Annotated in this window: 116 protein-coding genes, 2 pseudogenes and 1 other annotated feature (1 of these 119 cut by a window edge); of the genes and pseudogenes, 66 read left to right on the top strand and 52 right to left on the bottom strand. The window is 39.3% G+C overall.

Annotated features, from left to right (window positions below; genetic code table 11):
• A protein-coding gene (gene mnmE / locus ORH16_RS13880; protein ID WP_265459446.1) for a tRNA uridine-5-carboxymethylaminomethyl(34) synthesis GTPase MnmE crosses the window boundary here: on the bottom strand, positions 1-175 show its 5' end (the start). It extends 1,220 nt beyond the left edge of the window; the window shows 175 of its 1,395 coding nt (coding positions 1-175); it begins with the start codon at positions 173-175; its stop codon lies beyond the left edge, outside the window.
• 214 nt (positions 176-389) lie between these two features.
• Here mnmE and ORH16_RS13875 point away from each other — a divergent pair, with 214 nt between their 5' ends.
• Positions 390-695, top strand: a complete 306-nt coding sequence (locus ORH16_RS13875; RefSeq protein ID WP_265459445.1) for a heavy metal-binding domain-containing protein — start codon at positions 390-392, stop codon at positions 693-695.
• A 68-nt stretch (positions 696-763) separates the two neighbouring features.
• On the opposite strand, the gene ORH16_RS13870 is transcribed toward ORH16_RS13875, so the two are convergent.
• From ORH16_RS13870 to murQ, 10 genes and pseudogenes are all read right to left on the bottom strand, one after another.
• Entirely contained in the window at positions 764-1,147 is a 384-nt protein-coding gene (locus tag ORH16_RS13870) for a DUF3021 family protein (RefSeq protein WP_265459444.1), read from the bottom strand.
• Positions 1,134-1,658, bottom strand: coding sequence for a CcdC protein domain-containing protein (locus tag ORH16_RS13865; RefSeq protein ID WP_265459443.1), 525 nt, complete (start codon positions 1,656-1,658; stop codon positions 1,134-1,136). Before ORH16_RS13865 ends, ORH16_RS13870 begins: the two co-directional genes overlap by 14 nt.
• 120 nt (positions 1,659-1,778) lie before the next feature.
• The gene (locus ORH16_RS13860) at positions 1,779-2,228 is read right to left on the bottom strand and encodes a LytTR family DNA-binding domain-containing protein (protein WP_265459442.1); all 450 of its coding nucleotides are present in this window, start codon (positions 2,226-2,228) and stop codon (positions 1,779-1,781) included.
• 268 nt (positions 2,229-2,496) lie between these two features.
• Positions 2,497-3,273 (bottom strand): RNA-binding cell elongation regulator Jag/EloR, encoded by a 777-nt coding sequence (jag, locus tag ORH16_RS13855; RefSeq protein WP_265459441.1) that lies wholly within the window; start codon positions 3,271-3,273, stop codon positions 2,497-2,499.
• Between the two features lie 14 nt (positions 3,274-3,287).
• Entirely contained in the window at positions 3,288-4,115 is an 828-nt protein-coding gene (locus ORH16_RS13850) for a membrane protein insertase YidC (protein WP_265459440.1), read from the bottom strand.
• Between the two features lie 4 nt (positions 4,116-4,119).
• Positions 4,120-4,470 carry a ribonuclease P protein component gene (gene rnpA / locus ORH16_RS13845; RefSeq protein ID WP_265459439.1) on the bottom strand — a complete coding sequence of 117 codons (351 nt, stop codon included), beginning with the start codon at positions 4,468-4,470 and terminating at the stop codon, positions 4,120-4,122.
• 183 nt (positions 4,471-4,653) lie between these two features.
• Complete coding sequence (locus ORH16_RS13840) at positions 4,654-5,541, bottom strand: BadF/BadG/BcrA/BcrD ATPase family protein (protein WP_265459438.1); 888 nt, start codon at positions 5,539-5,541, stop codon at positions 4,654-4,656.
• 63 nt (positions 5,542-5,604) lie between these two features.
• A pseudogene (locus tag ORH16_RS13835) lies at positions 5,605-6,905 on the bottom strand (PTS sugar transporter subunit IIC).
• A 70-nt stretch (positions 6,906-6,975) separates the two neighbouring features.
• Positions 6,976-8,121 (bottom strand): annotated as a pseudogene (gene anmK, locus ORH16_RS13830) (anhydro-N-acetylmuramic acid kinase AnmK).
• Positions 8,122-8,139: 18 nt separating this feature from the next.
• On the bottom strand, positions 8,140-9,039 hold the full coding sequence (gene murQ / locus ORH16_RS13825; protein ID WP_265459437.1) for an N-acetylmuramic acid 6-phosphate etherase: 900 nt from the start codon (positions 9,037-9,039) through the stop codon (positions 8,140-8,142).
• A 121-nt stretch (positions 9,040-9,160) separates the two neighbouring features.
• Here murQ and ORH16_RS13820 point away from each other — a divergent pair, with 121 nt between their 5' ends.
• Entirely contained in the window at positions 9,161-9,997 is an 837-nt protein-coding gene (locus tag ORH16_RS13820; RefSeq protein ID WP_265459436.1) for a MurR/RpiR family transcriptional regulator, read from the top strand.
• Positions 9,998-10,099: 102 nt separating this feature from the next.
• Here ORH16_RS13820 and rpmH read toward each other — a convergent pair whose 3' ends face one another.
• On the bottom strand, positions 10,100-10,234 hold the full coding sequence (gene rpmH, locus ORH16_RS13815) for a 50S ribosomal protein L34 (protein WP_006703104.1): 135 nt from the start codon (positions 10,232-10,234) through the stop codon (positions 10,100-10,102).
• 549 nt (positions 10,235-10,783) lie between these two features.
• Here rpmH and dnaA point away from each other — a divergent pair.
• From dnaA to dnaB, 12 genes are all read left to right on the top strand, one after another.
• Positions 10,784-12,118: a chromosomal replication initiator protein DnaA gene (dnaA, locus tag ORH16_RS13810; RefSeq protein ID WP_265459435.1), complete on the top strand. Its 1,335-nt coding sequence runs from the start codon at positions 10,784-10,786 to the stop codon at positions 12,116-12,118.
• A 318-nt stretch (positions 12,119-12,436) separates the two neighbouring features.
• Positions 12,437-13,564 (top strand): DNA polymerase III subunit beta, encoded by a 1,128-nt coding sequence (gene dnaN, locus ORH16_RS13805; protein ID WP_265459434.1) that lies wholly within the window; start codon positions 12,437-12,439, stop codon positions 13,562-13,564.
• A 180-nt stretch (positions 13,565-13,744) separates the two neighbouring features.
• Complete coding sequence (gene yaaA, locus ORH16_RS13800; RefSeq protein ID WP_265459433.1) at positions 13,745-13,987, top strand: S4 domain-containing protein YaaA; 243 nt, start codon at positions 13,745-13,747, stop codon at positions 13,985-13,987.
• Positions 13,974-15,098 carry a DNA replication/repair protein RecF gene (gene recF / locus ORH16_RS13795; protein WP_265459432.1) on the top strand — a complete coding sequence of 375 codons (1,125 nt, stop codon included), beginning with the start codon at positions 13,974-13,976 and terminating at the stop codon, positions 15,096-15,098. The genes yaaA and recF overlap by 14 nt, the downstream gene beginning before the upstream one ends.
• Entirely contained in the window at positions 15,095-17,044 is a 1,950-nt protein-coding gene (gyrB, locus tag ORH16_RS13790) for a DNA topoisomerase (ATP-hydrolyzing) subunit B (protein WP_265459431.1), read from the top strand. Before recF ends, gyrB begins: the two co-directional genes overlap by 4 nt.
• 184 nt (positions 17,045-17,228) lie before the next feature.
• On the top strand, positions 17,229-19,739 hold the full coding sequence (gyrA, locus tag ORH16_RS13785) for a DNA gyrase subunit A (protein WP_265459430.1): 2,511 nt from the start codon (positions 17,229-17,231) through the stop codon (positions 19,737-19,739).
• A gap of 337 nt (positions 19,740-20,076) precedes the next feature.
• On the top strand, positions 20,077-20,379 hold the full coding sequence (gene rpsF / locus ORH16_RS13780; protein ID WP_265459429.1) for a 30S ribosomal protein S6: 303 nt from the start codon (positions 20,077-20,079) through the stop codon (positions 20,377-20,379).
• Positions 20,380-20,424: 45 nt separating this feature from the next.
• Positions 20,425-20,979: a single-stranded DNA-binding protein gene (gene ssb / locus ORH16_RS13775; RefSeq protein ID WP_265459428.1), complete on the top strand. Its 555-nt coding sequence runs from the start codon at positions 20,425-20,427 to the stop codon at positions 20,977-20,979.
• A 25-nt stretch (positions 20,980-21,004) separates the two neighbouring features.
• Positions 21,005-21,241, top strand: coding sequence for a 30S ribosomal protein S18 (gene rpsR, locus ORH16_RS13770; protein ID WP_265459427.1), 237 nt, complete (start codon positions 21,005-21,007; stop codon positions 21,239-21,241).
• A gap of 1,104 nt (positions 21,242-22,345) precedes the next feature.
• Positions 22,346-24,322, top strand: a complete 1,977-nt coding sequence (locus tag ORH16_RS13765; RefSeq protein WP_265459426.1) for a DHH family phosphoesterase — start codon at positions 22,346-22,348, stop codon at positions 24,320-24,322.
• Positions 24,323-24,328: 6 nt separating this feature from the next.
• Positions 24,329-24,781 (top strand): 50S ribosomal protein L9, encoded by a 453-nt coding sequence (gene rplI / locus ORH16_RS13760; protein WP_265459425.1) that lies wholly within the window; start codon positions 24,329-24,331, stop codon positions 24,779-24,781.
• Between the two features lie 115 nt (positions 24,782-24,896).
• Positions 24,897-26,270, top strand: a complete 1,374-nt coding sequence (dnaB, locus tag ORH16_RS13755) for a replicative DNA helicase (RefSeq protein ID WP_265459424.1) — start codon at positions 24,897-24,899, stop codon at positions 26,268-26,270.
• Positions 26,271-26,339: 69 nt separating this feature from the next.
• Here dnaB and ORH16_RS13750 read toward each other — a convergent pair whose 3' ends face one another.
• Positions 26,340-27,089 (bottom strand): class A sortase, encoded by a 750-nt coding sequence (locus ORH16_RS13750; RefSeq protein ID WP_265459423.1) that lies wholly within the window; start codon positions 27,087-27,089, stop codon positions 26,340-26,342.
• Positions 27,090-27,371: 282 nt separating this feature from the next.
• Here ORH16_RS13750 and ORH16_RS13745 point away from each other — a divergent pair, with 282 nt between their 5' ends.
• Positions 27,372-28,664: an adenylosuccinate synthase gene (locus ORH16_RS13745; RefSeq protein ID WP_265459422.1), complete on the top strand. Its 1,293-nt coding sequence runs from the start codon at positions 27,372-27,374 to the stop codon at positions 28,662-28,664.
• An 85-nt stretch (positions 28,665-28,749) separates the two neighbouring features.
• On the opposite strand, the gene ORH16_RS13740 is transcribed toward ORH16_RS13745, so the two are convergent.
• From ORH16_RS13740 to ORH16_RS13730, 3 genes are read right to left on the bottom strand one after another with little or no spacing between them, the layout of a single operon-like run.
• On the bottom strand, positions 28,750-29,874 hold the full coding sequence (locus ORH16_RS13740) for a sensor histidine kinase (protein WP_265459421.1): 1,125 nt from the start codon (positions 29,872-29,874) through the stop codon (positions 28,750-28,752).
• Positions 29,875-30,531, bottom strand: coding sequence for a response regulator transcription factor (locus ORH16_RS13735; protein WP_265459420.1), 657 nt, complete (start codon positions 30,529-30,531; stop codon positions 29,875-29,877).
• Positions 30,532-30,542: 11 nt separating this feature from the next.
• Positions 30,543-31,106, bottom strand: coding sequence for a hypothetical protein (locus tag ORH16_RS13730; protein ID WP_265459419.1), 564 nt, complete (start codon positions 31,104-31,106; stop codon positions 30,543-30,545).
• Between the two features lie 250 nt (positions 31,107-31,356).
• Between ORH16_RS13730 and ORH16_RS13725 the strand changes: the two genes are divergently transcribed.
• Complete coding sequence (locus tag ORH16_RS13725) at positions 31,357-32,226, top strand: DegV family protein (RefSeq protein WP_265459418.1); 870 nt, start codon at positions 31,357-31,359, stop codon at positions 32,224-32,226.
• A gap of 57 nt (positions 32,227-32,283) precedes the next feature.
• Here ORH16_RS13725 and ORH16_RS13720 read toward each other — a convergent pair whose 3' ends face one another.
• A complete protein-coding gene (locus tag ORH16_RS13720) occupies positions 32,284-33,903 on the bottom strand; it encodes an ABC-F family ATP-binding cassette domain-containing protein (protein WP_265459570.1) in 1,620 nt (539 codons plus the stop codon).
• 89 nt (positions 33,904-33,992) lie between these two features.
• On the bottom strand, positions 33,993-34,232 hold the full coding sequence (locus tag ORH16_RS13715) for a DUF2922 domain-containing protein (protein ID WP_265459417.1): 240 nt from the start codon (positions 34,230-34,232) through the stop codon (positions 33,993-33,995).
• Between the two features lie 197 nt (positions 34,233-34,429).
• On the opposite strand from ORH16_RS13715, the gene ORH16_RS13710 reads away from it, so the two are divergent.
• Complete coding sequence (locus ORH16_RS13710; protein WP_265459416.1) at positions 34,430-34,729, top strand: Dabb family protein; 300 nt, start codon at positions 34,430-34,432, stop codon at positions 34,727-34,729.
• A 55-nt stretch (positions 34,730-34,784) separates the two neighbouring features.
• On the opposite strand, the gene spxB is transcribed toward ORH16_RS13710, so the two are convergent.
• Entirely contained in the window at positions 34,785-36,509 is a 1,725-nt protein-coding gene (gene spxB, locus ORH16_RS13705) for a pyruvate oxidase (RefSeq protein WP_265459415.1), read from the bottom strand.
• Positions 36,510-36,694: 185 nt separating this feature from the next.
• Between spxB and ORH16_RS13700 the strand changes: the two genes are divergently transcribed.
• Complete coding sequence (locus ORH16_RS13700) at positions 36,695-37,513, top strand: ZIP family metal transporter (protein WP_265459414.1); 819 nt, start codon at positions 36,695-36,697, stop codon at positions 37,511-37,513.
• A 203-nt stretch (positions 37,514-37,716) separates the two neighbouring features.
• Positions 37,717-38,517 (top strand): TraX family protein, encoded by an 801-nt coding sequence (locus tag ORH16_RS13695; RefSeq protein ID WP_265459413.1) that lies wholly within the window; start codon positions 37,717-37,719, stop codon positions 38,515-38,517.
• A 195-nt stretch (positions 38,518-38,712) separates the two neighbouring features.
• Here ORH16_RS13695 and ORH16_RS13690 read toward each other — a convergent pair whose 3' ends face one another.
• From ORH16_RS13690 to ORH16_RS13675, 4 genes are all read right to left on the bottom strand, one after another.
• A complete protein-coding gene (locus tag ORH16_RS13690) occupies positions 38,713-39,552 on the bottom strand; it encodes a PRD domain-containing protein (protein WP_265459412.1) in 840 nt (279 codons plus the stop codon).
• Positions 39,553-39,573: 21 nt separating this feature from the next.
• The gene (locus ORH16_RS13685; protein WP_265459411.1) at positions 39,574-41,037 is read right to left on the bottom strand and encodes a glycoside hydrolase family 1 protein; all 1,464 of its coding nucleotides are present in this window, start codon (positions 41,035-41,037) and stop codon (positions 39,574-39,576) included.
• Between the two features lie 41 nt (positions 41,038-41,078).
• Positions 41,079-42,941, bottom strand: a complete 1,863-nt coding sequence (locus tag ORH16_RS13680) for a beta-glucoside-specific PTS transporter subunit IIABC (protein ID WP_265459410.1) — start codon at positions 42,939-42,941, stop codon at positions 41,079-41,081.
• 334 nt (positions 42,942-43,275) lie between these two features.
• Entirely contained in the window at positions 43,276-43,476 is a 201-nt protein-coding gene (locus tag ORH16_RS13675; protein ID WP_265459409.1) for a hypothetical protein, read from the bottom strand.
• 181 nt (positions 43,477-43,657) lie between these two features.
• Here ORH16_RS13675 and ORH16_RS13670 point away from each other — a divergent pair, with 181 nt between their 5' ends.
• A complete protein-coding gene (locus ORH16_RS13670) occupies positions 43,658-44,248 on the top strand; it encodes a TMEM175 family protein (protein WP_265459408.1) in 591 nt (196 codons plus the stop codon).
• A gap of 72 nt (positions 44,249-44,320) precedes the next feature.
• Here ORH16_RS13670 and ORH16_RS13665 read toward each other — a convergent pair whose 3' ends face one another.
• Entirely contained in the window at positions 44,321-45,688 is a 1,368-nt protein-coding gene (locus ORH16_RS13665) for a glycoside hydrolase family 1 protein (protein WP_265459407.1), read from the bottom strand.
• Between the two features lie 593 nt (positions 45,689-46,281).
• On the opposite strand from ORH16_RS13665, the gene ORH16_RS13660 reads away from it, so the two are divergent.
• From ORH16_RS13660 to ORH16_RS13620, 9 genes are all read left to right on the top strand, one after another.
• Positions 46,282-47,004: a hypothetical protein gene (locus tag ORH16_RS13660; RefSeq protein ID WP_265459406.1), complete on the top strand. Its 723-nt coding sequence runs from the start codon at positions 46,282-46,284 to the stop codon at positions 47,002-47,004.
• Between the two features lie 140 nt (positions 47,005-47,144).
• Positions 47,145-48,500: a dihydrolipoyl dehydrogenase family protein gene (locus tag ORH16_RS13655; protein ID WP_265459405.1), complete on the top strand. Its 1,356-nt coding sequence runs from the start codon at positions 47,145-47,147 to the stop codon at positions 48,498-48,500.
• Positions 48,501-48,712: 212 nt separating this feature from the next.
• The gene (locus ORH16_RS13650; RefSeq protein ID WP_265459404.1) at positions 48,713-49,348 is read left to right on the top strand and encodes a hypothetical protein; all 636 of its coding nucleotides are present in this window, start codon (positions 48,713-48,715) and stop codon (positions 49,346-49,348) included.
• A 42-nt stretch (positions 49,349-49,390) separates the two neighbouring features.
• Positions 49,391-50,314, top strand: a complete 924-nt coding sequence (locus ORH16_RS13645) for a hypothetical protein (protein WP_265459403.1) — start codon at positions 49,391-49,393, stop codon at positions 50,312-50,314.
• A 149-nt stretch (positions 50,315-50,463) separates the two neighbouring features.
• Entirely contained in the window at positions 50,464-50,820 is a 357-nt protein-coding gene (locus tag ORH16_RS13640; RefSeq protein ID WP_265459402.1) for an SdpI family protein, read from the top strand.
• Positions 50,821-51,122: 302 nt separating this feature from the next.
• Positions 51,123-51,341 (top strand): hypothetical protein, encoded by a 219-nt coding sequence (locus ORH16_RS13635; protein ID WP_265459401.1) that lies wholly within the window; start codon positions 51,123-51,125, stop codon positions 51,339-51,341.
• On the top strand, positions 51,325-51,492 hold the full coding sequence (locus ORH16_RS13630) for a hypothetical protein (RefSeq protein ID WP_265459400.1): 168 nt from the start codon (positions 51,325-51,327) through the stop codon (positions 51,490-51,492). Before ORH16_RS13635 ends, ORH16_RS13630 begins: the two co-directional genes overlap by 17 nt.
• A 122-nt stretch (positions 51,493-51,614) precedes the next feature.
• Complete coding sequence (locus ORH16_RS13625; RefSeq protein ID WP_265459399.1) at positions 51,615-52,049, top strand: DUF3788 domain-containing protein; 435 nt, start codon at positions 51,615-51,617, stop codon at positions 52,047-52,049.
• A 260-nt stretch (positions 52,050-52,309) separates the two neighbouring features.
• Entirely contained in the window at positions 52,310-52,717 is a 408-nt protein-coding gene (locus tag ORH16_RS13620) for a DUF3788 family protein (protein ID WP_265459398.1), read from the top strand.
• Between the two features lie 206 nt (positions 52,718-52,923).
• Here the strand turns inward: ORH16_RS13620 and ORH16_RS13615 are convergent, their stop codons facing one another.
• Both ORH16_RS13615 and relB read right to left on the bottom strand, forming a co-directional pair.
• Complete coding sequence (locus ORH16_RS13615) at positions 52,924-53,190, bottom strand: type II toxin-antitoxin system RelE family toxin (protein ID WP_265459397.1); 267 nt, start codon at positions 53,188-53,190, stop codon at positions 52,924-52,926.
• Complete coding sequence (gene relB, locus ORH16_RS13610; RefSeq protein WP_265459396.1) at positions 53,190-53,417, bottom strand: type II toxin-antitoxin system RelB family antitoxin; 228 nt, start codon at positions 53,415-53,417, stop codon at positions 53,190-53,192. Before relB ends, ORH16_RS13615 begins: the two co-directional genes overlap by 1 nt.
• A 305-nt stretch (positions 53,418-53,722) precedes the next feature.
• Here relB and ORH16_RS13605 point away from each other — a divergent pair, with 305 nt between their 5' ends.
• Complete coding sequence (locus tag ORH16_RS13605) at positions 53,723-54,184, top strand: hypothetical protein (RefSeq protein WP_265459395.1); 462 nt, start codon at positions 53,723-53,725, stop codon at positions 54,182-54,184.
• A gap of 408 nt (positions 54,185-54,592) precedes the next feature.
• On the opposite strand, the gene ORH16_RS13600 is transcribed toward ORH16_RS13605, so the two are convergent.
• Positions 54,593-54,958 (bottom strand): hypothetical protein, encoded by a 366-nt coding sequence (locus ORH16_RS13600; RefSeq protein ID WP_265459394.1) that lies wholly within the window; start codon positions 54,956-54,958, stop codon positions 54,593-54,595.
• A 239-nt stretch (positions 54,959-55,197) separates the two neighbouring features.
• On the opposite strand from ORH16_RS13600, the gene ORH16_RS13595 reads away from it, so the two are divergent.
• From ORH16_RS13595 to ORH16_RS13585, 3 genes are all read left to right on the top strand, one after another.
• Positions 55,198-55,686 (top strand): DUF4362 domain-containing protein, encoded by a 489-nt coding sequence (locus ORH16_RS13595; protein ID WP_265459393.1) that lies wholly within the window; start codon positions 55,198-55,200, stop codon positions 55,684-55,686.
• A 393-nt stretch (positions 55,687-56,079) separates the two neighbouring features.
• A complete protein-coding gene (locus tag ORH16_RS13590; RefSeq protein ID WP_265459392.1) occupies positions 56,080-56,757 on the top strand; it encodes an ABC transporter ATP-binding protein in 678 nt (225 codons plus the stop codon).
• Between the two features lies 1 nt (position 56,758).
• On the top strand, positions 56,759-58,027 hold the full coding sequence (locus tag ORH16_RS13585; RefSeq protein ID WP_265459391.1) for an ABC transporter permease: 1,269 nt from the start codon (positions 56,759-56,761) through the stop codon (positions 58,025-58,027).
• Positions 58,028-58,137: 110 nt separating this feature from the next.
• Here ORH16_RS13585 and ORH16_RS13580 read toward each other — a convergent pair whose 3' ends face one another.
• Positions 58,138-58,590, bottom strand: a complete 453-nt coding sequence (locus ORH16_RS13580) for a GNAT family N-acetyltransferase (RefSeq protein ID WP_265459390.1) — start codon at positions 58,588-58,590, stop codon at positions 58,138-58,140.
• Positions 58,591-58,659: 69 nt separating this feature from the next.
• On the opposite strand from ORH16_RS13580, the gene ORH16_RS13575 reads away from it, so the two are divergent.
• Positions 58,660-59,076, top strand: a complete 417-nt coding sequence (locus ORH16_RS13575; RefSeq protein ID WP_265459389.1) for a MarR family winged helix-turn-helix transcriptional regulator — start codon at positions 58,660-58,662, stop codon at positions 59,074-59,076.
• A gap of 94 nt (positions 59,077-59,170) precedes the next feature.
• Here the strand turns inward: ORH16_RS13575 and ORH16_RS13570 are convergent, their stop codons facing one another.
• Complete coding sequence (locus tag ORH16_RS13570; protein WP_265459388.1) at positions 59,171-59,899, bottom strand: CPBP family intramembrane glutamic endopeptidase; 729 nt, start codon at positions 59,897-59,899, stop codon at positions 59,171-59,173.
• A gap of 97 nt (positions 59,900-59,996) precedes the next feature.
• On the opposite strand from ORH16_RS13570, the gene ORH16_RS13565 reads away from it, so the two are divergent.
• Positions 59,997-60,872 (top strand): helix-turn-helix domain-containing protein, encoded by an 876-nt coding sequence (locus ORH16_RS13565; protein ID WP_265459387.1) that lies wholly within the window; start codon positions 59,997-59,999, stop codon positions 60,870-60,872.
• Between the two features lie 275 nt (positions 60,873-61,147).
• Here the strand turns inward: ORH16_RS13565 and ORH16_RS13560 are convergent, their stop codons facing one another.
• Both ORH16_RS13560 and ORH16_RS13555 read right to left on the bottom strand, forming a co-directional pair.
• On the bottom strand, positions 61,148-61,669 hold the full coding sequence (locus tag ORH16_RS13560; RefSeq protein ID WP_265459386.1) for a hypothetical protein: 522 nt from the start codon (positions 61,667-61,669) through the stop codon (positions 61,148-61,150).
• A gap of 325 nt (positions 61,670-61,994) precedes the next feature.
• Positions 61,995-62,219 carry a hypothetical protein gene (locus tag ORH16_RS13555; RefSeq protein ID WP_265459385.1) on the bottom strand — a complete coding sequence of 75 codons (225 nt, stop codon included), beginning with the start codon at positions 62,217-62,219 and terminating at the stop codon, positions 61,995-61,997.
• 588 nt (positions 62,220-62,807) lie between these two features.
• On the opposite strand from ORH16_RS13555, the gene ORH16_RS13550 reads away from it, so the two are divergent.
• The 5 genes from ORH16_RS13550 (at position 62,808) to tkt (ending at position 69,335) form a co-directional block, all read left to right on the top strand.
• Positions 62,808-63,278, top strand: a complete 471-nt coding sequence (locus tag ORH16_RS13550) for a GNAT family N-acetyltransferase (RefSeq protein WP_265459384.1) — start codon at positions 62,808-62,810, stop codon at positions 63,276-63,278.
• A gap of 398 nt (positions 63,279-63,676) precedes the next feature.
• Entirely contained in the window at positions 63,677-65,740 is a 2,064-nt protein-coding gene (locus tag ORH16_RS13545; protein WP_265459383.1) for a BglG family transcription antiterminator, read from the top strand.
• A 12-nt stretch (positions 65,741-65,752) separates the two neighbouring features.
• Positions 65,753-66,031: a PTS sugar transporter subunit IIB gene (locus ORH16_RS13540; RefSeq protein ID WP_265459569.1), complete on the top strand. Its 279-nt coding sequence runs from the start codon at positions 65,753-65,755 to the stop codon at positions 66,029-66,031.
• Between the two features lie 17 nt (positions 66,032-66,048).
• Positions 66,049-67,323: a PTS ascorbate transporter subunit IIC gene (locus tag ORH16_RS13535; RefSeq protein ID WP_265459382.1), complete on the top strand. Its 1,275-nt coding sequence runs from the start codon at positions 66,049-66,051 to the stop codon at positions 67,321-67,323.
• A gap of 32 nt (positions 67,324-67,355) precedes the next feature.
• Positions 67,356-69,335, top strand: coding sequence for a transketolase (gene tkt / locus ORH16_RS13530; RefSeq protein ID WP_265459381.1), 1,980 nt, complete (start codon positions 67,356-67,358; stop codon positions 69,333-69,335).
• 215 nt (positions 69,336-69,550) lie between these two features.
• Here the strand turns inward: tkt and ORH16_RS13525 are convergent, their stop codons facing one another.
• The 3 genes from ORH16_RS13525 to ORH16_RS13515 form a co-directional block, all read right to left on the bottom strand.
• Positions 69,551-70,294, bottom strand: a complete 744-nt coding sequence (locus ORH16_RS13525) for a helix-turn-helix domain-containing protein (RefSeq protein WP_265459380.1) — start codon at positions 70,292-70,294, stop codon at positions 69,551-69,553.
• A 175-nt stretch (positions 70,295-70,469) separates the two neighbouring features.
• Positions 70,470-70,697: a hypothetical protein gene (locus tag ORH16_RS13520; protein WP_265459379.1), complete on the bottom strand. Its 228-nt coding sequence runs from the start codon at positions 70,695-70,697 to the stop codon at positions 70,470-70,472.
• 349 nt (positions 70,698-71,046) lie between these two features.
• Positions 71,047-71,193 carry a hypothetical protein gene (locus ORH16_RS13515; protein WP_265459378.1) on the bottom strand — a complete coding sequence of 49 codons (147 nt, stop codon included), beginning with the start codon at positions 71,191-71,193 and terminating at the stop codon, positions 71,047-71,049.
• Positions 71,194-71,410: 217 nt separating this feature from the next.
• Here ORH16_RS13515 and ORH16_RS13510 point away from each other — a divergent pair, with 217 nt between their 5' ends.
• Genes ORH16_RS13510 through fosX form a run of 3 tightly spaced genes read left to right on the top strand, consistent with a single transcriptional unit; the run spans position 71,411 to position 72,898 of the window.
• Positions 71,411-71,830: a hypothetical protein gene (locus ORH16_RS13510; RefSeq protein ID WP_265459377.1), complete on the top strand. Its 420-nt coding sequence runs from the start codon at positions 71,411-71,413 to the stop codon at positions 71,828-71,830.
• Between the two features lie 46 nt (positions 71,831-71,876).
• On the top strand, positions 71,877-72,413 hold the full coding sequence (locus ORH16_RS13505; protein ID WP_265459376.1) for a hypothetical protein: 537 nt from the start codon (positions 71,877-71,879) through the stop codon (positions 72,411-72,413).
• A gap of 53 nt (positions 72,414-72,466) precedes the next feature.
• Complete coding sequence (fosX, locus tag ORH16_RS13500) at positions 72,467-72,898, top strand: FosX/FosE/FosI family fosfomycin resistance hydrolase (protein WP_265459375.1); 432 nt, start codon at positions 72,467-72,469, stop codon at positions 72,896-72,898.
• A 188-nt stretch (positions 72,899-73,086) separates the two neighbouring features.
• Here the strand turns inward: fosX and ORH16_RS13495 are convergent, their stop codons facing one another.
• Together ORH16_RS13495 and ORH16_RS13490 are read right to left on the bottom strand one after the other, a co-directional pair.
• Complete coding sequence (locus ORH16_RS13495) at positions 73,087-73,482, bottom strand: GNAT family N-acetyltransferase (protein ID WP_265459374.1); 396 nt, start codon at positions 73,480-73,482, stop codon at positions 73,087-73,089.
• Between the two features lie 165 nt (positions 73,483-73,647).
• Positions 73,648-74,700: a saccharopine dehydrogenase NADP-binding domain-containing protein gene (locus ORH16_RS13490; RefSeq protein ID WP_265459373.1), complete on the bottom strand. Its 1,053-nt coding sequence runs from the start codon at positions 74,698-74,700 to the stop codon at positions 73,648-73,650.
• A gap of 192 nt (positions 74,701-74,892) precedes the next feature.
• On the opposite strand from ORH16_RS13490, the gene ORH16_RS13485 reads away from it, so the two are divergent.
• Both ORH16_RS13485 and ORH16_RS13480 read left to right on the top strand, forming a co-directional pair.
• On the top strand, positions 74,893-75,435 hold the full coding sequence (locus ORH16_RS13485) for a MarR family winged helix-turn-helix transcriptional regulator (protein WP_265459372.1): 543 nt from the start codon (positions 74,893-74,895) through the stop codon (positions 75,433-75,435).
• The gene (locus ORH16_RS13480) at positions 75,422-75,787 is read left to right on the top strand and encodes a rhodanese-like domain-containing protein (RefSeq protein WP_265459371.1); all 366 of its coding nucleotides are present in this window, start codon (positions 75,422-75,424) and stop codon (positions 75,785-75,787) included. The genes ORH16_RS13485 and ORH16_RS13480 overlap by 14 nt, the downstream gene beginning before the upstream one ends.
• Before the next feature lie 82 nt (positions 75,788-75,869).
• Here the strand turns inward: ORH16_RS13480 and ORH16_RS13475 are convergent, their stop codons facing one another.
• The 3 genes from ORH16_RS13475 to ORH16_RS13465 all read right to left on the bottom strand — a co-directional run bounded on the left by ORH16_RS13475 (position 75,870) and on the right by ORH16_RS13465 (position 76,804).
• Positions 75,870-76,079, bottom strand: coding sequence for a helix-turn-helix transcriptional regulator (locus ORH16_RS13475; RefSeq protein ID WP_265459370.1), 210 nt, complete (start codon positions 76,077-76,079; stop codon positions 75,870-75,872).
• Positions 76,076-76,408: a DUF6442 family protein gene (locus ORH16_RS13470; protein WP_265459369.1), complete on the bottom strand. Its 333-nt coding sequence runs from the start codon at positions 76,406-76,408 to the stop codon at positions 76,076-76,078. Before ORH16_RS13470 ends, ORH16_RS13475 begins: the two co-directional genes overlap by 4 nt.
• A gap of 135 nt (positions 76,409-76,543) precedes the next feature.
• Positions 76,544-76,804 (bottom strand): heavy metal-binding domain-containing protein, encoded by a 261-nt coding sequence (locus ORH16_RS13465; RefSeq protein WP_265459368.1) that lies wholly within the window; start codon positions 76,802-76,804, stop codon positions 76,544-76,546.
• Positions 76,805-77,029: 225 nt separating this feature from the next.
• Between ORH16_RS13465 and ORH16_RS13460 the strand changes: the two genes are divergently transcribed.
• Together ORH16_RS13460 and ORH16_RS13455 are read left to right on the top strand one after the other, a co-directional pair.
• Complete coding sequence (locus tag ORH16_RS13460; RefSeq protein ID WP_265459367.1) at positions 77,030-77,878, top strand: aldo/keto reductase; 849 nt, start codon at positions 77,030-77,032, stop codon at positions 77,876-77,878.
• Positions 77,879-78,156: 278 nt separating this feature from the next.
• Positions 78,157-78,999: an aldo/keto reductase gene (locus ORH16_RS13455; protein WP_265459366.1), complete on the top strand. Its 843-nt coding sequence runs from the start codon at positions 78,157-78,159 to the stop codon at positions 78,997-78,999.
• Positions 79,000-79,070: 71 nt separating this feature from the next.
• On the opposite strand, the gene ORH16_RS13450 is transcribed toward ORH16_RS13455, so the two are convergent.
• Entirely contained in the window at positions 79,071-80,459 is a 1,389-nt protein-coding gene (locus ORH16_RS13450; RefSeq protein WP_265459365.1) for an MFS transporter, read from the bottom strand.
• 207 nt (positions 80,460-80,666) lie between these two features.
• Here ORH16_RS13450 and ORH16_RS13445 point away from each other — a divergent pair, with 207 nt between their 5' ends.
• Positions 80,667-81,293, top strand: a complete 627-nt coding sequence (locus ORH16_RS13445; RefSeq protein ID WP_265459364.1) for a TetR/AcrR family transcriptional regulator — start codon at positions 80,667-80,669, stop codon at positions 81,291-81,293.
• A gap of 131 nt (positions 81,294-81,424) precedes the next feature.
• Positions 81,425-81,943 carry a 2'-5' RNA ligase family protein gene (locus tag ORH16_RS13440; protein WP_265459363.1) on the top strand — a complete coding sequence of 173 codons (519 nt, stop codon included), beginning with the start codon at positions 81,425-81,427 and terminating at the stop codon, positions 81,941-81,943.
• 207 nt (positions 81,944-82,150) lie between these two features.
• On the opposite strand, the gene ORH16_RS13435 is transcribed toward ORH16_RS13440, so the two are convergent.
• The gene (locus ORH16_RS13435; RefSeq protein WP_265459362.1) at positions 82,151-83,467 is read right to left on the bottom strand and encodes an MATE family efflux transporter; all 1,317 of its coding nucleotides are present in this window, start codon (positions 83,465-83,467) and stop codon (positions 82,151-82,153) included.
• Positions 83,468-83,796: 329 nt separating this feature from the next.
• Here ORH16_RS13435 and ORH16_RS13430 point away from each other — a divergent pair, with 329 nt between their 5' ends.
• Positions 83,797-84,225 (top strand): GNAT family N-acetyltransferase, encoded by a 429-nt coding sequence (locus tag ORH16_RS13430; RefSeq protein ID WP_265459568.1) that lies wholly within the window; start codon positions 83,797-83,799, stop codon positions 84,223-84,225.
• 333 nt (positions 84,226-84,558) lie between these two features.
• Here ORH16_RS13430 and ORH16_RS13425 read toward each other — a convergent pair whose 3' ends face one another.
• Positions 84,559-85,131 (bottom strand): dTDP-4-dehydrorhamnose 3,5-epimerase family protein, encoded by a 573-nt coding sequence (locus ORH16_RS13425; protein WP_265459361.1) that lies wholly within the window; start codon positions 85,129-85,131, stop codon positions 84,559-84,561.
• 258 nt (positions 85,132-85,389) lie between these two features.
• Here ORH16_RS13425 and ORH16_RS13420 point away from each other — a divergent pair, with 258 nt between their 5' ends.
• Positions 85,390-86,274, top strand: a complete 885-nt coding sequence (locus ORH16_RS13420) for a hypothetical protein (RefSeq protein WP_265459360.1) — start codon at positions 85,390-85,392, stop codon at positions 86,272-86,274.
• Positions 86,275-86,361: 87 nt separating this feature from the next.
• Here ORH16_RS13420 and ORH16_RS13415 read toward each other — a convergent pair whose 3' ends face one another.
• Positions 86,362-86,802, bottom strand: a complete 441-nt coding sequence (locus ORH16_RS13415) for a hypothetical protein (protein WP_265459359.1) — start codon at positions 86,800-86,802, stop codon at positions 86,362-86,364.
• A gap of 257 nt (positions 86,803-87,059) precedes the next feature.
• On the opposite strand from ORH16_RS13415, the gene ORH16_RS13410 reads away from it, so the two are divergent.
• Positions 87,060-88,055, top strand: coding sequence for a zinc-dependent alcohol dehydrogenase family protein (locus tag ORH16_RS13410; protein WP_265459358.1), 996 nt, complete (start codon positions 87,060-87,062; stop codon positions 88,053-88,055).
• 222 nt (positions 88,056-88,277) lie between these two features.
• The gene (icd, locus tag ORH16_RS13405) at positions 88,278-89,546 is read left to right on the top strand and encodes an NADP-dependent isocitrate dehydrogenase (protein WP_265459357.1); all 1,269 of its coding nucleotides are present in this window, start codon (positions 88,278-88,280) and stop codon (positions 89,544-89,546) included.
• A gap of 86 nt (positions 89,547-89,632) precedes the next feature.
• Here the strand turns inward: icd and ORH16_RS13400 are convergent, their stop codons facing one another.
• The 4 genes from ORH16_RS13400 to ORH16_RS13385 all read right to left on the bottom strand — a co-directional run bounded on the left by ORH16_RS13400 (position 89,633) and on the right by ORH16_RS13385 (position 93,440).
• Positions 89,633-90,949: a CitMHS family transporter gene (locus ORH16_RS13400; RefSeq protein WP_265459356.1), complete on the bottom strand. Its 1,317-nt coding sequence runs from the start codon at positions 90,947-90,949 to the stop codon at positions 89,633-89,635.
• Between the two features lie 309 nt (positions 90,950-91,258).
• Complete coding sequence (locus tag ORH16_RS13395) at positions 91,259-91,822, bottom strand: tRNA (mnm(5)s(2)U34)-methyltransferase (protein ID WP_265459355.1); 564 nt, start codon at positions 91,820-91,822, stop codon at positions 91,259-91,261.
• A gap of 13 nt (positions 91,823-91,835) precedes the next feature.
• Entirely contained in the window at positions 91,836-92,777 is a 942-nt protein-coding gene (locus ORH16_RS13390) for a TIGR01212 family radical SAM protein (protein WP_265459354.1), read from the bottom strand.
• Between the two features lie 12 nt (positions 92,778-92,789).
• Positions 92,790-93,440 (bottom strand): phosphatase PAP2 family protein, encoded by a 651-nt coding sequence (locus ORH16_RS13385; RefSeq protein WP_265459353.1) that lies wholly within the window; start codon positions 93,438-93,440, stop codon positions 92,790-92,792.
• Positions 93,441-93,644: 204 nt separating this feature from the next.
• On the opposite strand from ORH16_RS13385, the gene ORH16_RS18915 reads away from it, so the two are divergent.
• Together ORH16_RS18915 and leuS are read left to right on the top strand one after the other, a co-directional pair.
• Positions 93,645-95,624, top strand: a complete 1,980-nt coding sequence (locus ORH16_RS18915) for a muramidase family protein (protein ID WP_322597306.1) — start codon at positions 93,645-93,647, stop codon at positions 95,622-95,624.
• 54 nt (positions 95,625-95,678) lie between these two features.
• Positions 95,679-95,894, top strand: a binding site (T-box leader).
• 355 nt (positions 95,895-96,249) lie between these two features.
• A complete protein-coding gene (gene leuS, locus ORH16_RS13370) occupies positions 96,250-98,763 on the top strand; it encodes a leucine--tRNA ligase (RefSeq protein ID WP_265459352.1) in 2,514 nt (837 codons plus the stop codon).
• Between the two features lie 111 nt (positions 98,764-98,874).
• Here the strand turns inward: leuS and ORH16_RS13365 are convergent, their stop codons facing one another.
• Positions 98,875-99,828 (bottom strand): hypothetical protein, encoded by a 954-nt coding sequence (locus ORH16_RS13365; protein WP_265459351.1) that lies wholly within the window; start codon positions 99,826-99,828, stop codon positions 98,875-98,877.
• A gap of 372 nt (positions 99,829-100,200) precedes the next feature.
• Between ORH16_RS13365 and ORH16_RS13360 the strand changes: the two genes are divergently transcribed.
• Positions 100,201-101,838 carry a putative polysaccharide biosynthesis protein gene (locus tag ORH16_RS13360; RefSeq protein ID WP_265459350.1) on the top strand — a complete coding sequence of 546 codons (1,638 nt, stop codon included), beginning with the start codon at positions 100,201-100,203 and terminating at the stop codon, positions 101,836-101,838.
• 168 nt (positions 101,839-102,006) lie between these two features.
• The gene (locus tag ORH16_RS13355; protein ID WP_265459349.1) at positions 102,007-102,225 is read left to right on the top strand and encodes a hypothetical protein; all 219 of its coding nucleotides are present in this window, start codon (positions 102,007-102,009) and stop codon (positions 102,223-102,225) included.
• Positions 102,226-102,334: 109 nt separating this feature from the next.
• Here ORH16_RS13355 and ORH16_RS13350 read toward each other — a convergent pair whose 3' ends face one another.
• Positions 102,335-102,919, bottom strand: a complete 585-nt coding sequence (locus tag ORH16_RS13350) for a GNAT family N-acetyltransferase (RefSeq protein ID WP_265459348.1) — start codon at positions 102,917-102,919, stop codon at positions 102,335-102,337.
• Between the two features lie 210 nt (positions 102,920-103,129).
• On the opposite strand from ORH16_RS13350, the gene ORH16_RS13345 reads away from it, so the two are divergent.
• The 3 genes from ORH16_RS13345 (at position 103,130) to ORH16_RS13335 (ending at position 107,599) form a co-directional block, all read left to right on the top strand.
• Positions 103,130-103,858: a pseudouridine synthase gene (locus tag ORH16_RS13345; RefSeq protein WP_265459347.1), complete on the top strand. Its 729-nt coding sequence runs from the start codon at positions 103,130-103,132 to the stop codon at positions 103,856-103,858.
• Positions 103,859-104,104: 246 nt separating this feature from the next.
• Complete coding sequence (locus tag ORH16_RS13340; protein ID WP_265459346.1) at positions 104,105-105,337, top strand: hypothetical protein; 1,233 nt, start codon at positions 104,105-104,107, stop codon at positions 105,335-105,337.
• A gap of 303 nt (positions 105,338-105,640) precedes the next feature.
• Positions 105,641-107,599 carry a KUP/HAK/KT family potassium transporter gene (locus tag ORH16_RS13335; protein WP_265459566.1) on the top strand — a complete coding sequence of 653 codons (1,959 nt, stop codon included), beginning with the start codon at positions 105,641-105,643 and terminating at the stop codon, positions 107,597-107,599.
• Between the two features lie 83 nt (positions 107,600-107,682).
• Here the strand turns inward: ORH16_RS13335 and ORH16_RS13330 are convergent, their stop codons facing one another.
• The 3 genes from ORH16_RS13330 to ORH16_RS13320 form a co-directional block, all read right to left on the bottom strand.
• Positions 107,683-109,050: an MATE family efflux transporter gene (locus tag ORH16_RS13330; RefSeq protein WP_265459345.1), complete on the bottom strand. Its 1,368-nt coding sequence runs from the start codon at positions 109,048-109,050 to the stop codon at positions 107,683-107,685.
• 237 nt (positions 109,051-109,287) lie between these two features.
• On the bottom strand, positions 109,288-109,611 hold the full coding sequence (locus tag ORH16_RS13325; RefSeq protein WP_265459344.1) for a DUF960 domain-containing protein: 324 nt from the start codon (positions 109,609-109,611) through the stop codon (positions 109,288-109,290).
• Positions 109,612-109,787: 176 nt separating this feature from the next.
• The gene (locus ORH16_RS13320; RefSeq protein WP_265459343.1) at positions 109,788-110,402 is read right to left on the bottom strand and encodes a 50S ribosomal protein L25/general stress protein Ctc; all 615 of its coding nucleotides are present in this window, start codon (positions 110,400-110,402) and stop codon (positions 109,788-109,790) included.
• Positions 110,403-110,698: 296 nt separating this feature from the next.
• Between ORH16_RS13320 and ORH16_RS13315 the strand changes: the two genes are divergently transcribed.
• The 6 genes from ORH16_RS13315 to ORH16_RS13290 all read left to right on the top strand — a co-directional run bounded on the left by ORH16_RS13315 (position 110,699) and on the right by ORH16_RS13290 (position 115,293).
• Positions 110,699-111,412, top strand: coding sequence for a 16S rRNA pseudouridine(516) synthase (locus ORH16_RS13315; RefSeq protein ID WP_265459342.1), 714 nt, complete (start codon positions 110,699-110,701; stop codon positions 111,410-111,412).
• 31 nt (positions 111,413-111,443) lie between these two features.
• Positions 111,444-112,130, top strand: a complete 687-nt coding sequence (locus ORH16_RS13310) for a YjjG family noncanonical pyrimidine nucleotidase (RefSeq protein WP_265459341.1) — start codon at positions 111,444-111,446, stop codon at positions 112,128-112,130.
• A gap of 80 nt (positions 112,131-112,210) precedes the next feature.
• Entirely contained in the window at positions 112,211-112,858 is a 648-nt protein-coding gene (udk, locus tag ORH16_RS13305; protein WP_265459340.1) for a uridine kinase, read from the top strand.
• Positions 112,859-113,815, top strand: a complete 957-nt coding sequence (locus ORH16_RS13300) for a Gfo/Idh/MocA family protein (protein ID WP_265459339.1) — start codon at positions 112,859-112,861, stop codon at positions 113,813-113,815.
• Positions 113,816-113,826: 11 nt separating this feature from the next.
• Positions 113,827-114,321: a GNAT family N-acetyltransferase gene (locus ORH16_RS13295; protein WP_265459338.1), complete on the top strand. Its 495-nt coding sequence runs from the start codon at positions 113,827-113,829 to the stop codon at positions 114,319-114,321.
• A gap of 525 nt (positions 114,322-114,846) precedes the next feature.
• Positions 114,847-115,293, top strand: a complete 447-nt coding sequence (locus ORH16_RS13290; RefSeq protein WP_265459337.1) for a YaiI/YqxD family protein — start codon at positions 114,847-114,849, stop codon at positions 115,291-115,293.
• Positions 115,294-115,343: the final 50 nt, after the last annotated feature.

Genomic DNA, 115,343 nt, shown 5'->3' with positions numbered 1-115,343 from the left:
GACCATAATGAATCGTATGACTGTTGGCTTGTGCCAACGTCTGATTGGCTTTAAACACCCGATCGGCAATCGCAATCGCCTGATCTCCGCTCAAACGGACAATGCTGATTGCTCCTTCGCCTGGTGGGGTTGAAATTGCGGCAATCGTATCAAATTCTAAGGTAATATTCGCCATGAATTGGGCCTCCTAATTATTTTTGGACACAAAAAAGTGCCTACTCCACCCCTTGAAAAAAAGAAATGGATTAAGCACTTTGACTGCTTGTTTATTTGACTGGCAATAGATTATCACAGAATAGCTAAATTTTCAACAAAGTTCTGTCTTTCTTACCTTTTCCTTTACGCCTCGCCTGCCCTTAGGTAAAATTAGAAGGAGAGGATGATGGATTATGACAACTGAAGAAAACTTTGACCGCCTGGAAGAAATTGTGCTGTCCACTGGCGACGTCGACCGGAAATACATCGTGCGGGATATAATTTTTTGCGGAACGGAAACAAGCACCAACTTGTTTGCCCCGGAAACTGATTTAAACGCTATTTTAACTCCCTTAAAAAATGATTTAAAACAACAGGCCCTAAGCTATGGAGCAGATGCAGTTATCAATTGTCACTTTGATTATCATCGCCATCAAGATAAAATTGATGTCTTGGCTTATGGGACCGTCGTGCAATTTATTCAAAGTACCATCGGCTAAAAAAAAAATGAAGGCAGGTTTAGCAGCAATCTGGAAAATTTTGGATTGCTGGTAAAACGGCCTTCATTTTATTGATTTTTTTTAAGCTGCATTAGCTGTTCATTCAGCTGGCGGGCGGTCAGTTTGGTTTTGACCATCATCACTAGATAAGAAATCACATAAATTCCTGTCAGATTCAGCCAAAATTGCAATAAATTTTCAATGCGGTAAAAGATTGCAAAGCTGGCAATCACAAAAGCACTGACTAACAGATAATGGATAATTAAAGCCTGCAGAAAATTTAGTTTTTCCAAATCAAAGAGTACCGTTGTCAGCCCAACAAAAGCCGAAATAGCAAAGACCATCAGGACGGTCTTTGGACTGACCAGAACGCCATCTCCCAAAAGACAGAGCAGCAGATAGATAAATGAGCCCAGCTCAAGACCGCCGATAATGCGTTTATGCCATTTCATGTTTTTCCTCCAGTAAGTTTTTATGCTTCAACGTATTTAAAATGCCACCGATAAATAATCCAACTGTAAAACCAGAAATCATTGCCGAGGCGATATTGAAAACGAGCAGATTTAAAAGTCCGGGGTCAACACTTTTGGCTGCGGTTAAACCGTAGCGCACCAGATAATTTAAGAGGCTGACAATCATTGGAACATTGCTGCCTTTTTTCATCAGCTGACCTGCTTGGCAATAAAATTTCTGTGTGGCTCCATATAAAAGGGAGCCGACCGCTAAACCAACCAGCAGCATCCCTAAGTAAACCAGCAGAGCTTCTTTTGAATAGCGGAAATCCATGATGATTTGTTGCAGTCCCAGCAGCATAAAAATTGCTGGCATCAAGATGGAATTTTTCAATGAGACGGGTCGATCTTTTCTAGCAGCCAAACCTCTCTTAATAAAAAATAATAATAAAAGCCACGCCCACAACGGTGTATTGAGTACAATCATTCCTAACATTTCTAAAGCAATCATTTTCTTTTCCTCCTTCATTTTAGTGACTAGTTCTTTGGTCACTTTTAGTATAGAAGGGATTGTAAAAGAAAAGAAGAGCCTCAGACACATCCGGTTTTTTCCGCTGCACATCCGGCTTTTTTATGACTGACTGTGCAATAATTCCTTTAAATTTTTAACATAGCGGCGGTTGACCACCAGCTTTTCACCAGTTGTCACGGTGATAATCAAATTGCCGCTGCCGGTTGCCGAAAAGTTTTGAATACCGTATAAATTGACGACAACACTCTTAGAAATTTGTACAAAATTTTGCGGCAGCTGCTTGAGAAAATTACTTAACGACAGCCGCATTGAATAGCCGGCCTCAGCTGTATATAAAAAGATATTCCGTTCCAAATACTCTGCATAGACCAATTGGGAGAATTTCAATTTCACGAAGGCTTCTGTTTCGATATTTTTTGCCTCAAATAAAAAATCATCCTCTTGCAGTAGCGTAACGGCCGTTTCAATATTGGCCGTCAGCTCAAAAATTTCCAAGAGAGCCGACTCCTCCTGCTGCTGGTCAGATAAGTGTTTGATTTCAACTTTCATCGACGACTCTCCTTTAGCCTTACTAAGGTTACTAAGTTACTAAATTACTAAGTAGCGTTTACTTCATTATAAAGGAAAATGTGGCTTGCGGAAGCTTCCTCTGCAAAAATAATTCTAGACATAAAAAAGCCCCCAGTCTCCCGGGGGCTTTTTTAATATCAAAGTATGATTACTTCAGCGTCGTATACTACTTTGATAAGAATGATTTCTAATAAAATATACTTTGTTTCACAGGCTTTGTCAATCACATTTGCCAGTAAACTAAAAATTAAAAGTATTTTTTGGCGGGTTCAACAACCAAGTAACGATAAGGCTCTTCCCCTTCAGAATGGGTCTTGATGTATTCATCTTGACTCAAAACAGAGTGGATTTGTTTTCTCTCGTAGGCGGGCATCGGTTCTAAAAAGACCGCCTGACCAGTTTGTTTAACTTTATCGGCTGTCCGCTTGGCTAATTTTTCTAAAATAGCCTGACGTTTTTCTCGATAATCCCCCACATTAATGACTACGGATAATTTATTAGCCGCTGCCCGGTGGATAAAAACTTGAGCCAAGTATTGTAAAGCGTTCAAAGTTTTGCCGTGCTTGCCGATTAAAATCCCCTGCTTGTCGCTTTCGAGATTTAATGTAACCACGTCGGCTTTGCGGGAAATTTTTACTAAGGCCGGCACGCCTAATTCCTGCGAAATATTCGTCATGTATAACGCTAATTCGGTTAAAGCTTCGTCATCACTCAAATTTTCAAAAACCTTCAGCTGCGGTGCTGAAACTTCTTCAGCTGCCTGCGGTTCCGCCTCAAAAATTTCTGTTTCCATCTCTGCAACAGCTTCTGGATCGGCGGTTTCTGTTACAGTTTCTGTCATAACCTCTTCAACGACTGGCTCCTTCGGTGAAATATCCACCTGCGCCATTTTTTTACCTAAACCGAGAAAGCCTTTTTTAGATTCTTCGATAATCGTAATCTTTGCATCTTTTTTGGAAATGCCTAGTTGCTGTAAGCCACTCTCGATTGCTTCTTCGACTGTCTTTCCTTCAAAAACTGCCATGCTTCTTCGCTCCTTTATTTTCTCCGTTTTTTCTTCGGATTGCGGGCTTTTTCAAGGGCCCGTTGACGATCTTTAACTTTTTGAGCTTCTGCTGCCCGCTCTGCCCGAATTTTAAATGGATTGTTAATTAATAAAGTTTGTCCAACTTGGAAGGCATTGGAAATTACCCAGTATAAGGATAACCCACTGGCCAAGTTAACCCCCATGACTAAAATCATCACAGGCATTGCAAAGTTCATAATCTTTAATGACATGTTGGATTCCAATTGGCTCATGCTAGATAAATAGGTGCTGGCAAAGGTGAAGATTGCCGCTAGGACCGGTAAAATAAAGTAAGGGTCCCGTTCCCCTAAGTTCAACCATAAGAAAGTTCCTTGGCTCAATTCTGGCACTCGCGAAATGGATTGCCACAAAGCCATTAAAATCGGCATTTGCACTAGTAACGGCAAACAACCCATGTAAGGATTAACATTGTTTTCTGCGTAAAGTTTTTGTTGTTCTTCCCGCATTTTATTTTGCGTTTCAGGATCTCTTGAGGAATATTTTTGCTGCAGCTCTTTTAATTTCGGCTGCAATTCTTGGGTCTTGCGCATATTCTTCGTTTGGAAATGCATTAACGGCAAGAGGATGATCCGAATGACCATCGTGAATAAAATAATTCCGACCCCGATATTGCCAAAGGACAGAGCTTGAATCGCCCGGGCAAAATTATAGACGATAAAACGGTCCCAGACGCCGGTGCTGCTGGAATTAACCTCACCAGTTGCGCCACAGGCTGATAAGACGATTACTAAGCCGACCAAAGCCAGCGAAAGTAAGAGACGTCGATGCTTCTTCTTCAAATTATTATTTCTCCTTTACTTCTATTAAATTTGCAAGTTTTAAAACATGGAGCAAATTGGTTTGGATTTCTGCCATGGGGAGATCTTTGACAGCCGGTCTGGCAATCACAATAAAATCCTGCTGAGGCTTTAACTGGTCCTTCAGCTGATAAACTGCCGCCCGTATTTGGCGTTTCACTCGGTTGCGGGTCACCGCATTGCCAATTTTTTTCCCGACAGAAAGACCAACTCTAAAATGTTGATTTTCAGGTTTATCAAGGGTATAGATGACAAACTTACGGTTGGCACAAGACTGCCCCTGTTTAAAAACTTTTTGAAAGTCACTTTCACGTTTAACTCGATAAGCCTTCTTCATTTAATTTCCTTCGTTTCTTTCTTGCATTCACTTCACAATAATAACATATTCAAGAGGTAGCTTCAGCTTTTTTTAAAAGCTGAAGCTAAAAACTTATCAAAGTTGCCCGCTGACTTTAACCGTCGCCGCAGACAATAAAAAAGCGGCGACCGCCAAAATGCTAGTCAGTCGCCGCAATCTTCTCTAATTTTTAAATAAAACCAAGGCCGCCCTTGTCGGATCGGTCCCTGTTGGTTTTTGCTCCACGACAAAATCCTGCTGCAAATCAGCCAGATAAGCGGCGGCAACCACGGGATTTTTCGTCAGCACACTGCCGCTGAAACTAATGGCAAGCTGCTTATGTTGATAGTCAGCATTTTTTAAAAGCTGACGGGTTTGCTGAGCCAAACTTTGGCCAGCTCGATGAAAAATTTGCTGAATTTCCGGGTACTGCTCAGTTAAAGTCGCTAAAAAGAGCGTGGCTTGGGCAAATTGATCCTTGGAAAATGAATAACTTTTTGCAATTGCCTGCGGTGCCGTTGCGACTTCTAGGTAATCTAAAAAAAGCTGCTGATAAGTTTTTAATGGTAAATTTTGATCCAGCTGGGCGGTCAACTCAAGATACAATTGTTTGGCAATCCAATAGGCACTCCCTTGGTCGCCAAACAGATGACCCCAGCCGCCAACCCGATAAAATTTACCTGCTAAATAGCCATAGACTACCGAACCAGTGCCGGCAATCACAGAAATGCCGTCAGCACCTTTGAAATTTGCCAGTAATGCCAATTGCGCATCACTCATCAGCTTCATTTTTGCAGGAGGTAGCGGCAGCTCCTGCAATAAATAGTCCTTGACTGCCTCTTGTCTACCATAAGTCGCCAAACCAGCAATGCCAATAACCACGCCGGCCAATTCGCCTGTGATTTCTTTTAAGGCCTGTTTCAAAAGCCCTTTGATTTCTTCCTGTGTGGCTGTCGGCTGCAAAATAATATTTCCCGGTCCGCCAATCAGAGAATAAAAAGGTACCCCCGCTCGATAGGCAACTAATTTGGTTTTGGTGCCGCCGCAATCCATTCCTATCACGTAAGACATTTTTCCACCTCTTTAAAAAAAGCAGCTGGACTATGCACCCTGCATCGACCCAGCCGCTTTAGCTTATTCAGTAACTGTTTCTGACTTGTTTTCTTTATCCAATTCATTTTTATCATACACTCTAACGAATGGATAATAAATTAAAATAGATAATAAAATCAAGACAACGTTTAAAACAATTGCGCGCCAATCCCCACCGGTTGCCAAGTAGGCACCAATTGGCCCAGGCAGTGTCCACGGTGCGGTGACGGTGACCCGGCTGACCCAGCCAAGGGAAGTCACAATCCAAGCAATCGTACCATTTACTAAAGGTGCTAAGATAAATGGCGGAATTAAAATCGGATTTAAAACGATTGGGGTTCCGAAAATTAACGGTTCATTGATATTGAAAATTGCTGGAATTAAAGCCGTCTTCCCTAATTTGAACCGTATTGTGATTTGGTGCGGAAGGCTAGTAAAATAGCCAAACCAATTGTTGAACCAGCACCACCAATCCAGATAAACCATTGGTAAAAAGGTTCTGCGGCAATATTTGGTAACACATCGCCATTGGCTAAGGCTGTGGTATTGCCTTCTAAAAGTTGCAACCATAACGGCCGAGCCAATGAGCCGATAATTGACATTCCGTGAATCCCAAAGGACCAGAAGAACGTTGTCAAGAAGGTTATCAAAAGAACACTTGGTAACGAGTCAGCAGCCTTTACTAAAGGACTAACTAAAGTGGAAATAAATGAATGCCAGTCAAAGCCGATGTAATAAGTGATGATGCCCATACCTAAAATAATTACTAAAGTAGGCGTCAACGCTTCAAACGAACGGGCAACTGCCGGTGGTACTTGTTCCGGCATGGTAATTTTGAATTTTGATTTGTCAGTTAAGCGATAGACTTCAACCGCTAAAATTGATGTAATAATTGCCACAAACATTCCTGAACCACCTAAGTTGGCCATCGGTAAAACAAAACCAACTGCGCCAGCTGCATCAGCCGCTTCTGCGGGAATATTCACGGGTGTAAAGGTTAATAAAAAGGCAATTGTTGCTAAAATCCCACCAGACAAGCCATCTAATTTATAAGATTTCGACAAGCTGTGGCCAATCCCAAAGGCGGCATACAAACTCATGATGTACATCGTCATGCGGTATGGTAAGAGAATCGTTGCTGCATTTTCAGACAAGAACTTGTAGATGCCCCAGTCTTGCGGCAATGGTGGAAAGGCTAAGATCATGAAAAAAGAACTAACAATAATTAATGGCAAAGTAGCAATGATCCCATCACGAATCGCACGTAAATGTCGTTGATTCGCTAGCTTTTCCATTGGACCGCCTAAACGCAGTTCAACAAAATTGGTAAACTTTTCTAACATTTTTTCTTCCTCCTAAAATATATTTCCTAAAAATTGTTTCAGGTCAGCTAGTCGCTTAGACCTGTCACAATCAAAATGGACTGTAAATTATTTTGCCGAGAATCACTGGCCGTATAGCGTTGGTCGCTGAAGGCACGTTGCTAGGATTGCCCTGCAACGTTTCATTGCCTAAAACTGCAAAGGCAATCGCTTCTTTAGCTTCACTGGAAAAGCCTAGTGATTCTTGGGTTTTAACAGAAATATCTGGCAAATAAGTCTGCAGACAAGCCAACAAAAATTGGTTGTAAGCGCCACCACCACCGATAATCACTTCAACATCTGGACCTGTTTACGGCAAGATAAATTTTTGATAACTATCCGCAATTGAAAAGGCCGTGAAGTCCGTCAACGTTCTAATAATGTCGGCCGGTTTTTCTGCTGCGTAGCGTTTTAAAAGCTCCTCGACAAAAAATTTACCGAAGACCTCCCGTCCGGTGGTTTTTGGGGGGAGCTCGTTAAGATAAGGATGATTGCGTAATTCCTTTTGCAAGGCAGGAATTATTTCACCGCTAGCAGCTGTCTGGCCTGATTCATCGAAGGGCTTTTGAAATAATTGCCCCATCGCCTCATCAATCATCATATTGCCCGGACCGGTGTCAAAGGCACTAATTTTTGAAAAATCATTTTCCTTGGGAATGACAGTGACATTACCGATGCCGCCGATATTTTGCAGCAGGCGGGTTTGTTGGTCATTGTGATACAGCAAATACTCAGAATAAGGAACTAATGGCGCCCCTTCTCCACCAGCCGCCACATCCATCACCCGAAAATCTGAAACAACCATCGTCTGCAAGCCATAGGCAATCACAGAAGCTTCGCCGATTTGCAATGTGTTGGGGGTATTGTCCACCGTTTTTTGCGGTTGATGCCAAATCGTCTGCCCATGACTGGCGACAAAATCAATAGCTTGATTGCTGAGCTGATTTTTTTCAATCAGTTTTTGACAAGCCTCTAGAAAAATCTCCCCCAATTTAAAATTTAGCTGGCTGATTAGAGGTGTTGTCGAAGCAAGTGGGTCGCAGGCTAGTTTAATTTGCGCTTTTGTTGCTTCCGTCAGTGGCAGCGTCAAAAAATCAAGCAGCTGGACTTTCGTTGTCAGACCAGCACCGTCAATTTCCACCAATGCAGCATCGACACCATCTAAGCTAGTGCCGGACATTAAACCAATGGCTAGCATAGGTCCCCCTCCTCTTTTTTATAGTTTTAAAGCTTCCTTGACATAGCCGTCAGCCGTTTTTAAATGAGCGGCGGCGGTTGCCACATCTAAACCAGTTAATAAGGTAATAATCGCGACTTTAACATTGCGATTTGCTGCTAGATAAGCTTGATCGGCTGTTTCAAAATCGACATCCGTGGCTGCCATAATAATGCGGCGGGCCCGATTTTTTAATTTTTCATTGGTGGGTTTGACATCCACCATCAAATTTTTATAAACCTTGCCGATGCCCACCATGCTAATCGTTGAAATCATATTTAAAATCAATTTTTGACCGGTGGCGGCTTTTAAACGGGTGGAGCCTGTCAACACCTCAGGACCAAAGTCCACTTCAATGGGAAAATCGGCAGCTTCACTGATTTTCGCCTGCAAATTGCAAGCCAAACTGCCGGTAGCGGCACCAATTTCTTTGGCATATTGCAGGCCGCCAATCACGTAAGGCGTCCGTCCGCTGGCAGCAATTCCTAAAACAAAATCAGTTTTCTTCAACTGAATGTTTTTTAAATCCGCTGCACCTTGTTCAGGGGAATCCTCAGCGCCTTCGACGGCGGTAATCATCGCTTTTTCTCCACCGGCTAACAAGCCGACAACCATCGTCGGCTCAACGCCAAAGGTCGGGACGCATTCGGCTGCGTCCAAAACACCTAAGCGGCCGCTGGTACCAGCCCCCAGATAAATTAAGCGGCCGCCAGCTTTAAAAGTCGCTATCACTTTTTCAACTAATGGCGTAATTTCCGCTAAATGTTTTTGAATAACCGGCGCAACTTTTTGATCCTCGTGATTCATCAGCGCCAATGCCTGCTCCACGGTTAAGGAATCAAGAGCTGCGCTTTCTGGATTGCTTTTTTCCGTCGAGAGCTGACTCAAATTTTCTTGCATCTTTCTGGCCTCTCCTCTTTTTGAATGTGTTTTCATTTGCTATAATAATAATTGAAAAGAAATAAAAAATCAATATTTTAATTCAATTTATGAAATAGCATTTCAAGAAAGAAGGATTTTTATGAAAATAATCGCTCGAATTGATGTGATGAAGGAGCAGTATACGAAGGTAGAAAAAAAGATTGCTGACTTTTTGACCGAGAATATTTTTGAAATTCCTAAAATGACCGCCAGTGAAATTGGCGATGCTGCTGAAGTCAGTGCCGCCACAGTCATTCGTTTTATCAAAAAAATCGGCTATCACGGCCTGCCGGATTTTAAACTGGCAATTTTAGCAGAAGAATCCGCTGAAACCAGCAGTGGCTACGACGACATTGCCTTTGGCGAGCCCTTTCATTTAATGAGCAAAAAAATGCTCAACAATGCCAAGCTGGCCCTTGATGAATCCAATGATCTGCAAGACGAAAAAAAAATCATGGCTATTGTTCAGCAATTAGAGGAGGTGGACACCTGTTTTGTTTTTGGTGTCGGGGCCTCCAGCATCATTGCTGAAGATATTAAGCAAAAGTGGACCCGCATCGGCAAAAGCATGATTTTTGAGCGGGACGTCCATGTCCTGTTGCCGCAATTAATCAATCGCAAAAATATTGCTCTTTGGCTGGTGTCAAATTCTGGAGAAACCAAAGATATTTTGCATTTAGCTAAGACTGCTAGAGAAGTCCATGTGCCCGTCATCTCGCTGACTCAGATTGGCACTAATTCACTGGCGAAATTAAGTGATTTCCAGCTGGCCACCTCTGTTCCAAAGGAAACCGCCTTTCGCAGTGCCGCCACCAATTCACTTTTCACGCAATTATTTCTGGTGGATATTTTGTTTTACAGCTATATCAGTAAAAATCCCAGCTATGCTCAGCAGATTTATGCTTCCCGCGGCCTGATTAAAAAGTACGGCCGCTAAATTAATAAGCAAAAAAGGAATTTCGATGGCAACATCGAAATTCCTTTTTTGCTTATTAATAGAGAAAAATGCGCATAAAAAAAAGTCACTATAATCAGTGACTTAGGCTGCAAGAACTTTTCTGCCCTTACGACGACGGCTTGCTAAAACGCGACGGCCGTTTTTAGTGCTCATACGTTTACGGAAACCGTGAACTTTTTGACGTTTACGTTTGTTTGGTTGGTATGTTCTTTTCACTGTAATCCACCTCCACTATACCTACTATCTATCTATACAGACATACCTTGACATTATACAAGGTACAAAAGTTCTTTGTCAATCAAATTTTGTTAGAAATCCCCAACTTTTCTGACTCCAACCAAAAAAATTTTTCAAAGTTTATCCACAGATTGAAAAAATTGCTTGGGGATATCTGTGAAAAAAATTTCTGTGGAAAAAGTTTTAATTTAGTTAACCAAAAAGATATCCACATGCAAAAAGACTCTTTATAAGTTTTCCACAACTTTTCAAAAGTGTGTTAAAAACTCTAAAAAAGCTTGTTACAACAGGAATACTTATCCACATGCGACTGAGATAGACTTGTGTAAAATGCGAATTATGCACACGAAAAGTTGCTTTGTGGATAATTTTTTTGTCACAGTTGTGAACAGTCTTTTTTAACTTTTTCACCCTTGTGGATATCTTTTTAGAGTCTTGATTTTTTTAATTGATTTCTGTGGAAAACTTTTGCTAAACGTGCTAAATTAAACATATCTGTTTGCGACACTTTTTAATTAGGAGAAAAGAATGGTTACTTTAGATGAATTATGGGAACGCCTCAAGGCTGAATATCAGCAAAAAATGAATGCTGCCAGCTATGACACGTGGATTCAGTCGGCTACGCCTTTAGAATTAAAAAATAATCAATTAACAATTGAAGTACCAAGTGAAGTACATAAAAATTATTGGGAAACCAAACTGGCTTCAAAAGTAATTGAAGTCGGTTTTAGTCTTTCTGGTCAGGAAATTATTCCGCAATTTGTGACGCCGGATGCTTTAATGGAGCAGCAGACTGCGGAAGTGCCCGTGGCTGAAGACGTCCTAAATAATTCGGCCCATAAAGCTCTCCTCAATCCCAAATATACCTTTGACACCTTTGTCATCGGTAAAGGGAATCAATTCGCCCATGCAGCTGCTTTAGTCGTTGCCGAAGATCCAGCCTCTGATTACAACCCTCTATTCTTTTATGGAGGCGTTGGTTTAGGGAAAACCCATTTGATGCACGCTATTGGCCATCAGATGTTGGCCAACAATCCTAACGCCAAAGTAAAATATGTCAGCAGTGAAACCTTCACCAACGACTATATTAATTCAATTAAAAATGGGAAATCTGAGGAATTTCGTCAGGAATATCGCTATGTCGATTTGCTATTAGTCGATGATATTCAGTTTTTTGCGGATAAAGAAGGGACGCAGGAGGAATTTTTCCACACCTTTAATGCTTTGCATAATGAACGAAAGCAAATCGTTTTAAGTAGTGATCGCCTGCCAAATGAAATTCCTAAATTGCAGGATCGTCTCGTCTCCCGCTTTGCCCAAGGATTGTCGGTTGACATTACGCCGCCGGATTTAGAGACACGGATTGCGATTTTGCGGAAAAAAGCCGAAGGGGAACGTTTAGAAATTCCCGAAGATACCTTGAGTTATATTGCTGGACAAATTGATTCCAATATTCGTGAATTGGAGGGGGCTTTGGTACGGGTTCAGGCCTATGCTACTATTAAAAGCTCTGATATCACCACGAGTTTAGCAGCTGAGGCTTTGAAAACCTTATTGAATACTACGACTTCGGCCCAGCTGACGATTCAAAATATTCAAGAAGAAGTCGCCAAATACTACCATGTGCAAGTCAAAGATTTAAAAGGCAAAAAACGGGTCAAAAGTATCGTAGTTCCCCGCCAAATTGCCATGTATTTATCCCGTGAGCTGACGGATAATTCACTGCCAAAAATTGGCGCTGAATTTGGCGGCAAAGATCACACAACTGTGATTCACGCCCACGAAAAAATTCAACAGCTCTTAAACAAAGATCCTGCAATCCAACGGGAAATCAGCGAGATCAAAAATCTGCTTATCAATTAGTCTGTGGAAAAGTAAGGGAAACTATTTAATTTTATCCACAGGTTTTCCACAGTGGATAAATCTGATTTTGCGTAGGCTTTACAGAGTTTTCCACAATATAAACAGGGCCTACTACTACTTTTATTTATTTTATATACTAATTAACTAAACAGACTGCTTCTCAGCAGGATGTTGAAACCTGAAAAACAGACCAACTTGATTCGCTTAATCTTGAAAAATTCTTTATAATAAAAAAGCTATCAATAAATCTGCTGTGTTCCATTAAACAGAGCTTGCTTTAATTGCATCATGAATTTATTACAACAAGGAGTGTCGAAAATGAAATTTACTATGTCCCGCAATGTTTTCCTCGCTGAATTGCAAACTGTTCAACGGGCAATTTCCAGTAAAACTACAATTCCGATTTTAACTGGGGTGAAAATTAGTTTAGATTCGGAGGGCCTGACGTTAACCGGGAGCAATGCCGATATTTCCATTGAAACCTTTCTCAGTGTTGAAACTGAAAAAGCCGATTTAACGATTGAATCGACTGGCGCAATTGTTTTAATGTCCCGCTTCTTCGGAGAAATTATCCGCAAGCTGCCAGAGGATCAATTTACTTTAGAAGTTTTAGAAAGTCGCCAAGTTGCGATTACTTCCGGTAAAGCGAATTTCACTATCAACGGCTTGGATTCTGACAATTACCCGCACTTACCGGTAGTCAGTACGACTAACCAAATGCAACTGCCGGTCCATGTCTTAAATAAATTAATCAGCGAAACGGTTTTTTCCGTTTCGCAGCATGAAAGCCGCCCAATTTTAACTGGGGTTCATTTTGTTTTAGCGGATAATTCATTATTAGCTGTGGCAACGGATTCCCACCGGATGAGCCAACGGATTATTCCGATTCAGCAAGGGGAAGATTTTAATATCGTCATTCCCGGCAAAAGCTTGACAGAATTATCCCGCTCTTTAGCAAACGATGAGGAAATGGTTGAAATTTCCATCATGGAAAATCAGGTGCTCTTTAAAACCCAGACCTTATCCTTCTACTCTCGTTTATTAGAAGGGAATTACCCTGACACTAATCGTTTGATTCCGACAAGCTTCAATACAACGATTGAATTTTCCGTTCCAAGTTTATTGTCGGCCATTGAACGGGCATCGTTACTGTCCCATGAAAGCCGCAATAACATCGTGAAATTATCGATTACTTCTGAAGCCGTAGTTTTATCGGGAAATAGTCCGGAAATTGGGAAAGTTGAAGAAGCTTTAAACTATGAAGCTGTCACGGGAGATCCACTAGAAATCTCCTTCAACCCTGATTATATGAAGGATGCGTTGCGGGCCTTTGGCGATATGAATATCACCGTCAATTTTATTTCACCAATTCGTCCCTTCACGTTAACACCGACAGAAGACAGTCAGCAATTTACCCAGTTGATTACACCTGTCAGAACTAGCTGATATTTTAATAAAATCGTTTAAAAAGGCTTAAATTCAATTTTAAGCCTTTTTTTTATTTTGGGTTAAAAACTATTTAAATGAATTAAATCTGCTCATAGGCAATTTTATGGCGGGATAATTTGGTTTTCTCTCTGTAAAATGGTATAATATATGTAAGATTTATGAAAATGAGGGATGCTTGTGAAAAGTAATGTCTATCTCGAATCTGAGTACATGACGTTAGGCCAACTCTTAAAGGAAATCAGCGTGATTTCCAGCGGCGGTCAAGCGAAATGGTTTTTAGCGGAGAAAGCTGTCTTTGTCGACGGCGAACCGGAAAATCGCCGGGGCCGCAAACTCTATCCAAATATGATGGTGGAGATACCTGAAATAGGTACTTTTTTTATGGTAAAAAAGGAACAGGCTGAGAATGAAGCTGACTGAACTGTCTTTAAAAAATTATCGCAATTATCAGACAGTCGACCTGACGTTTCAGCGTTCCCTCACTATTTTTTTAGGGGAAAATGCTCAAGGCAAGACCAATTTATTGGAGAGCATTTATTTTTTAGCCATGACCCGCAGTCACCGCACGAGTCACGAGCAGGAGATTATTCGCTGGGGCGCTGATTTAGCCACCGTCAAAGGCGTTATCGAAAAGAAAACCAGCAAAATCCCTTTAGAAATTCAATTATCAAAAAAAGGTCGCAAAACAAAGGTCAATTATTTAGAGCAGAAAAAATTAAGCGATTATATTGGCCAGATGAATGTGATTTTATTCGCCCCCGAAGACCTCTCATTAGTCAAGGGCAGCCCCGCATTACGCCGCAAATTCCTCGATATGGAACTGGGTCAAATCAATCCATTATATCTCTATGATATGGTGCAATATCAGGGAATTCTCAAGCAACGCAATCAATATCTCAAACAACTTGCTGATAAAAAGCAAAAGGATTTATTGTATTTAGATATTTTGTCAGAACAGCTGGCGGATTTTGGCAGCAAGGTTCTTTTTCAGCGGCTAAAATTTATCGAGGAGCTGGAATTTTGGGCGAACCAAATTCATCAAAAAATCAGCAATCAAAGGGAAACCTTAAAAATTGAGTATCTCAGCTCGCTAGGAATTACCAAAGAACAGAGCACCGAAGAGATTCGTGACATTTTTTTAGCCACGCTAACGAAAAATCGACAACGGGAGCTCTTTAAAACCGCCACTTCGGTGGGTCCCCATCGGGATGATTTGATTTTTCGCGTCAACGAGCAGGATGTGCAGGCCTATGGTTCTCAAGGCCAACAACGAACGACTGCTTTAAGCGTTAAGCTAGCCGAAATTGATTTAATGAAGGCCCAAACGGGAGAATACCCGATTTTATTATTAGATGATGTGATGAGTGAACTGGATGATCAGCGTCAGATGCAATTGCTAGAGACGATTGAAGGGAAGGTTCAAACATTTTTAACCACCACTACCCTGGAGCATATTAAAGGGAAGATGGCGGTCACACCAGAAATTTTTTATGTGACCCAAGGCAGCATAGAAAGGGAAGAGTCTGAATGACAGAAGAAGAAAAAAGTTTATTAGATAAAGCAAAAGAATATGACGCCAGTCAAATCCAAGTTTTAGAAGGCTTGGAGGCCGTGCGTAAACGGCCTGGTATGTATATCGGTTCCACCAGCACAGAAGGCCTGCACCACCTAGTTTGGGAAATTGTCGACAATGGTATCGATGAAGCCCTCGCTGGTTTTGCTAAAACAATTGATTTAGTGATTGAAGAAGACAACAGTATTACCGTTATCGATGATGGTCGGGGGATTCCGATTGATATCCAAGCGAAAACTGGTCGTCCGGCGGTGGAAACTGTCTTTACCGTATTGCACGCCGGCGGAAAATTCGGCGGAGGCGGCTATAAAGTTTCTGGTGGTCTGCACGGCGTTGGAGCTTCCGTGGTAAATGCTCTCTCCACTCATTTAGACGTCAAAGTTTATAAAGAAGGCAAAGTTTATTACCAAGAATTCAAACGAGGTGCAGTTGTAGCCGATTTGAAAATGATTGGCGAAACAGATCGTCACGGAACAACTGTTCATTTTATTCCCGATCCTGAAATCTTCAAAGAAGGTGTCGAATTTAATTTTGATAAATTAGCAACCCGTGTCAGAGAGCTAGCCTTTTTAAATAAAGGCTTGAAAATCTCAATTACCGACAAGCGGGAAGCTGAACCAAAATTCAAAGAATACCATTACGAAGGCGGAATCAAGAGCTACGTTGAATTTTTAAATCAAAATAAGAATGTTTTGTTTGAAGAACCCATCTTTATTGAGGGGGAATCCCAAGATATTATCGTGGAAGTCTCCATGCAATATACAGACGGCTACCACACCAATTTAATGAGTTTTGCCAACAATATCCATACCTATGAAGGCGGAACCCATGAATTTGGTTTTAAGACAGCCTTGACCCGGGTGATTAATGATTACGCCCGCAAGCAAAAAATCATGAAGGACAACGATGAAAATCTTTCCGGAGAAGATGTTCGGGAAGGTTTGACGGCAGTTATTTCCATCAAACATCCAGAGCCACAGTTTGAAGGTCAAACGAAAACTAAGTTAGGCAACTCAGAAGTTCGGACAGTGACCGATCGTTTATTCTCTGAATATTTTTCAAAATTCTTATTTGAAAATCCAACCATTGGCCGCAAAGTCGTGGAAAAAGGGATTTTAGCCTCAAAAGCTCGCTTAGCAGCTAAGCGGGCGCGGGAAGTAACTCGCCGCAAAGGGGCTCTAGAAATCAGCAATTTACCAGGTAAATTAGCTGACTGCTCGTCAAACGATCCGGAAAAATGCGAATTGTTTATCGTCGAAGGAGATTCGGCCGGCGGTTCTGCTAAGCAAGGTCGTAATCGGGAATTCCAAGCGATTTTGCCGATTCGCGGTAAAATTTTAAACGTTGAAAAAGCCAGCATGGATAAAATTTTGGCCAACGAAGAAATTCGTTCACTGTTCACCGCTATGGGTACTGGCTTTGGCGCCGATTTTGATGTGGCAAAAGCCCGCTACCATAAATTAGTTATCATGACGGATGCCGACGTCGATGGCGCCCACATTCGGACCTTGCTGTTGACGCTATTCTATCGTTACATGCGGCCAATCGTGGAAGCCGGCTATGTTTATATTGCTCAACCACCTTTATACGGGGTGAAACAAGGCAAGAAAATTACCTACGTACAACCAGGGAAAAAGGCTGAGGAAATTTTACAGCAGACAATTGAAGCGTTACCGGCTTCACCCAAACCCAACGTACAGCGTTATAAAGGTCTTGGGGAAATGGATGACCATCAATTATGGGAAACCACGATGGATCCAGAGAACCGCATGATGCTGCGGGTCAGTGTCGATGATGCGATTGAAGCCGATCAAGTCTTTGAAATGCTGATGGGTGATCGGGTTGAACCACGGCGTGCCTTTATCGAAGAAAATGCCCACTATGTGAAAAATTTGGATATTTAATTTGGACAGTGTCTAAGTTTAAATTTGCGCAAAATGTGATTGGCAATGCTGGAAAAAAGTTTAAAAATTTTAACAAAAAAATTGCTCTGTTTATTTTAAGAGGCAGTTCCAAATTTTAATTGGATAATTTTTTTCCAGTAATTACAATCACAAATTGTGCGAACGAAATAGGAGGAAGAATTTCGTGAGTGAAGAGTTTAAAGAGAATATTCATGACGTCAATTTAACCAGTGAAATGCGGGAATCCTTCATTGATTATGCCATGAGCGTCATTGTTGCTCGGGCTTTGCCGGACGTGCGGGACGGTCTGAAGCCGGTCCACCGTCGAATTTTATACGGAATGAATGAATTAGGTGTAACCCCTGATAAGCCCCATAAAAAATCTGCCAGAATTGTCGGAGATGTTATGGGTAAATATCACCCCCACGGCGATAGTGCCATTTATGAATCTATGGTGCGGATGGCTCAAACCTTTAGCTACCGTTATCTATTAGTTGACGGACACGGTAACTTTGGTTCAGTCGATGGCGACGGTGCGGCAGCGATGCGGTATACCGAAGCCCGCATGAGTAAAATTGCGATGGAAATGCTGCGGGATATCAATAAAAATACGGTTGATTTCCACGGCAACTACGACGATACTGAGCGGGAGCCGGATGTTTTGCCGGCACGTTTCCCAAATCTTTTGGTCAATGGAACCACCGGGATTGCCGTAGGGATGGCCACCAATATTCCACCCCACAATTTATCAGAAGTAGTCAGTGCTATTGATTTGTTAATGGAAAATCCGGAAACGACAATTGCTGAATTGATGGAAGTTTTACCTGGGCCAGATTTTCCAACAGCTGGTTTAGTTATGGGTAAATCGGGTATCCGCCGAGCTTATGAAACAGGTAAAGGTTCAATTACCCTGAGAGCTCGTGTTGAGGTCACAGAGATGCCTAACGGTAAGGAACGGATTCTGGTGACGGAACTGCCTTACATGGTCAATAAAGCCCGTCTCATTGAACGGATTTCTGAGCTGCACCGGGATAAACGAATTGAAGGCATTACCGATTTGCGGGATGAATCTTCCCGTGAAGGCATGCGAATTGTTATTGATGTGCGTCGGGATGTTAGTGCATCTGTTATCTTGAATAATTTATATAAAATGACTTCGCTGCAAACTTCATTTGGCTTCAATATGTTAGCCATTGAAAAAGGCGTGCCGAAAATTCTAAATCTGAAACAAATTTTAGAAAATTATATCGAACACCAGAAGGAAGTTATCGTTCGCCGGACGGAATTCGATAAACAAAAAGCGGAAGCTAGAGCGCATATTTTAGAGGGTTTAAGAATTGCTCTAGACCACATTGATGAAATTATTGCGATTATTCGTGGTTCAAATTCTGATGATGAAGCTAAATCAACCATGATTGAGCGTTTTGAATTTTCTGATCGGCAAGCGCAAGCTATTTTGGATATGCGTTTACGTCGTTTAACCGGCTTGGAACGGGAAAAAATCGAAAATGAATACCAAGAATTATTGGCCTTCATTGCCGACATGAAGGATATTTTGGACAATCCGCAACGGGTTGTTGAAATTATTCAAACAGAATTAGGCGAAATCAATAGCAAGTACGGCGATGCCCGCCGCACGGAATTATTAGTCGGAGAGGTCTTGAGTCTAGAAGATGAAGACTTAATCGAAGAAGAAGATATCGTGATTACCTTAACTAATAACGGCTACATCAAACGTTTAGCGAACTCTGAATTCAGAGCGCAAAAACGCGGTGGTCGTGGAGTTCAAGGGATGGGCGTTCACGATGATGATTTTGTTAAAAATCTGATTAGCTGTTCTACCCATGATACATTGCTATTCTTCACCAACACTGGGAAAGTTTATCGGGCGAAGGGTTATGAAATCCCTGAGTACGGTCGGACTGCCAAAGGAATTCCAGTTATTAATTTACTAGGAATTGATTCCAACGAAAGCATTCAGGCAATCATTGCGGTTACAGGAGAAGCTAAAGAAGGCAACTACCTATTCTTTACTACTAAATTAGGAACCGTGAAACGCACGAGTGTGACAGCCTTCGCAAATGTCCGTAGCAATGGTTTAATTGCCATTGGCCTAAAGGACGATGACGAGCTGGTAAATGTTATCCAGACGAACGGTGAGAAAAATATTATCATCGGGACTCACTTAGGCTATTCTGTGACCTTTGCAGAAACGGCAGCCCGTGATATGGGTCGGACCGCTTCTGGTGTTCGTGGTATTCGTCTGCGGGAAGGCGACTTTGTTGTCGGCGCAGCTATTATGGATGAAAATCAAGAAGTCTTAGTGATTACTGAAAATGGCTATGGCAAGCGCACTGCTGTCAGTGAGTATCCAGTCAAAGGCCGCGGCGGTAAAGGAATTAAAACCGCCAATATCACTAGTAAAAATGGTCCTCTAGCTGGTTTAACAACTGTTTCCGGCGACGAAGATATCATGTTGATTACCGATAAAGGTGTTATCATTCGCTTTAACGTCAGCAATGTTTCTCAAACGGGACGAGCTACTTTAGGCGTGCGGGTGATGAAGATGGAAAATGAAGCCAAAGTTGTTACAATGGCGATTGTTGATGCTGAGGTTGCTGAACCAGAAGAAGTAGCTGAGTCAACAGAAACAACCGATTCTGATTCCAATACAACTGAAACGAATGAAGAATAGTAACATAATTGTTTTCCATTAAAAAAGACAGCTGTGAGATTAGTAGACGCGAAGAAAAAATTTACGAAATAGAATTAATTGGCAATCTTGTTAATTAAATGATTATTTCAGAAAATTACTTTTCTTTGCAAAACTAATTTCACAGCTTTTTTATGCTGTTTCTCAAGAAAATTAGTTCAAATTGCGAATTTATTAATAAGCGAGAAAAAAATTTATTTGTTGTAATCGTGGAGAATTTTGTGTATAATGATAAATTGTGAGTAGTCTACAGTGTAGAAAACTCTCCTTGCCTTTATCAAAGAATAAAGGCCTAAAGTCCATAGGGAGGTGAAAATCAATGAGTCAAGTTACGAAGTATGAAATTATGTACATTATTCGTCCGAACATTGATGAAGAAGCAAAAACTGCATTAGTTGAACGTTTCGATACTATCTTAAAAGATAATGGAGCAGAAGTTCTAGAATCTAAAGATTGGGAAAAACGTCGTCTTGCGTATGAAATGGATGGTCACCGTGAAGGTATCTATCACATCGTGAACGTTTCTGCTGCTTCAGATGCAAATGCAATCAATGAATTTGATCGTCTTGCAAAAATCAATGAAGATATCATTCGTCATATGATTGTTAAAATCGAAGCGTAATGTTTCACGTGAAACATTCATTTTTACGAGAAGGAGATGAACTAGTTGATTAATAACGTTGTACTAGTTGGTAGACTCACCAAAGACCCTGATTTGCGTTACACATCGAATGGTGCGGCTGTTGCGACTTTTACTCTAGCAGTAAATCGCAATTTTACAAACCAAGATGGAAATCGTGAAGCAGATTTTATTAATTGTGTGATTTGGCGTAAGCCTGCGGAAACAATGGCCAATTATGCTCGTAAGGGAACTCTTTTAGGAGTGACCGGACGCATTCAAACCCGCAATTATGAAAATCAACAAGGTCAGAGAGTTTATGTAACTGAAGTTGTCGCAGACAATTTCCAATTGTTAGAATCTCGTAATGCTTCTGAGCAGCGTCAAGGCTCAGGATCATCAGGTGGCGGTTACAACAACAATAGCAGCAATGCTAATTTTGGTGGTAATCAAAGCAATCAATTTAACAATAGTGGAAATAGTTTTAATCAAACATCTCAAGGATCATCACCACAAAATACAATGCCTGACTTCAGCCGTGATGCTGATCCCTTTGAAAACAATTCAAGCATTGATATTTCTGATGATGATTTACCATTCTAAAAATTTTTGATAGGAGGGAAATAGGATGGCACAACAAAGAAGAGGCGGACGTAAACGTCGTAAAGTAGATTATATCGCAGCTAATCACATTGAATACATCGATTATAAAGATACTGAATTATTAAAAAGATTTATCTCTGAACGTGGCAAAATTTTACCACGTCGTGTAACAGGTACTGGCGCTAAAAACCAACGTAAATTAACTGTTGCAATTAAAAGAGCAAGAATCATGGGTCTTTTACCTTTCGTAGGAGAAGAATAATAGTTCATCTTTATTACAATATAAGATACTTCGAGAACAGAAATTAATTTCTGTTCTTTTTTTGTTGTGTTACGGAATTGGACGAGAGTAGGTATATTTATAGAAGTACGTTGCATTTTACAGAATATTTGTATGTGCATTGTTTGTTTGTTTACATGTTTTTTGGTTTGGCTTAAGAAGGGTACTTGAAATTGTTATCGAGTTGAAGATTCGTAAAATTCTAAGCAAGTTAACAATTACTGGTGATAAATGAAATTGAAACATTACTTTCCTGTATATCAATCAAAGGATTTTTTTTGATAATGATAATTTATAAAAAAATCTGTTGAACTAATTAGTAAAGAACAATCTAAATAATTAGAATGAAAAAAATGATATATGTCGTTAATATGAAGTATAATTAACTTATGTTTCTTAAAAATTATTTTGAGTAGTTATGCAAGTATTATAAGAAAGACTTCAAAAAAAAAACGGGGATATAATACTACTGATTAAGTTCAAAAAAAATCAGAGAATTTAGCAAATAATTGATATGACTGGTCACATGAACATCATAAAAAAACAAACTGCTTCTCAGTATATATCAAATGAATATTTTCAAAATAATCCAATTTTACGAAAAACTATTTTTTTGGATTTCCTTGCTGAAGCTGGAAAGATTTCTTTTCAGATTAGCCAGTATAAGAATTGTTATAAGTCTATAAAATATTTTGAATTCTGTTATGAATTGAGCTGATACATTTAAAAAGATGATTCCTTCAAAATGATAATGATAAGAATGATGGAAAAACAACTTATTTATTTGATTAAGATTTCTATTTCAAATAGCTTATAAAAACGAATCCAGTTTTTAATGGATTAAAAAAATTGTTAATTGGACTCTTTGACGAAATTAATCACAACTAACCTGTTACAAAACGTAAATGTGAGTAACACATCTTCTTTCCCCTTGTACCACATATTTACATTCATCCAAAATAAACTAAAACCAAATAATTCCATTCTTTACTCTTCAAATGTTTCACGTGAAACATTTGAAGAGTAAAGTTCGTCAGAGATAAGGTTTTGTGATAAAATATAGCATATATTTTGAGAGGCGAGGCCATGAATAAAATAAAAAAAAGAATCAAGAACAGCTTAATCTTGTTGGCTTGCTTATGTATTCTCCAGTTGGTTTTAGTCAACGTTTTCTTTGTGAATTATCAGGTTTTAATCACCAGTATTCTTTTCTTACTAGATATATTGATGCTGGTCATTTATTTTTTTGTCACTCGTTCAATACAGATGAAGGATGATGAAAAAATTAAAGAGGCTAATCGGCAGGCGGTAGAAACGATTTCTTATGTTTCTTCAAAAATGCCGATGGGAATTGTCGTTTGGAATGATAAACGGGAAATTGATTGGTTAAATTCTTATGCGGATCGAATGTTTACTGAGAAAAGTATCGACGGAAAAGAATTTGCAACAACCCTGATTGAGTTATTGAAATCCAATAAGGACACCTTCAAGTTAGGTCGTAACACTTATCGTGTAAGTTTTGATGCGGAAAAACAATTGGCTTATTTTTTTGATATTACTGAAGAAGAGACAATCAAGGCACGGATTTATGACAGTCAACCAGTTGTTGGAGTGCTTTCCTTTGATAACTATGACGATGCTGTAGATAAAATGGATGATAAAGAAATTTCTTATTTTAATTCCTTTTTGACAACTCTGGTTTCTGACTGGATGGAGGACTTCGGGGTTTATGTTAAAAGATTGAATGCAGAAAAATATTTTTTCATCAGCCGCTATGAAGATTTAACTAAGATGAAGGAGAAAAAATTTGATCTGTTAGATATCTTGCGAAAAGAAGCGGAGAATCAAAATTTCCCGATTACTATTAGTATTGGGATTTCCTATGGGGAAGGTAGCTTGGATAAAATTGGTGATGTTGCCCAAAATAACTTGGACATGGCATTAATACGAGGCGGTGACCAGGTTGTGATTAAAGATGTAGCTGATAATGCAAAGCCAATGTATTTTGGCGGGAAGTCTTCAGCTAAGACGAAAAGAACGCGTGTTCGTAGTCGGGCAATTAGTACCGCTTTGCAACGGATTTTTTCACAGGCAACAGATATTTACATTATGGGGCATCGTTATCCAGATATGGACGCGTTGGGTTCGGCGTATGGTGTTTATGCGCTAGCTGAATTTTCAAAGAAAGAAGCGTGGATTGTTTTAGATCAAACGGAAATCATTCCAGATGTACAGCGCTGTTTGCAGGAAATCCATAAGGTTCCTGAATTGGAGCAGCGGTTAATTTCGCCAGAGGATGCTATGAAAAATGTTAAGGAGAATTCATTGCTAGTGATGGTTGATTACCATAAGCCATCGCTATCCATCTCTGAGAAGCTCTATGAGAAATTTCAAAATATCGTCATCATTGACCATCACCGCAGAGGCGAGGAGTTTCCTGAAAATCCTTTGCTAACATATATCGAATCCTCGGCTTCGTCAGCTTCTGAATTAGTTGCTGAATTGGTTCAACAGCAAAGCAGTCAAGTGAATTACCTTGACAAGATGGAAGCAACCTTATTGTTAGCTGGGATGGTGGTCGATACGAAGAGTTTTGAAGTGCGGACTAGCGCGCGAACGTTTGATGTTGCCAGTTATCTACGCAGCGTGGGTGCAGATGCTCCAATGATTCGCTATTTGATTTCAACTGATTTAAGCAACTACTTAGAAATCAGCTCATTGATTGCTAAGAGCGAGTTTGTCACATCTGATATCGTTGTCGCAAATGGTGCTGAAACGGCCAAATACGACAGTGTGACGGCTGCTAAGACCGCAGACACGTTGCTCTCAATGTACGGAATCAATGCGGCCTTTGTAATTACTAAGCGAACTGACGGATTGATTGGCATAAGTGCCCGTAGTTCTGGTACAATTAATGTGCAGATGATTATGGAGAAATTAAACGGCGGCGGCCATTTCAACAATGCCGCTACTCAATTAAGCGATATGACCATTGATCAGGCCAAGGAAGTTCTACTGAAAGCGATTAATGAAAATATCAATGAATTATATGAAGAGGAGTAGTTGATTATGAAAGTAGTATTCTTGCAAGACGTAAAAGGCAAAGGAAAAAAAGGGGAAGTTAAAGAGGTTCCCACAGGCTATGCACAAAATTATTTGCTTAAAAATAATTTGGCTAAAGAAGCTAATCGCAGCGCTTTAAGTGAGGTTGCCGGTCAAAAGAAAGCCCAAGAAAAACATCAAGCAGAAATTTTAGCAGAAGCAGAAGCGTTAAAAGCTGTGATTGACAAAGAAGAGACTGTGGTTGAACTAAAAGCTAAGGCCGGTGAAGACGGTCGTCTGTTTGGTTCCATTCCCTCTAAGCAAATTGCTGACGCCTTCAATAAGCAGTTTGGACTAAAATTAGACAAACGTAAAATGGAAATGAATGAACCAATCAAAGCGTTGGGCTATACAAAAGTCCCAGTCAAATTACATCCGCAAGTCACCGCAACCATCACGGTTCATGTGACTGAAGAGTAAAGGAAATCTTAATGATTCCGGCAATCCTGCCTCGTTGCGGATTGCTTTTTTTTTCGTTACAATAGGTACACTAGATTGCAGTACGATTTGAAGGTACTGAGTAGGAGCGTTTAAAATGGCAGAAGTTTGGCAAGATCGTATGCCGCCACAGAATATTGAAGCAGAGCAGGCCGTCTTAGGCTCCATTTTTTTAGAAGCGGATGCTTTGCCGGATGCTTTAGAATTTATTGAAGCCAAAGATTTTTACCGTCGCAGTCATCAGATTATTTTTGAAACAATGAACACGTTGAGTGATCGTAACGAAGCCATTGACTTTGTGACGGTAAAAGCTCAGCTGGAGCAAAATAATCTTTTAGAAGATGCTGGTGGACTTGATTATTTATCGGAGCTGGTGATGAGTGTTCCGACTGCAGCAAACATTGGCTATTATGCCAAAATTGTTGAAGAGCAATCTCTTTTAAGAAATTTAATTCAAACAGCGACCTCCATTGTTACTAAAGGCTTCGAGCAAGGAGAAGATGTCCAATCCATTTTAGATGATGCCGAAACCCGCATTTTGGAAGTGGCCGAAAAACGCAATCGCAGCGGTTTTTTACAAATTGCGGATGTTTTAACTGCCTCTGTCCAAAATATTGAACGCCTGTCTTTAAATAATGAAGAAATCACGGGTTTGCCAACTGGTTATCAAGCATTGGATAAAATGACAGCAGGTTTACAAGCGGAAGAGCTGATTATCTTAGCTGCCCGACCGGCTGTTGGTAAAACAGCCTTTGCCTTGAACATTGCTCAAAATGTCGGCACGAAGACGGATCGTTCGGTAGCCATTTTCAGTTTGGAAATGGGGGCAGAGTCGCTGGTTAATCGGATGCTGTGTGCTGAGGGCTCCATAGAAGCGGCTCATTTGCGGACAGGACAGCTTTCAGAGGAAGAGTGGTCCAATCTGATTATGGCGATGGGAAGCCTCTCAAAAGCCAATATATTCATTGATGATACCCCAGGGATAAAAATCACCGAGATTCGCGCGAAATGCCGCAAGTTAGCTCAAGAGCGGGGCAATCTTGGTTTGATTTTAATTGACTACCTGCAATTGATTGAAGGTACCGGTCGGGAAAATCGTCAACAGGAAGTCTCGGAAATTTCCCGGCAGCTGAAAAAGCTCGCCAAGGAATTAAAGGTGCCAATCATTGCCTTGTCTCAGCTTTCTCGTGGTGTGGAACAAAGGCAGGACAAACGGCCAGTCTTGAGTGATATTCGTGAATCGGGTTCAATTGAACAGGATGCGGACATCGTGGCATTTTTATATCGGGATGACTATTATGATCGTGAAGGTGGCGAAGACGACAATAATGCACCGGAACCACCAGCTAATGACAATATTGTCGAGGTTATCATTGAAAAAAACCGGAGCGGTGCCAGGGGAACAGTCGAACTGCTTTTTATCAAGGAATATAATAAATTTTCCTCCCTTTCACCAAGAGTTGAATTTTAATAAATAAGCATAAAAAAGCGCCAGCTAGAAGTTAGCTTCAAAAACTAACTTCTAGTTGGCGCTTTTCATTTAATAAGTGTTCAAACTAACGCTAAAGGCGTCATTCATGGCTTGTGAGGCATCATCAACTGAAACAGCCTCCACAAATCGTCCTTGGACCACTAGCCGCATGCTGCCAGAGGCGTTACAGGTTACCAGAGTGACTAACGTTTCATCTGGCACGTCGTCGATTAAGTAGCCGGAATAGGGAGATACTATTTCAGAATAAAAAATTTCGTAGGTGAAGACCCGATCTAAATCGGTCAGGTAAATTAAATCACCCAGTTGGGCATTTTCTAATGGACCAAACAATAAACTATTGTTGACGGCTTTATGACTGGCCAGCGCATAATTTCGCTCCCCCATTACTTGGTCTTCCTTTAAGGTCCCGGCGCCATAAAATAATGCGGCGTAATTCGTCCCTTTAAAAATTGGTAGATTGATGTTGACGCTAGGAATCGCAATTGCCCCTAATGTCGCAAATTCATTATTTTCAAATTGCGCCCGAATGACCGCTTCGGAACTGATGGGAATCACTTCATCGAAATCAAAGGTTGCATCGGCATTTTGATTGCGCAAAATATCCTCCCTCGTGACCGTTTCTAACGCATATTTATCTGTGTTTTGCTGAATCAGCCAATCTTTTATGTAATCATTAAAAATCAAAGCTAAGCCGATTAGTAATAGTAAAACGGCTAGTATGTTGGCCACCCAGCGAATGATTCTTTTTTTCTTCGTTGCTTTTTTTCTCGCAGCTGGTTTCTTTTTGCCCTTGGCCATGATTTCCCCCCTTTAATCTGCCCACTAAAGTGAACTTTTCCTTTTATTAACTGTAACCGATTTAAAGAAATTTTTAAAGGGTTAGTCGTTTTATTAAAATGAAGCTATTAAATCCAACCCTCGTTCACCTTTAAGTTTCAAAAAAATTTAAAACGAATAAAATCGTTCGTGTTTTACTTAGTTTGAAGAAAAAAATCCGAATAATTTTCGAGTTTTATTTGCTTATGGGATAGAGAATTGTTACAATAATGCAGGACAAAATAATTAGAACGAGGTGTTCGTATGTCATCAGTCGTAGTTGTTGGAACGCAATGGGGAGATGAAGGTAAAGGAAAGATTACTGATTTCCTCAGTGAAAATGCTGAAGTGATTGCCCGTTATCAAGGTGGAGACAACGCTGGTCATACTATCAAATTTGATGGCGTGACTTACAAATTGCATTTGATTCCGTCGGGGATTTTTTACAAAGATAAAATCAGTGTCATTGGTAATGGCGTGGTGGTCAATCCTAAATCGTTGGTGAAGGAATTGGCTTATTTGCATGAACAAGGCGTGACAACAGAAAACTTACGAATTTCTGATCGAGCGCATGTAATTTTACCTTATCATATCAAATTGGATCAATTGCAAGAGGATGCGAAGGGTGAAAATAAAATCGGCACCACCATCAAAGGAATTGGACCGGCTTATATGGATAAAGCCGCTCGTGTTGGGATTCGGATTGCTGATTTACTAGATAAGGAAATTTTTGCAGAACGCTTGCAAGTTAATTTAGAAGATAAAAATCGCCAGTTTACTAAAATGTATGACTGCGAAGGCATGAATTTTGACGATATTTTTGAAGAATATTTTGAGTACGGTCAACAAATTAAAAAATATGTTACGGATACTTCCGTGATTTTAAATGATGCTTTAGATGAAGGCCGTCGTGTATTGTTTGAGGGGGCCCAAGGCGTGATGTTAGACATCGACCAAGGGACGTATCCTTTCGTGACTTCTTCAAATCCAGTAGCTGGTGGGGTAACCATCGGTAGCGGCGTTGGCCCTTCCAAAATCAATAAAGTGGTTGGCGTGTGTAAAGCATATACCTCTCGGGTAGGGGATGGCCCATTCCCAACTGAATTATTTGATGAAACTGGCGAGCAGATTCGTGAAGTCGGCAAAGAATATGGTACAACAACGGGACGTCCGCGGCGTGTGGGTTGGTTTGATTCTGTTGTGATGCGTCACTCTAAACGGGTATCAGGCATTACCAACCTCTCTTTAAATTCAATCGATGTCTTGAGCGGACTAGACAAAGTCAAAATTTGTACCGCTTATGATTTAGATGGGGAATTGATTTATCATTACCCTGCGAGCTTGAAGGAATTGAATCGCTGTAAACCTGTCTATGAAGAATTGCCTGGCTGGTCTGAAGATATCACCGGCTGTCGCACGTTAGGTGAATTACCAGAAAATGCCCGCAACTATGTGCGCCGCATTTCTGAATTAGTCGGCGTCCGCATTTCAACCTTCTCTGTCGGACCTGACCGTAACCAAACCAATATTTTGGAAAGTGTTTGGTCACAGATTTAATAAGATAAAAGCTTCGAAAAACAGTTCGTTTTGTCTGTTTTTCGAAGCTTTTTTTGTGCTTTATTATCATGGGAAGAGGTGCTGCCTATAAGCTCGTTAAGCTTATTAAATGGACTTCAACGGTAGTTTTTGTGGCTGTAATGGATAATTGCATCTGGTGGAGGTCGGCAATTTCGCGGGCAATTAGAAAGCCTTGCCCGCTGCCCGCATATTCTGCCGCAGTTAGCTGGCGCCCTTTATTTAATTTTCTAAGTGTTTCTTTGGAAATTTCTCTGGAGATACTATTGATAATCGTCAGATTTCCTCTAGAAATGTTTACGATAATTTGGGGACTTTCCCGCTGAGCATTGTCTAGGAGATTTGCTAAAAGTCGAGTCAGTAAAACAGGATTTCCTTGTATCGTTTTTTCGTTACTAATTGTCAAGGATAAATCAGAATAATTGCTGGCTAGTTTTTGGACTATTTCTGAAAGCAGCAGGGGTCCTTTTTTTAGGTCGTCATTTTTTAAATTTCCGACGATTAATAATTCTTCAATCGTCTTTTGCAGAGCTCGCGCTTCTGTCAAAATTTTTTGGGTCATCAACGACTGCTTCTCTGCTGGCTGTTTTGTTCGTAATAATAATTCTGAGTAGCCGGAAATTAAAGTCAGAGGTGTCCGAAGCTCGTGAGCCAAATTTTGAATAGGGCGATAGATTTTTTTTAATTGCCAGTAAAGCACACCGCCTAATATCGCTGAGAGAAAAAGTCCCAAGGCAACGGCAAAAAGAATTTGCTGGTAAAAATTTTGATAGAGCTTTTGGCAGTCCTTTAGATAAACTATTTGGTAAGTGCCATCTGCAGTCACTAGCTGTTGTTTTAAGAGAAAATATTTATCAGCATCCTGCTTTAATATGGTATTAGCCTCAGTTACATTTTCAGAAAGCTCAGGTGGCAGATAGGAAAAAAGACTCTGGCCTTGGCTATCTGTCAGCGCATAGGTTAGGCCCTGCTGCTGGTGAAAGGAAGCCAGCAAGACTAGATTGCTTTGCTCCTCCTCTTGAGCCATTCGATAGAGAGGAAAGGTCAAATTGGTAGCCGTAGCATTAAACGCAGCAAATTCCTTATGCAGCTCTTGATAAAAATTCAGACTGGTGAAGGCTAGTAAAGCTGTAAATAAAATAATTTCAATCAAAGCGAAGACAAAAATGAAATTCTTTTTCCATAGCTGCATCTAGTTGACCTCCAAACGATAGCCTACTTTAAAGACGGTTATTAATTTGTCTTCGAGTTTTAATTTCTTGCGGAGACGTTGCACATGGACATCCACCGTCCGAATATCCCCCAAGTAATCAAGGCCCCACGCTTGTTCCAGTAATTGTTCGCGGGAGAGAGCCATGTTTTTATATTGAATAAAAACAGCTAGTAAATTAAATTCCTGCGGAGGTAGTTCAAGAGGTTCCTCGTTTAAAAAAACCTTGCGTTCCGTCAAGAGAACCTTTAAATTATCCAGTGTAAAAACCTCTTGAGTCACTTGAAAGCGGCGCAAGACTACTTGAACCCGGGCCAACAGTTCATCAATCGCAAAGGGCTTGATTAGATAATCCTCTGCCCCTAAATTTAAGCCTTTGACCCGGTCAGCAACCTCACTACGGGCAGTCAAAAAGATGACAGGAATTTTTAAACGCTGTAGCGTCGGCATTAACTCATAGCCTAAAATATCTGGTAGCTGAATATCCAAAATAATTAAGTCGAAAGCCTGATTTGCCAAAAGCGCAAGAGCCTCCATGCCATTGAAGGCTTGGAGGCAGTGATGGCCAACAGTTTCTAGACTCAGGCTCACTAATTGATTGATATTTTGCTCGTCCTCAACAATTAAAATATTGGCCACGCTCTTTGCTCCTACTCTTTAGGATGACTGGATGCTTCATATAAGGCATCGTTAATTTCTAAAATAATTTCAACTGACAAGTCCTTAACCTGACCATCATAATCAATGTCGTGGGTATCTAAAATTTCTTCAATCACGCCGGTTGAATCATCTTCAGGCGACATTGCCATGGTATCGCTGGAACTTGCCTCCAAAGACATGAGATAGTTTTTATCTTCAATATCTAGCTGATTGCGAGTCAAAATCGGCGCTTCCGGATAAGCATAAAATTGCGATAAGGCTTGTAAATAGTCGAATTGTTCAGAAGTTAAACTGCTTTGGGTAACTTGCTTGACATCGACATTAAATTTTTCGGCAAATTTTGTCATAACTTCTGAGGGATAGCCCAAGTCAACTAAGTAAAAATCTGCTAAGCTTGGCTCACCTTGATCCCAATCTTCGGCTGAAATTTCAGTAATTTCAGTATCGTCAGCTAAAGCTCTTTCTGTTAGATATTGTGAGCCAAATACCCCACCCAAAAAAACTACCACTACACCACAGCTAATCAGTAATGCCTGTTTCCATAATTTTTGCATTTTTTATTCCTCCTCTTATTTGGTACCTTTAGATTAGTGGAAGGATATTGCCAACTTGTAAACAAAACTAATAATTCTGCACTTTTATTATAGCAAAAGAATAAACTAAATTTAAAATCGCTTTCTCTTTGAACCAGTGGAGAAATTTCTAGCTATTCTTTAATTTTGAAGACTTAATTCATTGTTATTAGGTTAAAAATTTGATTAAAAATGGTATGATATTTACAAATAAGTATTTAGGGGGGAAACCATGTATCAGATTATGACGGATTCTTGCTGTGATATTCCTTATCAAATTCTGCAGGAGAAGGCGGTCACGTTTATTCCTATGCTGGTGCAGATGGATGGCCATGAATATCCTGATGACTTAGGGGAAACCTTTGATTATCCGAAATTTTTGGCGGAGATTCAGCGGGGCTCGCAGCCGACGACTTCCCAAATTAATGTCGGACGTTATTTAGAATTTTTTAAAGGCTATGTGGATCAAAATATTCCGGTGCTGTACCTGTGCTTTTCTTCCGGATTGAGCGGTTCTTATCAGAGCGCTCTGCAGGCCGTAGAGATGCTGCGGGAGGAATATGATAAAGACCCGCAAGTTTATGTTTTAGATACGCTAGCGGCTAGCTTAGGGCAGGGCCTATTGGTTTTGAAGGCAGCTGAACTCAGAGACAGTGGATTAGCTTTAGCGGAAATCGTGACAGAACTTGAAAAAATTAAAATGACGGTGCAATCTTGGGTGACTGTTGATGACTTGGACCATCTGCATCGTGGTGGCCGGATTTCTAAAACAGCAGCAACTCTGGGCGGTTTGATGAATGTTAAGCCAATTATTAATGTAGATGCTGCCGGAAAATTACAAAATGTCGGCAAAACCCGCGGGCGTAATAAAGCTCTGCAAAAAGTTGTCGAAGAAACCACTGCTTTGATTGAACATCCAGAACAACAGCAATTATTATTAGCATATGCCGGTGACCACGAAAGTGCGGAGAAGGTTAAAGAAATGGTCTTAGCTCAGCTGCCGGTCAAAGGCCTTGATTTATATCCATTAGGCCCAACGATTACCAGCCATACGGGTTATGGCTGCATCGCATTATTTTCATATGGCGCTGTGAGACAGTAGCAAATAAAAAACGAGGAGTGAAAATTAGCTTTTAGGCTAACTTCACTCCTCATTTTTTTATTTCATTGTGGCTAATTGTTTTTGGACTTCAGGATTTTCTAAGAAGTCGTCATAGGTTGTTTCCGCCCGGTCAACCACGCCTTTATCGGAGATGGCAATAATCCGATTGGCCAAAGTTTGAATAAACTGATGGTCATGGGATGCAAACAACAATGAGCCGGTGAAAGCAATTAAGCCATCATTTAAAGCAGTGATTGATTCCAAGTCCAAGTGGTTAGTCGGATCATCTAAAACCAAAACATTAGCTTTTGACAGCATCATTTTGGACAATAGACAGCGAACTTTTTCGCCACCGGATAAAACATTGACTGGTTTCAAGACTTCATCGCCGGAAAATAACATGCGACCTAAGAAGCTGCGCAAGAAAGTATTGTCATCTTCTTCTTTTGAGGCAAATTGTCGCAGCCAATCTAAAATCGTCATCTCAGAATTAAATTCGCTAGTTGAATCCTTCGGTAAATAAGCTTGGCTGGTGGTCACGCCCCAGCGGACAGAGCCAGTATCTGGTGTGATTTCTCCCATTAAAACTTTAAATAAAGTCGTCGTGACAATATCATTTTCCGCAACAAAGGCCACTTTATCGTCCTTGTTTAAGGTGAAGGAAATATTGTCCAAGATTTTCTTGCCGTCGATAGTCACACTGACATTGTCTACCTGCAATAAATCATTGCCGATTTCTCTTTCGGGTTTGAAGCCGACAAAAGGATAGCGGCGGGATGATGGTTGAATATCATCCAAGGTGATTTTATCCAGCATTTTTTTACGGGAGGTCGCTTGCTTTGACTTCGAAGCGTTCGCACTAAAACGCGCGATAAAGTCTTGTAATTCTTTAATTTGCTCTTCTTTTTTAGCATTGGAATCAGCTTGCAGGCGCGCTGCTAATTGGCTAGATTCTAACCAGAAGTCGTAGTTGCCGACATAGAGTTTAATTTTACTGAAATCAAGGTCGGCCATATGGGTACAGACTTTGTTTAAAAAGTGGCGGTCATGGGAAACGACGATGACCGTATTTTCAAAATTAATTAGAAATTCTTCCAACCAGTTGATTGACTGAATATCCAAGCCGTTAGTCGGCTCGTCTAGTAAAAGGACATCGGGTTTGCCGAAAAGCGATTGAGCCAGTAGGACTTTAATCTTTTGACCAGCTGTCAGTTCGCTCATGTTTTGGTGGTGCAATTCTTCTGGAATATTCAAACCCTGCAGCAAAACAGCTGCTTCTGGTTCAGCTTCCCAGCCATTTAGTTCGGCAAATTCGCCTTCTAATTCAGCGGCTTTGATGCCATCTTCATCAGAAAAATCTTCCTTCATATAAATGGCATCTTTTTCCTTCATGACTTCATAAAGGCGTTTGTGGCCCATCATCACCGTTTCAATCACAGGAACATTTTCATAGTCGAAATGATTCTGACGCAATGTTGCCATCCGTTCATTTGGTCCTAAAGAAATATTACCGGTGGTCGGTTGTAATTCGCCGGAAAGAATTTTTAAAAAGGTTGATTTACCAGCGCCATTGGCACCGATTAAGCCGTAGCAATTGCCGGGAGTAAATTTTATCGTGACATCATCAAAAAGTTTACGATCAGGAAATTGTAAACTTACATCAGTTACAGTAATCAATGAATTATTTTCCTCGCTTTTTTTCGTAGTGGGCACAGGGCCTCTAAGCATTATAGCGGGGAAAAGGGAAACTTTCAAGGCGCCTAGCCTCACAGGTCCAAATCTTTACCCAGCAGTCTGAAAATTGGTTCCTCCTTGCGCTCAACATATTTGGCACCGATAATCCCGGTGAAAAGTGGCTGGCAATTTTTCTGGAAGCCATGCCAGTCGCAAATTTCCCGCATCCGCTCAATGATTTTCTTAGGCGTCAAATCAGGATTTGGCTGATACACCACCAAAGTTTCCGACTCCCCATTGGCTGTTTCAAATTCTAAATGCAGTTCTAACATTTTCTTCATTCCTTTCAAAATTCGTCTTCGCAATAAACACAATTTTTAAAGGAAGAAAATAAACGGAGAAAAGTTTTCTTAAGGAAAAATCAAGAAATTGTGGGAGAGAAATTTTACTTTTTGGAAAATCTTAGCTATTAAGTAAATGGGAAATTAAGTATAGTAAACTAGATGATATAGAAAAAGGGGTTAATAGCATGATTAGACACATTGTTAGCTGGAATCTAAAAGAGGCGGCTTCTACGACCGAAAAAAGAGAGAATGCTGAAAAAATGAAGCGAGATTTGGAATCGTTACATGAGATAGTTCCGGGTATTATCGCGATTGAAGTGATTTTGGATGTATTGCCAACTAGTAATCATGATGTGGTGCTCTACAGCTTATTTGAAAGTGTGGAAACTTTAGCTGCTTATCAAATTCATCCGGAGCATGTACGGGTGAGCAATTGGGCTAGTAGCGTAGTAGAAAATCGAATCTGTGTCGATTTTGAAGTCTAAAAAAAGGAGCTCAGCGATGTGTAAAATCGCTGGGCTCCTTTTTTATTTTACCTGTTTATTTCAACAATTCATTTAATGTTGGCAGGTCATGCACGCCATAACGTTCTTTGAAGGCGGCAATTTCGTCTGCAGGGAATTTGTCAGGGTCTAAATGTAAATCTTCCACCGGTAATGGACGATCATTTTTGATTTTGACATCAATTACAACTGGGCCATCACTGTTTTTAGCTGCATCAAAGGCGGCTGGCAGTTGAGAAATTTCAGTAATAGTGAAGCCTTTTGCACCTAGGGCTTCGCCGGCTTTACCAAAGTCAGCGCCTTCTAGGAAGACACCAAATTCTTTTTGGCCACTGTCTTCTTGTTCGGCTTCAATAAAGCCAAAGGAATTATTGGAGAAGACGATGTTAATGATTGGCAATTTGTATTTGGCTTGGGTGATGATGTCTTGCATCACCATCGCAAAACCACCATCACCACTGAAGGTAAAGACTTGGCGGTCAGGGAAGCTTAATTGAGCGGCAATCCCGCCTGGTACACCATTGCCCATCGTTGCAAACCAACCAGAAGTGGTGTGCAATTGTTGACCGTTTAAATCTAAATTACGAATTGATTGAATAGTTGAGTTACCAACATCTGTGACAAAAACAGCGTTGTCTTCGGCGATACGTTTAACTTGTTTGTAAACTGGTTCTGGCGTTAAATCGCCTTCGGTCACATCTGCGCGGCTTTGTAACCAAGCCCGCCAATTGACAATGTTTTTTTGATTAGCAGCTAACCAAGCATCCGCTGGTCGAGCTTTACCAAATTCTACTAATTTACGTAAAGCCGTTGCGCCATCGCCAAGTACAGTTAAATCAGTTTTGTGACGGCGGCCAAATTTGGAAGCATCAATATCAATTTGAACAAATTTTGCAGCTGGGTTAAAGAAATATGCAGCAAATGGGAAATCACTGCCGACAAATAAAATAAAATCAGCGTCAGCTAAAGCTTCGTTGGCGGGTTTAGTTGCCACTCTGGCAGCAAAGCCTAAAAAGTTGTGATAGCTGTCAGGAATAATTCCTTTGGCTAATACAGCGGCAGCCACTGGCATTGAAAAATGTTCAGAGAAGGCTTGCACCGCATCTGCTCCGCCACGGACACCTTGGCCAACGTACAAGACTGGTTTTTTAGCGGCTTCAATCAAAGGCAAGACAGCTTTCAAATCCGCTTCATCTGGTTGAATGACACCTTTTTTATGATTTTTAGCAGTTGAAATTTCTAAATCATCAATTTCTGCATAACCGTAATCAACAGGGATGGTCACGACTGCAACGCCGTTGTATTTATAAGCTGCTTTAATCGCTTCATCGACAACGTGGGGCAGACTTTCTGGTGTCATAACAGTGCGGTTGTACACACTGACGTCAGCGAACATTGGATTTTCATTTAATTCTTGGAAGGAATTATAATTCATCGCTGTTGAAGCAACTTGACCTAATAAGGCGATAACGGGCACATGATCCATTTGGGCATCGTATAAGCCGTTGATTAAATGAGTGGCGCCTGGTCCAGCTGAACCAAAGACAGCTCCAACTTTGCCAGTTAATTTGGCATCAGCAGCAGCGGCAAGGGCACCGACTTCTTCGTGACGTACTTGAATGTATTTAACTGATTCTCGTTCTTTATACAAAGCGTCCATCGTTGAATTAAATGAGCCGCCAGGTATTCCATAGATATGGTCAATTCCCCAAGATTCGAAGACTTTGATCATTGCGACACCGGCATTAATTTTGTTTGCCATTTCTATCACTCCAATATCTTTTTTAGAATTTCTGAGGTCATTATAACGCGGATAATTTTTAAAAGAAAACAAATGCTCTCAAATAATTTAGGCAAGCCTAGAAATTCGTTTTCTAATATGGTACTCTTGGGTTAGCTATTAATTTGACTTTTTATTTTTGAGGAAATGAAAAAGGAGGGGAAATTATGTTGGCGTGGTTATTTGCATTAAGTCCTTGGCAGCAGGCGCTGGTGGGGACGGGTTTCACTTATTTAATGACCGCTTTTGGAGCGGGACTGGTCTTCTTTTTTAAAAATATCAAAAAGGAAGTCTTGAATTTTATGCTGGGCTTTGCCTCTGGCGTGATGATTGCGGCCAGCTTTTGGTCGCTATTAGATCCAGCAATTGCTCGAGCGGAGGAAAATGGTGACATTGCTTGGTTAGTGGTGGCTATTGGCTTTGGTTTAGGCGGATTATTTCTGTATATCTCAGACAAGACGATTCCCCACATGCATTTCGGACCGAATCATGAAACTGAGGGCTTACCAACCCACTTAAAACGAACAATTTTATTAGTTTTTTCAATTACACTTCACAATATTCCTGAAGGGCTGGCTGTCGGAGTAGCTTTTGGGGCAGCAGCCTCTGCGGATAATCCAAACGCCGCCGTCCTAGCCGCCATCTCGGTAGCTTTAGGAATTGGGATTCAAAACTTTCCAGAAGGTGCCGCTGTTTCGATTCCGTTGCGGCAAGAAGGCCTCAGCCGTTGGAAATCATTTCTTTACGGCCAAGCTTCAGGCATTGTTGAACCGATTGCCGGCATTATCGGTGCTTTATTGGTCAGTCGAGTGACGGTGCTTTTACCGTATGCGCTAGCCTTTGCAGCCGGCGCAATGATTTATGTGGTGGTGGAGGAATTAATTCCCGAAGCCCAACAAAGCATTACTAGCCGCCGCCATTTTGCGGTCTTCGGTGTGATGGTCGGCTTTTTGATTATGATGATTTTGGATGTCGCTTTAGGGTAAAAAATGAATGAAAAAGTCTGGTGAAATGTTCCAATCATTTCACCAGACTTTTTTTGTCTTTGCAGATTTTTCAGTTGTTTTTTGGAGCAAAGTGTTTCCGCTAACTCCATCTTAAGGCTGACTTAAAAATCAGCCGAGAAAAGGATTTTCCCAGGAAAACTTCGTGCTACACTGTGAAAGTTAAAAAAAGCAGGAGGAAAGTTATGCAGAAGTTTTTATCAGGTTTTGATTTGAAAATAATCGGCATCATCTTTATGGTGATTGACCATGTAAATAGTTATTTAGGAAATTTTTTAGGTTGGCCGCTCTGGGTTTCATTACTAGGCCGCTTTGTTGCACCACTGTTTGTGTTTATGCTTGTTGAGGGCTTTCATCATACCAGTAATCGCCAGCGATACTTTCTGCGACTATTTATCGGCGGCATCGGCATGTATGGCATCAATATAGCCCACAATTTGATAACACAAACCAGTTTTGTTAATCCCTACACGGGTGAGTTTGATATTTTCCTACTGTTGCAAGGGCAAAATATTTTTATGACACTGGCATTATTGTTTGCGCTGATTTGGCTCTTAGAAACCATTTTGAAAAAAGGTCTCAGTTGGCAAAAAAGAATTCTGCTGAGTTTGGCACTAATTTTGATACTGCCATTTTTACTGCTCAGTGAAGGCGGACCGTATGAGCTGGTGATGGCGCTGATTTTTTATTTCTTTAGGGGGCAATTCGGCAAGATTGCCCTTGGCGTCTCCTTGTTTAGCGGACTGCTTTTGGCTCATGGCCTCTTCAATTTCCTTTCGTTGCCAGAGATGGGCAGTCTTTATCAAGTTCTAACCTTTGACAATGAATTTATGATGATTACCGTGTTGCCATTTATTTATTTTTACAATGGCCAACGGGGCGGCAGCGGTGCTGCGTGGCAGAAAAATTTGTTTTATTATTTTTACCCACTACACTTGATTATTATTTATGTGCTGCGGGATATTTTAATGGCAATAAATGCTTAAGCGAATGTAGATAGTGTTGACCTCCCGAGGTGCTGAAAGCAATTCGGGAGGTTTTTTCTCGAATAACCGCTTCAATTGGCTAACTTTTTTTCAGATTTTTGTAGACGTAGAAGATTTAATCTCATAACAAAAAACCATCCAGAACATTGGCTTTCAGCTTAGCCGGTCTGTTCTAGGATGGTTTTTACAAATCTACTAACTCATATGCTTCAACAAGCGATTGATATGGACAGCCAGATAAAATGTTTCTTCGTTGGGAATTGTTTTTTTGTATGTTTTCTCCAAAAAGTCCCGAACCTTGACGGCAATTTCGGCCGCTTCAGGAAATAGATTCCACATCTGGTCGTGGAGGGCGGTTTCGCCTTCGTGTAAAAGACTCTCTGAAAAGAAACGTTCCACGAAAAAACGCACATGGGTGATAAAACGTGTGTAATGCAGGGAATCTGTATCCAATTCCCTTTGAATCGAGTAACGAACTAGGTTGACGATTTCGCCGGTCATCTTGGCATAGCGAAAGCCATCAGCTGTATCAGTTTGGCTGACTTGGGCATTAATCAAATGAAAGGCGATGTTGCTAGCCTCTTCTTCTGGCAGGTCAATCTGATATTTTTGGTTGAGTTTTTCCAGAGCGGTTAAAGCCACGGCAAACTCTTTTGGATAATAGCTTTTAATTTCCCAATGGAGGCGGTTGGTAATTGGCAAGTTTTCTTGGCCCCGTTCGACGGCGAAATGCAGGTGGTCAGTCAAAGTCAAATAAAGATTGCTGTTTAGCTCCTTTGCCAACTTTTCTTGGGCATCTTGGATGATGTCACGGGTCAATTCAAAAAATTCAAAGGGAATTTCCCCCACCAGTTCTGCAAGTTGGGACGGTTTCTGTTCGTCAGCTTCTAAAAAAATCTTGTCCACCTGTTCATCAGAAATTTCTTCGCCGGCTTTTTTGCCAAAGCCGATACCTTTGCCCAGCGCAATCATTTCCTGGCCGTTTTTTTCGACGAGGACCACACTGCTGTTGAGAACTTTTTTGATAACGCTCACCAGTTCACCTCCCTTAAAAAATTATTCTGCTAAATAAGCTCCGTTTGTTTCAATTACTTTTTGGTACCAGTAAAAAGAATCCTTCCGCAGCCGGTCATAGGTACCATTACCCTCGTCATCGGCATCGACGTAGATGAAACCATAACGCTTGGACATTTGCGATGTACCGGCACTGACTAAATCAATCGGGCCCCAGCTAGTGTAGCCGACTAAATCAACACCTTCATCAATCGCTTCTTTCATCTGTTTGAAATGGGCGGTGAAATACTCCATCCGGTAATCATCATGAACTTTACCATCCTCGACTTTATCGACAGCCCCCATACCATTTTCAACAATCATTAAAGGTAAGTGATAGCGATCGTACAATTCAATCAAGGAAATTTTCAAGCCTTTCGGATCAATTTGCCAGCCCCATTCAGTAGAAGGCAGGTAAGGATTTTTCACGCCCAATACTGTATTGCCCGGTGTTCTTTCTGCATTCGGGTCAGCAGATTCAGCCATCGACATGTAATAGCTGAAGGAAACAAAATCAACGGTGTGCTCCTTTAATATTTCTAAATCACCAACAACCATTTCTGGCATAACGTGGCGTTTTTGCAAATCCTTCAAAATCATTTTTGGATATTTGCCAAAGACTTGTACGTCCGCATAGAAATCATTTTCTAAATTTTTCTTCAATGTCAGCTCGACATCCAGCGGCGCACAGGTTAATGGGTAGGTCATCAGCTTGGTCAACATACAACCGACTTGGCTGCCGGGAATTTTTGCATGGGCATCTTTGGTGACCAGCGCACTGGCTACAAATTGATGATGCAAAGCTTGGTAAATGTCCGCTTCATATTGACCGGCCGCACTTTTGTCGGGAATAATGCCGGCGGTGGTGAAGGGATGACGATGGATGCTGTCAATTTCATTAAAGGTCAGCCAATATTTTACATATTTTCCAAAGCGGTCAAAACAAACATTCGCAAAGCGGACAAAGTCATCGACTACGCGGCGATTGACCCAGCCATTATAATTTAAGCTCAAGGCAACAGGCATTTCATAATGGGACAAGGTGACAATCGGTTCAATGTTTAACCGTTTCATTTCCTTAAAAACATTTTCGTAAAAAGCGACACCGGCCTCGTTTGGTTCCAATTCTTCGCCAGTCGGAAACAGGCGCGTCCAAGCGATAGATAGGCGCAGTGTTTTAAAGCCCATCTCAGCAAACAAAGCTAAGTCTTCTTGATAGCGATGATAAAAATCAATGCCTCGGCGTTTTGGATACCATTTGTCGGTTTTATCTGCAATCGCCGCTTCAATTGATTCAGTGGTCACTTCCCAGTGGGCCGCATAATTGGTGTTGTCAACATTGGGCTTGTAAGAGGCGATATCAGCGACAGACATGCCTTTGCCGTCAACGTTCCAGCCACCTTCAACTTGATTAGCGGCAATGGCGCCACCCCATAAAAATCCTTTTGGAAATGCATTGTTTGTCATAATATTTCTCCTTTGTATTTTACACTATTGAGATTCTTTTTTTAAGCTAAACTTATCGTTAATAATTTTGATTCATTGGTGACATTGGTATCTTCCTGCAGTGGTTCAACCGTAAATTTATCTTGATTGGTCACCACATAGATGACTGTATCATCAAAGCCGGCTGCTTGAATCGCTTGAATATCAAATTCAATCAGTAATTGGCCTTTTTTCACATGGTCGCCCGCTTGAACTTTCGGAGTAAAGCCAGTGCCTTGCATTTGGACAGTATCAAGGCCGATATGGAATAAAATTTCAGCACCACAGTCTAAACGTAAACCTAAGGCATGACCAGTTTCAAAAACCATCGTCACTTCACCGTCAGCTGGGGCATATAATTTTCCTTCTTCTGGAATAATGCCGACACCGCCGCCGACCATGCCGCTGGAAAATACATCATCTTTAACTTCTGACAAGGGAATGACTTTACCAGTTACAGGACTCATCAATGTTTCTGTATAATCAGCTGTTAAATTTTGCGGCAAAGTTGTTTCTTCCGGCGTAGCTTCTGCTGCTTTGGCATCTTTAAAGGAAACTAAGACAAAGACAAAGGATAGCGCAAAGGAAAGACCGAAGACGACAAAAGCCCAAACTAGATTCATCGCATTACTTGGATCAGCATACATCGTGATACTAGCTAAACCAGGTCCGACTAAAGCGAAGGCCCGAATTGCTGTAATCCCAGCAACAGCACCGCCGATTAAACTGGAAAGCATCACGCTGTATAACACACGTTTATGGAGAATTGTCACTCCATACAAAGCGGGTTCAGTAATACCAAACAAAGCAGAAATTCCGGCTGAGATGGCTGTTGCCCGTAATTTTTTATCCTTTGTTCTCAAGCTGACAGCAAAACAAGCACCAGATTCAGAAATATTATGAGCCAATGAAGCCGGCAGATAAAGTAGTTCCATCCCCAGCTCGCTCATAGAGGAAACCGCATAAGGAATCATCGCTTTGTGCATCCCGGTTACGACCATCAATGGTAAAACGGCAGCCAGTAAACCAGTTGCCACCCAGCCTAAGTTTTCATATAAGGCAACAATTATACTAGAAAAGGCCGTTCCGACGTTAAAGCCAAGTGGTCCTAAAATTAATAGGGCAACTGGCGCTGTAATCAACAAGCTCATCATCGGCACAAAGAAAATCCGAATGGCTTTGAAGGAATATTTAGTGAAGAATTTTTCCATAACAGAATAAAACAGAACCGTTAAGATGGCTGGAAATACTTGGGAGCCATAGTCAATGTTTTCAATACCAAAGGATAACAATGAGGTTCCTTCTGAAATCATCGCTGTCAAGCTTGGTAAAATCATCACGCCGACAACTGAGACCGCAACAAGCTCATTGACCTTTAATTTCTTGGCGGTCGTAATCGCTACGAGAATCGGTAAAAAGTAAAGGGGAGCGCCGCCGACTTGATACAAGACTTGATAAGTCGAGCTTTGGTCGCTCATCACGCCCAACAGGGAAGCTAATAATAAAAGCGAACGTAAAATTCCGCCACCGGCAATCGCTGGAATCAAAGGTTGGAAAACGGAAATAATAAAATCAAGTACAACGGCGCCAATTTTTTGTTTTTCTTTGGGGCCATTATTTTCTGAGCCGCCAGTGTCTACTGTGTCACCGATTAGTTTTTTAACTTCATCAAAGACTTCGACAACTTCATTGCCGATGATAACTTGGGTCTGCACATTTTGGCGCACACCCATCACGCCGTCGATATTTTCCAGCGCCGCTTTATCAGCCTTCTTGCTGTCTTTTAAAGTAAAACGCAATCTAGTGGAGCAATGCTCCAAATGGGAGACATTTTCTTTCCCGCCAATTTCTTGAACGATTTCTTTTGCTGTTTCTTGGTAGTTCATACAATCCCTCTTTTCTAATTTGTCTGCATCCACTTGGCCGAATGGACGCAAAAAAGGCAGCACTTAAATAAATCGACAGTCCATCCCTAGAGAATTAGACTAACAACTTATTTAGGTCCTGCCTGCATTACCAGTCACATGCCTGTAATTAATATGTATGTATCATAGCACAATTATTTGGAAACGCAAACATTTTTTTAATTATTTTAGGTTGTTTACAAAATGTGGAGATTTTCCACTGAAACAAAAAGGCTGTTGCGAATAAAAAAACTCACGTACTCCCGCTAGAAGGAAGTACGTGAGTTAAATTTTATGTGAACCGAGCTCGCAGTGTTTAATAATATCTGCGGCGGGAGTCTTTTGGTGTTGTCAGCCAGCGAACCAGCCAAATAGCTAGAGCGATTGGCAGAGCAATTTTCACAGCCACCCAGAGGATACCGCCGATTAAACCAAAGAGGATATTTAAGACAATACCTGCCACGATAAACAAACCGATAACTTTTAATATATTGACAATAGGGGATGAACTTCTCATAATAATCTGCCTCATTTCTCTTGAATTAGTATATATATACTTTAACAAGAACGCGTGTTATCGACATCCATCTAAAGACTGATTTTCTTCTCAGACCTCTTAAAAGAGTAAAATCTCGCAAAAAAAGCTGAAAAAGCCTAAAATATGAAATTAGATAAGAGAGAGATGTGAGGAGATAAAAATGTCAAAAACACGGATTGAGGCTTTTACCGATGCGGTGATTGCCATTGTCATGACTTTGCTGGTGTTAGAAATCGCTACCCCCAGCGAGCCGACTTGGAGTGCTTTTTTTGAGTCAGAACATAAGATTTTGGTCTATGTCATCAGCTTTGTCACTCTAGCCATTTATTGGAACAATCACCACCACATGTTTCAAATTGTTCACCGAATCAACGGTAAAGTCTTATGGGCCAATAACTTTTTGATTTTCACCTTGTCGCTATTTCCTTTTGCGACGGCTTGGGTAGGAGAAGGCCTTTTCGCTTGGCCGCCGCAAGCTGTTTACGGTTTTGTTACCCTTGGCGCCAATGTAGCGTATTATATTTTAAATACGACTCTGGTGAAGGCCAACGGCAAAAATTCGGCGATTGGTGTGCTGAATAGCGACCATACGAAATTATTTATTTCGATTGGTGCTAATATTTTAGGCCTGCTCTTAGGCTACTTTGTGGCGCCAATTCTGGTGATTGTCATCAATACTTTGGTGCTGCTCATCTGGGCAGTGCCGCAAAAGAAAATTGAAGAAAATATCGATAAGTACGCCGGCAAATAAAAAGCCAGCTGCTCCTGTGGTCCTAAAGCAATTTAGGTTTCCATAGCGGCAGCTGGTTTTTATTTTAATAAATTAAGCTAAGCCATTATCCTGAATGACTTTTTGATACCAATAGAAACTATCTTTTTTATAGCGTTTTAAATCCTTCAAATCAAAATCATCTCGGTTGACATAAATAAAGCCGTAACGTTTTTTGTAGCCTTCATGGGTACTGATTAAATCAAGGGCGCTCCACGGGCAATAGCCGAATAATTCAACGCCATCTTGAATCGCTAAGTAGACCTGTTGGATATGGTCATTCAAATAGTCAATCCGGTAATCATCATGCACCTGACCATCTTCAGTCAAGATATCCTCTTGACCTAAGCCGTTTTCCGTAATTAACAACGGCAGCCGATAACGGCTATAAATTTGATGTGCTGTGGTTCTCAGGCCCACTGGATCAATGGCCCATTTAGAAAAAGCCGTGGTTTGCAGCTGCTCGTTTTGTTCCATTTGGAAAAAGCCCGGTAGTGAAAAACCAGATTGCTGATCTTTAGCACCGCCTCCTTTGGTATTCGCTCCGGAAACGGTCATCGAATTATAATAATTAAAAGCGATAAAATCAGCGGTGCCCGCCAGCATGATTTCGCGGTCTTCTTCAGTCACTTCAGGTGCTGCGTGGAGCGTTTCTAAAATATGCCAAGCCATAGTGTTATAGGTGCCAAAAACAGCTGCATCCAAGAACAGCCAATTGCGAATAGCCGACATATATTCTGCCGCCAGCATATCCTCTGGCGCTTCTGTTTTGGGATACACACAGGCGATGTTTGGTGCCGGGCCAATTTTGCCAGGATAATGGCCCTCATGGTAAAGTTTCATCACTTTGGCTTGCGCCACTAGCATATGGTGATTGCCCTGAAAGACATCCTTCCAATCGGCTTGCTCGCCGCCGATGGCTGCACCGGCAAACACCAACATGTTTTGTTCATTAATTGTCTGCCAATAGTTGATTCGATCACCAAAATTATCAAAAAGTACTTGGCAATACTCGACAAAAGCATCAATTGTCTTCCGATTGCTCCAACCACCTTGCGCTTGTAGCGAAGCCGGCAAATCAAAATGAAAAACCGTTGGAATAGGTTCGATGCCATTAGCCAGCAGCTCATCAATTAACTCCTGATAAAATTGCAACCCCGCAGGATTGAGTTTGCCATTAGGCAGCACCCGCGTCCAAGCAATCGAAAAACGATAAGCCTTCAAGCCCAACTCTTTAAATAATTGAACATCTTCTTTCATATGATGATAGTGATCAGAGGCAACCTTAAAATCCGTGGTTCCCGGAACTGGCGGCCGGACATCTTGAACGGACGGCTCCTTGCCATCTTCATTCCAAGCCCCCTCTACTTGATAAGCACTGGTGGACGCCCCCCATAAAAAATCCTTTGGAAAAGTATTCATGCAAACGCTCCTTTCATTGATAACTTTATTATAAAATAGAATCCGCTTACTTTGTAGTGTTGAGTTAAGTTGTTCTGATAGACGTTGAAAATTTAAATAATTCTATTTGATATATCAGTAGGGTGAGCTGCACTTGGCTGAATATAAAAGATATTACAATCAAGTACGTCTGTTGGTCTTACGATGAAATATTAAGCAGCTAAAAGAAATTATCGTCTCGTCATCTAATCAAAGCTAGCTTTCTTTTTAGACAATGGATGATAAATAATAATGATCGTAATTAAAACGGTTTCTATTTAAACTATATTGAATCAAGTTGTCTGCGTTCACTTTTTTTATAGATTTAGCTAAAAATGACAGGGGTGACTAACAAGTTTTATTTTTTAGTGGAATTATTCTTTTTCGAAAGATTTTTAAAGAAAATCGCTATATTTTATTCATATTTCAATAATTTTTGTACAGTTGAATCTGATGAGCAAGAAAAAACTAATTTGCTAAAAAGCAGATGCAAGTCAAGGTTTTGACGAAAAAAGAGCCGGGGAATAGACTAATGAACGTACTCAGTCGTACAAAAATAAAGGAGATGTTACATTATGTTTAAAAAAGCAATTATTAGCGGGGTTAGCCTTGTAGCCTTAACAGTTTTATTAGCAGCTTGTGGATCAAGCACAACTTCTTCCAGCTCAAGCAGCACAAGTGAATCGACTTCTATGAGTTCTTCCATGAGCACAAGCTCTTCTAGTGAAGCAACTGCTACAAGTGCAACAGCTGGCGAAATTATCGGTAGCGATACAAGTTCAGATGGTTCTGCAACAGAAATTACTTTACCTGGTGATACAGTAACTTTTGAAGTGCCGGCTTCTAGCAGCGAAGAATATTTACACTTTGCCTTTATGCACGCAGCTTCTGGTGAAAAAGGCTGGTACTTTGCCCCTGAATCTGAAGATGGCATTGCCTTGAGCTCTTCTATGTTTGATGACGCTGACACAGTAGACATCACTGACCAAATCGCTTTGTTCGCCGCTCCTGATGCAACAACTTCAACAGCAGTGACAGCTAACGATGGCGATTTAATGTATGGTACTTCTGATAACTATTTGAAAGCAACTGTGACAATGGAAAATGATATGTATGTAATCACCATTGAAAATACTTCAACTGGCGACTATGAAACGCCATTCTCTTCTGGTGTTTGGGAAGTAACTGACATGAAAGAAACTAGCTTTGACCACACTGCTTCTGCTGCTCTTTCTACATTGGCAACCTCTGGTAAACGGGCTGACCTTTACACAGAAGTCAAAGAAGACTTAAACTAATCAGACCTGTCATTAAATAAAAATTGAGAGAGGATTCTCTTTTTCAACTCACCTGTAACTCATTGGCTAAGGCTAATGAGTTACTTCTTTTTTATTTCGGTAGTATACTGGCAACACGAATCAGGACAGGAGGATGACCCATGAAAAATTATGATAATATTATTATCGGCTTCGGCCAAGGACCTAAAGTATTGGCTAATACCATGACCGCCCGCGGAGAAAGCGTGGCTGTGATTGAGGCAAGTCGTAAGCGCTATGGAGGTACCTGTTTCACAATAGGCTGTATTCCTTCTAAAGAACTTTTGTATGCTTCACAACATCCTGATCAAGCACTCTCGCAAAAAGAAAATTATCGTCAAGCCGTGCTAGAAAAAATGGCGACTGTTGAGGATTTACGTTCTGTCGGTTACCATATGATTGCTGATGGCGGAGCAGATATTATTAATGGCAAAGCCTCTTTTGTTGATGAGCATCATGTAAAGGTGACGGATGCGGCTGGTAACGAAACCATCTTATTCGGAGAACGAATTATTATTAATACCGGAGCCACCACCGCTTATCCAGAAATCAGCGGATTAAAAGATAGTAAATACGCATATGATAGCACTAGTATTATGGAATTATTTGATTTGCCGGATCGTTTAACCATTATTGGTGGCGGAGCCATCGGCTTGGAAATGGCGACGATTTATAATAACTTTGGTACGCAAGTCACTGTTTTAGACACTTACACAAGCTTTTTGCCGAAATATGACCGGGAAACCGCCGACGCAATTTTAGCAAATTTGACTGCAGAAGGCATTCGGATTTTCTCAGGCGCAACGATTGAAGAAATTGTTGATGGCTCCCATGATGCTGAGGTGCTATTTACTCTTGGAGAAAAAGAACCCCTAAGCATTAAAGCCGACGCAATTCTAGTTGCTACCGGCCGGCGTCCACAAACCGAGGGCCTAAATTTGGCAGCGGCTGGTGTCGAGTACGATGACAAAGGTATCAAATACAACGACCACCTGCAAACCAATATTCCTCACATCTTTGTTGAAGGAGATGTCAAAGGCGGTGGCCAATTCACCTATATTTCTCTTTCTGATAATCGCATTATTGCGGACTTTTTATATGGTGAAAAACAACTGACCGTCTCCAAAGAACAAGCGGTCTATCCACTAGTTTTGTTTTTAAACACACCAGTGGCTTCAATCGGTGTCCATGAAGAACAAGTTGACAAAGCCAATGTTTTAACGAGCTTTTTACCGGCATCAGGCACCCTGCGTTCCAGAATTACCGGTGACACTACAGGATTTATGAAAACGGTGGTGGACAAGGAGACTCACCAAATTTTAGGCGCAACGCTGTATATTGAAAATTCGCCAGAGGTTATTAACTTACTCAGCTTAGCTATGAGAGAAAATTTGCCTTATGAATCACTGACGAATTTAACTTACAGCCATCCAGTTACGAGCGAAATGTTATTTTTCTTATACAATAGCTTAGTCTAAGAAATTCGATAAAATTATCATTAATAAACAAGTCAAAATTTTAGCTCAGCGGCTATTGTCGTTGGGCTTTTTTTGTAGACCAATAAATTTCGCTTAGGCTGTTAGATGTGATATGAAAAAATTAACATCAAAAAGCTCCGCGCACCTTTATAGTATAATAAATCAAGTAAGGGCAGAAACTGACCAACTATGATTAGTAAGGGGTAAATGGGTTGCGTAAATTTTTCAAAAAGCCAATATCAAAAAATATAGGAATTATTTTTCTTGTTAGCTTTGTTTTAGTACTGCCGCAAATTATTTCCGGTAAGATGATTATCGGGTCGGATGCCATCTTCCATTTCAATCGCTTCTTTGACACAGCGCAGCAGATTGAACAGCAGGATTTCCAGTTTTTCATTTCCCTCTATGGCTTTCAACAGACTGGCCGAATAGTCACGCCCGTGTATTCACAGATATTTTCTTATTTCTTTGGACTGATTTTGCTGCTGTGTCAGTCATGGTATAGGTTTCAAATTATTACTAATTTCCTGCTCTTTTTAACGGCAGGATTGTCTATATATTTTTTATTAAGAAAAATGGCAATAAGAGAGCAGCTGGCACGGAATTTCAGTGTAATTTATATGACAACCTACGCTGTTTCCTATTGGGTCATCCGGCAGGGGTATTCCAGCTGGGGAGCGGTTTTGCTGCCGCTGTGCTTGATTCCTTTGGTTGATTTAATCAAGTCGCAGCGATTTAGACCACTGCCAATCGCATTTTCAATGGCAGTGATGTTTCAACTGCACTTTTTATCTAGTATTTTTCTGGCGATACTCTATTTATTTGCCTATCTATATTGTTTTTTTTAAAGAGAAAATAAGCAACAGCTGTTGCTCCAACTGCTACTCTCCGTGGCAATTTTTTTGCTGCTGACGACAAATGTCTGGTACTCATTGGGGACGATTTATAGCGGAAATCAGCTTGTGCAGCCCTTTATTAATCGGGGGATTTATAACCAAACAATCACAAGTAGCAGCTGGTATTGGTTGATTAATCCATTTATTTTGCCGATTATCATTCTGCTTGTTCTGCTGCTTAGCTTCAAAAAGTTTAAAAATTTTTCGCCGTTAAATAAGTTCTTTACGCTGTCATTTGTTTTCTTTACCATTTTATCGTCAAATTTATTCCCCTGGAAATTTTTATATGAAATGGATTTTGTCATGGTGCAGACAGTCCAATTTCCTTTTCGTTTTTTTGTGCCGGCAACGATTTGTTTGTTGAGTGGGCTGGCCTTATCAATCTCTGAGGGCCAGCTGGTTTGGTTGAAAAAATATCAAAAGCTGGCACCTGTTGTTATCGGCTTATGTATTAGTCATTCATTGATTTTATATACGGTGACTTTGTCAGACTGGGACAAGGAAGATGCTTCATTTATCAACAGTGGCAAGCATGTTTTTTTAGCAACTGATGATTTTCAGCAGATTAAAGCTTCGTTTTATAGTGATGATTTGTCCTTGTCCTTGGCTTTGGTTGAAAAATCAACACCAGATTATCTGCCGTTATATTCCACTGAGAAGAAAAACAATTATGATCTTTATGAGGAATATATTTTGTTCAATGAAAAACATTTTTCAAAGCAGGTGAAAGACGGCCAGCTAATTGTTCAGTGGACTAGTGAGACAGATGATGAGGAAGTCATTGTGCCTGTCATAAAATATCAGCAGACCAAATTAATCTTTAATGATCAAGAGCTGACAGCGGCTCGGTTGACAGAAATAGGTAATCCAATTGTCAACAGTCAGTTGGGAGAAAATACGTTAATTCTCTCTTATTAGTAGGGATTTTAGTTGGATATTTGACCGAGTGCCAAACCTTCTGAATTTTTTATGGAAGTTAATGAAGGTGAAACTTATGAAATTTGGTAACACGGAAAAAATTCTGAGGCAATAGAGAAATAAAGTGTAACTATTAAGGGGGAAAAGTAATGTTGCAATGGCTTGGTTTATTGGCGGTCAATCTAATCATGCCGATTTTGTTGATTATTTTCGGTGCTTTATTTAAAAATGAACCACCAGGAGACATCAACAAGACCTTTGGCTACCGCACAAAACTTTCCATGAAAAATCAAAAAAATTGGGACCTCGCTCAAAAAATACTCGGAAAAATTTGGTTCAAGCTGGGCATATTTTTACTGATTGTCAGCGGAAGCGGAATGCTGCTGATATTAATTTTCACACCCAAAATGCAGGAATCATTGAGCTATGCCATCACTGCGGGGCAACTTATAGTGGTATGTGTATCTTTGCTAAGGATACAAAAGGCGTTGAAAAGTGAAACGTGATGAAGGTTAATTTGCTTGTTGCCGCTAAGTTTGCTAATGGGTGCTTTCATCTAAAATTGATAAAAAGAGCAGTAGATAAATTCTGGATTCAGATAAAAACATGTCATTCAAACTTAGCTCAAATATGATTGAAGGAACGTTTTCTTGTATCTGCTTAAAATTCTTTTACACGCCGTCTTAAAAAGAACAGCGTGTAAAAAAAATTAAATTGTTAGATTATGATATACTAATAGTAAGCACTTTTATAGAAGGGTATTGCAAACAAATCGCTCCATTTTGCGTACGGATAGGAAGATGTTCAAATGATAACTAGTTTTTTATGTACCAATATTTTTTCTCGGAATGCTAAAGAACTGATAAATTTTTATCGGGAAATACTAGAAATACCGATGTTAAAGACAGATTCTGGTGAGTATGATGGTGTTTATTTTGGTTTCATGAAGGAAGCACCATCAATTTGTATTTGGGATGCCACCGTTTGGAATGTTCACCCAAGTGGGAATTATGTCATTTGTGTTTGAATGTGATAGCCTTGAAAATACATGTATGGACTTAAAACAAAAAGGCCTTGTCTTTGCTCCACCAAAAAAATTTGAATGGGGAACATCTGAACTTCGCCTAAAAGATCCGGATAACAACGAGGTAGTGATTGAAGAATTTTTGAAAAAGTAAGTATTACAACTTCCCTACAAATAAGTGACCAAAATATCAATCTGGTAAAACTGATGTATACAAAAAATTAGTCGAACGTGCGATGCTGTTGAGTAGTTTACACAAAGAGAGGAGAGATATACATGTTATGGAGTGAAAAATATACCAAAGAAGTTGAACCAACCCCACAGCAAGTCAAGGAGTTTATCAATAATCCGATGTTTGAAGAGTTAGACAGCTATTTACAAGATACGTATAAAATAAAAGCAAAAAAGGCTTACAGTGGTTGTGCTATGAATCAGGGGATTTGGAAGGGCTGGAACATTAAATATCAGAAAAAGGGCCGTTCCATTTGTACCCTCTATCCCCAAGAAGGATATGTTTTAGCTTTGCTGCCGTTAAATCATGAGGAATTAGCAGAAGCAGAGATTCTTTTACCAACACTTTCCAAGGAAACTCAAGAAATCTATAACAATGCTAAGGTAGGCCGTACTGGAAAATCATTGCCGCTAGAAGTTCGAAATGAAAGTACAGTCAAAGATATTAAACAAATTGTTTCCTTGAGGATTCATGAGTAGCCATTCAAAAAGAACTCATCGGATATCAAATTTTAAGGGATTATCGACTCTATCAAAACAAGTCAAAAGTGACGAGTTAGCTTCGTTACTTTTGACTTATTTAGTGAGTACAGTTCTTACAATAGAATAGGTATCACCATCTGGATTAAATGGTAATGATTTTGGTCTTTGTAAAAATCAGTGGCTAGTGGAATCTGCGGTATTTTTAAAAATAATAGACAACTATCCTACTGTACGAAAGAGAAACAGGGAGGCTTTCTATGAATGAACGCTTGTTAAATAAGAAAATTCAACCCAATGTCGTGGAAATGGCCAGCTATTGTGGCAAGAATGCTAAAAATTTTATAACTTTTAATTCTTTTCTATCGAAAAAATACAATACCATACAAGAAATCCGTTTCCCATATGGCAAAGATTATGGCTGGTGTATTACACATAGAGAGGGAACAAAATTAATTTGTAATGTATTTGCTGAAGCCGATTCTTTCACCGTTATGGTCCGACTTTCAAATCAACAATTTGATTTGGTATACAATGATGTAGACCAGTATTCAAAAGATCTTATTGATACTCGATATCCTTGTGGCAATGGAGGTTGGATTCATTATAGAGTTTCTTCTGATAATCACCTCAAAGCTATTCAAAAAATTCTTTCATATAAGAATTAATTTAAAACCTTATTGGATATTGCATAGCTACTCAATCACTATGATTTAATCAAAAATTCCAGTCCGTTAACGACGGATTTACTAGACTAAAAAATAGCTCTTACCGTATTATTTTGGTGAGAGTTAGTTTCTTAAAATGGAATTATCAAGGAGCTAATTACTCTGCTAACTCAGGGAATAGTATACTGGCAACGTATTTTCTAAATTTAATTATGGATATTTCTTCTATGTCCGATTTGGATTGCCGTAATCACTAATCGTTCATCTTCAATTTCAACGATTGCACGATAATTTTCAATGCGATAGCGCCAGTAATTGCCTAAATTACCGGTGAATGCTTTTCCTTGTTGTCTTGGATTAGTGGCGCCATCTACATTCTTGTATAGCCATCGAACGATTAAAGCAGCTTGGTGCTTATCCATTTTTCGAAGTTGCTTTTGTACTTCTTTACTAAACTCTAGTTGGTAAACCATTATATGTCACTGAATTCTTTTAGTATGTTATTCATAGAAACGGTTTGTTTATCATCTTCTAACCACAACTTATGTGCAATGTCGGCAGTTTGTTTATCATATTCATCTTCTAACTGCTCCATTGAATAATTCTTCATCAATTCAGATAGAGTAATACCATAGAACTCAGCCATATAGTCTAACCATTCTTTTTCTTCGTCACTTACTCTGATTGTAATCATAGCCATAAATAATCAACTCACTTTCTTGTGTTTCGTTGTAATACAAAATGAAGAGAAAGTAAAATCTACTTATCAGGTATCCACCAACGACAGATATCATAGATTTAATTCAAAAAATCACACCAGCATGTTTTGCTGGATAATTGCTTTTCTGTTGATTTCTACTAGTAAAAAAATTTCTTTGTGTCTCTGGCAAGCAAACACAGAAGTAGCTCATCTGAATCTTTATAATGGAGAATTATGTTTTCGTTTTTGATAAGATTAAATAGACTTAGTCTTAATTACATAGCAATAAAAAAGGAGGAAACTTGATGACAAAAGCTGAATGGTATGAAGGAAAAGAAGGCCGGGCAGAACACCTAGTTTATTTGAACAAAGAAGGAAAGGAATTGGAAAAACTGTTGGATGGAACTAAGACGCTTATCATTCGAGGGGCAGCTGGTAAAAAATCTCCATTGGGTGGTAGAGCGAAAGTTGGCGATTTGACTTACTTTGTTGAAACAGGTGGCGATTTGACAATTAATTATCGGGGAGTTATTACAGAAGTTGTGGAATCACCTAAAATGGATAAAGAAGAGTCGATTCAGTTTATTGAAAAATATGAAGATGAACTAAATCTATCAAAAAAACAATATGAACGCTGGGCAGGAAAAAAATATCTTGCTGTATACAAAATTGAACAGATCGAAACAGTAGAACCTTTCAAATTTAATCGAGAAAAAGATATGGACGATTGGATTATTACAGATGATATTAACAAAATTAAAGCATAATTAGGTTGGGCTTGTTGGATAAGAAGTCAATTAACAATGAAATTCGTAGAGTCACAGGAAATTTTTCAAACTTTTGCAATACTGATTACACAAAAAATTCACAAATTCCAGTTATTATGTACTCATCCCAATAAAACAAACCCAATAAAACACTTTTTCATTTTTTACTCCTAAACCCATCGGTCGCCGCCGATGGGTTCCCTTTTTGTCTTCAGAAAAAAGGAACTTTTTCTGAAGATTAGCGGGCCGCATACAGTTCAACTAGTAGTGAACAAAAGATTCTCTAGGCATGAAGGAAGTTGAACTAGCATCCTAAACCCGTCAGTCCCCGCTGACGGGTTCCCTTTTTGTCTTCAGAAAAAAAGTTTTTCTGGAGAGCGTCGGTTCGCATGTAGTTCAACTAAAAATTTAAATATACTGATATGAATAGAGACCTTCAATGAAGTTGTGTCTCATTTTTCTTAAAGGGAGGACCGTTGGAATTCTAAATTTCCATCTCTGTCCGCGGGCATTGAATTGCCAAGTTGCCGCAGCAAATAAACTTTCCTTCAAGGTACTATTTGTTATCTCCGAGAAGTTGAATTCAACTTTTTGAATAAGTTGATTAGATATTTTACTGATGAATAGAATGGTTAGTTTCTCAGAACTCAACAAAAGAACAGCCTGCTCTGTGATGACAGATAGGCCCCTTGCTTCAGCGTAGCAAGGAAGCATATTCGCTTGACCATGCAAGTTTTTTAACTCATGGATTACAGACTCTCTTAAAATAATCATTTCTCCTCACCTCAGTCTGATTATACCAGAGCCACAGTAGCGGAAAGCACATTTCCATTGGTGAACCTATTTCATTTTCATTAAGGAACCTTAAACCAAGAATTGATAATTTTTAAGCATTATTCAAAATGAATTTTCTTGTACTGGTTAAAATCTTTTCAAATAAAGCAAAAATTTCTTGAAGTAATTAAATTTTTGTTGAATACTTGGACTAAATTCATATGTGTGGGAGGGTTTATATGATAAAGCTTATTTTGCTAACGGCTTCTCTGCTTCTTTTCTCTGGGTGCAGGTCAATTGATAATGCGCAAACAGACTACAGCACTGACACTTCAACTAACAGCTCAATAAACAATTCTACTAGTGACTCTGATTCAAATAGCTCAGATAATAATAAAATTATATCTAATTGGGGAGTGATAACGAACGAAGAACGGCTGACTCAATTTATCGACAATTTTGAGCAAAATACTGCGGATAAGATTAGTATCGAAAGTTACACGATTGAAGGCGATCCTATCTTTCAAACACTTATTTATGATGGAACACGAATTGAATTGATAGAAGATTATTCTTTTGATAGTTACCAAAATCAGCCTGAGCTTACGTCCCAGTATTATAATCAAATTATTTTCAGAAATGGTCAGTATATATTACAAGACACAGATAATGAAGCAGAGTTTTTGCTTATTCAATTAGCTGAAGAAACAACGGACACCATAGAATAAGCAAGTCTAATTTCTCTAACAAAATTTATCAGTTCAGCTTGTATATTAAATTATCCAGCCCGCTAAAGAATGTTTGGCGGGTTTTTATGTACGTTTTTTTGGAAAACATCCAAGCGCTAAGTAGTTCAACTAACGTAAATACTCCTCACTGTTATCAAGGAATTGTTCAATGGTTCCTCCTTCTAATCGGTTCTAGCCCCCTAATTTTTTTTCATTTCTATTTTTTCTGATTATCCAAAGCAAATCCAGTCAATCTCAATTCAATTTTCAAAATTGAAAGTTGTGATTTTGAATATTTTCTGAAAAATGAGACTAAAGTACCATAGTTTTTCATTTTCATTATGGGAAAATGAAAGAGTAATGAGAAACTAAAAGGACAAAGGAGATAAAAAGATGTCAGTATTAACTGCAACAGAGCTGAAAAAAGTTTATGGCTCAGGCCAATCAGCTTTTCAAGCTTTACGAGGAGTCAATATTTCAGTAGAAAAAGGAGAGTCTGTCGCCATTGTTGGTAAAAGTGGTTCTGGTAAATCCACTTTAATGCATATTTTAGCTTTATTGGACAAGCCCACTTCTGGAGAAATTTTATTATTAGGAAACGATGCGACGAAAACCAGTAAAAAACAAATGAATCATTTGCGGAATCAAACATTTGGTTTCGTTTTTCAACAATTTTTTATGAATACTAAAGATACCGTCTTAGAAAATGTGATGCTACCATTAAAAATTGCCGGAATTTCTGGAAAGCAGCGCAGAGAAATGGCGCTGGCAGCTTTGGAGGCTGTTGAATTAGATGATAAAGCCAAAAATAAAGCGAATGATTTATCTGGTGGACAAAAGCAAAGGGTCTGTATTGCGAGAGCAATTGTCAATAATCCTGAAATTATTTTTGCGGACGAGCCTACAGGAAATTTAGATTCCACTACTGGAGATAAAATTGAGGAGATGTTATTCAATTTGAATAAAGAAAAGGGCATCACCTTGATTATTGTTACCCATGATCCAGATTTAGCTGCTCGATGTGATCGTCAAATTCATATCAAAGACGGCTTAGTTGTGGAGGGAGAATAAAATGAAATTATTGGATATTTTAAAATCAGGAAGTTCAAATTTGTGGCGGAATAAAGGACGGACAATCTTAACCATTATTGCCATTTTTATTGGGGCCTTTACGATTGCTTTAACGAGAGGAATTAATGTTGGGGTGAACACTTACATCGATCAGCAGGTCGCTGGTGTTGGTGGAGAAAATCAAATGATGGTGCAACCGGCTTATGAATCTGGTAACAGCGATGGCCCAAGTGAATATCAAGAAGGCGAACAAGGAACTGCTGAAGCGGATTATCTTACTCAAAGTGATTTAGATAAAATTGCGGAGATTAAAAATATCGAAAGCGTGGAGCCTATGCTTTTGCCAAGCATCGATTATATTCAAGGAAACACGGATAAAAAATATGTTCTTAACAGCATGATGGATATGGATTTATCGATTGAGTTAGAGGCTGGAGCAGCGATTGATAGTAATGATTCAGCTTACCAAATTTTATTAGCACCAGAATATTTAGACAGCTTAGGCTTTTCCTCTGCAGAAGATGCAGGTGGCAAAACGGTCACTTTAGCTGCCACTGCTCAAGGGACTGGTGAACAGGAAACTGTTGAAGCCACTATTGTGGGCGTGCGTGCAGCTAGTTTGATTAATGGCGGACAATCAATTATCAATGAGTCTTTAGCCAAAGACTTATTGGCAATTAACGAAGATGGTTTACCCAATACTTTAACGGGTAGATATTACGGTGCCACTGCTACTATGAAAGACGGTTTAAGCGACGAAGAAGTAGCGGACATTGAATCAGCATTAAGCGATGCTGATATGATGGGAATGACTGTCGAAGAAGAAATTGGTTCCATTCGCAACGTCATCAATGCGATTACGGCTGTCTTGACGATGTTTGGCGGCATTGCTTTGTTAGCAGCCAGCTTTGGGATTATTAATACGCTGTATATGTCCGTTCAAGATCGGACTCGGGAAATTGGTTTAATGAAGGCGATGGGTTTAAGCAATGGAAAAATTTTCTTAACCTTTAGTGTAGAAGCCTTATTGATTGGTTTCTGGGGTTCCGTGTTAGGAATTTTGGGTGCCATTGGAATCAGCGGCTTAATTAATAATTGGGCGCAAGATTCCTTCTTGTCAGGCTTAGATGGTTTAACTTTATTGCAGTATAATCCAGCCTCAATCGTGATGATTATCGTGGTGATTATGCTAATTGCTTTCTTAGCAGGAACTTTTCCAGCTAACCGTGCAGCCCGTCTAGATCCAATAGAAGCATTGCGTTATGAGTAAATAAAAATAAATATGAAAATCAAAGCCAGCAGAATCAGCGATGATTTCTGCTGGCCTTTTTGAATTCTGGTGTTGAAATATCCTAGGACGCATTTATCAGAAAAGTTAATTTAACGCTGTTTATTACTGTTGGACAGTCTCATTTCGATGTGTGGCGTTCCTTCAAAAATAAATTGAGTGCCTATTTTTTTAAATCCATGTCGTAAATAAAATGGAGCGACTTGGATCTGAGCTTCCATCTCGATAGGGAGTTCCGGCCATTTTTGCTTTTGCAAAAGCAAAATCTGTTCAATTAGGCGATTGGCTAAGCCTAGCCCCCTGTGATTTTCAGAAACAACGAAGCGACCAAATGTCAAATAGTCAGGTTTTAGAAAAACTCTGGCATAAGCAGCGACTTCCACTTCATCCGAGGCTTGATAAAAAATATGGTAGGCTGATTTATCATAGGTATCTGCTTCATGGTAAATTCTTTCTTGCGCCACCACAAAGGTATCAATTCTCAGTTTCATTATTTCAAAAAATTCAGTGCTGGATAAATCAGCAAGTTTTTTAATTTTCCACATTTGAGATGCCTTCTTTCGAAAAAAGAGATATAATTATAGTTGTAAATTCAACTATTAGGAGATGCTTTTATGAATGAAATTGAAATTTTTCGTCTTATTGGTGCCATATCAAGACAAGCCACAACCGCAATTAATCAAAAAGTGAAACAATTAGGTCTTGATAATAATTTGTTTTTATATTTACTCAGAATCATAGAAACCGAAGGGCTCAATCAGCAAGAACTAGCGCAAAAAGTTAAGGTGGATAAAACGACTTTAAGCCGTGCGCTAGCAAAATTAGAAAAACAGGGGTACATTACTAAAGAAGCTAGTCAGTCAAATAAAAAATTTAACGAACTCTTTCCTACGGAGAAAGCAAAAGGATTGTATAATCAGATTTTTTCTCTTGAAAGAAACTATATTGCGCAAGCTTTTTCAGAAGTGTCGCCATTAGATCGAGCCGATTTATATCGAATTCTTGAAAAGATTCAATCATCAATGACCTAACAGGATTGTACTTTATAACGGTTGCATTTGCAACTAAAAAGCTTTCGAATGTCAATAATAATATTCTTTCTAGAATAAATGCGCAATAAACAGACTATTTTTGTTTGATAGTTTGTAAAAATTTCTTATTCGATTTGATTAAATAGATGCCAAAGACAATGTAGATAATCAGTAGCACTCCAACCGCAAGGAAAGTTTGTTCTAGTGAGCCCTCTTTACTGATAGATGCAAATAGATTAAATAATGTGTGGAGAAGCATCGTCGTGTAAATGGAGTGAGTCTTAAGGTATAGAAGAGCAAAAATAATTCCTAACAAAAGAGCATTAACGATTTGCAGCAGGACTAAAACTAACGGAAATTCTGGATTAATACCACTTGCTGCATGCAAGAGACCAAACACGATACTCGAAAACCCAACATAAACTTTTTTGTTGTCTTGTAAGAAAAAGAAAAACACACTTCTAAATAAGGATTCTTCCACAAAACCGACCAGTACCATTTGTAACAAAATAAGTCCCACAAAGGTTGGTGTCAATGAACGATTAAAGCCTAAGACTAAAGGTTGGATCAGTATAATGGCCATTGAAAAAAGGATAATAGTAAGAGTTAACTTGGGTTTTCTAAAACCAAAAAGTTTTAAGCTGGCATCTTTTTTCCGCATGTAGCCAGCAATAACTATGGAACAAAGGGCAAAAGCTAAAATCTGTAGAGCAATAACTCCGGTATCATTTAATTCGAAAATAACACCTATTGCAGAAAAAATACTCACCACTAAAGTGAGTGCAAAGCCTGTGGCAATTAATTTGATATAGACAGTTTTCATATAAATTCTCCTGACAATTAATTTTCTAAACTATAGCATGGCCTACAACAGGAAAATTTGCTAAAATTCCTATATATCGGACACTAGGGGTGAATATATGATTGGTAATGTTGTGAAAGAAATTCGGTTAGCCAAAGGTATGACACAAAAAGAAGTCTTCAGCGGTGTGGTGTCAAAGTCTTTTTATAGTGACTTTGAGGCGGGCAAAAGTTCAATTGAAACCACAAAATTTATTATGTTATTGGATAATTTAGGGATTTCATTTTCTGAATACAGATATTTTGAAAGAACCACTTATGAAAATTTAGAAGAGCAAATTGATAAATTATACAAGCGAGGTAAGTTTGAAGAATTATACGAAATCTATTTAAGATTCAAAAATGATATTTCACCTAAAAAAAGATATGCAGCAATTCATGCCTATTTGCTGGTCTTGTTAACAAGAGCGAACTTTTACCAATTTTCTCGAGAGCCTTTTTTCGAAATTGTCAGTGAGATTGAAGCCTATAAATCTTGGACACTGAGAGAAATTAAGCTAGCCAAACTAGTGTTACTGTCACTTTCTGAGAAAGAACAGGAAGGAGCGGCGTCAATTCTCACACGAATTGTTGAAGAATTGCAAAAGTATCAATTGTTTGATGAAAAAATATATTTTGAAGAAATTTGCGAGCTATATTTTAATCACATTCAAAGTCTACTAGTTGTAAATAATATTGAAGCTGCCCAAATAAAGCTAATTGAATACCAAAAAGAAGCTGCCCAATCAGATAACTTACATTTACTCATTCAAGAAAGTTTTATCAGTAATTTAGTTTCTTTGTATCTAGATTTTCCCAACAGCCAGCAAAAGCTTAGTGCTTTTTTGAATAACTTAGATCAAAAAAAATCGTCAGAATTTATTTTTTATCGAATCATTGTTGATATCCACCAAGAAAAAGCTAAAAACTACTATGAAAGATATAGTAAAGCTTAAATCTTTAGTTAGTAGATACACTAAATAGCCCGCCAAACGATGTTTGGTGGGCTATTTTCTTGAGGGGATTTTATTCATAGCTATTGTTAAAGTTAGTTGATTTTATGACTAAATCAAGACCTGGTTGGCACTACAACGGAAAATCCCTACTATTGGAGCATTCTTTGACTGTAAACTAGATGCTTACAATTTTTTGCAAGTTCAATTGTTATAAGAACAATTAATTCTCATTGTAGTATTGGTCCAATATTTTTGCCAAGTCTTTTGGATTTTCTTCATTGACAACATGTCCAACGTATTCCATGATTTCTAGTTTGCCCGTTTAATATTCCCTCGAAATAATATGCAGATTTAAGGTTAGCACGATCCTTTTTCCCACATATAATTAAAGTTGAGCATTTAATAGTTTTTACTTCACTGCTAAAGTCCAGTTCCTTCATAGAATTTCCCAAAATAAATGGTTGCTTTTTATTAAACGCCATGTTTTGAAATACCGATTTTGGTAAGAACTTAAAAATCTTATTTTGAATACTAAATATAACTCGTGGTACTTTATGTGGTGTACTTATTAGCACAAGCGTTCTTTCTTTTCCCGGGTAATCCAAAGCATAATTTAGTGACAAAATACCACCTAATGAGATGCCGCATAAGTCGAGTTCTTCATCCATTTCGTTACAGTAATTTGCAAATGAAGTATAAAGATTAGTATAGGTTGCTTCTTTTTCATTGAGAAACTCAGATAAGTTAGGACATAGTATATCTTGCCTTTTTCCATAAATGTCATTGTTTAATTCCAACTAGTAGCTTGATGTCCTGAGCCGTGAATCAAAATTTTTTTCAATGTAGGCCTCCTCATAATCTCTATCTTGTTTGTCTCAATACTATCATAGCAGAATTGATTTTGGCAGCTGAAGAACGGAAGCTCAGTTTTGAAATATTAATTTTTGAGGCGTAGTAAATGAGCGCTAATAGAGTGAAAAATTTTTTTGAAGGACAGTTGTTTGTTAGGATGACTGCGGGAGGATTGTTAACTAAGTCAGGTCTTAGCAGATTATCGACAGATTCCACCTACTCTGAAAATCTTGCATCCCCTAAAGATTTTTTGATGGTCCCTGTAGATGACTAAGATGATTTATCTCTAGTCGATTTTGTTATCTTGTTTAAATAAAAAACAATTATCAGGGAAAAAAATGCGGCTACAAAAATGATACAATTTTGAATCAGTTGATCAGTCACTGCTACTCCTTTATTTAATATTAATGATATAGGAGCTCTACTGGTCAACATAACAATAATCAGCAGAGCCATATCCAACATTAGAAAATATTGAGACAAATCCTTTTTCATGTATGTTACCCCCTTTATTAAATTGAAATTTGGATTATTTATAGAAATTTCACAAAAAACAGAATTGCTTTGAGAACAATCAAAATGAGTAATAAACAAAGATACTTAAGCAAGGTAGTTTCTAGTTTGGAAGAGAAAGATTATTTATATTCATTGTAGAGTTCAAAAAATAATCTGCAGGCCACTGGTCATTAGACGATAAATTTAACAGGGCCATAACTCATTTTAACAAACACATTATTTGCCAATAAATGTTTAGCATACCTAATCTAAATCTTCTTCAGTATAATTTTATTTGCCGCCAGAAGTTCGTTCAATTTGATGTATGATGCCGAGTGTCTCGCTATACCGTTATGACCTGGCGGAGCTGCCCATCAGTTTTGCTACTTCAGAATATCCACATGCTGTCGTTTATAAACTTACTTTAAGTATCTACTAATTAAAAATAATTGTCTAGAAAGCCTATAAACTTTTAGGCAAAAACGAGAGTAACAATCAAAACAAGTGAATCTCTATCTAGTATAAAAAGAAGCGCATGATAAAATATAAATCAGGATGGATATTTTGTTAACAGAGAGTAGGCTTGATATGGAAAAAATTAGAATTGATTTTATCACTGATAAAAAACTAAAAAGTAAAATCGTGAATGAGGTACTTAATGATTTACCAGAATGGTTTGGAATTGAGGAAGCTTTGCTTAATTATGTCAATGAGGCCGAACAATTGCCTCTTTGGGCTGCTATAACGGAAGGCGAAGTTATCGGTTTTATAGATTTAAAAGCTACGAGCGAAGACACAGCCGAAATATCTTGTATGGGAATCAAAAGACAGCATCACCGCCAAGGCATTGGAAAAATACTTTTTTCATCATTAGAAAATTATGCCAAGGAGAACTACTCGTATTTACAGGTCAAAACTGTGAATGAAGGCACGACACCTGGATATGATAAAACCATTCAATATTACCTTTCCTGCGGCTTTTCTAAACTCGAAGTTTTTCCTACCCTGTGGGATGAACGAAATCCATGCTTAATTCTTGTTAAAAAAATTGGAGGCTAGGAGTTTGCTTTAATGGTGGAAGAATTTTTGAGTTTAGATTGATGCTGATAGGTTTTATGGACTTCAATATATCTTAGAGTTTTGTCACTACTAATTTGGAGTAGCTAGTAGTGATTTTTTATGTTCAATAGATGAAAAAAAAGTTACTTAATACAAGGGTTAATCTATTATCCATAACTGAGCTTTGATAATGGAATTAAATTTTAGAGAAAATGTTTACTGTATAATCATATTAAAATTGACGAAATCAACTTCAGAATATTGCTTTATTCAAGGCGAATTTTGAAGTTGATTTGTTTTGAGTTTAATACTTGTTTTCGATTAGAACAAAAGATATACCCAAATATCATTGTGGGTTGAAAGCGCAACCGTTATATTGGATATAGGAGCTGAGGGTAATGATGGATAATCAAGATTTAGTAATTCTTCATGAGATTACATTTAGAAACGAAAGAACTATAGAAAATTTAGAAACAAAGTTGGCTATGTCAAAAAGACAAATAACGTATGCACTAAAAAAGGTTAATGAATTGCTTAACGAAAATTCCCAAGAAGAAATCTGTACTTCCGGAAGTAAACTTTTAATATCGACAGCATCCGAAAATTTTCTACAGAACTATCTGTTAAAATCAAGTATTTTTGAAGAAATTTATCATTCAAAAAAAAATCGACAGTTGATGATTTTATTAATCTTATCCTGCTCTCTTGAATTTTTGTCTTTGGATCACTTGATAATAATGCTGGATGCTAGTCGTTCGACAGTATTAAACGATCTGAAGGATATAAAAATTTTGTTGGCTGAAAATAATTTAGAAGTTACCTATTCACGAAAACGAGGTTATTACTTATTAGGCAATGAGGAAAATATAAGGTATGCCTTAATGCAAATAGTTTTGAAATGCTTAAATGAGGATCATGGTGAATTGTTTCTTGAGAATTTCATTTTCAAGTATTTAGAAATAAATAGTTTGGATTTTGAAGAGAAAATACTCGAAGCGTCACAAAATTATCATATTCATTTTTTTGAAAACAAACTTAAAGAATTTACTTACTGTTTTATTTTATTAAATCAACGGCTTAAGAGCTATACAATGAACTCTGATTATTCAAAAGAGGCCTTCCATATAGAAACAAATGAGTACAAATTCAGTGAATTAATCTGCAATTACTTTGAAATTACAGATAAGCAGAACATTAGCTATGTCAGTGCTTGGATTGCAGGAGTTTCCTCGGGTGACATTACTAAATCAACGAATGATAAGGAGATGATTGAACAAATTGTAAGGCGCTTAATCTCAAGATTCGAAAGTCTTGCTGGAATCCGCTTTTTAGACACGAATGTTGTAGTAAGGCGTCTGTATGAACACGTTAGACCAGCATATTATAGGATTTTATATCAGTTGCCTATCTTTAATCCATTAACAGAGAAAATTCAAAAAGAGTATGCTGAAATGTATTCATTAGTTAAAGAAGCTCTCAAGCCACTGCAAGCTCTATTTGAAAGTGAACTTCCTTCTGATGAGATTGCATTTTTAACAGTTCACTTTGCAGCCTCAACTTATGAAGAGCAAGAAAAAAGAATAAAACGTAATCGCGGATTAGTATTGTGTCCTAGTGGAATAGGAACTTCTCTCATTCTTGTTAAGGAGCTAGAAGCACTGTTTCCAAGTATTGAATTCGTAACAGAAAGTTCTCATGAAAAAACTGATATTTCAAGTTTTGATATTATTTTTACTACAATAATTACCCAGTTTCTATTTAATAGCAATATTCCTTTTATTGTTGTTAATCCAATTATGAATCCTAAAGAGAAATTTGAATTAATCGGTAGAGTCTACGAGATAATCAATAAGGAGCCACTAATTAATCCCCAAGTAAGAGATGTTTTGAATATAGTAAAAAAACATGTGAATGAAGAACAATATTTTAAAATTGAAAACGATGTATTGATGCAATCGGATGAAATTAATTCTCATGTAATTATAGAAGATGGAGGTGATTACCCATTGCTAAGTGAAGTTACAAGTAAAAAGTTAGTAAAGTTGAATGTACCAGCATCAAATTGGGAAGAAGCTATTCGCAATTCAACAGATGTGTTAGTGAAAGAAGGTAAAGTATTACCAAGTTATATTGATGGCATGATTCAAACGACAAGGGAAAGTGGCCCTTATATTGTAATCACAAAGCATGTTGCTCTCCCCCATGCACGTCCCGAATCAGGAGCAAAGGAGATTGCGATTAGTATTGCTACATTGGAACATCCAGTTGTGTTTGGGAATAAAGAAAATGATCCTGTGAAGTATGTTTTTGGCCTTAGCGCACTTGACAATAAGACTCATTTGACTGCTATGGCAGAATTAGCAGAATTATTGGACCAGAAAAAGTTTTATGACGTGTTAGATACAGCAAAATCTCCAGAAGAGATAATTGCTTATATTCTAAAATTTGAAAGTGAGGAATGAGAAATGAGCGAAATGAAGCAAGCATTAATTGCCTGTCGCACAGGTATGGGTTCCAGCATGATGTTAAAAATTAAAGTGGATCAAGTGGTGAGAGCCAATAAATTTCCCCTTGAAGTACAGCATAGCACATTAGATGATGTGAAAAGCTTTAAGGGAGATTTGTTGATTACTATGGCAGATGTTGCTGATGAGGTGAAAGGGCAGGTACCGTATATTATTGGAATAAATAATTTAATGGATAAAAAGGAGATTGAGGACAAATTGAAAAGTTTTTTTGCTAGTCAAGAATAACAAAAGGAGGAAGAGAGATGGAAATTATTCGTGTTATTGTATTTGATTTATTGTCTTCTGCACCAATTTTGGTTGGAGTGATTGCTTTAACAGGGTTAATACTGCAAAGGCAATCGGCCGACAAAGTTATTTCAGGAACACTTAAAACAATTGTAGGATTTCTAGTTTTTGGTGTCGGCTCAGCGGCGGCAGTTACTGCATTAGATAGTTTTCAAGTCTTGTTTGCGGAAGGTTTTGGTTTAAAAGGTGTTTTGCCTCTAGCAGAAGCTGTGACTGCATTAGCTCAAGAGAGGTTTGGTACTACAGTTTCAATGGTGATGTTGATAGGTTTTGTCTGTAACTTGTTGGTCGCAAAATTTACACCATTAAAGTACATTTTCCTAACAGGACAACATAATTTGTATCTTGCGGCGTTACTAACAATCATGTTGAAAGCTTTAGGAGTTAGCAATGCTGTAACCGTGGGACTTGGAGGATTGATGTTGGGAATCTGCGCTGGACTATTTCCAGCTATCGCACAGCCATACATGCGAAAAGTGACAGGCGATGATGAATTGGCTATGGGGCATTATGTGACTGTTGGCTATGCGTTATCAGGCTGGATTGGTTCAAAAGTAGGTAAACCCGAAGATAGTACAGAAAATCTTAAACTACCTGCTTGGCTAACAATGTTTAAAGATTATGTAGTTGGCGTTTCAATCACGATGGTCATCTTTTTCTATGTTGCGGCTATCGCTGCAGGAAAAGTGGCTGTTGAAGAATTATCCGGAGGGGTAAATTGGTTAGTATATCCGTTATTCCAAGGTTTAAGTTTTGCGGCTGCTTTGTATGTCATCATTACAGGAGTTCGACTATTTTTGGGTGAAATTGTAAGTGCCTTTGTGGGGATTTCTGAGAAACTAATTCCTAATGCAAAACCTGCATTAGATTGTCCAGTAGTGTTCCCATTCGCCCCTACAGCCACTGTGATAGGTTTTCTAGCAGCCTACGCTGGAGGTCTCGTGACTATGGTAATAATGGGCATAATGGGAACAATCGTTATTATTCCTGTTGCAGTCCCATACTTCTTTATCGGAGCTACAGCTGGTGTATTTGGTAACGCTACTGGAGGTTGGAAAGGCTGTATCGCAGGCTCATTCATTGTCGGAATATTAATTGCTGTTGGCCCAGCATTAATTTATCCAATTATGGAGAACATTGGCCTAACGGGTACATCTTTCCCTGAGACCGACTTTAATATTGTTGGTCTACTAGTTTATTATATCGGACAATTCTTACAAAACATATTCTAAAATTCGAAGGAATCAAATTTATTGGAGGAAATATGATGAATACAATTGATAATAAATCTGTTTCAACAATGAGAAGCTTAGTTGTGGATAGCGTTGAAAACGCAAACCATGGTCATTTAGGTGCCCCATTGGGAGCTGCACCAATGGGTTATGAGTTGTTTAGGTATCATATGAAGCACAATCCAAGAAATCCTAAATGGTTTAACCGTGATCGCTTTGTCTTAACCTCAGGTCATGGATCAATGCTTCTTTATTCGCTATTACATTTGTCTGGATATGAATTGTCTATGGATGACCTCAAACAATTCAGAAAATTGAATAGTAAAACGCCAGGTCATCCAGAAGTCTTTCACACACCTGGTGTCGAAGCGACAACTGGTCCTTTAGGTCAAGGGTTTTCAATGACTGTTGGACTGGCTATTGCGGAGGCCCATCTAAGAGACAGATTTAATAGAAATGAATATAACATTGTTGATCATTTTACCTACACTATCTGTGGAGATGGGGATTTAGAAGAAGGCGTTGCTATGGAGGCTGCTGCAATTGCTGGAAAATTGGGACTTGGGAAACTTATTGTATTATATGATTCGAATGATGTTACCTCAGATGGTCCTTTAAGACAATCTGCCCATGAAGATATTCTAGCAAAGTTCACAGCTATGAATTGGCAAACACTATTTGTAGAAAATGGGAATGATTTAGAAAAAGTTTCAAAAGCAATTGTGAAAGCACAAAATGAAACACAAAAACCAACGTTGATTGAAGTAAAAAATATTATTGGCTTCGGATCAACACTGCAAGGGACAGAAAAGATTCATAGTAATCCTGTTGGCGTAGAAGAAGCTAAAAAAATCAAAGCTGCAATTGGTTGGGAATATGAAGATTTTTTTGTTCCTGAAGATGTAAAAATGAATTTCAATGAGATTGTTGTTGAAGGTGAAAAGTCTGAAATGGCGTGGAACTCTTTAGTTGAGGAGTATAAACATGAGTATCCAGAATTAAGTGCTGAGCTTGAGAAAATTATTTCCGAAGAGTTTACGGTTACTGAGAATTCTTTACAACCTTTCACTGAAGAAAAAATGGCAACACGTACTGCGAGTGGAAAAATGTTAAATAGAATCTATAAAGATTTACCAATTTTAGTTGGTGGTTCAGCCGATTTGGCTTCTTCCAATAAGACAACAATTGAAGGACTTCCTTTTATGGATGAAGAAAATCATGAAGGCCCGAATATTTATTTTGGAGTACGTGAATTTGCTATGGCGTCCATTTGTAATGGTCTAACTTTACACGGTGGGTTAAGAGGATATTGTGGAACTTTCTTAGTATTTTCTGATTATATGCGTTCTGCAATTCGACATTCTGCATTGATGGGAGTTCCTGTTACGTATATTATGACGCACGATAGTTTACAAGTAGGTCAAGATGGCCCAACCCATCAGCCAGTTGAGCACTTGGCTTCCTTGAGAGCAATGCCGAATTTAGTGGTCTTCAGACCTGCTGAAGCGAACGAAACCATTATTGCTTGGAAATTAGCAGCAGAATCTAAAGATCGTCCATATTTAATTGCTTTAGGGCGACATGATGTTCCCGTAATTGAAAATGTGAATTTTGAAGATGCAGAAAAGGGTGGCTATATTTTATCAAAAGATTCAGACACACCTGATTTAATCTTAATTGCTAGTGGATCAGAAGTTGAAATGGCTCTAAAAGCGAAAGAGCAGTTGGGGCAACATAAAGTAAATGTGGTATCTTTCCCTAGTTGGGAGCTCTTTGATGCACAAAGTGAAGAGTATAAAGAATCTGTATTACCAGAAAAAGTTGTAAATAAATTATCTGTTGAATTAGGATTAACAATGGGCTGGTCCAAATATGTGGGGGCAAAAGGCTTCTCATTAGGTGTAGAGCAATTTGGGAAATCAGGTCCTGCAGGAGATTTATTACAAGAATATGGCTTTACAGTTGAAAAAATTGTGGAAGAAGCCCAAAAATTAATCAAAAAAAACAAATAGAAAGTAGATAGGATATATATAGTTAATTAAATATAAAAATTATTTGTGTGTATCCTTTAAAAATTATTAAATAGTTCATTGGTTGATTTCATTCTTTACTCTCCTTAGGCCGCTAGTCACTACGATAGCGGCCTTTTCTTTTGGTCAAATTATTTTATTAATGAGTGTCTTACGCTAAATTATATTCCAAGGATTTGCCGATTTGAGCATAAAGTTTAATTTAAATCAGAAAAGACTGTAATGCCTGCTTCATAAAATGAAGTAATATACTCTTGATAGGTTGTATAAAAAATTTCTACTTCATTTTTAGTCATTTCGTCTGAAGAAGCCTTGCCGTTTAATGGCTCTAAATCATTATTTAAATTGATGTAGCTACCTTCCCCGTTATAAAAAATAATTTTATTCGGTTCGTTAATTACGAGTGATTTCTTTTGACCATCACTGACTGTTACTACCCTAGGAGCTATCTCAAAATCTAAATAAGGAGTTGAGTATTTTGTTTGATACGAAGATAAATAGACGTATAACTGGTCTGATTTCACATAATAACCTATATTGCTCAAACCCTCTGGCAGTTCAACTTCCTCTGTTTCCCACGAATAGTTATCTAGCTCTGATTGGCGGTGATTTGTCCATAAAAGCCAAGCGATGTTTAACAAAATAAATCCCACAACTAGTAGGGAGGTGATGATAATTAACCATCTCCATTTCCGCCATTTTTGACCTTCCTGTAAATTTTTGTCCAACCGTTTCACCATATCCAAATCCCCCTTGATTAATTCATCTAAAGAGAGTTCAAAAATATCACTTAACAAGACTAGCGAGCTAATATCTGGATAGGTTCGTTCATTTTCCCAACTCGAAATAGTCTTGTCAGAGACATGCATCAAAGTTGCTAAATCTTTTTGTGTCCAAGCCATATTTTTTCTTTGGTGCGCGATATTATTTCCGATAGCCATTTTTAATCCCTCCTTGAAGTAATCGTATAAGGAAGACGCAAAAATGCCTACCTATGTATTGTAGAATCCTTATTTGAAAGGCTTTAAACTAGAATGGGTCTTAAAAAAGACAGGTATTCACTCATTTAATTTTCTATAATAAACCAATTCTATAATGCAAAAACACAAGAAAAAGTTACTTCAAATACAGGTATATGGTAAAAAAAGCTGTAGCTAAAATAAAAGCGCAAAGGACAAACATTACAATCCCCACGAAAGGAGCAATATCCGCTGCTTCTTTCGTATGCTCTTTAAAGTTATTACCAGCAATCAATCTCAGCCATTTTTTATTTCTAAATTTAAACCCGATTAAGGCAAATAAGCCAGCAAGAATCAGTAAAAAAAGCGTAATGAGAATCAACATTTATTTCCTCCCTAAGGTGTTTTATATCTTCTTCTAGTGTATCATTTGAAGAATGAAATAGACTCATTTTAAAGGTAGTTTCCATAAGATTTTTTATTTCATTTGCTTAAACTTTTATAAAGCTTAAAATTAAGCCAGCCCAAAGAAGATTCTTATAGCAGATGTTAAAAGATTTATCCAGTTGAAAGCTAAATAACTATCAAAAATGATTAGCATAAAGTTGTTTCAACCTTTCTATGGAAATGAGAGCTCCCGCACAACAAAGTCACATCCTACAAACCTACTTACACAAAACCGCCCGCCAATTGAGATATTTGGCGGGCTTCTTTATATCTAAAAATTAAGGCTATCATGCAAAACCAACAGCGACAGCGTTTGTTCCAGAGCTTCTGAGAAAGACGTTGATGACGACACCGTCTTGTGGAAAATAACCCTCTTTTTCAGTGTTTGCGTTAAAATCTTTGACTGAAAAAATGACAATATGTTTAAATTTCATCTCTTTTACCTCCTTTTTTACAAAGATACCAAAGTTTTTTGACATAAACTAGTATAAATTTTTTTTTTTAATCTGTCATTGTCAGATTAATCCCACGAAAATGAAAGAAAATCGTTAGGGAAACCCATTTGGTATGGAGGTTATTTTTTGTAAGATAAATGTAGCAATAGAAAACTATCAACGTCTATGAAAAAAGACAGTAGGAGGCGAAATGTTGATGCTTAAATTACAGATGCAACCGTCAACCAACAGATTTGTCAAAATTGAAATCAGTCGTTTTGTTCGTTGGGTAGAGAATAACTACCGCTTTCCGTTACAACTACACCTTAATATTACCGGTGCAAATCAGGTAAGAACACGCTATTCAAATGGCATTTTTGTAGCTTCTTCGTTTTTTCCGTATGATGAAGGACAGCCGATAGAAATAAACATTGCCACGGGTGATTTCTTTTCATTGGTAGCGTCTGACGGAAAAGATGCTGCAGTTTACATAACAATGCTATCCATCGCGCAACAATTAGCTTATTATTTTCAAGTTGTTAAAGATAAAGAATTAAATCGTCAGGATTCATTGGCTGAGGCCCTGATGATAACTGAAAAATATGAGGAGTTTAGAGGCTATCTTTATGAAAAATAACCAAGCAGCTTATGTTAACCGTGAAAAATAAAAAGGAGGATTCAATATGCACAAACAAAATTTGATTGAGATTTATACGACTCTTTCCCCAGATGAGTCTTTTAATTTGGGTAAGAAAATATTGGAGCTGCCTGATTTTATCGTCTTTGAAATGGTGTCAGAGTATGGTACATTGGATTCAATTGCGGCTTTACGCAAAAGTCTAATCACAGAAACGGTCAGTGAGTCTAGGTATCTGAATTATTTCAATTTTGTGACGCGTCTCAACCAAAAAAATGGCGTTTATGATCCATATTTACTCAAGAGCAGTGTAGATAACTTGGTAAAGTATGACAATGTTTATGACTTTGCTTTACAAGAAAAATTGGTTGTAACCATCCTTACCGACACGACAGATACCAGTTTTATTGGACGACTTATCGAGCACAGCAAGTCTCAGCTAACCCTTCAACCAATGGATTATTCTTTAGAAAAGGATGCGCCAATCACGATAGCTGAAAAGGATGTTTCGGTGATTGACATACTCAGTATGGAAAATTTTTTCCTTTCGCAGTATTGGCATTATCAAGAAGAAATTAGTTGACCGTTTAATTTATCTTATCTTGCTAAAAAAATATCTAAGAAGCGGAGAATACCATGGCGCTAATCAGTCACATTACTTTTATTGTTAAAGATTTAAAGCGTTCTGGGAAAATGTTAAGCAACATTTTTGGGGCAACTGAAGTTTATGACAGTAGTCCACAGCAGTTTTCTCTTTATCCGGAAAAATTTTTCTTAATTGATTCCTTGTGGATTGCATTGATGGAGGATTCTCAGGCTGCTTTGCCAAAAAGCTACAATCATATTGCTTTTCAAATAGCGGCTTCTGAGATAGATGACTACCTTATGCGGATTGAAAATGCGGGCTTAAAAATTGAACAGGGGCGTTCGCGGGTTAAAGGTGAGGGTGCTTCCCTTTATTTCTATGATTACGACAATCATTTGTTTGAGTTGCACACGGGCACCTTGGAGGAACGTCTAAAAAGATATCAATCCACAGCCCCGCAGACAAATAATTTCACTATTTGAGAAATTAGAAAACAGCCAAGTAATGTAGGGACCCTAAAAGTTAGATTTTTGGTCTAACTTTTGGAGATTACTTCAGATTACTAGGCTGTTTAAATCCAACTTGAATGGACTTTTAAAATTTTTGAAGTAGCCGGCTAAGTATAGGGAGCCGGTTACTTCTTTTTATTTGTAACAGATAGACAACTAATTTAGTATTTTCTTTTTTTGATGTAAGCATTCGGCGCTTGATCAAATCCGACTTTTGGATAATAAGCCATTGCGGACTCAGAAGCGAGCAAAATGAGGGAGACTTCATCACCAATTGCTTTTTCGACACAGGCAATCAGCGTAGTGCCGATTTTTTCATTTTGATAGTCTTTATGAACGGCTAGGTCTGACAAGTAGCAGCAATAGCTAAAATCGGTCACACAGCGGGCGATGCCTACCAATTTATCTGCATCCCAAGCAGTATAAATCAAGTCCGAATTTAAAATCATTTCTTTAATTCTGGCAGGTTGATTGATTGGACGGACAATCCCCGAAGCGGCGAAAAGCTCAATCACATCCGCCTCATTCAGCGTACTGCGTTTTCCATAAGTTATCATATTGGACACTCCTTTTCTATTGAGAAATATTATCGTAACAGTGATGTTAAAACCATCGCTGGTTGAAAATGTAAAAATATTTTTTTAGGCAGTATGCAATTTCCATGAGTCAAAAGCTAGACTAGATTATTAGCTTTTACAGAATGAAAAATTTTCAGAACACCTTTATAGAATTGCATTTTCTTGGTTGACCTCTAGAAAGTGAAAATCAGATGCATCGAAAATTTCAAATGGGTAAAAGATGCCTTGTAGATTCTTTTCATTGGTTAAATAATTTGCCATAAAAGCAGCGCAATAGGCTGTCATTTCGTAATCAGAATGAAACTTCAGCACCATTTCATGCATATTATTTTGCGAATTTTCTCCCTTAGCTCCTCGTAATTTTAGATAGATGGTTTCATCAGGCTGTTGATTATCCAAATTTATCTTAAGCTTTCTGAAGCAGCCAATCAGGAAATTGGTGAGATTGTGCTTGATTACAAAATGAATTATTGAATTGAATGGGGCACTGTTCCACGCTGTGTAGTAAGTCACCCTTTCAAGGGGCAATTTCTCCTGCAATAGCTGCGCCTCATCATGATTAATTTCTCTTAATTTGAAGCTCTGCTTTGCAAAAGTTTCTACAGATAGATTATTGAAGCCTCTGCTGCCGTCAACAAGCTGCTTTGAAATAATCGTTAGCATGTCATGGATGCCAGTTATTCCCACATTGGCATTTTTATTTTGCAATAAGAAGACATCAACTTGATCAATTTCTGGAAAATCTGCTTTAAAGGATTTAACCAAAACTCCGCAAAAACCTGGGAAAAAGCCGGCCATCACAATGAAAGCTGACTCAGGATTTGGAATGTCCTGTCTAAGTTTTTCAGGGAAATTTTTAAAGGCGGTGACGTCCACACAAGGGATTTTACGGTTATTACAAATTTTCTGAACCAACAACTCTTTTTGAGGGACCGCCACAATCACAGAAGTTAAATTTTGCGAAAGAGCAGCGTCAATACTAGTTGCATCATTGATATCGATCTCCATGAAATTATTTTTCTCAATTGTGAGTTTTTCAGCTGTTTTCTGTCCTCTAACAGCTTGATAATCACTGATACACAATTCAATTGTGTCAGCGAAAAATTTTTGAATCGCCTCGCAAATCTTATAACCTAAGCTCCCTGATGCCCCAACAACCAGCATTCTTTTTTTATTTTTAATGTGTTTTTCCTCCATGTTTTTTCGTTGACTTAAATTACTTTACTTTATCTAAGCATGCTGGCTGAGATTTTACAAGTCGCCAAAGTTAAGCTAGAGAGGTGAGTTAGTTAAAAGTGCGCGTTAACAATCACGAATCTTGCATTAAAAATTAAAATAGCATAGAATGTGATTAGCCGGCTAACTACTTATAAAAAAGGAGGACAACAATTGTCGTATTTTAATTTTTCTGATAGACCTAGCATCGAAAGAATTCAGACGATAGCAAAACAATTCAATTTGGCAATCAATCCCGATTCCGTGCATTTATATTTGGATTTTCAACAGACTTTTCGCGAAGTGGAGCGAAGTTACAACCACATCTTAGAAAAATTTGATTTAAGTGAATCAAGATTCAGCATACTGATGTTTTTATCCTATGCAGAAAATGAACAATTGCTGCCTTCTAAAATTGCTCAGAAACTAAATGTTACCAGACCAACTGCTAGTAAATTAATCAAGGGAATGAATAAACAAGGATTAGTTACAGTTCATCAAGCGTCAGAAGACAAAAGAACCAGCTTCATTAAGTTAACAGCAGAGGGCAAAGAGCTGCTGCATAAATTTTTGCCTTATAATTATCAGGCAGTGGATGAACTTTTTGAAGATTTTACTGCAGCAGAAAGAGAGTTGTTCTCTGCTTTGTTAAAAAAATTGGCAAGTGGTAAAAATAAAATTCAAACCCTGGAGGATACAATCGATGGAACCAGCTAAAATTGACTTACTAGAAACCTATTTGAGTCTTTATATCAATCATTTTGAAGTGCTAAATAATTTAGATAAGGAAAATTCACCTTACGTTATTTTAGATGTACGAAATGCGCCTAAAGAAGTGAAGAAAGATCAGATAAAAGGGGCGCTCGCTTTACCTGCGAAAGACTTAGCTGCCCATTTAGATGAGTTAGATAAAGAGAAAATTTATGTGGTTTATGATTGGACAGCTGGCACTATCTTAGGGAAACAAGCATTGCTAATTCTACTAAAAGCTGGCTTCAAGGCCTATGAGCTTGGTGGAGCCTTAGAAGGCTGGAAGGGCATGAATTTGCCAATAGAAGCTCTGCAATAAGACACCACTTTTTTATACAAACAACCCGCTAATAAAAATTGGCGGGTTGTTTAGCTTATTCAAGCTAAGAAATTGCGAGATTTCAAAAAAAGAAAAGCTCTTCAAACTTTTTATCTAAGGCGATGCATAATAGTAAGGCGAGTTTTGCCGAGGGATAAAATTCTTCTTTTTCAATATTGCTGATTGTCTGGCGGGAGACGCCGACTAATTGCGCTAAATCAGATTGATTGAAGTTTTTTTCTGCACGGGCGACCTTGAGGCGATTGTGTAAAAGAAGCTCGTCTTTTTTCATAAGGGCCCCTGAAAATAAGCGTTAAGCAAGGCGATGCCAGCCACCATCAAAAATCCTGAAACAACATACAGCGCCCCTTGTTTAGAGAAAAAGTTGCTTTTTTGAAAACCGAAAGCGGCATATCCAAAAATATAAGCACCTATGCCAGCGACTAAGAGCCCCAGCATATCCAAATAATTTTGGTTAAAAATAATTTTGAGCAGAGTTATGATAGCAATTGAAATCAGTAAAAAGGCCCCGGTAGTTCCAATCGAAAAATCATTCAGCTGATTTTTTCTTTCATCTTGTTTGTCGTGTTGTGCTTTTTTCAAAATTTTCTCTTTATCCATTCTCCTCACCTCTCAATTCATTATAAATTAATTTTACAAAATGTAAAGAAAACTTATCAAATGTAATTTCGTAATTTAGTTGACTAAACAAAAAAGCCGCCAAAAATTAATTTGACGGACTGATTTGTAAAGCTTTTATTCCTCATCCTCTAAATAGACAGCTGTCCCGATTACTGCGGGCAATGCTTTGTCCATCATTGAAAAGGAAATTCCTAATACTGCGTTAGCGCCTAATTTTTCGGCATTTTTTTCTAAATCTAAAATCGCTTGGTCGAGATATTCAGAAATTGCGGTGATGCCCCGCAATGGCCGCAGCTTATCGTCGTAGCCGTAAACAATGCCCAAGTCTTTGACAACTTTTTTTCCTGGATAGGATGTCAACGTAGATGAAATCATAAAGCCTCCTGTGAACTTTGATGTATCAAGTATACCAAATAAAAACGGCTGTCATAGTATCGTTGCTAGAAAATAAATTGTTATAGCATAGTGAAATAAAAAAATCATGAGCAGAGTTGATTAGCTTTGGCTAAATGCCTGTCTGCAGTTTTAGTATCTTAAAACAAAAAAATCTTGACCTCCAGTAACCCGAGGCAGGTATGCTTTACGAAAGGACGTGATGAAATGAATTTTGTAAAATTAAATAATGGCCTTGAAATTCCTCAGCTTGGATTTGGTGTCTGCCGAATCCCTGATTTAAGTGAGTGTCAACAAGTTGTTGAAAAGGCAATTGAAACCGGCTATCGGCTGATTGACACGGCAGCCATCTATCAAAATGAATCTGCTGTCGGTCAGGCGATGAAGCAATCTGGCGTAGCCCGAGAAAAACTTTTTATCACATCAAAGCTTTGGATTGAAAATTTTGGTTATCAAGAGACGTTGCGGGCTTTTGATGAAACGCTAGCCAAATTGCAGACTGATTATTTGGATTTGTATCTTTTGCACTACCCTTTTGGCGATATTTTTGGTTCTTGGAGAGCTTTAACCGAGCTGTATCGGCAAGGCAAAATTCGCGCGCTCGGCGTGTCCAATTTTCCTAACGACCGACTGTTTGACCTGCTAGTAAATAGCGAGGTCAAACCCGCAGTTAATCAATTACAGACGCATCCATTTTTACAGCGGAAGTATGAAAGAAAATTTTTGCAGGAGAAGCAGATTTCTTTAGAGGCTTGGTCACCTTTTGCTGTTGGTCGGGATAATATTTTTAGTCATCCAGTCTTGGTAACTATCGCTAGCCATCATCAAAAGTCAGTAGCTCAGGTCATCTTACGTTGGCACCTGCAACATGGGACTATCGTTATTCCTAAAACCGTTCAGCCAAAACGAATGCAAGAGAATTTTTCCGTCTGGGATTTTCAATTAACTCCAGAAGAGCTGTCAGCAATTGCTCAGCTGGATCAACAAGATCAGACACAAACAACTGCCCTTGCTGAAATCGATGACAGAATTCGTGTTCAAAGTAAATTTATCTAAAAAAATAATGCCCCATTGATGACCAGATAAAAGTCAGTTCCTTAGACTAAGTTTAGTCATCTTGGGGTATTATTTTTACTGATGTTTTTTTCGAGGATTATGATTATCCGGAATTTCATGATTTAGAATTGATTTTTCATGTTCAATTTTTTGTCGCAGATAGGCCAAACGTTTTTGGGCTTCTTGAAGATTTTTTTCACCTTCTTCAATAAATCACTTGACCTCGGGTTACCCGAGGATGTTACCGTTATTGTACCAAATTTTTTAGGAGGATGAACATGCAATCTATTCAATTAAACAATGGCGTAACAATGCCCATTATCGGGTTTGGCACGTATCAAATTACTGACCCTCAGGAGTGTGAAACAGCTGTCTTGAACGCCATCGATGCCGGTTATCGCTTAATCGATACTGCTCAGGCTTATGGCAATGAAGTCGCAGTGGGCAATGCGCTAGCGAAAAGTCCAGTAAGGCGTGATGAATTATTTATCACAACGAAATTGTGGTTTCAAGATTATGAAACAACAGCTGCGGAAGAAAAATTAAACGAATCGTTAAAAAATCTGCAAACAGATTATCTCGATTTGGTTTTATTGCATTGGCCCTTTGGCAATACCTACGCTGCATATCGAGTCTTGGAAAAATTTTATCAAGCCGGTAAAATCAAAGCAATTGGCGTATCCAATTACGCAGAAAGCCAACTGATTGACCTGATTCATTTTAATGAAATTGTACCGGCAGTAAATCAAGTGGAAACTAATTTATATTCGCAGCAACTAGCAGCCAATCAATTAATGAAAAAATATCAAGTCGCTCACCAAGGCTACGCTCCCTTCGGGCAAAACTTGGAAAATTCAATGTTTGACGAACCCGCTTTAATCGAAATTGCGGAAAAATACCAAAAATCTCCTCGGCAAGTAGTGCTGAGATATTTTATTCAACTAGGTATTTCAGTTTTACCAAAGTCCACCCACAAAGAACGGATGGCGGAAAACATTGCGATTTTCGATTTCTCCTTAACAGAAAATGAAATCACACTGATAGCTTCCCTCGACAAAAATCGACCTTTAATTGGAAATCCGCAAGATCCTGAAAAGGTAACGGCAGCGATGACGTGGTAATCATTTTTTTTAAAAAGTTGTTCCTGCGGGGACGACTTTTTTTGTGGGATAAAGTCCTGAAACTTTTTTACTCAATAACCTTTCAGCCCACTTTGGTAATTTTTCTTCGTAGGATAAGCAAAGGTTAACAGCAGCAGGACCACTAAAACCGGAATCCAGCCACTGTATATAGATAAGTATGCTTGTTTGAGACTAAGAGAATTATTGATACTTGCCTGATTTAAATTGGCGCTCATCAATGAGGCAAAAATTGAAACGCCTAATACAGAACCAATCTGGCGCACAACGCTGATGACACTTTGTGAAGAGGTCAAGAGGGTGCCGTTTAAATTTGAAGCGGCTAATATATTGATGGGACCTGCGATAATTCCAAATCCAATCCCTAAAGCTAATATGGACAATGATAAATAAAAAGTTCCTATTGTACCGGTCAGCACTAAAAGAACATATGAAAGTAGGATACTTAGTAATCCAATAAAAATTAGCAATCGAGGTCCTAATTTATTAATTGCCAAACTACCTAAACCACCAAAGGCAAAAACAGTCAGTGACATTGGCAATAAGATAAGTGCGGCCTGTAATTCGGTATCTTGAAGGGCATTGGTTAAATAAGTTGGCAAAATAACGACCACACCAATATAGAAAAATTGTGCCACCAGAGCGACAATAACTGAAGTTGTAAAACTGCGAATTTTAAATAGTGCTAAATCAATCATCGGGGCCTTAGCTTTCCTTTCAACTTGGATAAATAAAATCCCCAATAGTAAGCTAGCGGTAAAACAAATGACAGACTTAAAATTTAAAATACCCCATTCGCGTACTTTAATCAGTGCCAACGTGAGGGAAAATAAAGCAAGCATTGAAATGCTGCTTCCTAAAAAATCAATTTTTATTTTTTCTGTGTTTTCTTTAAAAGTCAAAGCTGTCATGGATAAAAATATGGCAATTAAAACAATTGGAATATTGGTTAGGAAAATCCAATGCCAGCTCAACAGATCAGTTAAAATTCCACCTAGAGTTGGTCCAACAGCGGCGGCGCCACCTTGAGTCAATCCTAAAATCGCAATAATTTTGAAACGGTCACTCATTTTCCAAGCGGATATGCCAATCGTATTTCCTAATGGTAAAATAATTGCCGCTCCAATACTTGAAATAATTCTGCCAATGATCAATAAAGAAAAGGCAGGTGCGATGCCAGACAAGAAACTGCCGCTGGCGAAAAAAATTAATCCCAGAAGATAAATCTTATTCCTTCCGAAGATATCTCCCAATTTACTTAAAGGGATGGTGAGAGTCGCAAAAATGATGGTATAAATGTTCAGAGCCCAAGATAATTGTGTAAACTCAACTGCCAGACCTTTTTGAATGGCTGGCAAAGCGATATTCATAATAGTTGTATCTAGCATCACTAAAAAAATCCCCAGAGACATTGCTACTGTCGTTATCAATTTTTTATTCATCATCTTCCTCCAACGGATTGCTTGTTTTGTAATTTCATTTTATAAAACGAGTAAAAACTCATGTTTTGTTAACAGAAATAAATATATTCCTATTGATAATCAATGTCAATCGAAAAAGAAAAATAATTAAGCTGAGTTTTAACTCACAAATAATTGATAATTTCAAATGATAAGTATAGAATAGGATAAGAAAACAGGAGGAGACTTATGCAAAACGACAAGGTGACTCGAAAGCCAATCCAAAAAAGAGCGCTGGAGAAGAAGAATAAAATTCTCAAAACTGCCAAATATTTATTCTCAGAAAAAAACTATTTCGTTGTCTCAACAAACGAAATAGCGAAGGAAGCAGGGATTTCTATTGGCACGTTGTACTCCTATTATGCGAGTAAAGAGGAAATTCTTACGGATTTAGTGAAGGAGTACAATGACTCTTTTTATGTAATTTTCGAGAGAATCAATACATCTGAATCATTTGAACAATTCAAGCAAGATACTATCACTTGGTTACGGGAACTGTTGGTTCAACTGACAGAGGTGGAGGACAAAGAATTTCATTTACAAATCGAAATGCTTGCGGCCTCAATTCCGGAGGTTCGCTCAGTGGTCAAAGAGCACAAAGAAAAAATGCAGCACTTAACCTATGAACATTTTTTGTATTATGCTAATCAGACGGACACAGAAACGATGGAGGTTTTAGCGGTCATCTTGTTTGATTTCATCTCTGCCTTGGTGGACGAAGTTTTATATACAGAGCATTCTAAAAAAGAGCAGGACAAACTTAGAGAACAAGGAATTCAAGCTATTGATTTATTGATTAAACAATATATCGTCTAGCCTCCGTCAATGGAGATGACTTCGCTTAAAAAACTACATGAAGAGGATTGATTTATATAGGTGGCAGCGTAATGAAGCTACCCAAAATACTGCTGCTACTTCAATTAAATTTACGATGAGGGGTTAATCGGATGACAAAACGCTCCATTATATTTTTTCCAAAATTTGACAATCAAGCACTTATTAACCAGATTCGGAGTAAATATGATCCTTTGATTCAAGAGATTGCTCCGCATATTTCCCTGGTATTTCCTTTTGATTCAGACTTAACAACTGAGGAATTAACAGAACACATTACTGAAAGCATAAAGGGAACAACTGCATTCAAGGTTAAATTTAAATCATTTAGCGGCTCTGCTGTAGATGGCTTCATCTTTTTGGATTGCGTACGGGGCAATGATGAAATTATTAATTTTCACGACAGACTTTATACAGGTATTTTAGCCGGGGAGCTTTATAATGAGACCCCTTATTTCCCGCATATAACGGTGGGGCAGATCAAAGATTTAGAGAAATTTTCAAGTGTTGTCAAAAAATTGAATGAAGAATTTAAGACGGAAGAATTTACTTGTCTAATAGATACCCTCTACATTGAAACGATTGATAAAAATCAAAACTCAATTGTTGAAGCGAAGCTGACACTTGGATAGTTAGTACAAAAACAAACCCGCCAAATATTAGTTTGGCGGGCTGTTTCGGTTGCATAGTAGAAGTAAGCTTACGAAAATTTAAACAGGCTACTTTTTTCTCAAGGTAGACAAGGATGTAGAAGATAAAATTTAGCAAGGCTTAAGAGTTGTTAAGCTAGTCACTATGGTTGCAAACGCAAATTGCTACTCTGATTGAACTTTTTTTGATTAGGCAGACAGAGATTTATCTCGAGTAATCTCATTTCGATAAAATAAAAGGAACACCCCATCTAATATAAAATAATTTACACCATAAATGATAAGTGCCTGCGAAAAGCTCAACAAGTCCAAATAGCTCAGCAGAATTAAGGCAATGATGGCAATTCCATTTACGATAGTTGTTGCCAATAGCACGAGCTTTTCTTTTTCCAGTGACACGAGTGTTGCTTTGATGTTTTCGTAAAAAACGGTTGTAAAGATTGCCAAGCAGCCCAAGGAAACATAGCGGCCAAAGTTTTCGACAACTTGGGCATCTGTAGTAAATAACGAGCCGAAGGGTTGATAGCCGGCAATCAGCAGTCCTGCTATGAGCACATAGAAAAATACGGAAAGGCTTGAGGCGCCAAGCATATTTTGCTGTACTTTTTTATTATTTTTCTCACCATGTGCCTCGCTGATAAAGACAAACAGGCTGTTACTATACATAAAAGTCGGCATTTTTGCATAATTGATTCCTTGCATCAGCAAAGAGTAAGTCGTGAGGGCCAACACGCCGATTCTTGAGATAAGTGCCTCAAAAACGATGATGAACAAGACGCCTTCTAAAATTTCTTGAAACATTAACGGCGTTGCCCGCTTAAGAATATGTTTGATTTCAGTCGGCTTAGTTTTCAGGGCCGCAAAAAGCATTTTCCGGACTAAAAGAAGATACAAGATAACTGAAACAAATAAGGCAATCATTTCTGATAAACCCGCACCGACAATGCCAAGATTCGGGAAGAAGAAGGCACCGTTGATTAAGACATAGGATAAGAAGGCTTGTATAATTGAAGAAATGATGGAAACAACTAAAATGTAATTTGTTTTGCGTTCTACTTTTATCAAATTTGTTAGGGCAAAACTCAGCAACACTAACAAGATATAGGGAGACATACTAAAGAGATAGGCTTGGGCAATTGAAAATAATTCTCCTTCAAAATGATAGAGCGTTTTAAGAATAAAACTACTGCCCAACAGCAGAATGCCGATAGCCGCTCCACCAATCAGCAGACTGAGACAAATGATGGATGAAACAAGGTGCTGGAATTTCTCAGTATTTTTCTCGCCTAAGGCTTTTGAACTAATCATATTAAAGGCAACGGCGATGACCCCTAAAATTCCAGTGACTGAAAACAAAAAATTTGTCATCGTTGTGATTGCCGGGATATTTTCATAGGAAAGATTTCCGGCAAAAGCCAGAGCCAATTGACCAATCACCACTTGCATAATATTGCCCGCCAATAAAGGCAGGGCAAACTTGTTTAACTCAACAATAATCTTTTTCATTTCACTTCCAACTTTTTCTGTAAATTAGCACGTTTGAATTATTATACCTTAAACGGAATTTTCTTTTCAGAATGTTGAGGAAAAATTGTGTCCGTTATATAGTGGCTTTAAGGTGATGGGGGATTTGTGTGCTACTGGACATGGAGAAAAACGAACTTTCAATATGATATAATTTAAAGCAACAAAAAATGTAGCTTCAAGGGAAATTATTCAGTCAGCTGCAAGGATTTTACTGGAAAATGGAATAATTTTTATTGCTGGAAAAATTTGTTGCTGAGACTGGTTTAGTTAAATTAAAAACAAATCGAAGTTTGTTGGATATGATTGGAGTGAATGAATTGGAAAATACTAAAGTGAAATTGAAAATTGAAGTTCCCAAAAGGGATGAATACTTGGCCTTAAGAAAATCCGGCGGCCTGTCCACAAGATCTCTAGCTGGGGCAGAAATCGGGCTGGCTAATAGTCTTTACAGCGTGTGCTTGCGGGAGGCTGAAACGGATAAATTGATTGGCATGGGCCGGATTATTGGAGATGGTGGTACCAGCTATCAAATCGTCGATATTGTTGTCGACCCGCTGTTTCAACAGCAAGGTCTCGGGAAACTCATCATGAAACATCTAATGGTGTATATCACAGAAGAAGCAGACGCCCAAGCCTACATTTCATTAATCGCAGATGGAAAGGCCAGCAAACTTTATGAACAGTTTGGTTTTATCGAAACCAAACCGCAAAGTTCGGGCATGTATTATAAACGTTAGTTGACGGGGAAATTAATTTTGGGAAAAGGTATGCGGAAGGAACAATCAAATTAAAAACTTGCTTCATTTATTTGGTAGCAGTTTTAGAAGCACTCCCGATTTTTTTCAAAGAAATAATTTTTTCAAATTTATTACAAGGACTGGCTGTCTTTTGATGACAGCCGCCAAGTCTATTTGTCAGACAATCTCTCAAAATTATATTTTGCAAAAAAATAGCGACCTCCAAGAGCTAGACTAAACACCTAACTTTTGGAGGTCGCTTTATTCTACAAGTTGACGGAAATTTTTGTTATCCGCATATTTCGACAGCAGAGATTAATAATTTCGCAACCTTTAAGCTAGCCCTTCAAGAATTTCACGCAGTGTTGGAGCTTTGCCATCTTTTTCGGAAACTTGATTAAGATCATTTGGATCAAGAGGAATTGGCCAATCAATTCCTAGCTCTGGATCTAATGGCGTCAAGGCAACGCCAGCCATTCCCGGTTGCCACTCATTGTCAAAGAAGTATAAGTATTCGGTATCCTCATCAAGAGCTTGGAAACCATTGCAGACTCCTTGAGGAACAAAAACTTGCACGCCGGGTGTTAATTGAACGGTGACAACAGCGCCGAGGGTTTTGCTATTAGGGCGAGTGTCAACATAGACGCCAAAAGCTGAACCATGGGCGACAGTTACCAATTTCGCCATTGCTTCGCCATGGAGGCCGCGGACAGCACCACGTTTTGTTCGGGTTAAGTTTACTTGTTTCCAAGCAGTGACGGAATCTGGTAAGAAGGCTGAGTAGCTGCTTTGGCGGTATAATTCCCGCACAGTACCGCGGTCATCTGTCACCATTTTTGCACTAATAATTTGCAGACCCTCAATTTGAGAACCTGAGTTTGCTAATTCGTCAATATGAAATACCATTTGGACACCTCTATTTTTTATTTTGTAAATCGTTAGAACTATCTGCAGCTCTGGAGGATTTTATCTGATAGAAAACTTTTTTCTAACAAGCCAAGCTGATAAGTTCTTAAAAATATTGTACCAAAAATTTCTTTTGAAGGGATGTTAGAAAATCAGCTAAAAGATTTTTGATAGCTGACGAGGCAACTCAGCAGTTTTGTTTGTCAAACTTTTGCAACTAAAAACCTGCTATAATAACCTTGAAGGCAGGTGTTGAAGATGGACAGTGCATTGAGATTACGTTTGGCTGAAGAAAATGACAGCTTAAAAATTTTTTCTCAATCAGAAATCATGGATTTGTTAAATGAGTCTAGGTTAGTTGCGAAGCTGACTAGCATTGAGCAGAAAAATTTTTTGAGTCGCATTTGGACGCTGCTTGGTTTAGCTGAAATTCCTAGCGCCTTTGAACTAGATTATACGAAAGAGTTGCTTCATTTTATCAATAAACAGATAGCCACAGAAGCGGGTTTTTCCTACACAGGAAAAGTCGCTGACATTGTTCCCTGTTACAATGTTATGCTCTTTGAAGCCTATTGTCGTCTATGTTTGGCTCATTCAAAAGAAGCTCAAGCAGCTCTTCAATGGATTAAAAATTATCAAGTGTTTGACCGCAGCAGTGAGACTACTTGGCCTTATGATGGGATTTGCAAACATGGCGGTTGCATGAAAAAGGTGCCGTGTTTTATCGGCATCGGCAAAACTGTACGGGCCTTAATCACCTATCAAAATTTTGCAGAAGAGCCAGAGGTCACTCAGTTAATTCAACAGGGATTAGATTATATGCTGGAGCATCACATGTTTCTGCGTCTAAGCAATCAAAAGCCGATTAGCAGCCATATCACAGACTTGATGTTTCCCCAAAGCTATGTGCTGTCATTTACAGATATTATTTATATTCTTGGCAAAACCAACAGTTGGCACCGGCCTGAGGTTTTGCCAGTCAGACAATTATTAATGGAAAAACAAACCAAAACTGGCGGTTGGAAAATTGATTACAGTTATACTTATGCAGGCTATGTGCCCTTTGATACTAAGCGAAAAGATTCAGAGTGGCTCACAAATTTGTTTGAGAGCTGGTTAGGCGCCCAGCCATTTGAAAATTGAAGTGGCTAGTGAAGTTAGATTTTTTATCGAATTAGGCTGGCAGAAGGAAAAAATTTGTGCAGTTGCTGATGGGGCAGCTGCACTTTTTTAATAATGCCAGCTTTTCTTTTTAGTAGGAAAAATAAATCCACGTTCATCAACGTACTCATAAGTCAGCTCTGCTGCGCCTTCCTCAGCTTCTGTTTCATCAAGCTTTAAGTTATCTAGCCATTGATAATAATGCTGCACTTCATGACTAATGCTTTCTAAAGTAGTATAAATTGCATTGTCTTTGCCCTGCTCTTTTACTAATGAAAAGAAATCGCCGGTGGAAATGTTCATTTGCGCATGTTCAAAGGGGGAAAATGGCAGAAAAATAGTTGCGGCATTTTTGGTGCCGTCTTCTTTGTTTCTGATAAAATTTGCACCAGTCACATTGAGGTAAATCACTCTAGGAAAATCATAATTAGCTTCCAGCCAATCAACAAAATTGCAGATTTCTTTTGCAACAAAAGTGTTAGTTGAAGGTTTTATTTGAATATTTATCATCAGGTGTCTTCCCTTCTAATCAATTAATTTCATTTTAATGAGACCTTTTCAGAAATAAAATCGATTCTGCTAACGATTTTCTTGCATCTTTGATGGATTCATCTGACATTAATGTGAGGTTGGTATAGCTGCTGTAGATTTTGCTAAGGAAAAATAGTAAGAAAGTTGAAATCTGGAAAGTTTTCGCTTTTTTTCAGGAAAGCGTTTCTATTTCTTTGAAGTTTGATTATAATTAAAAGAAAAAAGGAGTCTAGCGTATGAAAGCATTAGTTTTAACGGCAAAAGAAAACATGAGCCTTCAAGAATTACCAACTCCAACAATTACTGATCAAGAGGTACTGCTAAAAGTAAAATACTGTGGTGTCTGTGGAACGGACGTGCATATTTTCCACGGGGAGCCGGGATCAGCTGAGGTAACACCACCGATTGTTTTGGGACATGAATTTTCTGGCGAAGTCATTGAAGTTGGGGCCGAGGTTACCACTTTGGCAGTGGGCGACCATGTGGCGGTTGATCCAAATATTTATTGCGGAAAATGTCGTTATTGTCGGGATGGCCGCGTACAATTGTGTGAAAATTTGTCGGCGGTCGGTGTGACGAGAAATGGCGGCATGGCGGAATTTTGTAACGTGCCGGAAACCGCTTGTTTGAAAATTTCCCCAGAGTTACCGTTTGAAATCGGGGCAATGGTTGAGCCCTTGAGCTGTGTGCTGCATGGATTTGATCAAATTGCGCCAATCACTGCGGACAAAAAAGTATTGGTGATTGGGGCCGGCTTCATCGGGTCCCTCTTTATACAGATGGTACAGCAAAAAGGCGCCATTTGGGTGGATGCCTGTGAACCCAATCAGCAAAAGCATCAATTGTTAACTGAAATGGGCGTGAAAAATATTTTTGCAGACCTTGGCGATATTGCAGACGGCTATGATTTGATTATCGAATGCGTCGGTAAAAAGCAGACTTGTGAAAAGGCTGTTGAGCTGGCGAATAAGGGCGCAGAATTATTATTCTTTGGCGTGCCGTCACCGGGGACAAAAATTGAAATCTCAGCCCATGCAATTTTCCAAAAAGAATTAAAAATTGTCGGCTCCTTTATCAATCCCTTTACGTTAAATGAAGCGGTTGACTTATTAAATAGCGGAGCGATTGATGTAAAATCGCTGCTTTCTCATCAGCTGACGTTAGCGGAAGTGCCGGATTTACTGGCAGATTACGGAAAGTATGGCGTGACAAAAGCGATTATCCGTTTATAAAAAAACTGGGCTTCATTGAGAATGTTGCGCCACTTGTTCTATTTTCGAGGCAAGTTAGGCTAATAGTTACAGTCCTTGTTGGTAATTAAAAAAATATTTGCTAGGCCACCTGAATCAAGGTGGCCTGTTTGATTTTTCTATATGAGAATAAAATTAGAAAATTAAATTTACAGTGAGAATTAAACGAGGTATACTTATTTATAAAAATTCATGGAGGGGCATATGGCAGAAAAAATTCAAATGGTGGCGGGTCAGCTAGTGACTCCCAAAGAACCAATTATTCCCTATATTGAAGGTGATGGTGTGGGGCCAGAGATTTGGCAGCAAGCCCAAAAAGTTTTAGATGAGGCAGTGGCCATTGCCTATCAGGGAGAAAGAAAAATCAGCTGGCAAAAATTATTAGCTGGAGAAGCGGCCTTTGTGGAAACCGGTCAGTGGCTGCCACCTGAGACGATTGATATTATTGATGACTGTCTAGTAGCCATCAAAGGTCCCTTGGCAACACCGATTGGTGAAGGCATTCGCTCATTAAATGTTGCATTAAGACAGGCATTGGATTTATATGCCTGTGTGCGGCCAGTCCGTTATTTTCCGGGAGTTCCTTCGCCTTTGCGCCACCCAGAGCAGGTTGCTGTGACGGTATTTCGGGAAAATACGGAAGATATTTACGCCGGCATCGAATTTGCTGCTGAATCTCCGGAAGCTAATGAGTTGATTGCTTTTTTAAAAGAAAGTTTTGCTGTCGATAAAATTCGTTTTCCTGAAACGAGTGCAGTGGGCATCAAGCCAGTGTCGATTGAAGGCACTCAGCGTTTAGTTAGAAGTGCGATGGAGTATGCTGTCAGTCAAAATAAAAAAGTGGTGACCCTCGTTCATAAAGGCAATATCATGAAGTTTACCGAGGGCGGATTTCGTAAATGGGGCTACGAATTAATCGCAGCAGAATATGGCGATAAAACTTTTTCTATGCGGGAGTACGAAAAAATAAAAAAAGCTGCTGGCAAAGCTGAGGCTGAGAAAGAAAAAGCAGCCGCTTTAAAGAGCGGCAAGATTTTAATCAACGACATTATTACCGATAATTTTTTACAGCAGATGCTCTTAGCACCACAAGATTATCAAGTGGTCGCCACTTTGAATTTGAATGGTGATTATATTTCGGATGCATTAGCTGCCACAGTAGGGGGCATCGGAATTTCCCCTGGCGGCAATATCAATTACCAAAATGGTCATGCCATCTTTGAGGCCACCCACGGAACTGCCCCTAATATTGCGGGCTTAAATGAAGCGAATCCGTCTTCTGTGATTCTTTCTGGAGTTCTATTGTTGGAATATATTGGCTGGCGGGAAGCAGCTCAGCTGATTGAAGTAGCGCTGGAACAAACAATCACTGAGAAATATGTAACGAAGGATTTTGCTGACTTGATGGCTGATGCTCATGAAGTTGGCACCGCTGAGTTTGGCGCAAGAATTATCGCAGCCATGGATTCTTAAAAATAAAAAACCAAACCGCTTTTTAGAATTTTTCTTCTAATATGAGAAGGGAAATTCTTAGCGGTTTGGTTTTTTTATTGAAGCATTTAAACAGACAGTGGCATTAAGCCAAAAACAATGCCAATCAGGACATAGACGATGAAAATTCCGATGGCAATCACGGCGCTTTTCCGCTGCCATTGGCCCATGTCAACGTTAGTCATTCGCAATAGTACATAAATAAATGGAACGAGTGGACTTAATAAATGGAAGGCTTGACCCATTAAAGAAGCAAAACCTAATTGCAGTGGCGTAAAACCATATTCAATTCCTGATTCTGCTAAGACCGGTAAGACTCCGTAATAAAAGGCGTCGTTGGATAGGAAAAAGGTCCCTGGAGCAGATAACAAGGCGACAATTAATCCCCAATAATGGCTCAGGCTTTCTGGAATAATTGCCGTCATGCTGGTGGCAATCGCTGAATTCATGCCAGTGCCAGATAAAATTCCCATAAAAATTCCCGCTGAAATAACTACCATCGCTACTTGACCAGCGTCAGGTAAATTGGCTTCAATCCGAGCCCGCTGATCCTTCAAGTCGGGATAATTAATCATCAAACCAAGAGCGGTGCCGGCAATAAATAAAATTGCCGAAGGGATGATTCCCCAAATTAATAGGATAATCACCAGAGCTGTTAAAATAAAATTAATCCAGAGTAGTTTCGGCCGACGCATAGCTAAAATTTCTGGGTCGGTGATGGTCGTCATTTCAAAAAGATGCTCATCGGTAAACTCTAAAATGTCTAAGCGTTTGCGCTCCTTGCGCCCCATGATGTAGGCTACGACCAACATGTAAATGGTTGCCGCAATAATCATCGGGACTAAGCCTTGTAAAACTTCAGACTCATTTAAATTTAAAACGGTGATTACCCGAGCAGTCGGTCCACCCCAAGGCAATAAATTTAAAACGGAATGGGATAAAATGGTTAAGACGGCCAAGTCCAACATGCTCATGTTTAATTTTTTATAGATGGGGACAAAGGCGGAACAAACAATAATCATGGTGGTTGTGCCGTCACCGTTTAACGAAACTCCCGCGGAAAGGGCGACAGTTGCCATCATCACCTTTAATGGATCACCTTTGGCATAACGAATCATGGCGTTGGATAAAGGGTCAAATAATCCCGCATCAATCATCAACGTGAAAAACAAGACCGCAAACAACAGCATTATGGCAGTCGTGCTAGTTGTCTGCAAGCCTTCTAAGGCCGCTTCTCCTAAATTAACATCCCACAGTCCGACCAGTTGCCCAATCACTCCAAAAACGATGGGAACGACCGCAAGAGCCGCAAAGGGACTTAACTTTTTCGTCATAATTAAAATTAAAAAAACCGCCACTAGGGCGTAGGCCATCAAAGCGACCATTAGCAACACTCCTTTTTGTTTTATTAGAAAAGAATTAGAAAAATTATAGCACGATAAGTATTGGAGGGTAAATGGCAAATGGAGGGGGCAGAAAAATAATTTTTCATTTTTAACAAAGCATGTCAGGAGTGACTTTCAGCATGAATTTTGATAGTAGAAATCTACATTTTATTAATTTTGCTTATTAAGTTAATCTTATTAAAATTGCTAAAATGTTTAGCTTACTAAGTTGATTTTTTTCAAGGTAGTCATTCAGTTTATCTGACAATTTTTTTGAAGGCAGAAAAAAAGCCAGCCGCAGCTGACTTTTTATTTTTTTTCCACACAAAACAAAATCGGTGGAGAATTTTTTTGATTGATAAATTGGTATTTTAAAACGTTGAATTGTTCCTGCGGCAGATTTTCGCAGAAATTTTCGACGGTGGCCAATTCCTCGGGTCCACCGGGATGGCCGTAATAGGCGACAATAATCAGACGGCCCTTGCTTTTTAAACGCCGCAGACAACTGGTTAACGCAATTTTAGTAGTCTCCGGCAGGGTGATAATGTTTTTATCGCTCTTAGGTAAGTAGCCGAGGTTAAAAATTGCGGCGGTCAGTTGAACATTCTCCGCTAAAGTTTGGTCAATCGTTTCATGCCCTTTTAAATATAATTGGCTTTGAGGTAACAGTTCTTTTTCTGCCAAACGTTTTTTAGTATTTTCGACAGCCAGAGCCTGCAGGTCAAAACCGTATACGTGACCGCTTGCTCCGACTAACTCAGCCAATAAAGCAGTATCATTGCCGTTTCCCATCGTGCCATCTAAGGCTGAATCGCCCGGTTGCAACACTTCCTTCAATAAAAGGTGGCTGTAACGCATTGCAGTTAATAACATTTTTTCACTCCCATTAGCGCAGGGCAAATTTTCCTTGGTAGGAATCTCTGCGCTCCAGCTCATCATCAATTGCATTGAGGACTTCCCATTTTTTTAAACTCCACATTGGTCCAATGATTGAATCCCACGGAGCATCACCGGTCAACCGGTGAATGATAATGTCTTGGGGAATCAGTTCCAATTGATCGCAAATAACTTCCACATAGTCGGCCTTCGACATTAAATGCAGCCGGCCTTCATGATAATCACGAATCATGCGGGTCTTTTTCATTAGATGCATCAAGTGCAATTTAATTCCTTGAATATCAGAATCTAAAATAGTCCGCTTGAGATTTTCAACCATCATTTCTTTAGTTTCACCGGGCAAGCCATTAATTAAATGAGTGCATACTCGGATGTTGTGTTGCCGCAGACGAGCGACACCATCTAAATAAGTTTGGTAATCATGGGCCCGATTAATTAAATTGCTAGTATGTTCAAAAGTGGTTTGCAGACCTAGCTCCACCCACAGATATAGGCGTTGATTTAATTCCGCCAAGTACTCGACGGTTTCTTCAGGCAGACAATCAGGTCGGGTACCGATGGCAATCCCGACAACCCCCGGCAAATTTACAACTTGTTCAAAGCGTTCCCGCAAAACGGCGACTGGTGCATGGGTGTTCGTAAAATTTTGAAAATAAACGATGTACTGTTGTACCTCCGGCCATTTTAGATGCATCTGTGCCACTTCTTTTTCAAATTGCAGCGGCAATGGTGCTTCCGGTGCGACAATCATATCGCCTGAGCCTGAGACACTACAAAAGGTGCAGCCGCCGTGGGCCACGGTACCATCTCGGTTTGGACAATCAAAACCGGCGTCGATAGGAACTTTGAAAATTTTTCCGCCGAACTCTTGCTGCAAAGCATGATTCCAAGTGTAATAGCGTTTGTTTTCTACAAAATTAGCAGTTTTCATAAAATTCATTCCTTACTTCTGCTTGCCAGAAAATTGCCAGACAAAGCGTTGATGATCATAAAAAGGATAGGTGAAAAAGAGCCAAGCTAAACCTAGCGTGTAACCTCCCAGAATATCACTTGGGAAATGAACCCCTAAATAAATCCGACTAGCACCAATTAGTAAAATGAGGATACCTAAAACGACCTGCAACAGACGGGTAATTTTTTTTCCTTCAAGAATTGTCGGCAAAATGAAAATTATGGTGCCATAAAGAATAACGCTTGTTACAGCATGACCACTGGGAAAGCTCAGACTAGTTTCTGTCACCAAATGCTCTAGGGTTGGGCGTTGGCGGTTAAAAAATAATTTTAGCAGCGGGTTTGCGATGCCGGAAATTAAAATGAGATTGGCAGCCAACCAAAGCGTCTGCATATATTTTTTTCCGCGAACAAGGACAAAAGCAATTGCCAATGCTAGAATGATGACGGTAATGGCATTTCCAAATTGGGTTATCCATAAAAAAAAGGAATTCATATTGGGATAGTTGCTGCGAACGACGGCCGTCACCGCATCGTCAAAGCCAGTTAACCAAGTGGGGTAAAATCGAACGACATAGCCTAAAAAGGCGAAAATCAGCAGGGCAAAACTGCCTGCCAGTTGGTAATACATTTTATTTTTCATTTCTTTCCCTCGCTTTTCTACCGCATCATTATAGCACAGCTCATCGCTTTCAAAATAAAATGACAAATGTTACGGCTAGATTAAACTTGTATTACTCGTCGACTAACTGTTTTAGAAGATTTCTAAATTTTATATAATAGATATGGACACTATTAATTATTTATAAGCATTTTAATTCATATAACTTAAAGGGGGTTTGACACATTGGCTTACATATCTAGAAAATCATTATCTGTAGCAACGAAGAAAAAAGGCTTCGGCCCGGTTAAAAGAAGTGCCGCCATTTTAGGAACGGCTGTCATTTCTTGCTCCGTTGCGGTACCGCTAGTAATGCCAGCGGAAACAGCAGAAGCTACTGGGGTTACAGCAACTTCTAGCACAACAAATTTTATCAACTCAATCGCACCTCATGCGAAATCAGTTGCCGCAGCGAATGATTTATATGCGTCTGTTATGATGGCGCAGGCAATTTTGGAAAGTAGTTGGGGCAATAGTGCTTTAGCGAGCGCACCGAATTACAATTTATTTGGTATCAAAGGTTCTTATAACGGTCAAAGCGTGACCATGGCAACATCAGAATATTTAAATAGTACGTGGGTGACGATTAACGCACAATTCCGTCGTTATCCATCCTATGCAGAATCTTTCCAAGACAATGCTTATGTTTTGAAGAATACATCCTTTACTTCTGGCATTTATTTCTATGCGGGAGCTTGGAAGAGCAATACTTCTTCTTATCAAGAAGCGACGGCCTATTTGACTGGCCGGTACGCAACTGATCCAACTTATGCCAGCAAATTAAATCGTTTGATTGAATTATATAATCTCACTCAATATGATACAGGCGGTTCAGGTGGCAGCACCGGTGGCTCATTAGGAGGCGGCGCTAGCTCTGGTGGTTCAAGTTCTTCTGGTTCAGGTTCTTCATCAGGCTCAACTGTTACTGGCCCGACTTATATAGTAAAATCTGGCGATACTTTATACCGCATCGCCTTAAGTTATGGCACAACAGTGGCCAACTTAAAGAGCTGGAATAATCTAAGCAGCGATATGATTTATGTCGGCCAAAGTTTAGTTGTCGGCAATACGGGCTCGTCTAACGAATCATCTTCAAACAATGATTCTTCAAGCTCGAATAATTCTGATGATAATTCTTCTGTTGGCACTGAAACAGATAACAACAGTGGCGGCTCAACAGTTACCGGCACAAGCTACTCTGTAAAGTCCGGTGATACTTTATACCGCATTGCAGTAAATAATAATACAACGGTAGCAAATTTGAAGAGCTGGAATAATTTGACTAGCGACATGATTTATGTCGGTCAAAGTTTGATTGTCTCGACAACAAGTTCCGGCAGTTCAAATAATTCGAGCGGTTCAACTGGGTCGACAAATGATTCATCTTCAAGCACACCGTCAACGGGCGGCAGCTCGACAGTTTCTGGCACAACCTACACAGTTAAATCTGGTGATAATTTATATCGGATTGCCTTAAGTAATAATACGACGGTAGCCAATTTGAAGAGTTGGAATAATTTAACCAGCGATATGATTTACGTTGGCCAAAGCTTAGTTGTTTCAACTAGTGGTTCAGGTTCAACAAACAGCTCTGGCTCCACTTCAAATTCTGCTTCTAGCAATAGTAGCTCCAGCACAGCCAATTCCGGCAGCACTGCGGCAACTGGTTCTTATACAGTCAAAGCTGGCGACAATTTGTACCGAATTGCATTAAACAATGGCACGACAGTCGCAAATTTGAAGAGCTTGAATAACTTAACTAGCGATAATATTTACGTTGGTCAGGTCTTAAAAGTTTCTGGCACAGCAGCAGCTAGTGCAAGTACAAAAGCGGCAGCAACAGCTTCCAGCACAGCAGCGGCTAGCACAAGTGCTAGTGATACCAAAACAGATACAACCTATACAGTTAAAGCCGGTGACAATCTGTACCGGATTGCATTGAACAATAAAACAACCGTTGCTAAACTGATGGAGTTGAATGACTTGAGTAGTGAAGCAGTCACTGTTGGTCAAACTTTAATTGTAGCTGAAACTTATACAGTCAAAGCTGGCGACACGATGTATTCCATCGCCAAAAACAATAATTTATCGGTTGCAGAATTACAAGAGCTGAATAATTTGTCCAACGAGAACATTACAGTGGGACAAGTTTTGAAAATTGCTTAAACTATTTTTCAATTGCCAAGTAGAAATTTATTTGATAAGATACTATCAATTAATTGATACGCATCTATGAAGGATTAGTAAAAAATCTCGGACTTTTTAGAGAGTGCATGGCTGGTGAAAATGCACAGACGGAATTTTTGAACTCACCTTTTAGCATTTTTTCTGAAGCTCTTCAGTAAGAAAAAACGGTCTGGTCCGTTATGCCATCGAGAATTGAGAGTAATCTCAATCAAAATTAGGTGGTACCACGTAAACTATTACGTCCTATAAAAAGAGTCAACAGCTCTTTTTATAGGATTTTTTTTATTTTGCGCTGGGGATTGGACTTAGACATCGTTTCATTTATTTTTAAGGTAGATGGAGTATGTTTTTAAACGAACTAGGATGTCAGTTCTGCTTTTTGCAGAATTTAACTGCTAGCTAGCTGTATAGCAGAATGATATACGTATGAGGCTACTGACAAAATTAAGGAAAGATTTCCTTGGTGGTCTTTGTTTGAAATCTCAGATTGTCAGCACGCATACGATTCGACTAATCGGATTTATTTGGTGAAGTCGAAGTCGCAAATCAAACTAAATTTCTCAAGAGAAATTTATTACATCAAAACGAATTAGGAGGAAGTTTCATGAGTTACGATCACAAGCAGATTGAAAAGAAATGGCAAAAATATTGGGCGAAGCACAATGTTTTTAACACCCATGACGAGAGCGATATGCCGAAGTTTTATGCATTGGATATGTTTCCTTATCCATCTGGGCAAGGGTTACACGTTGGGCATCCAGAGGGCTACACAGCGACAGATATTTTGTCGCGGATGAAACGGGCTCAAGGATATAGTGTCTTACATCCAATGGGGTGGGATGCTTTTGGTCTGCCGGCGGAGCAATATGCGCTAGATACTGGTAATGATCCTGCTGAATTTACGAAAAAAAATATTGAAACCTTCCGTCGTCAAATTAATTCTTTAGGCTTTAGTTATGATTGGAATCGGGAAATTAACACCACTGATCCAGAATATTATAAATGGACCCAATGGATTTTTACCAAAATGTATGAAAAAGGCTTAGCCTATGAAGCTGAAGTTGCGGTGAACTGGGTGCCAGAATTAGGTACAGTGATTGCTAATGAAGAAGTGATTGATGGCAAAAGTGAGCGGGGCGGCTACGATGTTATCCGAAAACCAATGCGCCAATGGATGTTGAAAATTACGGCTTATGCGGACCGTTTACTAGATGATTTAGAAACAGTTGACTGGCCTGAAAGTATTAAAGAAATGCAACGCAACTGGATTGGTCGTTCAGTCGGCGCCAATGTGACTTTTAAAGTTGCCAACAGTAATCATGAATTTACGGTGTTCACTACAAGACCGGATACTTTATTTGGTGCCACTTATGCTGTGTTAGCACCTGAGCTGAGCTTGGTGCAAGAAATTACCACGCCAGAACAAAAAGCTGCTGTCGATGCTTACATCGATGAAGCTTCAAAAAAATCAGATTTAAATCGTACTGATTTGGCCAAAGAAAAAACTGGCGTCTTCACGGGAGCTTATGCCATCAATCCAGTTAACGGCAAAGAAATTCCAATTTGGATTGCGGATTATGTGCTGGCTTCTTATGGAACAGGGGCCATCATGGCGGTACCTGCCCATGACGAACGTGATTATGAATTCGCCAAAGAATTTGGTTTGGATATTGTGCCAGTGCTTGAAGGCGGTGATGTAACGAAGGAAGCCTTTGTCGGCGATGGCCCACATATTAATTCTGATTTTCTAGATGGCTTAAATAAAGAAGAGGCCATCGAAACAATTAATCAATGGCTGGAAGAAAAAAATGTCGGCAAAAAAGAAATCAGTTACCGTCTGCGGGACTGGTTGTTCTCCCGCCAACGCTATTGGGGTGAACCAATTCCAATTATTCATTGGGAAGATGGCACGACTACTGCTTTACCGGAAGAAGAATTGCCGTTGAAATTACCAAAGACTGATAATATTCAACCAAGCGGCACAGGTGAATCACCGTTAGCCAACATTAGCGAATGGATTAATGTAGTTGATCCGGAAACTGGTAAAAAAGGTCGCCGGGAAACTAACACGATGCCACAATGGGCAGGCAGCTCGTGGTATTACCTGCGCTTTATCGATCCCCATAATAAATATGTTTTAGCTGATTATGATAAATTAGAACGCTGGTTGCCAGTCGATATTTATATCGGTGGGGCTGAACATGCTGTCTTGCATTTGCTTTATGTACGCTTCTGGCATAAATTCTTATATGATATCGGTGTCGTGCCAACGAACGAGCCCTTCCAAAAATTATACAATCAAGGGATGATTCTCGGTCAAAGTTTCCGTGATAGCCGTGGGGCGCTAGTGCCGACCAATATGGTAGAAAAACGTGGCAATGACTGGGTTAATATTGAAACCGGTGAGGCATTAGAGGAAGCGCCAGCCAAAATGAGTAAATCATTGAAGAATGTTGTCAATCCTGATGATGTGATTGAAACATACGGTGCCGATACTTTGCGGATGTACGAAATGTTCATGGGACCATTGGATGCTTCAATTGCTTGGAGTGAAAATGGTTTGGAGGGCAGTCGGAAATTCTTGGACCGGGTTTGGCGTTTATTGGTGGACGAAAACAATAAAATGCGGGACCGCATCACCACCTTCAACGACGGTCAATTAACGAAGGTCTATCATCAAACGGTGAAAAAAGTCACTGAAGATTTTGAAAATCTGCATTTTAACACAGCGATTTCACAATTGATGGTTTTTGTAAATGAAGCCTATAAAACGGATGTCCTGCCTTTTGAATATGTCGAAGGCTTTGTCCAATTATTAGCGCCGATTGCTCCCCACATCAGTGAAGAATTGTGGGCCATTTTAGGCAATACAGAAGGCATTTCTTATGTGCCGTGGCCAACTTATAATCCAGCTGAACTGGTGGAAGATCAAGTTGAGGTTGTCTTTCAAGTCAACGGAAAAGTTCGCTCAAAGGCCGAAGTTTCTCGAGACATAGAGCAGGCTGCCCTTGAAGAAATTGCTTTGGCAGATGCTGGGATTCAAGAATATATTGAAGGCAAAACAGTGCGTAAAATTATTGTCGTGCCAAATAAACTGGTTAATATTGTAGCTAACTAGTGTAAATAAAAAAATACCCAGCTATCAAAACGAATCTGAAAGCTGCTGTGCTTTAAATGCAGCAGCTCAGATTGTGGATAGCTTGGGTATTTTTATTTACTTTTAAAAAGTTTACCAGCTTTCTAATGGGAATTTTTTCCAAGTATTTTCAGCGATACAGACATACCAATAATTATCATCCCAACAAAATTCTCCCTGTTGACCAGCTTCAGTTGAGGAAGCAATGGTTCGTTTTTCTGCTAAACGAATAGTGTCACCTTCGACATGTAGTGGGCTCGTCGGTGAAGAGGTGTTGATGCCGACGTTGCTAGTCGAACGCTCCGCAAATAACGGCGTACTTTTATATTCCCCAGCATCTGTATAATTAATCACTCGGAAATTTGAACCGGCATCATTACCGGTCTCCTCACTGCCGTCAATGCCCACCGCAAATCTGCGGTCAGCATTTGTTGAATGGGTTCCAGAGCTAAATTTGACTGTCCGGTCGCTGCCGGTTTCGCCTTCGACATAAATGCCTTTATTGGAAGCGACAAATTTTTCGGTTGTGCGGACATACATTTCGTCCAGCGGAACACCGTAAGCGTTCGGTTCATTAAAGGTTCCGTAGGGCATTTCTAAAACAGTTTGCAGCTGGCCCGTTTCATCAGGAATTTCAAAGGAAGTATGATTATGCCAAGAAGGATTTTCCTCAGTGCTGTCATTGGCCTCCCCATGACTGACCATCCAAAAAGTGGTCCGCGGCGACAAGTCGTCTTCCAAATAATCCTCCCGAAAAGCAATCGCACCTTTTGCTTGCGAATCTTTTAAATCAATGCGAATGACCTCACCAAAATGAGCCGGCTCGCCGGATTCGCTAGTCCTTTGCGCTTTTTGATAAGACTCCAGTTGCAATCGTCCTGTGCTGTCAAAACTGTTTAATCCTCCCTCATCTGTTGACGGAATCAAAACAGTTGATGGCTCCTCACTGATTTTTGAAGTTGTTTCGGCTGTTGTTGTTGTCTCGCAAGCGGTCAAGACCCCCACTGCTAACAAACCGATTGCTGATACAATGACCCTTTTTTTCATTTTAAACGCCCCTTTTTCATTCTTTGTCTAAAATGTTAGCCGAAGTGAAATTCTTATGCAAGACAATTATAATTATTTTTTGTGAATTTAGATTATTTTTTTGTTGGTTTAGGAAAAAAATCCGAAAATAAGCTTGATATAAATTTAATATCGAAATCGAAACCTCATTTTAATAGAATAAAACAGTTTGCTTTTGGTTTTCTCAAAAATATTTACTTTCTAAAGCGGTCAAGTGCGCTTTTATAAAAGACTTTTAACAAAGTTGAGGAAGTCTTTTATTTTTCCTTTATTTTTAGTATAGTAAAGACTTGATAAGCGTGTGAGTTTTTACACGAATGCTGCAGTTAATCAAGAAAGTTGGTACCTGAATCTATGGAAACTTCAAACCGACCACTAACTAATCAGGAGAAGATGGCCCGTGGCTCTGCCTGGATGACCATCAGTAATATTACTTCTAGGTTGTTAGGCGCCATTTATATTATCCCTTGGATTGCCATGATGGGGGAAAATGGCAATGCTGCCAATGGCCTTTTCAATATGGGCTATAATTTTTACGCTTTATTTTTAATGATTTCTTCAGCGGGGATTCCTTCGGCGATTGCCAAGCAGACTGCCCATTACAATTCACTAAATGAATACGGAGTTAGTCGCCGCCTTTTTTATAAAGCTTTAAAAGTGATGGCGATTTTCGGAGTCGTTGCTGGCGGCTTGATGTATCTGGCCTCTCCTTTGTTAGCCGATTTATCCGGCGGCGGTGAGGAATTAATTCCGGCGCTGCATTCCTTAAGTGCAGCCGTGATTATTTTTCCGGTGATGGCGGTTATTCGAGGCTTTTTCCAAGGAAATCAAGATATGTTTCCTTTTGCCCTTTCGCAAATTGTCGAACAAATTGCCCGCGTGTTTTACATGCTGCTGGCAACATTTATCATTATGCAGGTGATGAATGGGAATTATTTAGATGCCGTGACACAATCAACCTTTGCTGCTTTTGTCGGCATGATTGGCAGCTTTGCGGTGCTGTTGTATTTTTTACAGCGGCAGAAAATTACTTTGGATGTCTACGTGGAACACAGTGACAATCAGCTTTCCATTTCTGAGAACTCACTGCTAATTCAAACAATTAAACAAGCGGTGCCATTTATTGTCGCTGGTTCTGGGATTACAATTTTTAAATTGGTGGACCAAGGAACCTTTATTCGTTTTATGGGGATGTTGACAGATTATAGTCAAAAGGAATTAATTAGTCTTTTTTCTATCTTCAGTGCCAATCCTGATAAGCTGACGATGGTGGTAATTGCTTTGGCGACTTCGCTGGCTTTGGCGAGCCTGCCGCTGATTACTGAATCTTTTACTTTAAAAAGTCATCATGAGCTGGCTAAATTAGTGAGTAATAATTTTCAGCTCTTTGCCTTTGTGATGTTCCCTTCAACATTAGGAATGATTGCCCTAGCATACCCGTTAAATACATTGTTTTATTCACCAGACCCGTTAGGCAGCAATGTTTTAATTGAAGCTAGTATCGTCGGCTTGGTTTTAGGTTTGTACACGATGGTTTCTTCAATGCTCCAGGGTTTGTATGAAAACAAATTAACAGTCAAATATTTACTCTATGGTTTGCTGGTCAAAGTGATTTTGCAGATTCCAATGATTTGGCTCTTTGAAGTGTATGGTCCGCTAATTGCGACGTTTGCCGGTTTTGCTGTCACCTGTTACTTTATTGTCAAAAAAATTCATGAAGTGACCCGCTTCAATCGCCTACTGACGCTACGGCGAATGACCTTGATTACGATTTTCACCGCTATCATGACAGTTGCTGTGATGCTTGTTAAACACCTGACGTATTTTGTGCTCGACCCAAGCAGCAAGGTGCAAAGCTTAGTCATTATTTTAATCGTAGCAGCGGTTGGCGCAGCCCTATATGGTTATATGGCTTTAGCTAGTGGGTTAGCGGAAAAATTATTAGGCCGCAATACCGTTTCTGGTTTGAAACGCCGCCTGCACATTAAATAAATGTTTGAACCAGTCTTGAATTTAAGGCTGGTTTTTTTCGTGGAAAAAGGAACAAATAGTTTCGCTTTTTTTCTACAACAGATTTCTTTGTCATACTATTTCTTGTAACAAAGAAAATTCGTTTCCTTTGATTTAGGTAAGGGAGCTAAAAAATGGAGGATGAAAATTATGAATACAAAAGGGATTATGGGTTTTTATTTTATTGCGGGGATTGGTTGCGGTGGCTTTACAATTTTATTGTTCTGGCGAATTTTACAAAACTTAGCAACTGTGGCGATGACGGAAATTGCTTTAGCCTTTTTATTTTTAATAGTATCGGGCTTAGCGATGATTCAATTTAAAATGGTCAGTGCTCAGCTACCAAAGGCTAAGGTTCAAGAAAATTAATAAAACTCGTGGAGCAATCTGGCGGAAGCTAAAGCGCCTTTTAAAATTAGACGAACATCTAACTTTTGAAAGGCGCTGAAATCAGCCAATTGCACCACGAGTTTTTTGTTTAATCCGATAAGTCTTCAATAAAATGAGTGGGGTATTTCTCCCAATAGCCTTGATAAGTTTGGCTGCTATCTGAAAAATTCAATTGATACAGACGAAATATAACTAAAGTATTTTTAGGCTGACACAGTTCTTGATAGGAATATTGATAGCTCATACCCAGCTTTTGCATAACTTTTCCGCTGGCAGGATTTTCAACATCATGAGTCGCAGTAATAAACGGAAGATTACTTTCTTTAATATGGGCAACAGCCTTTTGCGCAGCTTCAGTGACGATTCCTTGATTCCAAAATTCGCGGCGTAATCCGTAGCCAAAATCGTGGGCGTCCTCAGCACTCAAGGTGAGATAGCCGATGGGTAAATTGTTCTCCTTCAAACAAATGGCCCAATAAATTCCTATGGGCTGCTGCATCTGGGGCAAAATTTTTTCTTGATAAAAATTTTCAGCTTCCGCCAAATCCTGCAAAGGAAACCAAGGGAGAAAACGATTTACGATAGGATCCTCCATAATTTGCAATAGCGCTTGTAAATCGGTCGGGTCCGCAGAAAAATTGCGGAGAATTAATCTTTCAGTTTCCAACATCATCTGATCCTCATTTCAAAATAATTTCCTTTAGTTTACCAAAAAAACTTGTTTTGACGGTTAATTTTTTACAAAATGTTTCACGTGAAAACAATTGAGGCGGAATAAAAAGTTTCAGCAGATTAAATTGTGGTATACTGCAAAATTATAAAGACAGTTTCTTTTGCCGGTAAATGCTGGCTGCTGAAACACAGCAAGAAAGGATTTAGATGGATGCGTTTAGATAAATTTTTAGCTGCGGCGAATTTTGGCAGCCGTAAAGAAGTCAAGCAGCTGATAAAACAAAAGCAGGTAGCCGTTGACGGAAAAATAGTGATCAGCGACAAGCAGCAGGTCTCTGAGGATAATCAAATTACCGTTGCCGGCGAGCCGGTCCATTATCAAGAATATTATTATTATCTATTGAATAAGCCCGCTGGCGTAATTTCGGCCACGGAGGACCCGGTCCATAAAACAGTTTTGGATTTATTAGGCAGTCAGCGGCGCAAAGATTTATTTCCGGTTGGGCGTTTGGATAAAGACACCGAGGGGTTGCTATTGATTACCAATGATGGTCAACTGAGCCACGAGCTTTTGTCACCGAAAAAACATGTGGAGAAAGAATATTTTGCTAAGGTAGCCGGTCAGATGACAGCGACAGATATTGCAAGTTTTCAAGCAGGGATTACTTTGAAAAATGAAGGACAGCTGCAGCCAGCCGATTTAAAAATCTTGGCGGTTAATCAAGAGGCAGACACCTCCGAAATTTCCTTAGTCATCCATGAGGGGAAATTTCATCAGGTCAAGCGGATGGTTCACGCCGTTGGCAAAGAGGTGACGTATTTGCAGAGAACCAGAATGGGCAGCTTAGTTTTGGACCCGAGCCTAGCCCTTGGTGAATTTCGTGAATTAACGGACAAAGAATTAGCAGAGCTGCAAAATTTTACTAAAGGGTCAAACTAATTTTTATCGAGAATTGAGCAAGGTAAAAACTTTATTGGATTTTCTGTTTTTTAGAAAGGATATTTTTCACATTAACGAACTATGATAAATATTTTTGTGAAAATTTTGATTGCAGCGAATATCCAGCAATGAAACTTACTCAGTAAGATTTTGTTTCTCTTGTAGGACTATTTTTCCGATTTTTAAATTATGTTATCATTAATTTAATGGAAAATTCTGAAGAAAAGTCGAGAAAGAGGTGGCGTGATGAGTGGCGAAGTAAGTTGTTGGGAAGCTTTGGGAATTAATGAAACAAGCAATCAGCGGGCAATAAAAAAAGCCTACGCTAAAGTATTGAAAACTCTTGATTTGGAAAGCCAAGTTAGCGAGTTTCAGAAATTAAAAAGGGCGTTGGATGAAGCTCTTGTCTTGGCTAAAGCAGCTACTAGTGACGATGAACTGTCGGAATCAACGGCGGAAAATTTTTTTGACGATTTAGTGATTTCTGAGACCACAGACAAGGCAGTGGAGCCGGGAATTTCTAATGAGAGTTATGGAGAAAAATCAGAATTACATCCGCCGTTTTCTCAGCGGTTTTTAGCTTTCTTAAATCAAAAAGCCTATTTTGCAGATGTAACTGCTTGGAGAGAGTTGTTAGAGACAAATGATGCGGCCAACATTGAAGACATGATGGCCAAACAGGAATTGCTGCTAAATTTTTTGGGACAAAATTTTATACTGCTGTCCCATGAAATTCGGCTTTATTTGATTGATTATTGTCAAGCGGAGGATCAAAACAGCCTGTCAACGATTCCTCAAGGGATGCTGACCTTTATCAAGGAGTATCCGGATTTTGGTTTTGATTTTTGGCAGGAGATTGCACCAGAGTATCGAGAAACTTATTTTTCTCAACGGGATCAAGTCTTTCAATTAATCTCTTCTAAAGTGCCACTGGCGGCTTTGTCAGCTCGGGTCCAGTCCTGTCTAGATATTTATGAAGGTGACTCGCTAGTGTATCTTTTAGCTGCTTATCTTTTTGTGCTGGATGACTTCCGCCTGCAAAATGGCGAGAACTTAAATCAACTGCAACTATTGCTTTCTAAAGGCGATGACGACCATCAATGGCGTTACTTGAAAGATTATTTGCTCTTTGTAATGGAAGCCCGCTCGCAGGGAACAGCAGCCCGAGCCAGTCTTTTAGAAAAAGCCGACTTCTTTTATCAAACACCGCCAAAGGAAGTACCGTTAGCAGTTTATCGTCTGACCAGTGGCTACGTAGCTTTTCTGCTCTCCAATCATGAAGAGGCCCGCAAATGCTGGTACGCTTATGAAAATACTTACCGCTTATGTTTAAATCCACGGGAACGGGAATTTATTAAGCCGATTGCTACGAGAAATGCTGTGGCGGCTACTGAGGAACCAGAGTCTGGCAGAAAATATTGGGGACTAGGCTTTGTGGTAGCCGGAGTTTTAGGAATTATCCGGCTGCTGATTATGTAAGTTAAAAAGTACCGTTGGTTTAATTTTTATTTCAATAAATTTTTCCCTTAAGGTCGTAATGGTTAGAGTTGCTAATTTTGAATTAACAATCGATGGCCGTGCTCTCATCCTAGTTTTGTCAAACTTCAGTTCACCCACTACCTGGTTGGAACTGAAGTTTGTTTGTTTTTCTACAGTGAATAGGATATTATTTCCAATAACGTGTAAAAATTTGCTACACTTACATAAAAGGAGTTATTTTAGGAGGTTAACACATTGTCTACTGTGAAAAAGAAATTATCGCTAGCCGGTTTGCTGGTGGCGATGGGGGTTGTGTACGGCGATATCGGAACCAGTCCCCTCTATGTAATGAAGGCGTTGGTGGAAGACAATGGCGGCATTGCCAATATTGATTCCGATTATATTATCGGCTGTGTGTCGTTGGTTTTTTGGACACTGACACTGTTGACCACCGTCAAGTATGTCATGATTGCTTTAAACGCGGATAATCACGGCGAGGGTGGTATTTTTTCTCTGTACACTTTGGTGCGGAAAAAAAGTAAATATCTAATCATTCCTGCGATGATTGGTGGAGCTGCCCTGCTGGCAGATGGTGTGTTGACACCGGCTGTGACAATTACCACGGCGATTGAAGGTCTGCGGGGACTGCAACCGTTCTTAGATAAATTTGGCTATGATCAAAACATTATCGTGATTATTACCTTAGTTATTATTTTGATTTTATTTTCAATTCAGCGATTCGGAACAGAATTTGTCGGCAAGGCATTCGGTCCGATTATGTTTTTGTGGTTTACCTTTATCGGTGTGGTAGGACTGATGTATTTCAGCCAAGACTTTACCTTAATTCGAGCGCTAAATCCCTATTACGCCTTCCGTTTGCTCTTTAGTCCGGAAAATAAAATGGGAATTTTTATTCTCGGCAATGTCTTCTTGGCAACAACTGGGGCGGAGGCTCTCTATTCTGATTTGGGGCATGTTGGTAAAACCAATATCCGCATCAGTTGGCCTTATGTTAAAATTTGTTTGCTCCTAAGTTATTTCGGGCAAGCGGCATGGCTGATTAATGTGCAAAATGATACCAGTCTGCAAAATATTGAAAGCTTGAATCCTTTTTTCCAAATGATGCCCGGAGCTTTGCGGGTCGTCGGAGTGGTCTTTGCGACAATCGCTGCCATCATTGCATCACAAGCACTGATTTCCGGTTCATTTACGTTGGTTTCAGAGGCAATTAAATTAAAATTATTGCCCCGCTTGAAAATTTTATATCCCGGCAATAGCATCGGTCAAATGTATATTCCAGCGGTTAATTTAATTTTATGGGTGGCCTGTTCGCTAATTGTCATCACCTTTAGAACCTCGACCCACATGGAAGCGGCATATGGACTGTCGATTACTGTGACAATGTTAATGACGACGATTCTCTTGTACTTCTATTTGATTCAAAAGGGCGCCAATCCAATTTTTGCCCATCTGGTGACGTTGTTCTTTGGCTTGATTGAGAGTGTCTTTTTCATTTCCAGCGTGACAAAATTTTTCCACGGTGGTTATGTAGCGGTGGCGATGGCTTTGGTGATTCTTTCGATTATGTTTATTTGGGAGCGCAGCAATATTATTCAGCAAAATGCGGTTGATGAAGTCGATATCAAAGATTATTTGCCGCAGATTAAAAGTCTGCGGGAAGACCATGATTTGGATTTATATCAAACCAACGTTGTCTTTTTAGTGCCGCAGTTGGAAGGGGATAATATCGACAAGCGCTATATGTATTCGATTTTAGATAAACGACCAAAACGAGCGAAGGTGTATTGGTTTGTGAATGTCGTGGTAACAGATGAGCCTTATACGAAGGAATATTCTGTAGATATGATGGGCACAGATTATATTGTCAAATTGAAACTCTATCTGGGCTTCCGCATTTCGCAAAATATTAATATTTATTTGCGGCAAGTAATTACCGAATTAATGGCACAGGGACGTCTACCGATGCAGCCGCAAAAATACACGATAACTCCTGGTCGAATTGTCGGAGATTTCCGTTTTGTCTTAATTACCGAAGAATTATCCAATGTGACCAATATTGACAACTGGTCGCGGCAAATTGTTCAAGCAAAACTCTTTATCAAACGCCACACAATGTCCCCTGAAAGTTGGTTTGGTTTAGTTTATTCCGATGTGACTTACGAAACAGTGCCGCTTTCCATCGGCACCACCCGCCGTTCAATTTTATTGGAGCGCAAGGAAGGCAAATCTGAAAAAGAATAATTTGGTTGAACTGCTTTTTCTAAAAGGAAAAGGCGCCAATGCTGTTAAACTGAGAAATCAGTTTGGAGCATTGGCGCCTTTTTTTATTTTATTTCTTGTTCTAATGACAATTGCTGCTGAGCATCCAATTGGCGCAGCTTCTTAATTGCTTTGAAGAAGGAGAAGAGCAAAATGACTACGGAGCCAATCCAAGCTAATGGGGAGGCTGCAGCCGCTCCGGCGTAGCCGAAGAGGGAAGTTAGCACCAGTGCTGCTAAAGAACGCATAATCAACTCCATAATGCCGGCAATCGTCGGCACGACACTTTGGCCTAAACCTTGCAGCGTGTAACGGACAATAAATAAAGTTGCTAACACCCAATATAGAGAGCCATTGATAATAAAATAAATTTGCGCTAAATCGAATACTTCGGTATCTGACTGAGGGACGAAGAGTCCAACTAAGGCCCGTCCGAAAATAATAATCAAAGCACCGGCTAAAATACTGAAACTGCCGCTGAGAATTAACGTTTGTTTGGCACCGGTTAAGATGCGGCCGTATTTTTTGGCACCGTAATTTTGTGCGGTAAAAGTCGCCATGGCTACCCCGAAGGACATCATCGGCTGCATCGAGATTTGATCAATCCGGCTAGCGGCCGCTTGAGCCGCTACCTCTTTTGTTCCCAAACTGTTGAGAGCACTTTGCAAAATTACTGCGCCAATGGCAATAATCGAAGACTGAAAGCCCATCGGCAAAGCAACATTTAAGTGTTCTCGGAAATCCTGTTTGCTTAATTGAAAATCTTTACGTCGCAATTGCAGGTTCGGAATTTTGCGTTTGATATAAATAAAACAGCCGAGACTGGCAGCTAGCTGCGCAATCACCGTTGCGTAACCGGCACCGGCAACCCCCATGTGAAAAGTCGTGATAAAGACGATGTCCAGCACGACATTGATAATCACCGCTACAATTAAGAAAACCAGGGGCGTGCGGCTGTCGCCTAAAGCCCGCAGCATATTTGATAGTAAATTATAGGCCATCGCTGCAAAAATTCCGCCAAGAATCACTTGAATAAATTCTTGTGACTGGTCAATAATTTCCGCCGGTGTTTGCATCAAAATCAATAATGGCCTTAGAAAAATCAGACTTAAAGCGGTCAAAATTATCGTGACAATTAAGCTGATGATACTGCTCGTGGCAAAGCTGCGTTTAACTCCCCGCAAGTCTTGAGCGCCGTATCGTTGGGCCGTGATAATGGCCAGTCCGGAAGTCATCCCCTGAGCAAAACCAATAATCAAAAAACTGATACTGCCGGTGGCTCCAACAGCAGCTAAAGAATTGGTTCCCAGAGTCTGGCCTACGATAATCATGTCCACCATATTGTAAAATTGCTGAAAAATATTTCCAATCAATAAAGGAATCGTAAATAGAAAAATTAATTTAATCGGTGTTCCCGTCGTTAAGTCCCGCATCTTTTTTCCCCGTGATTTTTACTTTTGCAACTAGAATACTAGCATAATAGCTAAACATTTCAAGACAGTAGTCCAAACTTTTTGAAAGAATTTTCAAAAAATAACCAAAAAAATTTTTTCGAAATATTGTCAAAAATTCCCAGTAAATTAAAAATACTGGGAAAAACCAAAAAAAGCGGGGAAATATCTTCCACCGCTCATTGGTTTATCAGTTGCTCGTTGCTATTTAGTTTTGACTTAGCGCTGTTTAATTTCTCTTGGCAGCAGGATTGTTTCCCGGGTGCCATCGTCATAGGCCTGTACTTCTGAAGGTAAACCATCTACATATCTAAACGGTAAGTCTACTGTCATGTCTACATCGGTTTCTGCTTCGGTGTAACCCATTGTCACCGAGCCTTTATTGTCCATAATGGTAAAGGATAATAAGTTGTTTAAAGGAAAAACTCCTTTTAAATTAAAATCAATAATATACCAGACACTGTCTATCAGTTCTCCGGGCATACTAGAGACAACTCCAACAGAGGCATAGCGGCTGCGGTTATTGTCAAAGGCTTCAAACATAGTCAATTCCTCCCTCGTTTGAAAAGTATTGAGAAGGTTCCTCAATTAGATGTGTTAATCATAATCAATGGCCTTTGAAATTGCAATCAAAGCGCTTTGGCGAAACCGCTGACAAAAATAATTATTTCAAAAAAAAACAACTTTGCATTTTCGCAAAGTTGTTTAGTCTTTAAAAATTATTCAGCATCTTCACCAATTACTTCTGGTTCAGCAGCTGCTTCAGTGGTTTCTGGTTCGTCGTTGACAATTGTTTCTACAACTGCTGCAATTTGTTCTTCAGCAGGAGTGACAACAGTGTAGTCAGCGTGTTTAGGTAGGTCAGCTACTGAGATAGAATCGCCGATTTCTAAAGCTGTCACATCGACTTCAACACGTTCAGGTAATTTGTCTGGAGTTGCAGAAACGACAACAGTGTATAAGTTTTGGGCTAAAGTACCGCCAGCTTTCACACCAGCTGCTTCGCCGATTAAGGAAACTTCGGCTTCAACTTCTGTTTCTTCTTTCATGTTTACAGCTAAAAATTCAACATGCTTGATTTTGCCGTTGAAGGTATCTAATTGTGTGCTGTGAACGAGTGAATTAACTTTTTGACCTTTGACATTCATTTCAAAAACGGCATTAGCACCATTTTGACGCAACAATTTTTCTAAGTTTGCTGAATCAACAGAGATAGGTGTGCTTTCGATTTGATAGCCATAAACAACCGCAGGAATGCGGCCTTCATGACGTAATCTGTTTCTTTCTGAACGGGGACGAACTGCTCTTTCTTGAACTTCCAATGATACTGACATAACTTACTTCCTCCTTAAAAATTGACTGTCTAGTTTTTGACAGATTTTATTTAAGTGAATTGTTTCAGTTATTCTCTTGCACGTGAAGTGTGGTTGGCGTACAATTACGCAAAGAGGCAATTGTGTAAAATACACAACTGCCCCTTGAAAGTTTGAGTTCAACTTTTCTCCACCAGGTCATTACGCTGTGTTGAGAAACTATATTCACTTTACGTATTTAACCGTAACCCTTATTTAGCAAACAGTCAAGGGATACGCTAATTATTAAAGATTTTCAAAAGAAATAGGTTTTACTGATGCGTTTAGACAAATTAATTGAGATAGTTGAGAGAGCTTCCCGCACCGAGATTAAACGACTGCTAAAAAGTCGTCAGGTGTTAATCGATGGGGAGCCTGAACTAAATGGCAACCGCAATGTTGATAGCCAACTTCATCGAATTGAAGTGGCGGGGAAACCTGTGTGGACCAATCATGTTTACTATTTAATGAATAAGCCTGCCGGGATTGTTACGGCAGTTTCTGATATAAATAAAAAAACGGTCATAGATTTGCTTGCGCCAGATGATTATCGACGGGAAATTTTCCCAGTAGGACGCTTAGATCGTGATACTGAAGGATTAGTTTTTTTAACCGACAACGGTCCTTTAGGCTATGCTTTAGCTCAAGCAAAATTTCAAGTAGCTAAAGTTTATGAAGCTGTAATAAACGAAGAAGTGACACAAGCAGATGTCACCGCCTTTTTTGAAGGGATTATTTTTTTAGACGGCACCAGATGTCGTCCTGCCCAATTAGAAATTTTAAGTGCAGCCTTGGGGGAAAGCCGAATTCGCTTAACCATTGATGAAGGCAAGTACCATCAAGTAAAGAAAATGTTTTTAGCCCGTGGCAAAAAAGTCACTTATTTGAAGCGGCTTCAACTAGGCCCTTTACTCTTAGATAACAATTTAGCGCCAGGCGAATATCGCAGCCTAACCTTACTAGAATTACAACATTTGCGGTCTTTCTTTTAAACTTACGAATTCCTAAAGGAGACCACCAAATATGCGCTATAATACATTACTATTCGACGTAGATGATACTTTATTAGATTTCCAAGCAACTGAAAAGCAAGCACTGACAAAATTATTTGCAACCGAGGGACTGACCCTGTCTCCGGATTTAGAAGAACAATACAAAACGATGAACCACGGATTGTGGGCGGCCTTTGAGCGGGGGGGAAAGACCCGTGATGAAGTCGTTAATCAACGCTTCGGCATCTTTTTTGAAGCCCTGGGGGTAAGAGTCGACAGCGTTGAGTTAGAAAATCGTTACCGAAAATTTTTAGAAGAAGGTCATGATTTATTAGGCAACAGCTATCAAATTGTGGCAGATTTGAGTACAAAAGCGGACCTGTATGTGGTGACCAATGGCGTGTCACAAACCCAATACCGCCGCTTAACCGATGCAAGACTATTACCATTTTTTAAAGAGATTTTTGTTTCAGAGGATACAGGTTATCAAAAACCAATGAAGGAATACTTTGATTACGTCTTTGCCAGAATTCCTAATCTAGATAAAAGCGACACCGTGATTATCGGCGACTCTTTGAGTTCTGATATCAAAGGGGGCATTGTGGCGGGCATTGACACGATTTGGCTCAACAGCAAATCCGAACAGGCCAGCAATGAGATTCACCCGACCTACACGATTAACCAGCTTGAAAGTATTTACCGAATTTTAGAAAATTAATGCTGTAGCAAGTAGTATTTCTGAAGATTTTCGCTATAATAAATCTAGCGAAAAATTCAGTGAAAGAGGTATTGAAATAAATGGCAAAGTCCAAACCGATTATTATTGGCGTCACCGGTGGCTCAGGTAGCGGCAAAACCAGCGTCAGCCGCTCGATATATAATAATTTTCCTAACCATTCGATTATGATGTTGGAACAGGATTCCTATTATAAAGATCAGAGTCATTTGGCGTTTGAGGAGCGTTTGAAAACCAATTACGACCATCCTTTTGCCTTTGATACAGATTTGTTAATCGAGCATTTAAGCAAATTGCTAAGCTATCAAACGATTGAAAAGCCAGTCTATGACTATGTGAACCACACCCGCAGTCAAGAAGTAATTATTCAAGAGCCAAAGGAAGTTATTATTTTAGAAGGTATTTTAATTTTAGAAGATGAACGCCTGCGGGATTTGATGGACATTAAGTTATACGTAGACACGGATGATGATATTCGGATTATTCGTCGGATTAAACGAGATATGGATGAGCGGGGCCGGACGTTAGACTCGGTTATTGAGCAATATCTCTCCGTTGTGAAGCCGATGTATCACATGTTTATTGAGCCAACCAAACGTTATGCCGACGTGATTGTGCCTGAAGGCGGCGAAAATGCGGTGGCGATTGATTTAATCAATACCAAAGTCGAAAAAGTTTTAACCGAGCATCTTCGGGAAGGAGCGAAGTAAATGATTCGCTACGGCATTTTAAGTACTGCTCAAGTAGTCCCACGCTTTGTGGCGGGGGTCAAAGAGGTGCCGGATTGCGAGGTCTACGCCATCGCCTCAAGAAGCTTGGCGCTAGCTGAAAAAATGGCTCAAGAATTGGAGATTCCCTACGCCTATGGCAGCTATCAGGCTCTTTGTCAAGACGAGCAAGTCGATATCGTTTACATTGCTACTTACAATCAAGGGCACTATCCCGCAGCAAAACTGGCTTTAGAAAATAATAAGCCGGTTTTATTAGAGAAGCCTTTTACTTTGACAAGTGCTGAAGCAGAGGAACTCTTTGCTTTGGCTGAAGAAAAAAACTTATTTTTAATGGAGGCCCAGAAGGCGGTCTTTTTGCCGACCGCAAAATTAATCAAAGAATTTATCGCCTCTGGAAAATTAGGAGCGTTGCACTGGATTCAATCCAAAACCGCCTATCCAAATATCGATCATGTCAGCTGGTTTCGCTCGTTGGCAGCCGGTGGCGGAGCCTTGCACGGCGCTGGTTTTTATCCAGTGGAGTATTTGCAATACATTTTGGACCAGCCGATTACAGCCTTTAGCGGCAACGCTGTTTTCCCTAAAGAGCAATCCGACAGCCAGTTTAATTTGACGCTGACCTTTGGCGAGCAACTATTGGCAAATATTTTTATCACAGTCGATTTTGCGACAGATAATCAAATGATCATTTACGGCGATTTAGGTCGGATAGAAATAAGTGATTTTTGGAAGACGAAAACGGCGAAAATAATTTATAATTCTGGCGAGACAGCACTGCTCACCAGTGACTTCACCAGCGAATTTGCCTTTGAAGTGGCCCATGTCAACCACTGTTTGACAGAAGGTTATTTGACGAGCCCACTGATGACCAAAGACATCACCTTAACGACAGTTAAAATGGTGGAAAGCTTGTACTATCAGTGGTTATCTAAGTAGGAGGCACGATTATGCTAGTGAAAAAAAGAGTTCAAACGCCGGCGGAGGTAACGCAGTTGCTGCCGGAATTGCAAGAAATTTGGCAAGAGGTCTTTACGCCAATTATTGGTGCGGAGCAAGTAACTTATATGTTGCAAACTTATCAGTCCAAAGAAAATATTTTAGCTGAAATTGCTAGAGGTGTTGAATATTACTTATTATTCAACCAAGAAAAAGTCGTTGGCTACACAGCTTTTGATTTTCAAGGGGAGCAATTATATCTCAGCAAGATTTATTTGAAGGCGGCTTCTCGCGGACAAGGCTTATCCTCTGAATTATTCGCATGGTATGAAGAGGTGGCTAGAAAAGCCGGTATAAAAAAATTATACTTGCGGGTAAATCAGCACAACCAGCAAGCTGTTGCGGTCTATCAACATAAAGGCTTTCAATTAATCAAGACGCAGGTGGATGAAATTGGCGTCGGTTTTGTAATGGAAGATTATATTTTCGAAAAAAGCCTAGATTAGTAGGGCTATTTGTGTTACAGTCTATCTTATGCGACGAGTCGAGTAAGCTATGACATTTTTTGTAAGACATTAGTCTTGTTTAATTTGTTCAAAATAGCGAATTGACAGCAGGAGTACAAGTCTTTTGACAGCTGCCGGATTGCAGCCGTACTGGACAGGGAATTTTGTGGAGAAAGAACTGTCTAAAGTTTTGCTGATTTATTTCAGGGAAATTTTATTGCGGGAACACAACTGCCTTTTTCGGTGGTTGTGTTTTTTTGTTTCAGATAATTTCTTAGTTGAAACAAATTTTGGTGGGTTAGTTGAATTTATCTTTTCTCCAGAGATTGATTTTTGTTTATGGACATTTTTTGCCACTAAAAAGAATGAACTTTTTTTGTATTCTTGTTTTTCAAATTATCAAAAATATTCAAAACGCTATAGTGAATTTTGATTGAAAAAATTAAAAATAATTTTATCGTGTTATTTAATTTATAATATCTATGTTTTTTATTTGAGGAAATTACTACTTATAAGAGGTGCCATATGCAGATTTTTATCGACGGCGATGGATCGCCAGTCAAAGATGATGTGATTGAGCTGGCGGGGCAGGCTGGCTTTTTTGTGACGATTGTCACCAGTGTTGATCACTATACTGAAAAAAAATATCCGGATTTTGTCTCAATTGTCTATGTTGACAAAGGTTTAGATTCAGCGGATTTCAAAATTGTCGGCTTGATTCAAAAAGGCGATCTCTTAATCACTCAAGATTACGGACTGGCTTCGCTAGTTTTAGGGAAAGGTGTTCGTGTCTTACACCAAACCGGTTTGGAATTCACCCAGCAAAATATTGAAAATATGTTGGAGGCCCGCTATTATGGTGCAAAGGTCCGGCAAGCAGGCGGCCGCACAAAAGGCCCTAAGCCTTACAGCAAAGAAGACCGTCAACACTTCCGCCAAGCTCTGTCAAATATTTTACTTCCAGAGCAATAAATTTTTCTGAAGCAGAAAAACTTTTATGGTAGAATATGGTGAACTTACGC

It is taken from the genome of Enterococcus sp. HY326, from assembly GCF_026157065.1.
Lineage (GTDB): Bacteria > Bacillota > Bacilli > Lactobacillales > Enterococcaceae > HY326.
The sequence above is the reverse complement of the archived record's forward strand: the minus strand, read 5'-3'. Positions and strand labels throughout refer to the sequence as shown.

Coding starts and splice junctions, on each gene's coding strand:
- ORH16_RS13875 (WP_265459445.1), top strand. CDS start 390: ATGACAACTGAAGAAAACTTTGACCGCCTGGAAGAAATTGTGCTGTCC.
- ORH16_RS13870 (WP_265459444.1), bottom strand. CDS start 1,147: ATGAAATGGCATAAACGCATTATCGGCGGTCTTGAGCTGGGCTCATTT.
- ORH16_RS13865 (WP_265459443.1), bottom strand. CDS start 1,658: ATGATTGCTTTAGAAATGTTAGGAATGATTGTACTCAATACACCGTTG.
- ORH16_RS13860 (WP_265459442.1), bottom strand. CDS start 2,228: ATGAAAGTTGAAATCAAACACTTATCTGACCAGCAGCAGGAGGAGTCG.
- jag (WP_265459441.1), bottom strand. CDS start 3,273: ATGGCAGTTTTTGAAGGAAAGACAGTCGAAGAAGCAATCGAGAGTGGC.
- rnpA (WP_265459439.1), bottom strand. CDS start 4,470: ATGAAGAAGGCTTATCGAGTTAAACGTGAAAGTGACTTTCAAAAAGTT.
- ORH16_RS13840 (WP_265459438.1), bottom strand. CDS start 5,541: ATGTCTTACGTGATAGGAATGGATTGCGGCGGCACCAAAACCAAATTA.
- murQ (WP_265459437.1), bottom strand. CDS start 9,039: ATGCAAGAAAATTTGAGTCAGCTCTCGACGGAAAAAAGCAATCCAGAA.
- ORH16_RS13820 (WP_265459436.1), top strand. CDS start 9,161: ATGAAAATAATCGCTCGAATTGATGTGATGAAGGAGCAGTATACGAAG.
- dnaA (WP_265459435.1), top strand. CDS start 10,784: ATGGTTACTTTAGATGAATTATGGGAACGCCTCAAGGCTGAATATCAG.
- dnaN (WP_265459434.1), top strand. CDS start 12,437: ATGAAATTTACTATGTCCCGCAATGTTTTCCTCGCTGAATTGCAAACT.
- recF (WP_265459432.1), top strand. CDS start 13,974: ATGAAGCTGACTGAACTGTCTTTAAAAAATTATCGCAATTATCAGACA.
- gyrB (WP_265459431.1), top strand. CDS start 15,095: ATGACAGAAGAAGAAAAAAGTTTATTAGATAAAGCAAAAGAATATGAC.
- rpsF (WP_265459429.1), top strand. CDS start 20,077: ATGAGTCAAGTTACGAAGTATGAAATTATGTACATTATTCGTCCGAAC.
- rpsR (WP_265459427.1), top strand. CDS start 21,005: ATGGCACAACAAAGAAGAGGCGGACGTAAACGTCGTAAAGTAGATTAT.
- ORH16_RS13765 (WP_265459426.1), top strand. CDS start 22,346: ATGAATAAAATAAAAAAAAGAATCAAGAACAGCTTAATCTTGTTGGCT.
- rplI (WP_265459425.1), top strand. CDS start 24,329: ATGAAAGTAGTATTCTTGCAAGACGTAAAAGGCAAAGGAAAAAAAGGG.
- dnaB (WP_265459424.1), top strand. CDS start 24,897: ATGGCAGAAGTTTGGCAAGATCGTATGCCGCCACAGAATATTGAAGCA.
- ORH16_RS13750 (WP_265459423.1), bottom strand. CDS start 27,089: ATGGCCAAGGGCAAAAAGAAACCAGCTGCGAGAAAAAAAGCAACGAAG.
- ORH16_RS13745 (WP_265459422.1), top strand. CDS start 27,372: ATGTCATCAGTCGTAGTTGTTGGAACGCAATGGGGAGATGAAGGTAAA.
- ORH16_RS13740 (WP_265459421.1), bottom strand. CDS start 29,874: ATGCAGCTATGGAAAAAGAATTTCATTTTTGTCTTCGCTTTGATTGAA.
- ORH16_RS13730 (WP_265459419.1), bottom strand. CDS start 31,106: ATGCAAAAATTATGGAAACAGGCATTACTGATTAGCTGTGGTGTAGTG.
- ORH16_RS13725 (WP_265459418.1), top strand. CDS start 31,357: ATGTATCAGATTATGACGGATTCTTGCTGTGATATTCCTTATCAAATT.
- ORH16_RS13715 (WP_265459417.1), bottom strand. CDS start 34,232: ATGTTAGAACTGCATTTAGAATTTGAAACAGCCAATGGGGAGTCGGAA.
- ORH16_RS13710 (WP_265459416.1), top strand. CDS start 34,430: ATGATTAGACACATTGTTAGCTGGAATCTAAAAGAGGCGGCTTCTACG.
- spxB (WP_265459415.1), bottom strand. CDS start 36,509: ATGGCAAACAAAATTAATGCCGGTGTCGCAATGATCAAAGTCTTCGAA.
- ORH16_RS13700 (WP_265459414.1), top strand. CDS start 36,695: ATGTTGGCGTGGTTATTTGCATTAAGTCCTTGGCAGCAGGCGCTGGTG.
- ORH16_RS13695 (WP_265459413.1), top strand. CDS start 37,717: ATGCAGAAGTTTTTATCAGGTTTTGATTTGAAAATAATCGGCATCATC.
- ORH16_RS13685 (WP_265459411.1), bottom strand. CDS start 41,037: ATGACAAACAATGCATTTCCAAAAGGATTTTTATGGGGTGGCGCCATT.
- ORH16_RS13680 (WP_265459410.1), bottom strand. CDS start 42,941: ATGAACTACCAAGAAACAGCAAAAGAAATCGTTCAAGAAATTGGCGGG.
- ORH16_RS13675 (WP_265459409.1), bottom strand. CDS start 43,476: ATGAGAAGTTCATCCCCTATTGTCAATATATTAAAAGTTATCGGTTTG.
- ORH16_RS13670 (WP_265459408.1), top strand. CDS start 43,658: ATGTCAAAAACACGGATTGAGGCTTTTACCGATGCGGTGATTGCCATT.
- ORH16_RS13665 (WP_265459407.1), bottom strand. CDS start 45,688: ATGAATACTTTTCCAAAGGATTTTTTATGGGGGGCGTCCACCAGTGCT.
- ORH16_RS13660 (WP_265459406.1), top strand. CDS start 46,282: ATGTTTAAAAAAGCAATTATTAGCGGGGTTAGCCTTGTAGCCTTAACA.
- ORH16_RS13655 (WP_265459405.1), top strand. CDS start 47,145: ATGAAAAATTATGATAATATTATTATCGGCTTCGGCCAAGGACCTAAA.
- ORH16_RS13640 (WP_265459402.1), top strand. CDS start 50,464: ATGTTGCAATGGCTTGGTTTATTGGCGGTCAATCTAATCATGCCGATT.
- ORH16_RS13635 (WP_265459401.1), top strand. CDS start 51,123: ATGATAACTAGTTTTTTATGTACCAATATTTTTTCTCGGAATGCTAAA.
- ORH16_RS13630 (WP_265459400.1), top strand. CDS start 51,325: ATGTCATTTGTGTTTGAATGTGATAGCCTTGAAAATACATGTATGGAC.
- ORH16_RS13625 (WP_265459399.1), top strand. CDS start 51,615: ATGTTATGGAGTGAAAAATATACCAAAGAAGTTGAACCAACCCCACAG.
- ORH16_RS13620 (WP_265459398.1), top strand. CDS start 52,310: ATGAATGAACGCTTGTTAAATAAGAAAATTCAACCCAATGTCGTGGAA.
- ORH16_RS13615 (WP_265459397.1), bottom strand. CDS start 53,190: ATGGTTTACCAACTAGAGTTTAGTAAAGAAGTACAAAAGCAACTTCGA.
- relB (WP_265459396.1), bottom strand. CDS start 53,417: ATGGCTATGATTACAATCAGAGTAAGTGACGAAGAAAAAGAATGGTTA.
- ORH16_RS13605 (WP_265459395.1), top strand. CDS start 53,723: ATGACAAAAGCTGAATGGTATGAAGGAAAAGAAGGCCGGGCAGAACAC.
- ORH16_RS13600 (WP_265459394.1), bottom strand. CDS start 54,958: ATGATTATTTTAAGAGAGTCTGTAATCCATGAGTTAAAAAACTTGCAT.
- ORH16_RS13595 (WP_265459393.1), top strand. CDS start 55,198: ATGATAAAGCTTATTTTGCTAACGGCTTCTCTGCTTCTTTTCTCTGGG.
- ORH16_RS13590 (WP_265459392.1), top strand. CDS start 56,080: ATGTCAGTATTAACTGCAACAGAGCTGAAAAAAGTTTATGGCTCAGGC.
- ORH16_RS13585 (WP_265459391.1), top strand. CDS start 56,759: ATGAAATTATTGGATATTTTAAAATCAGGAAGTTCAAATTTGTGGCGG.
- ORH16_RS13580 (WP_265459390.1), bottom strand. CDS start 58,590: ATGTGGAAAATTAAAAAACTTGCTGATTTATCCAGCACTGAATTTTTT.
- ORH16_RS13575 (WP_265459389.1), top strand. CDS start 58,660: ATGAATGAAATTGAAATTTTTCGTCTTATTGGTGCCATATCAAGACAA.
- ORH16_RS13570 (WP_265459388.1), bottom strand. CDS start 59,899: ATGAAAACTGTCTATATCAAATTAATTGCCACAGGCTTTGCACTCACT.
- ORH16_RS13565 (WP_265459387.1), top strand. CDS start 59,997: ATGATTGGTAATGTTGTGAAAGAAATTCGGTTAGCCAAAGGTATGACA.
- ORH16_RS13555 (WP_265459385.1), bottom strand. CDS start 62,219: ATGAAAAAGGATTTGTCTCAATATTTTCTAATGTTGGATATGGCTCTG.
- ORH16_RS13550 (WP_265459384.1), top strand. CDS start 62,808: ATGGAAAAAATTAGAATTGATTTTATCACTGATAAAAAACTAAAAAGT.
- ORH16_RS13545 (WP_265459383.1), top strand. CDS start 63,677: ATGATGGATAATCAAGATTTAGTAATTCTTCATGAGATTACATTTAGA.
- ORH16_RS13540 (WP_265459569.1), top strand. CDS start 65,753: ATGAAGCAAGCATTAATTGCCTGTCGCACAGGTATGGGTTCCAGCATG.
- ORH16_RS13535 (WP_265459382.1), top strand. CDS start 66,049: ATGGAAATTATTCGTGTTATTGTATTTGATTTATTGTCTTCTGCACCA.
- tkt (WP_265459381.1), top strand. CDS start 67,356: ATGATGAATACAATTGATAATAAATCTGTTTCAACAATGAGAAGCTTA.
- ORH16_RS13525 (WP_265459380.1), bottom strand. CDS start 70,294: ATGGCTATCGGAAATAATATCGCGCACCAAAGAAAAAATATGGCTTGG.
- ORH16_RS13520 (WP_265459379.1), bottom strand. CDS start 70,697: ATGTTGATTCTCATTACGCTTTTTTTACTGATTCTTGCTGGCTTATTT.
- ORH16_RS13515 (WP_265459378.1), bottom strand. CDS start 71,193: ATGAAATTTAAACATATTGTCATTTTTTCAGTCAAAGATTTTAACGCA.
- ORH16_RS13510 (WP_265459377.1), top strand. CDS start 71,411: ATGCTTAAATTACAGATGCAACCGTCAACCAACAGATTTGTCAAAATT.
- ORH16_RS13505 (WP_265459376.1), top strand. CDS start 71,877: ATGCACAAACAAAATTTGATTGAGATTTATACGACTCTTTCCCCAGAT.
- fosX (WP_265459375.1), top strand. CDS start 72,467: ATGGCGCTAATCAGTCACATTACTTTTATTGTTAAAGATTTAAAGCGT.
- ORH16_RS13495 (WP_265459374.1), bottom strand. CDS start 73,482: ATGATAACTTATGGAAAACGCAGTACGCTGAATGAGGCGGATGTGATT.
- ORH16_RS13490 (WP_265459373.1), bottom strand. CDS start 74,700: ATGGAGGAAAAACACATTAAAAATAAAAAAAGAATGCTGGTTGTTGGG.
- ORH16_RS13480 (WP_265459371.1), top strand. CDS start 75,422: ATGGAACCAGCTAAAATTGACTTACTAGAAACCTATTTGAGTCTTTAT.
- ORH16_RS13475 (WP_265459370.1), bottom strand. CDS start 76,079: ATGAAAAAAGACGAGCTTCTTTTACACAATCGCCTCAAGGTCGCCCGT.
- ORH16_RS13470 (WP_265459369.1), bottom strand. CDS start 76,408: ATGGATAAAGAGAAAATTTTGAAAAAAGCACAACACGACAAACAAGAT.
- ORH16_RS13465 (WP_265459368.1), bottom strand. CDS start 76,804: ATGATTTCATCTACGTTGACATCCTATCCAGGAAAAAAAGTTGTCAAA.
- ORH16_RS13460 (WP_265459367.1), top strand. CDS start 77,030: ATGAATTTTGTAAAATTAAATAATGGCCTTGAAATTCCTCAGCTTGGA.
- ORH16_RS13455 (WP_265459366.1), top strand. CDS start 78,157: ATGCAATCTATTCAATTAAACAATGGCGTAACAATGCCCATTATCGGG.
- ORH16_RS13450 (WP_265459365.1), bottom strand. CDS start 80,459: ATGAATAAAAAATTGATAACGACAGTAGCAATGTCTCTGGGGATTTTT.
- ORH16_RS13445 (WP_265459364.1), top strand. CDS start 80,667: ATGCAAAACGACAAGGTGACTCGAAAGCCAATCCAAAAAAGAGCGCTG.
- ORH16_RS13440 (WP_265459363.1), top strand. CDS start 81,425: ATGACAAAACGCTCCATTATATTTTTTCCAAAATTTGACAATCAAGCA.
- ORH16_RS13435 (WP_265459362.1), bottom strand. CDS start 83,467: ATGAAAAAGATTATTGTTGAGTTAAACAAGTTTGCCCTGCCTTTATTG.
- ORH16_RS13425 (WP_265459361.1), bottom strand. CDS start 85,131: ATGGTATTTCATATTGACGAATTAGCAAACTCAGGTTCTCAAATTGAG.
- ORH16_RS13420 (WP_265459360.1), top strand. CDS start 85,390: ATGGACAGTGCATTGAGATTACGTTTGGCTGAAGAAAATGACAGCTTA.
- ORH16_RS13415 (WP_265459359.1), bottom strand. CDS start 86,802: ATGATAAATATTCAAATAAAACCTTCAACTAACACTTTTGTTGCAAAA.
- ORH16_RS13410 (WP_265459358.1), top strand. CDS start 87,060: ATGAAAGCATTAGTTTTAACGGCAAAAGAAAACATGAGCCTTCAAGAA.
- icd (WP_265459357.1), top strand. CDS start 88,278: ATGGCAGAAAAAATTCAAATGGTGGCGGGTCAGCTAGTGACTCCCAAA.
- ORH16_RS13400 (WP_265459356.1), bottom strand. CDS start 90,949: ATGGTCGCTTTGATGGCCTACGCCCTAGTGGCGGTTTTTTTAATTTTA.
- ORH16_RS13395 (WP_265459355.1), bottom strand. CDS start 91,822: ATGTTATTAACTGCAATGCGTTACAGCCACCTTTTATTGAAGGAAGTG.
- ORH16_RS13390 (WP_265459354.1), bottom strand. CDS start 92,777: ATGAAAACTGCTAATTTTGTAGAAAACAAACGCTATTACACTTGGAAT.
- ORH16_RS13385 (WP_265459353.1), bottom strand. CDS start 93,440: ATGAAAAATAAAATGTATTACCAACTGGCAGGCAGTTTTGCCCTGCTG.
- leuS (WP_265459352.1), top strand. CDS start 96,250: ATGAGTTACGATCACAAGCAGATTGAAAAGAAATGGCAAAAATATTGG.
- ORH16_RS13365 (WP_265459351.1), bottom strand. CDS start 99,828: ATGAAAAAAAGGGTCATTGTATCAGCAATCGGTTTGTTAGCAGTGGGG.
- ORH16_RS13360 (WP_265459350.1), top strand. CDS start 100,201: ATGGAAACTTCAAACCGACCACTAACTAATCAGGAGAAGATGGCCCGT.
- ORH16_RS13355 (WP_265459349.1), top strand. CDS start 102,007: ATGAATACAAAAGGGATTATGGGTTTTTATTTTATTGCGGGGATTGGT.
- ORH16_RS13350 (WP_265459348.1), bottom strand. CDS start 102,919: ATGATGTTGGAAACTGAAAGATTAATTCTCCGCAATTTTTCTGCGGAC.
- ORH16_RS13345 (WP_265459347.1), top strand. CDS start 103,130: ATGCGTTTAGATAAATTTTTAGCTGCGGCGAATTTTGGCAGCCGTAAA.
- ORH16_RS13340 (WP_265459346.1), top strand. CDS start 104,105: ATGAGTGGCGAAGTAAGTTGTTGGGAAGCTTTGGGAATTAATGAAACA.
- ORH16_RS13335 (WP_265459566.1), top strand. CDS start 105,641: ATGGGGGTTGTGTACGGCGATATCGGAACCAGTCCCCTCTATGTAATG.
- ORH16_RS13330 (WP_265459345.1), bottom strand. CDS start 109,050: ATGCGGGACTTAACGACGGGAACACCGATTAAATTAATTTTTCTATTT.
- ORH16_RS13325 (WP_265459344.1), bottom strand. CDS start 109,611: ATGTTTGAAGCCTTTGACAATAACCGCAGCCGCTATGCCTCTGTTGGA.
- ORH16_RS13320 (WP_265459343.1), bottom strand. CDS start 110,402: ATGTCAGTATCATTGGAAGTTCAAGAAAGAGCAGTTCGTCCCCGTTCA.
- ORH16_RS13315 (WP_265459342.1), top strand. CDS start 110,699: ATGCGTTTAGACAAATTAATTGAGATAGTTGAGAGAGCTTCCCGCACC.
- ORH16_RS13310 (WP_265459341.1), top strand. CDS start 111,444: ATGCGCTATAATACATTACTATTCGACGTAGATGATACTTTATTAGAT.
- udk (WP_265459340.1), top strand. CDS start 112,211: ATGGCAAAGTCCAAACCGATTATTATTGGCGTCACCGGTGGCTCAGGT.
- ORH16_RS13300 (WP_265459339.1), top strand. CDS start 112,859: ATGATTCGCTACGGCATTTTAAGTACTGCTCAAGTAGTCCCACGCTTT.
- ORH16_RS13295 (WP_265459338.1), top strand. CDS start 113,827: ATGCTAGTGAAAAAAAGAGTTCAAACGCCGGCGGAGGTAACGCAGTTG.
- ORH16_RS13290 (WP_265459337.1), top strand. CDS start 114,847: ATGCAGATTTTTATCGACGGCGATGGATCGCCAGTCAAAGATGATGTG.